97 protein-coding genes, 3 pseudogenes and 1 riboswitch (2 of these 101 running past the window's edge) are annotated in these 115,343 nt (G+C 34.8%); of the genes and pseudogenes, 63 read left to right on the forward strand and 37 right to left on the reverse strand.

The features are described 5' to 3' along the window. Window positions 1-1,391 carry the 5' portion of a miniconductance mechanosensitive channel MscM gene (gene mscM / locus J4T76_RS08590; protein WP_267340518.1) on the reverse strand. 1,231 nt of this gene lie to the left of the window's left edge, so 1,391 of the gene's 2,622 nt are visible here — the first part of the coding sequence; its start codon is at window positions 1,389-1,391; its stop codon lies off the left edge, out of view. 4 nt (window positions 1,392-1,395) lie between these two features. Further along, a complete protein-coding gene (gene asd, locus J4T76_RS08595) occupies window positions 1,396-2,244 on the reverse strand; it encodes an archaetidylserine decarboxylase (RefSeq protein WP_267340517.1) in 849 nt (282 codons plus the stop codon). Window positions 2,245-2,450: 206 nt separating this feature from the next. Between asd and rhaB the strand changes: the two genes are divergently transcribed. The 6 genes and pseudogenes from rhaB to rhaM all read left to right on the forward strand — a co-directional run bounded on the left by rhaB (window position 2,451) and on the right by rhaM (window position 8,646). After that, window positions 2,451-3,881, forward strand: coding sequence for a rhamnulokinase (rhaB, locus tag J4T76_RS08600; RefSeq protein WP_267340516.1), 1,431 nt, complete (start codon window positions 2,451-2,453; stop codon window positions 3,879-3,881). An 11-nt stretch (window positions 3,882-3,892) separates the two neighbouring features. Further along, entirely contained in the window at window positions 3,893-5,143 is a 1,251-nt protein-coding gene (locus J4T76_RS08605) for an L-rhamnose isomerase (RefSeq protein WP_267340515.1), read from the forward strand. A gap of 14 nt (window positions 5,144-5,157) precedes the next feature. Further along, on the forward strand, window positions 5,158-5,982 hold the full coding sequence (gene rhaD, locus J4T76_RS08610) for a rhamnulose-1-phosphate aldolase (protein WP_267354674.1): 825 nt from the start codon (window positions 5,158-5,160) through the stop codon (window positions 5,980-5,982). Between the two features lie 54 nt (window positions 5,983-6,036). Next, window positions 6,037-7,071, forward strand: a pseudogene (gene rhaT, locus J4T76_RS08615) (L-rhamnose/proton symporter RhaT). 18 nt (window positions 7,072-7,089) lie between these two features. Beyond that, on the forward strand, window positions 7,090-8,244 hold the full coding sequence (fucO, locus tag J4T76_RS08620; protein WP_267354672.1) for a lactaldehyde reductase: 1,155 nt from the start codon (window positions 7,090-7,092) through the stop codon (window positions 8,242-8,244). Between the two features lie 87 nt (window positions 8,245-8,331). Continuing rightward, window positions 8,332-8,646, forward strand: a complete 315-nt coding sequence (gene rhaM / locus J4T76_RS08625) for an L-rhamnose mutarotase (RefSeq protein ID WP_267340511.1) — start codon at window positions 8,332-8,334, stop codon at window positions 8,644-8,646. Window positions 8,647-8,712: 66 nt separating this feature from the next. Here rhaM and J4T76_RS08630 read toward each other — a convergent pair whose 3' ends face one another. The 3 genes from J4T76_RS08630 to J4T76_RS08640 all read right to left on the reverse strand — a co-directional run bounded on the left by J4T76_RS08630 (window position 8,713) and on the right by J4T76_RS08640 (window position 11,443). Next, window positions 8,713-9,567: a helix-turn-helix domain-containing protein gene (locus J4T76_RS08630; RefSeq protein WP_267340510.1), complete on the reverse strand. Its 855-nt coding sequence runs from the start codon at window positions 9,565-9,567 to the stop codon at window positions 8,713-8,715. 29 nt (window positions 9,568-9,596) lie between these two features. Beyond that, on the reverse strand, window positions 9,597-10,421 hold the full coding sequence (gene rhaS / locus J4T76_RS08635; RefSeq protein WP_267355656.1) for an HTH-type transcriptional activator RhaS: 825 nt from the start codon (window positions 10,419-10,421) through the stop codon (window positions 9,597-9,599). Between the two features lie 197 nt (window positions 10,422-10,618). Continuing rightward, window positions 10,619-11,443, reverse strand: a complete 825-nt coding sequence (locus J4T76_RS08640) for a helix-turn-helix domain-containing protein (RefSeq protein ID WP_267345619.1) — start codon at window positions 11,441-11,443, stop codon at window positions 10,619-10,621. A 277-nt stretch (window positions 11,444-11,720) separates the two neighbouring features. Here J4T76_RS08640 and J4T76_RS08645 point away from each other — a divergent pair, with 277 nt between their 5' ends. Both J4T76_RS08645 and J4T76_RS08650 read left to right on the forward strand, forming a co-directional pair. Next, window positions 11,721-13,289: an alpha-L-rhamnosidase-related protein gene (locus tag J4T76_RS08645; RefSeq protein WP_267340507.1), complete on the forward strand. Its 1,569-nt coding sequence runs from the start codon at window positions 11,721-11,723 to the stop codon at window positions 13,287-13,289. 26 nt (window positions 13,290-13,315) lie between these two features. Then, window positions 13,316-14,668, forward strand: a complete 1,353-nt coding sequence (locus J4T76_RS08650) for an MFS transporter (RefSeq protein WP_267340506.1) — start codon at window positions 13,316-13,318, stop codon at window positions 14,666-14,668. A 619-nt stretch (window positions 14,669-15,287) separates the two neighbouring features. Here the strand turns inward: J4T76_RS08650 and J4T76_RS08655 are convergent. Continuing rightward, on the reverse strand, window positions 15,288-16,712 hold the full coding sequence (locus J4T76_RS08655) for a sodium:proton antiporter (RefSeq protein WP_267355658.1): 1,425 nt from the start codon (window positions 16,710-16,712) through the stop codon (window positions 15,288-15,290). 668 nt (window positions 16,713-17,380) lie between these two features. On the opposite strand from J4T76_RS08655, the gene rlmF reads away from it, so the two are divergent. The 3 genes from rlmF (at window position 17,381) to dld (ending at window position 22,078) form a co-directional block, all read left to right on the forward strand. Next, window positions 17,381-18,343: a 23S rRNA (adenine(1618)-N(6))-methyltransferase RlmF gene (gene rlmF, locus J4T76_RS08660; protein ID WP_267355660.1), complete on the forward strand. Its 963-nt coding sequence runs from the start codon at window positions 17,381-17,383 to the stop codon at window positions 18,341-18,343. A gap of 335 nt (window positions 18,344-18,678) precedes the next feature. After that, window positions 18,679-20,220 carry a hypothetical protein gene (locus J4T76_RS08665; RefSeq protein ID WP_267340502.1) on the forward strand — a complete coding sequence of 514 codons (1,542 nt, stop codon included), beginning with the start codon at window positions 18,679-18,681 and terminating at the stop codon, window positions 20,218-20,220. Between the two features lie 160 nt (window positions 20,221-20,380). Continuing rightward, window positions 20,381-22,078: a D-lactate dehydrogenase gene (dld, locus tag J4T76_RS08670; RefSeq protein WP_267340501.1), complete on the forward strand. Its 1,698-nt coding sequence runs from the start codon at window positions 20,381-20,383 to the stop codon at window positions 22,076-22,078. A 238-nt stretch (window positions 22,079-22,316) separates the two neighbouring features. Here dld and mutS read toward each other — a convergent pair whose 3' ends face one another. Beyond that, entirely contained in the window at window positions 22,317-24,875 is a 2,559-nt protein-coding gene (gene mutS, locus J4T76_RS08675) for a DNA mismatch repair protein MutS (RefSeq protein WP_267340499.1), read from the reverse strand. 907 nt (window positions 24,876-25,782) lie between these two features. Here mutS and gapA point away from each other — a divergent pair. Continuing rightward, the gene (gene gapA / locus J4T76_RS08680; RefSeq protein WP_267345624.1) at window positions 25,783-26,778 is read left to right on the forward strand and encodes a glyceraldehyde-3-phosphate dehydrogenase; all 996 of its coding nucleotides are present in this window, start codon (window positions 25,783-25,785) and stop codon (window positions 26,776-26,778) included. 146 nt (window positions 26,779-26,924) lie between these two features. Here gapA and cspE read toward each other — a convergent pair whose 3' ends face one another. The 3 genes from cspE to yjgA form a co-directional block, all read right to left on the reverse strand. After that, complete coding sequence (gene cspE, locus J4T76_RS08685; RefSeq protein WP_065619463.1) at window positions 26,925-27,134, reverse strand: transcription antiterminator/RNA stability regulator CspE; 210 nt, start codon at window positions 27,132-27,134, stop codon at window positions 26,925-26,927. 416 nt (window positions 27,135-27,550) lie between these two features. Beyond that, complete coding sequence (gene ppa / locus J4T76_RS08690) at window positions 27,551-28,081, reverse strand: inorganic diphosphatase (protein ID WP_267340497.1); 531 nt, start codon at window positions 28,079-28,081, stop codon at window positions 27,551-27,553. A 65-nt stretch (window positions 28,082-28,146) separates the two neighbouring features. After that, entirely contained in the window at window positions 28,147-28,683 is a 537-nt protein-coding gene (gene yjgA, locus J4T76_RS08695; RefSeq protein ID WP_267340495.1) for a ribosome biogenesis factor YjgA, read from the reverse strand. 77 nt (window positions 28,684-28,760) lie between these two features. On the opposite strand from yjgA, the gene pmbA reads away from it, so the two are divergent. From pmbA to uvrD, 14 genes are all read left to right on the forward strand, one after another. Then, on the forward strand, window positions 28,761-30,113 hold the full coding sequence (gene pmbA, locus J4T76_RS08700) for a metalloprotease PmbA (RefSeq protein ID WP_267355662.1): 1,353 nt from the start codon (window positions 28,761-28,763) through the stop codon (window positions 30,111-30,113). A 6-nt stretch (window positions 30,114-30,119) separates the two neighbouring features. Continuing rightward, window positions 30,120-31,868, forward strand: coding sequence for a SulP family inorganic anion transporter (locus J4T76_RS08705; RefSeq protein ID WP_267340493.1), 1,749 nt, complete (start codon window positions 30,120-30,122; stop codon window positions 31,866-31,868). Window positions 31,869-31,892: 24 nt separating this feature from the next. Beyond that, window positions 31,893-33,107 (forward strand): CinA family nicotinamide mononucleotide deamidase-related protein, encoded by a 1,215-nt coding sequence (locus tag J4T76_RS08710; RefSeq protein WP_267355664.1) that lies wholly within the window; start codon window positions 31,893-31,895, stop codon window positions 33,105-33,107. 137 nt (window positions 33,108-33,244) lie between these two features. Then, window positions 33,245-33,535: a DNA-directed RNA polymerase subunit omega gene (gene rpoZ / locus J4T76_RS08715; RefSeq protein WP_267340491.1), complete on the forward strand. Its 291-nt coding sequence runs from the start codon at window positions 33,245-33,247 to the stop codon at window positions 33,533-33,535. A gap of 19 nt (window positions 33,536-33,554) precedes the next feature. Further along, window positions 33,555-35,663 (forward strand): bifunctional GTP diphosphokinase/guanosine-3',5'-bis pyrophosphate 3'-pyrophosphohydrolase, encoded by a 2,109-nt coding sequence (gene spoT, locus J4T76_RS08720; RefSeq protein ID WP_267340490.1) that lies wholly within the window; start codon window positions 33,555-33,557, stop codon window positions 35,661-35,663. A gap of 5 nt (window positions 35,664-35,668) precedes the next feature. After that, window positions 35,669-37,759, forward strand: coding sequence for an ATP-dependent DNA helicase RecG (gene recG, locus J4T76_RS08725; RefSeq protein WP_267340489.1), 2,091 nt, complete (start codon window positions 35,669-35,671; stop codon window positions 37,757-37,759). A gap of 499 nt (window positions 37,760-38,258) precedes the next feature. Next, window positions 38,259-38,399 carry an LPS translocon maturation chaperone LptM gene (gene lptM, locus J4T76_RS11900; RefSeq protein ID WP_416380307.1) on the forward strand — a complete coding sequence of 47 codons (141 nt, stop codon included), beginning with the start codon at window positions 38,259-38,261 and terminating at the stop codon, window positions 38,397-38,399. Between the two features lie 11 nt (window positions 38,400-38,410). Then, window positions 38,411-39,661 carry a diaminopimelate decarboxylase gene (gene lysA, locus J4T76_RS08730; protein ID WP_267345631.1) on the forward strand — a complete coding sequence of 417 codons (1,251 nt, stop codon included), beginning with the start codon at window positions 38,411-38,413 and terminating at the stop codon, window positions 39,659-39,661. A gap of 124 nt (window positions 39,662-39,785) precedes the next feature. Beyond that, entirely contained in the window at window positions 39,786-40,610 is an 825-nt protein-coding gene (gene dapF, locus J4T76_RS08735) for a diaminopimelate epimerase (protein ID WP_267345633.1), read from the forward strand. A gap of 133 nt (window positions 40,611-40,743) precedes the next feature. Then, window positions 40,744-41,478 carry a DUF484 family protein gene (locus J4T76_RS08740; protein ID WP_267345634.1) on the forward strand — a complete coding sequence of 245 codons (735 nt, stop codon included), beginning with the start codon at window positions 40,744-40,746 and terminating at the stop codon, window positions 41,476-41,478. Between the two features lie 8 nt (window positions 41,479-41,486). Continuing rightward, entirely contained in the window at window positions 41,487-42,410 is a 924-nt protein-coding gene (gene xerC / locus J4T76_RS08745) for a tyrosine recombinase XerC (protein WP_267340483.1), read from the forward strand. After that, window positions 42,410-42,658: a hypothetical protein gene (locus J4T76_RS08750; protein ID WP_267355666.1), complete on the forward strand. Its 249-nt coding sequence runs from the start codon at window positions 42,410-42,412 to the stop codon at window positions 42,656-42,658. Before xerC ends, J4T76_RS08750 begins: the two co-directional genes overlap by 1 nt. Then, window positions 42,586-43,122 carry an HAD-IA family hydrolase gene (locus J4T76_RS08755; protein WP_324123780.1) on the forward strand — a complete coding sequence of 179 codons (537 nt, stop codon included), beginning with the start codon at window positions 42,586-42,588 and terminating at the stop codon, window positions 43,120-43,122. The genes J4T76_RS08750 and J4T76_RS08755 overlap by 73 nt, the downstream gene beginning before the upstream one ends. Window positions 43,123-43,301: 179 nt before the next feature. Further along, complete coding sequence (gene uvrD / locus J4T76_RS08760) at window positions 43,302-45,545, forward strand: DNA helicase II (protein WP_267355668.1); 2,244 nt, start codon at window positions 43,302-43,304, stop codon at window positions 45,543-45,545. 72 nt (window positions 45,546-45,617) lie between these two features. On the opposite strand, the gene cyaY is transcribed toward uvrD, so the two are convergent. The 6 genes from cyaY to J4T76_RS08790 all read right to left on the reverse strand — a co-directional run bounded on the left by cyaY (window position 45,618) and on the right by J4T76_RS08790 (window position 48,929). Continuing rightward, on the reverse strand, window positions 45,618-45,929 hold the full coding sequence (gene cyaY, locus J4T76_RS08765; protein WP_267340479.1) for an iron donor protein CyaY: 312 nt from the start codon (window positions 45,927-45,929) through the stop codon (window positions 45,618-45,620). Window positions 45,930-46,031: 102 nt separating this feature from the next. After that, the gene (locus J4T76_RS08770) at window positions 46,032-46,556 is read right to left on the reverse strand and encodes a surface-adhesin E family protein (RefSeq protein WP_267340477.1); all 525 of its coding nucleotides are present in this window, start codon (window positions 46,554-46,556) and stop codon (window positions 46,032-46,034) included. Continuing rightward, entirely contained in the window at window positions 46,557-47,354 is a 798-nt protein-coding gene (locus J4T76_RS08775) for a hypothetical protein (RefSeq protein ID WP_267340476.1), read from the reverse strand. Window positions 47,355-47,436: 82 nt separating this feature from the next. After that, a complete protein-coding gene (locus J4T76_RS08780) occupies window positions 47,437-48,072 on the reverse strand; it encodes a thiamine diphosphokinase (protein ID WP_274460449.1) in 636 nt (211 codons plus the stop codon). A gap of 19 nt (window positions 48,073-48,091) precedes the next feature. Beyond that, a complete protein-coding gene (gene rimI / locus J4T76_RS08785) occupies window positions 48,092-48,553 on the reverse strand; it encodes a ribosomal protein S18-alanine N-acetyltransferase (RefSeq protein WP_267340474.1) in 462 nt (153 codons plus the stop codon). Next, complete coding sequence (locus J4T76_RS08790; RefSeq protein ID WP_267340473.1) at window positions 48,522-48,929, reverse strand: DNA polymerase III subunit psi; 408 nt, start codon at window positions 48,927-48,929, stop codon at window positions 48,522-48,524. The genes rimI and J4T76_RS08790 overlap by 32 nt, the downstream gene beginning before the upstream one ends. A 90-nt stretch (window positions 48,930-49,019) precedes the next feature. On the opposite strand from J4T76_RS08790, the gene rsmC reads away from it, so the two are divergent. Then, window positions 49,020-50,060, forward strand: coding sequence for a 16S rRNA (guanine(1207)-N(2))-methyltransferase RsmC (gene rsmC / locus J4T76_RS08795; RefSeq protein WP_267355670.1), 1,041 nt, complete (start codon window positions 49,020-49,022; stop codon window positions 50,058-50,060). Window positions 50,061-50,126: 66 nt separating this feature from the next. Here the strand turns inward: rsmC and hemN are convergent, their stop codons facing one another. Beyond that, on the reverse strand, window positions 50,127-51,497 hold the full coding sequence (hemN, locus tag J4T76_RS08800) for an oxygen-independent coproporphyrinogen III oxidase (RefSeq protein ID WP_267345644.1): 1,371 nt from the start codon (window positions 51,495-51,497) through the stop codon (window positions 50,127-50,129). Window positions 51,498-51,832: 335 nt separating this feature from the next. Continuing rightward, on the reverse strand, window positions 51,833-52,324 hold the full coding sequence (gene yihI / locus J4T76_RS08805; RefSeq protein ID WP_267355672.1) for a Der GTPase-activating protein YihI: 492 nt from the start codon (window positions 52,322-52,324) through the stop codon (window positions 51,833-51,835). 168 nt (window positions 52,325-52,492) lie between these two features. Between yihI and coaA the strand changes: the two genes are divergently transcribed. The 14 genes from coaA to pmrB all read left to right on the forward strand — a co-directional run bounded on the left by coaA (window position 52,493) and on the right by pmrB (window position 70,290). After that, on the forward strand, window positions 52,493-53,428 hold the full coding sequence (coaA, locus tag J4T76_RS08810; protein WP_267340469.1) for a type I pantothenate kinase: 936 nt from the start codon (window positions 52,493-52,495) through the stop codon (window positions 53,426-53,428). Window positions 53,429-53,444: 16 nt separating this feature from the next. Beyond that, window positions 53,445-53,900, forward strand: a complete 456-nt coding sequence (locus J4T76_RS08815) for a DUF1090 domain-containing protein (protein ID WP_267340468.1) — start codon at window positions 53,445-53,447, stop codon at window positions 53,898-53,900. A 795-nt stretch (window positions 53,901-54,695) separates the two neighbouring features. Beyond that, a riboswitch (PreQ1 riboswitch) is annotated at window positions 54,696-54,740 on the forward strand. Window positions 54,741-54,742: 2 nt separating this feature from the next. Then, window positions 54,743-55,216 carry a preQ(1) synthase gene (queF, locus tag J4T76_RS08820; protein WP_267340467.1) on the forward strand — a complete coding sequence of 158 codons (474 nt, stop codon included), beginning with the start codon at window positions 54,743-54,745 and terminating at the stop codon, window positions 55,214-55,216. Between the two features lie 24 nt (window positions 55,217-55,240). Next, window positions 55,241-55,894, forward strand: coding sequence for a 7-cyano-7-deazaguanine synthase QueC (gene queC, locus J4T76_RS08825; RefSeq protein WP_267340466.1), 654 nt, complete (start codon window positions 55,241-55,243; stop codon window positions 55,892-55,894). A 47-nt stretch (window positions 55,895-55,941) separates the two neighbouring features. Next, the gene (locus J4T76_RS08830) at window positions 55,942-56,616 is read left to right on the forward strand and encodes a 7-cyano-7-deazaguanine/7-aminomethyl-7-deazaguanine transporter (RefSeq protein ID WP_267340465.1); all 675 of its coding nucleotides are present in this window, start codon (window positions 55,942-55,944) and stop codon (window positions 56,614-56,616) included. A gap of 252 nt (window positions 56,617-56,868) precedes the next feature. Further along, window positions 56,869-61,929: an alpha-2-macroglobulin family protein gene (locus J4T76_RS08835; protein WP_267354661.1), complete on the forward strand. Its 5,061-nt coding sequence runs from the start codon at window positions 56,869-56,871 to the stop codon at window positions 61,927-61,929. A 111-nt stretch (window positions 61,930-62,040) separates the two neighbouring features. Beyond that, a complete protein-coding gene (pbpC, locus tag J4T76_RS08840) occupies window positions 62,041-64,332 on the forward strand; it encodes a penicillin-binding protein 1C (protein ID WP_267355674.1) in 2,292 nt (763 codons plus the stop codon). A gap of 12 nt (window positions 64,333-64,344) precedes the next feature. Further along, window positions 64,345-64,767, forward strand: coding sequence for a nucleoside-diphosphate kinase (gene ndk / locus J4T76_RS08845; RefSeq protein WP_267340462.1), 423 nt, complete (start codon window positions 64,345-64,347; stop codon window positions 64,765-64,767). Window positions 64,768-65,505: 738 nt separating this feature from the next. Beyond that, window positions 65,506-66,306 (forward strand): ABC transporter substrate-binding protein, encoded by an 801-nt coding sequence (locus J4T76_RS08850; protein WP_416380312.1) that lies wholly within the window; start codon window positions 65,506-65,508, stop codon window positions 66,304-66,306. Between the two features lie 3 nt (window positions 66,307-66,309). After that, complete coding sequence (locus J4T76_RS08855) at window positions 66,310-67,038, forward strand: amino acid ABC transporter permease (RefSeq protein WP_267345649.1); 729 nt, start codon at window positions 66,310-66,312, stop codon at window positions 67,036-67,038. Between the two features lie 9 nt (window positions 67,039-67,047). Next, a complete protein-coding gene (locus J4T76_RS08860; RefSeq protein WP_267355676.1) occupies window positions 67,048-67,731 on the forward strand; it encodes an amino acid ABC transporter permease in 684 nt (227 codons plus the stop codon). A gap of 122 nt (window positions 67,732-67,853) precedes the next feature. Beyond that, window positions 67,854-68,393, forward strand: a complete 540-nt coding sequence (locus J4T76_RS08865; protein ID WP_267340457.1) for a phosphatase PAP2 family protein — start codon at window positions 67,854-67,856, stop codon at window positions 68,391-68,393. A 104-nt stretch (window positions 68,394-68,497) separates the two neighbouring features. Continuing rightward, the gene (pmrA, locus tag J4T76_RS08870; RefSeq protein WP_267345651.1) at window positions 68,498-69,160 is read left to right on the forward strand and encodes a two-component system response regulator PmrA; all 663 of its coding nucleotides are present in this window, start codon (window positions 68,498-68,500) and stop codon (window positions 69,158-69,160) included. Window positions 69,161-69,186: 26 nt separating this feature from the next. Continuing rightward, entirely contained in the window at window positions 69,187-70,290 is a 1,104-nt protein-coding gene (pmrB, locus tag J4T76_RS08875) for a two-component system sensor histidine kinase PmrB (protein WP_267340454.1), read from the forward strand. Here pmrB and J4T76_RS08880 read toward each other — a convergent pair. Continuing rightward, window positions 70,259-70,879, reverse strand: coding sequence for a YrbL family protein (locus tag J4T76_RS08880; RefSeq protein ID WP_267340452.1), 621 nt, complete (start codon window positions 70,877-70,879; stop codon window positions 70,259-70,261). The two genes, pmrB and J4T76_RS08880, sit on opposite strands and share 32 nt — an antisense overlap. A 275-nt stretch (window positions 70,880-71,154) precedes the next feature. Here J4T76_RS08880 and rplM point away from each other — a divergent pair, with 275 nt between their 5' ends. The 6 genes and pseudogenes from rplM to glnE form a co-directional block, all read left to right on the forward strand. Then, entirely contained in the window at window positions 71,155-71,583 is a 429-nt protein-coding gene (gene rplM, locus J4T76_RS08885) for a 50S ribosomal protein L13 (RefSeq protein ID WP_267340451.1), read from the forward strand. 11 nt (window positions 71,584-71,594) lie between these two features. Further along, window positions 71,595-71,987 carry a 30S ribosomal protein S9 gene (gene rpsI / locus J4T76_RS08890; protein WP_034915459.1) on the forward strand — a complete coding sequence of 131 codons (393 nt, stop codon included), beginning with the start codon at window positions 71,595-71,597 and terminating at the stop codon, window positions 71,985-71,987. A 332-nt stretch (window positions 71,988-72,319) separates the two neighbouring features. Further along, window positions 72,320-72,952, forward strand: coding sequence for a glutathione S-transferase N-terminal domain-containing protein (locus J4T76_RS08895; protein WP_267340447.1), 633 nt, complete (start codon window positions 72,320-72,322; stop codon window positions 72,950-72,952). A 50-nt stretch (window positions 72,953-73,002) separates the two neighbouring features. Next, window positions 73,003-73,413: a ClpXP protease specificity-enhancing factor gene (locus tag J4T76_RS08900; RefSeq protein ID WP_267340446.1), complete on the forward strand. Its 411-nt coding sequence runs from the start codon at window positions 73,003-73,005 to the stop codon at window positions 73,411-73,413. A gap of 501 nt (window positions 73,414-73,914) precedes the next feature. Beyond that, window positions 73,915-74,856 (forward strand): CYTH domain-containing protein, encoded by a 942-nt coding sequence (locus J4T76_RS08905; RefSeq protein ID WP_267345656.1) that lies wholly within the window; start codon window positions 73,915-73,917, stop codon window positions 74,854-74,856. A gap of 130 nt (window positions 74,857-74,986) precedes the next feature. Next, window positions 74,987-77,737 (forward strand): annotated as a pseudogene (glnE, locus tag J4T76_RS08910) (bifunctional [glutamate--ammonia ligase]-adenylyl-L-tyrosine phosphorylase/[glutamate--ammonia-ligase] adenylyltransferase); the annotation flags it as partial. Window positions 77,738-77,809: 72 nt separating this feature from the next. Here the strand turns inward: glnE and ttcA are convergent. Together ttcA and yeiP are read right to left on the reverse strand one after the other, a co-directional pair. After that, window positions 77,810-78,706, reverse strand: coding sequence for a tRNA 2-thiocytidine(32) synthetase TtcA (gene ttcA / locus J4T76_RS08915; protein WP_267340442.1), 897 nt, complete (start codon window positions 78,704-78,706; stop codon window positions 77,810-77,812). Between the two features lie 14 nt (window positions 78,707-78,720). Then, the gene (yeiP, locus tag J4T76_RS08920; RefSeq protein WP_267340441.1) at window positions 78,721-79,293 is read right to left on the reverse strand and encodes an elongation factor P-like protein YeiP; all 573 of its coding nucleotides are present in this window, start codon (window positions 79,291-79,293) and stop codon (window positions 78,721-78,723) included. A gap of 128 nt (window positions 79,294-79,421) precedes the next feature. On the opposite strand from yeiP, the gene J4T76_RS08925 reads away from it, so the two are divergent. Next, on the forward strand, window positions 79,422-79,688 hold the full coding sequence (locus J4T76_RS08925) for a YkgJ family cysteine cluster protein (RefSeq protein ID WP_267345659.1): 267 nt from the start codon (window positions 79,422-79,424) through the stop codon (window positions 79,686-79,688). 208 nt (window positions 79,689-79,896) lie between these two features. Next, window positions 79,897-81,339, forward strand: a complete 1,443-nt coding sequence (locus tag J4T76_RS08930) for an amino acid permease (protein WP_443135221.1) — start codon at window positions 79,897-79,899, stop codon at window positions 81,337-81,339. Window positions 81,340-81,446: 107 nt separating this feature from the next. Here J4T76_RS08930 and infA read toward each other — a convergent pair whose 3' ends face one another. The 6 genes and pseudogenes from infA to bamD all read right to left on the reverse strand — a co-directional run. Beyond that, window positions 81,447-81,665, reverse strand: a complete 219-nt coding sequence (gene infA, locus J4T76_RS08935; RefSeq protein WP_025315083.1) for a translation initiation factor IF-1 — start codon at window positions 81,663-81,665, stop codon at window positions 81,447-81,449. 225 nt (window positions 81,666-81,890) lie between these two features. Further along, a complete protein-coding gene (nadD, locus tag J4T76_RS08940; protein ID WP_267355680.1) occupies window positions 81,891-82,547 on the reverse strand; it encodes a nicotinate-nucleotide adenylyltransferase in 657 nt (218 codons plus the stop codon). Next, window positions 82,541-83,545, reverse strand: coding sequence for a DNA polymerase III subunit delta (gene holA, locus J4T76_RS08945; RefSeq protein ID WP_267354659.1), 1,005 nt, complete (start codon window positions 83,543-83,545; stop codon window positions 82,541-82,543). The genes nadD and holA overlap by 7 nt, the downstream gene beginning before the upstream one ends. 9 nt (window positions 83,546-83,554) lie before the next feature. Further along, the gene (gene lptE, locus J4T76_RS08950) at window positions 83,555-84,049 is read right to left on the reverse strand and encodes an LPS assembly lipoprotein LptE (protein WP_267340435.1); all 495 of its coding nucleotides are present in this window, start codon (window positions 84,047-84,049) and stop codon (window positions 83,555-83,557) included. A gap of 34 nt (window positions 84,050-84,083) precedes the next feature. Further along, entirely contained in the window at window positions 84,084-86,666 is a 2,583-nt protein-coding gene (leuS, locus tag J4T76_RS08955) for a leucine--tRNA ligase (RefSeq protein ID WP_267340433.1), read from the reverse strand. A 302-nt stretch (window positions 86,667-86,968) separates the two neighbouring features. Further along, a pseudogene (gene bamD / locus J4T76_RS08960) lies at window positions 86,969-87,691 on the reverse strand (outer membrane protein assembly factor BamD); the annotation flags it as partial. A gap of 92 nt (window positions 87,692-87,783) precedes the next feature. Between bamD and rluD the strand changes: the two are divergent. Together rluD and pgeF are read left to right on the forward strand one after the other, a co-directional pair. Next, entirely contained in the window at window positions 87,784-88,758 is a 975-nt protein-coding gene (gene rluD / locus J4T76_RS08965) for a 23S rRNA pseudouridine(1911/1915/1917) synthase RluD (RefSeq protein ID WP_267340430.1), read from the forward strand. Between the two features lie 8 nt (window positions 88,759-88,766). Then, complete coding sequence (pgeF, locus tag J4T76_RS08970; RefSeq protein WP_416380314.1) at window positions 88,767-89,534, forward strand: peptidoglycan editing factor PgeF; 768 nt, start codon at window positions 88,767-88,769, stop codon at window positions 89,532-89,534. A gap of 437 nt (window positions 89,535-89,971) precedes the next feature. Here the strand turns inward: pgeF and proP are convergent, their stop codons facing one another. After that, window positions 89,972-91,477 (reverse strand): glycine betaine/L-proline transporter ProP, encoded by a 1,506-nt coding sequence (proP, locus tag J4T76_RS08975; protein WP_267355682.1) that lies wholly within the window; start codon window positions 91,475-91,477, stop codon window positions 89,972-89,974. Between the two features lie 509 nt (window positions 91,478-91,986). Here proP and J4T76_RS08980 point away from each other — a divergent pair. The 5 genes from J4T76_RS08980 to J4T76_RS09000 all read left to right on the forward strand — a co-directional run bounded on the left by J4T76_RS08980 (window position 91,987) and on the right by J4T76_RS09000 (window position 100,831). Continuing rightward, complete coding sequence (locus J4T76_RS08980) at window positions 91,987-94,680, forward strand: type VI secretion system Vgr family protein (protein ID WP_274460450.1); 2,694 nt, start codon at window positions 91,987-91,989, stop codon at window positions 94,678-94,680. Between the two features lie 12 nt (window positions 94,681-94,692). Continuing rightward, window positions 94,693-98,055, forward strand: coding sequence for an SH3 domain-containing protein (locus J4T76_RS08985; protein WP_267356180.1), 3,363 nt, complete (start codon window positions 94,693-94,695; stop codon window positions 98,053-98,055). A 2-nt stretch (window positions 98,056-98,057) separates the two neighbouring features. After that, on the forward strand, window positions 98,058-98,486 hold the full coding sequence (locus J4T76_RS08990; protein ID WP_267341955.1) for a hypothetical protein: 429 nt from the start codon (window positions 98,058-98,060) through the stop codon (window positions 98,484-98,486). A gap of 273 nt (window positions 98,487-98,759) precedes the next feature. Further along, entirely contained in the window at window positions 98,760-98,969 is a 210-nt protein-coding gene (locus J4T76_RS08995; RefSeq protein ID WP_267365794.1) for a hypothetical protein, read from the forward strand. Between the two features lie 332 nt (window positions 98,970-99,301). Continuing rightward, entirely contained in the window at window positions 99,302-100,831 is a 1,530-nt protein-coding gene (locus J4T76_RS09000) for a tannase/feruloyl esterase family alpha/beta hydrolase (RefSeq protein ID WP_267356176.1), read from the forward strand. Window positions 100,832-101,126: 295 nt separating this feature from the next. Here J4T76_RS09000 and J4T76_RS09005 read toward each other — a convergent pair whose 3' ends face one another. Further along, window positions 101,127-101,654, reverse strand: a complete 528-nt coding sequence (locus J4T76_RS09005; protein ID WP_267356174.1) for a DUF4865 family protein — start codon at window positions 101,652-101,654, stop codon at window positions 101,127-101,129. 126 nt (window positions 101,655-101,780) lie between these two features. Between J4T76_RS09005 and J4T76_RS09010 the strand changes: the two genes are divergently transcribed. Further along, entirely contained in the window at window positions 101,781-102,518 is a 738-nt protein-coding gene (locus tag J4T76_RS09010; protein ID WP_267356172.1) for a LysR family transcriptional regulator, read from the forward strand. A 14-nt stretch (window positions 102,519-102,532) separates the two neighbouring features. Here J4T76_RS09010 and J4T76_RS09015 read toward each other — a convergent pair whose 3' ends face one another. From J4T76_RS09015 to J4T76_RS09025, 3 genes are read right to left on the reverse strand one after another with little or no spacing between them, the layout of a single operon-like run. Next, window positions 102,533-103,402, reverse strand: a complete 870-nt coding sequence (locus tag J4T76_RS09015) for a helix-turn-helix transcriptional regulator (RefSeq protein WP_267341944.1) — start codon at window positions 103,400-103,402, stop codon at window positions 102,533-102,535. A 27-nt stretch (window positions 103,403-103,429) separates the two neighbouring features. Continuing rightward, entirely contained in the window at window positions 103,430-103,609 is a 180-nt protein-coding gene (locus J4T76_RS09020; RefSeq protein WP_267356170.1) for a hypothetical protein, read from the reverse strand. Between the two features lie 6 nt (window positions 103,610-103,615). Continuing rightward, on the reverse strand, window positions 103,616-104,287 hold the full coding sequence (locus tag J4T76_RS09025) for a LysR substrate-binding domain-containing protein (RefSeq protein WP_267356169.1): 672 nt from the start codon (window positions 104,285-104,287) through the stop codon (window positions 103,616-103,618). Window positions 104,288-104,485: 198 nt separating this feature from the next. On the opposite strand from J4T76_RS09025, the gene J4T76_RS09030 reads away from it, so the two are divergent. The 5 genes from J4T76_RS09030 to J4T76_RS09050 all read left to right on the forward strand — a co-directional run bounded on the left by J4T76_RS09030 (window position 104,486) and on the right by J4T76_RS09050 (window position 107,497). Then, a complete protein-coding gene (locus J4T76_RS09030) occupies window positions 104,486-104,707 on the forward strand; it encodes an NAD(P)-binding domain-containing protein (RefSeq protein WP_443135241.1) in 222 nt (73 codons plus the stop codon). Between the two features lie 59 nt (window positions 104,708-104,766). Then, window positions 104,767-104,946: a hypothetical protein gene (locus J4T76_RS09035; RefSeq protein WP_267341940.1), complete on the forward strand. Its 180-nt coding sequence runs from the start codon at window positions 104,767-104,769 to the stop codon at window positions 104,944-104,946. Between the two features lie 293 nt (window positions 104,947-105,239). Beyond that, a complete protein-coding gene (fsa, locus tag J4T76_RS09040) occupies window positions 105,240-105,902 on the forward strand; it encodes a fructose-6-phosphate aldolase (RefSeq protein WP_267341938.1) in 663 nt (220 codons plus the stop codon). Between the two features lie 191 nt (window positions 105,903-106,093). Continuing rightward, window positions 106,094-106,891, forward strand: a complete 798-nt coding sequence (locus J4T76_RS09045) for a siderophore-interacting protein (protein WP_267341937.1) — start codon at window positions 106,094-106,096, stop codon at window positions 106,889-106,891. An 18-nt stretch (window positions 106,892-106,909) separates the two neighbouring features. After that, window positions 106,910-107,497 (forward strand): acyl carrier protein phosphodiesterase, encoded by a 588-nt coding sequence (locus J4T76_RS09050; protein ID WP_267341936.1) that lies wholly within the window; start codon window positions 106,910-106,912, stop codon window positions 107,495-107,497. Between the two features lie 68 nt (window positions 107,498-107,565). Here the strand turns inward: J4T76_RS09050 and J4T76_RS09055 are convergent, their stop codons facing one another. Both J4T76_RS09055 and ilvY read right to left on the reverse strand, forming a co-directional pair. Further along, on the reverse strand, window positions 107,566-109,653 hold the full coding sequence (locus J4T76_RS09055; RefSeq protein WP_267356167.1) for a 3-hydroxybutyrate oligomer hydrolase family protein: 2,088 nt from the start codon (window positions 109,651-109,653) through the stop codon (window positions 107,566-107,568). Between the two features lie 129 nt (window positions 109,654-109,782). Continuing rightward, a complete protein-coding gene (gene ilvY / locus J4T76_RS09060; RefSeq protein ID WP_267341934.1) occupies window positions 109,783-110,679 on the reverse strand; it encodes an HTH-type transcriptional activator IlvY in 897 nt (298 codons plus the stop codon). Between the two features lie 206 nt (window positions 110,680-110,885). Here ilvY and prfC point away from each other — a divergent pair, with 206 nt between their 5' ends. Next, window positions 110,886-112,478: a peptide chain release factor 3 gene (gene prfC, locus J4T76_RS09065; protein ID WP_267346225.1), complete on the forward strand. Its 1,593-nt coding sequence runs from the start codon at window positions 110,886-110,888 to the stop codon at window positions 112,476-112,478. Between the two features lie 89 nt (window positions 112,479-112,567). Here prfC and J4T76_RS09070 read toward each other — a convergent pair whose 3' ends face one another. The 3 genes in view from J4T76_RS09070 to J4T76_RS09080 are tightly spaced (each overlapping or abutting the next) and all read right to left on the reverse strand, a layout consistent with a single transcriptional unit that may run on beyond the window. Further along, window positions 112,568-113,866 (reverse strand): hypothetical protein, encoded by a 1,299-nt coding sequence (locus J4T76_RS09070; protein ID WP_267341932.1) that lies wholly within the window; start codon window positions 113,864-113,866, stop codon window positions 112,568-112,570. Next, complete coding sequence (locus tag J4T76_RS09075) at window positions 113,856-115,283, reverse strand: glycosyltransferase family 2 protein (RefSeq protein WP_267341931.1); 1,428 nt, start codon at window positions 115,281-115,283, stop codon at window positions 113,856-113,858. The genes J4T76_RS09070 and J4T76_RS09075 overlap by 11 nt, the downstream gene beginning before the upstream one ends. Continuing rightward, window positions 115,280-115,343: the 3' end of a hypothetical protein gene (locus J4T76_RS09080; protein ID WP_267341930.1), read on the reverse strand. Its footprint extends 878 nt past the window's final position; only the last 64 of its 942 coding nucleotides appear in the window; its start codon lies off the right edge, out of view — the gene reads right to left on this strand; it ends in the stop codon at window positions 115,280-115,282. The genes J4T76_RS09075 and J4T76_RS09080 overlap by 4 nt, the downstream gene beginning before the upstream one ends.

A 115,343-nucleotide genomic window follows, 5' to 3' on the forward strand; every position in this document is an offset into this window, starting at 1 on the left:
GCGGCTATTATTGCTAACCACGGTGCACTCAATAAAATGAGCCATAAAATATGACTCAAGAGATTATCGCCTGAGCCTTTTTTATCTATATATAATGGAACACCAGCGCGGTGAATTGAGTTGCTCATGAATACTAATGCAAAACATAAAATAATAAAGGCACAACGACCAATAGTAGCAGCAAATTGGCGATTGTTAAACTGATCAAAACTCATTACAATCATTACAAGAGGAATCACCACCCACACTGAAAGTTTATAATATTTCATTGCTTCATGAACATTAGCTTTTGACCAGCCAAAATGGGTGATAAAGAGTCCTGATTTTTCCGCAAAATGAGCTGTGATTATAAAAACCCATAAAATTGGTGCAGCAGCATTAACTCCATAGCCCAGCGCAATAGCCACCGGATAATCCCAATTGATTTGTTGTAGTGCATAACCAAAAACAGCCCATAAAATAGGTATAGGCAACGCCATAATTAACGAATAAACTATTACTTTTAACGTTAATGAATAATTGTCTTGCGTTACTTTACCTACACGCGTAGCTGATTTATTTAAAAAAGCATAATATTTATTTCGCATTTTGAAATGTGCAAAAACAAATATTATGGATATTATTAATAAAAATAGTAATTTAGGTGATGATAATATTTCACAACTCGCATGATATAACTGAGATAATGTGTCGATAGAAAATATTACATAAGCCACATCTTTAGCTAAATTTACTGGATACTCCAATGAAATTGGATTTACATCGGCAACCCAAAAAAAATAACGATGTGCAGCATCATTAACTTCATCTATAGCATTAGTTAATTGCTTATTTGATATTTTTAATTTTGTTAACTCCAAAATAGTGGTGTCTGTGCCTGAGATTAACGTTTTAAGTAATTCAATCTGTTCACGAATTGAACGTCGATATTGGCTAGCAAGTTTTGAGCTATTAACTGGGTTAGTTAATGTCGGATAGCTGCCTAATGCCTTTAAATTATTGCTGTAATTTAACTGCTGAACTTTTGCTTCCGCTATTTCTGCATCAAGTGGTTGAGATTTTGGTTTTTCTGGTAGATTTAACAATTGTTGGCGAAGTGTTTCGCCAAGCGCAGTTGAAAAACTTAACCATTCCCCTTGTTCGGCAAGAGTTGATAATGTATTTTGAACATGTGAAATTTGCGTAGTAATATTATTTTGTTCATTAATAATGCTGGTTAAATGTGTTTTTTGAAGCTCTAAATTTTGACGGAGTTCCTCATTTTTATCACCTAATTGATTGAGTGTTTGTAACAGTTCTTCTTCATTATTAATGGTAATGACTGTTTGTTCAGCCAATGTTATTGATGAAAACAGCAATAAAGCACAACATAAAATACTACGTATCCACATAAAGCTATATCCTTTCAGCTAATTTTTGACCAACACGTGTTGTATCGCCAACTTTCAAGTGGCTATCAAATTCAATTGTATTGGATGCAAACAAGGTGATAACGGTTGAACCAAGTTTAAAACATCCCATATCTTGTCCTTTAATTAATTTTACTTCGCCTGAATAGATCCAACGTTTCATTATGCCTTCGCGTGGCGGAGTAATACAACCTTCCCACTCTACTTCAATACTACCAACGATAGTTGCCCCGACTAGTATTTGTGCCATTGGACCAAACTCAGTTTCAAATAAACAAATTACGCGTTCATTCCGAGCAAAAATATTTGGTATACATTCAGTGGTTGCTTTACTCACAGAATAAAGCGAACCGGGTACATAAATCATTTCACGTAAAACGCCATCACAAGGCATATGAAAGCGATGATAATTTTTTGGGGAGAGGTACGTGGTTGCATAAGAACCATGTTTAAAAAATTTAATCATATCAGAATGACAAGCAACTAGTGCTTCTAAGGAATAATAATGCCCTTTTGCTTGTAGTAAGAAGTTATCTTGAATCGTTCCAAATTGGCTTATAACTCCATCAGCGGGCATAATAATAGAATTAATCGCGGTATCAATTGGGCGAGCATCTTCTTTCAGTTTACGTGCAAAAAAATCATTAAAGGTTTTATAGTCTCGAACATTTACCAATTTAGCTTCACTTAAGTCTATTTTATACAATTTGATAAAGCCCTGAATTATCCAAGTAGTAATGTTACCTAGCTGCTTTTTAGCAAGCCAACCAAATAACGAAGTTAATAACTGTTTAGGAAGAAGATACTGAATAAGGGCTTTTAACTGATTTACCATGGATTACTCTCAAATTTTGTAAAAAAAATTATTATACCAATAATTTATGGGAATGTATAAAACCGATAAATTTGGTAATTTGTGTGATAGATCACACTGAGTTTGAAAATATTGCCAACATTTATTAAACAATGGCAATCGATTAAAAGTCTTTGAATTTAACGCTATATAAACTATCACCATTAATAAAATTAAGGGCAGTGTTAATGGAAGATAGATATATTGTAGCAATTGACTTAGGGGCATCGAGTGGTCGGGTCATGCTGTCATGTTATCAACAGCAAATTCAAAAAATAACGCTTAAAGAAATTCACCGGTTTAACAATGGATTCAAAGCAATAGATAATGATTATTGTTGGGATTTAGTTTATCTGGAACAACAGATCTTAATTGGACTAAATAAAATTATTCAGCAAAATATCAAAATCGATAGTATCGGTATTGATAGTTGGGGCGTTGATTATGTATTGCTTGATAAGAATGGACAAGTAGTTGGATCCACTTATTCTTATCGTGATCATCGTACTGATAATGTCATGTCACTGGTGCAATCTGAACTTAGCACAGAAAGGATTTATCAAAAAACGGGCATCCAATTTCTCACTTTTAATACCCTTTACCAACTCAAAGCAATGATGATCAATCCTCCTACTTGGCTATCACAAGTAACCGATTTAGTAATGATCCCTGATTATTTTATCTATCGACTCACTGGACAACTTAATCGCGAATACACTAACGCAACGACCACTCAATTAGTTAATGTTGTTACGAAAAACTGGGATGATGACTTGCTTAACTATTTAGGTATACCACGTAAATGGTTTGGTACTATTTCTCAACCAGGTAATCAAGTTGGAATGTGGAAAACACCCGAAGGCGATCGAATTCCGGTTATCGCTATTGCCAGCCATGATACGGCTAGTGCAGTTATTGCTGCACCAATCAATGATCAACATAGTGCTTACTTATGTTCTGGAACTTGGTCATTAATGGGGATTGAATCAAAACAGCCTGTTACTGGACAACCGGCATTAAACGCAAATATTACTAACGAAGGGGGCGTTGATGGACATTTTCGAGTATTAAAAAACATAATGGGACTATGGTTATTCCAACGAGTCTGCGTTGAACATGAAGTTAAGGATATTACCTCATTAATTCAATTAGCTGAACAAGAATCCGCATTTACCTATCTTATCAATCCAAATGATTGTCGATTGTTAAATCCTCAATCGATGACAGAAACCATAAAACAAATTTGTTTGGAAAACCACGGTCATGCACCTGAACGTCTATCGCAGCTGTTGCGATGTATTTTTGACAGTTTGGCTCATTTATATCGCGATATCATCAAAGAATTAGTAACGATCACTAATAGAAAAATCGAAACTCTACATATTGTTGGTGGTGGCTGTCAAAACGCTTTTTTAAATCAGTTATGTGCTGATGTTTGTCAAATCAATGTTACTGCTGGCCCCATTGAATCTTCATCACTTGGGAATGTGGGTTATCAATTGATTGCGTTAGGTGACATTAAAAATGTCAATACTTTGCGCCATATTATTGCACAAAATTTTGACACCAAATATTACTCTCCAACCAATAATTATTTAAAAAATTTATATATTTCATAAAGGAGTCTTCCATGAATGTCGTTGAAAAGGCATACCAAATTGCCAAATCAAGATATGCAGAAATAGGTGTAGATACTGATGCCGCAATTTCTACTATGGCCCGCTTACCAATTTCGGTACATTGTTGGCAAGGTGATGATGTGGTTGGTTTTGAAAAACTTGAAGGCGAGTTAACAGGTGGTATTCAAGCAACAGGAAATTATCCTGGCAAAGCGCGTAACGCTGACGAACTGCGCTTAGATTTAGATAAAGCCTTCAGTTTAATTCCTGGACCAAAACGCCTTAACTTGCATGCTTGCTATCTTGAAGTTGATCACAAAGTCGATCGTAATGAAATTAAATCCGAACATTTTGCTAACTGGGTTTGTTGGGCAAAAAAACAGCATATTGGTTTAGACTTCAATCCTACTTACTTTTCACATCCACTGAGTAATGATGGGACTTTAACCCACACTAACGATCAAATCCGTCAATTCTGGATTGATCATGGCAAAGCATGTCGTAAAGTATCTGAGTACTTCGGTAAAGAGTTAGGTACACCGTCAATTATGAACATTTGGTTACCAGATGGCATGAAAGATATCACGGTTGACAAATTTGGACCAAGACAGCGTTTAGTTGAAGCTATTGATGAAATGATCAGCGAAAAGATTGATTCCAAATATCACATTGATGCCGTTGAAAGTAAGCTATTTGGTATTGGTTTAGAATCCTATACTGCTGGCTCTAACGAATTTTATTTGGCTTATGCCACATCTCGTAAAACAGCATTATGTTTAGATGCTGGTCATTTCCATCCGACAGAAGTGATTTCAGATAAGATTTCTGCCGTTATGCCATTTATTGAACACTTATTATTACACGTAAGCCGTCCAGTACGTTGGGATAGCGATCACGTCGTATTATTTGATGATGAAACTCAAAACATAGCCAGTGAGGTCATTCGTAATAAATTATTCGATCGTGTACATATCGGTTTAGACTTTTTTGATGCATCAATTAACCGTATTGCTGCTTGGGTAATTGGTACTCGTAATATGAAAAAATGCTTAATGAAAGCACTATTAGAACCAACGGATAAACTCAAACAGTACGAACATGACCGAGATTTTACCTCCCGATTAGCATTATTAGAAGAACAAAAATCACTGCCTTGGCAAGCAGTTTGGGACAGGTATTGTCAGCTTAATGATGTCCCAGTAGGCCAGGCATGGTTAGACGAAGTTCGTCAATATGAGCAACAAGTATTAAGCCAACGATAAAAAAGGTGAAAACAATGCAACAGATTCTATCTTCTTGGTTTGTGCAAGGCATGATCAAAGCAACGTACGACATGTGGTTAAAAGGTTGGGATGAACGTAATGGTGGTAACGTAAGCTTACGATTGTTAGACACCGATGTCGTTTCATTTCAAGGTGACTTTTATGCTAATCCAAGGCACGTATCATTAACACAAGATGTGGCTAAGTTAGCCAATCAATACTTTATTGTGACAGGTTCTGGAAAATTTTTCCGAAATGTCATTTTAGATCCCGCTGATACCTTAGCTATTGTCAAAATCGATGAACAGGGCAAGGGTTACTATATTATGTGGGGGTTGATTAATGGTGGTTTACCCACTTCTGAGCTAGCTGCTCACTTACAGTCTCACATTGTTCGCATGGAAAAAAGCCAAGGTAAAGATCGCGTGATCATGCATTGTCATGCAACCAATTTAATTGCATTAACCTATGTTTTAGAGCTCGATACCGCAGTTATTACCCGTTTACTATGGGAAATGAGCACCGAATGCCTGGTTGTTTTTCCAAATGGTGTTGGAGTAGTGCCTTGGATGGTACCAGGTAAAGATGAAATTGGTTATGCAACGGCAAAAGAAATGGCAAAACACACATTAGTTCTTTGGGCGTTTCATGGTGTTTTCGGTACAGGATCAAATTTGGATGAGGCTTTTGGATTAATTGATACTGCTGAAAAATCCGCGGAAGTATTAGTAAAAGTATTATCCATGGGAGGCAAACGACAAACCATTACTTTAGAGCAATTTAGGCTTCTTGCTCAACGGTTTGATGTTACTCCTTTAGAGGACGCATTAAAACAATAAATAAGCTTAGCAAAAATATACTAAGTAATATTGTTTAGCTATAAGGAAACAAATATGGGTAGTTCAATTTTTCTAGGCATTATTTGGCATTTTGTTGGTGCCGCTTCTGCCGCTAGTTTTTATGCGCCTTTAAAAAAAGTGAAAAACTGGTCATGGGAAACAATGTGGTCAATCGCGGGTATTTTTTCATGGATTATTTTACCTTGATCTATAAGTTACTGTTTATTGCCTGATTTTTGGGAATATTACGGTAGTTTCAGTTCAGATGTATTAATTCCAGTTTTTCTATTTGGTGCAATGTGGGGAATTGGTAATGTCGGCTATGGACTGACTATGCGCTATTTGGGTATGTCCATGGGGATAGGTATTGCAATTGGCATTACCTTAATTGTTGGTACGTTAATGACGCCGATATTACAAGGTAAATTTGGTGAACTTATCGCTTCAACCGGCGGCAAAATGACACTGCTAGGCGTAGTTGTCGCTGTTATTGGGGTAGCCATTGTTACTTATGCGGGACTTTTAAAAGAAAAAACATTAGGTGTACAGGTAGCGGATTTTAATCTACGCAAAGGCTTATTATTAGCGGTAATGTGTGGGATTTTTTCTGCCGGTATGTCTTTTGCTATGAGCGCCGCAGTACCTATGCATACTAAGGCCGCTCAATTAGGTGTTTCCCATCTGTATGTTGCGTTACCTAGTTATGTAGTCATCATGGGTGGTGGCGCGATAGTTAATCTCGGTTTTTGTATTTCCCGCCTCTGTTTTAAAAAAGAGTTGTCATTCAAACAAGATTTCTCGGTTGCTAAATCGTTACTCATTAGCAATGCATTGTTTGCCATTTTGGGCGGTGCAATGTGGTATTTTCAATTCTTCTTTTATGCATGGGGCCATGCCAATATTCCAGCAGAATATGGCTTTATGAGTTGGATGTTACATATGAGCTTTTATGTGCTTTGTGGTGGTATTGTTGGTTTAGTTTTAAAAGAGTGGTTTGGCACAGGAAAGAAACCAGTAAAAGTATTATGTATAGGTTGCTTAGTTATTATTTTTGCTGCCAATATCGTTGGCTTAGGCATGGCAAATTAATTGAAAGGAAAACAGATTATGGCTTATAGAATGATTTTAAATGAAACCTCTTATTTTGGTGCAGGTTCAATCCAACATATCGTTGATGAGATTAAAAAACGGGGTTTTAAAAAAGCCTTAGTTGTAACGGATAAAGATCTTATCAAATTCAATGTAGCAACCAAGGTTACAAAATTATTAGATGACAATGGTTTAAGTTATCAAATTTTTGATGATGTCATACCTAACCCAACGATCGGTGTTGTGCAAAAAGGTATTGAAATTTTTAAACAATCACAAGCTGATTATCTTATCGCTATTGGTGGCGGTTCACCGCAAGATACTGCCAAAGCAATTGGAATCATTATTAATAATCCTGATTATGCTGATGTGCGCAGTTTAGAAGGCGTTGCATCAACTAAAAAACCTGCGGTTCCTACCATAGCCATTCCAACAACGGCAGGTACCGCTGCGGAAGTAACGATCAATTACGTTATCACAGATGAAGAGAAAAAACGCAAGTTTGTTTGTGTTGATCCGCATGATATTCCGATTGTTGCTATTATTGATTCCGAAATGATGGCTAGTATGCCTGCAAGTTTAAAAGCTGCAACAGGTGTTGATGCGTTAACTCATGCTATTGAAGGGTATATTACTAAAGGTGCATGGGAACTTTCTGATATGTTCCATCTAAAAGCGATTGAAATTATTTCACGTTCACTTCGCGATTTTGTCAAGGGTAATAAAAAAGGTGGTGAAGATATGGCACTTGGGCAATATATTGCAGGAATGGGCTTTTCAAATGTTGGTTTAGGGCTTGTGCATGGTATGGCTCATCCGCTTGGTGCATTTTATAATACACCGCATGGTGTGGCAAACGCGGTTTTGCTCCCCCATATCATGGCTTACAATGCTGATTTTACTGCTGATAAATTCCGTGATATTGCTAAGGCAATGGGAATTGTTAATACTGAAAGTATGAGTATTGAACAGGCCAGGCAAGCTGCTGTTGATGCAGTCAAACAACTTAATCAGGATGTAGGTATTCCAGCTAATTTGAAAGCCATTGGTGTAAAAATTGAAGATATTCCATTGCTTGCGAAGGCTGCTTTTAATGATGTTTGCACAGATGGTAATCCACGTAAAACAAATGTTCACGAAATTGAACAACTTTATCATACTATTTATCAATGATAAGTTGCTTACATAAAATTATGAAATAGGTTAGTAAATATCATATTGACTTATTTCATATTTTATGATTAATAAAGAGGAATGGTTATGTTAAGAAAAGCTTCAATCATGCAGGTTAATCCTGATAAACATGCGGAATATAAAAGACGGCACGATGAAATTTTTCCAGAATTAGTGAAAGAATTAAAAGCACATGGTGCACATAATTATTCGATTTTTCTCGATGCAAAGCGCAATCTATTATTTGCTTACGTTGAAATTGAATCAGAAGAACGTTGGAATGCTATTGGTAGTACCACTGCGTGCCAAAAGTGGTGGACATTTATGCGTGATATTATGCCAAGTAATACTGATAATAGCCCAATCAGTGAAGAGTTATTGCCTGTATTTTATCTTAATTAAATGGTTGCTCTCTTTTGTGTTTTAAAAGAGAGTAAACTTTAACAATCTAATTTAACTCAAGGAGTGTTACTTTTTATTGTGTTTATTTTTAAATTTTGATCGATATTGGGATGGCGTTTGTTGAGTCTCTTTTTTAAAAACCACAGAAAAATAGTTACTATCATCATAGCCACATTCCGATGAAATCATACTGATCGAGTATTGCGTATTGCGCAGTAATGACATAGCGTTACATAGACGACGCTTTTGCAAATACTCATTAATGGTCATGCCCGTTTGGCTTTTAAATAGACGGCTAATTGAACGTTCTGCAATATGATTTTGTTTGCAAAACATTTCCAAGTTAAATGAACTGCCAATACTATTATGCAACATTGTAAAAAGTAGATCTAACTGATGAGTCTCTGTAGTAGATTGTTCATTAGGATCTTGCTTGATTCTATCTAATAAAATTAATAACTGTAAAAACAACGTTTCAGACAAATGCACTGAGGGTAAATTATTTTTTTTTGATTCTATGGTTAACTGATCAACCAATGATGATAACTGTTTAATAAATGAAGGATTAATTCGCCAAACGCGTTCTGTGTGTTTAGCGTTATGTTGAGGTAGATATTTTTCAATTATAGCTGACAAAAAAAGCGTTTCTCGCAAATATAATACATTAAACAGTTTAAGATTATTTACGGATTCATAACCGTGAATGTCCTTTGGATTGATATATAAAATATCGCCACTGGTAATGGGATAAATATAATCATTCCAATGATGCAATCCATTTCCTGAACAGACAATAACAATTTCATAGAAGTCATGATTATGCAAAGGAAAGGATTGCTGATGTTCTCTTTTTTCGACAGTAACCGTATTTATCTTTGAAATAAAATAGTCCTGTTTATATAAACGTAAATATTTATTCATAACTTGTTCTTGACGACTTTGTTTCACGATTAATGATAACGTCTTTCTGGATCATTACGTAATATTTGTGGACCAATTTTAAACTCTTGTTTAAAACAGGTTGAAAAGTAGGCACTATCATTAAATCCACATTCTTGAGCAATTTCTGTAATTGTCTTTCTAGTATATATTAATTGAGTGTAGGCCTCAGCTAAGCGTAATTTTATTAAATATTTTTGGGGAGTAATACCTAAATGGTTTTTTATGTGTCGATGAAAAGAGCGAAGTGACAGTGAAAATTGTTGTGTGATCATATCCCAATCAATTGATTCATTAAAATGAATTTGTAACCAGTGCAACAATTGTTTAACTCGAGAATCTGTTGATCCTTCTCCTTGATTAAAATGATGATTTTGTTTAAATAATAAAAGTAATTGTAAAAAAAGACTTTCCTGAAAGGCATTTGGCTGTTTATTCATTTGATTGAGTTGATTTAAAATAGCTTGCACATATTGGTTACATTTTTTATCCACAAAATAGTGCGATTGATTCGTTTTTTGTCTGGGTATCAATTCGTTAATACCATTGATAAAATTGAATTTATCTTGATCTCTAAATAAGATATTTGTTAAGTGTAAATTATTAACATTTTCGTATAAATGGCAATCACTTGCATGAATATAAAACATCATACCTGGATAAAGGTCAAAAAGTTGACCATTTAAAATATGCTTACCTGATCCCTTTGTGACAATGACAATTTCATTAAAATTATGAGTATGTTCAGGATATACGGTTTGTGGTGCCCGAGGTTCAAGAGCAATGTTTTGGTCACTTGAAACAAAAAAATCTTTATCAAGCAGTTTTTTAATCATGGATAGTCCCCATAGCTTTACTAATTGTTATACCCATATTTTAAAAGGAAAATCATACCGGACCTTTAATATATGGACATGAAAAATCTTTTTTTGGCTGTTATTTATAGTAATTTTAGACTTTTTATCAAATTTGTGCGAAGACTCACACTTTTGACAACCAGTTCAATTTTAAAGCAGAACGATTCTTTGTAAGATTAATTTATTAAATTCTGTTTATCGTTTTTCCTTTCTTCACTTGGCGTTATACCAAATGTTTTTTTATATAACGTTGTAAAATGAGTACTATTGATAAAACCGCAAAGTAAAGATATTTCAGTAATTGTCATATCACTTTCACGAATTTTTGCTCGTGCTGATAACAATCTCAATCGTTTGATGTAGTTTTCTGGTGTTAGGCCTGTGGCTTGTTTAATATGCCTGAACATTGTTCTAAGAGTTAAATGAAAACGTTGAGCAATACTATGCCAATCATATTCATCAAAACAGTTATCTTGTAAATGATTAAGCAATAAGTGAAGTTTATAACGTGTATTGTTTTTTTGTGTTTGCCGTTGTGATTGATCAATAATAGTAATTAATTTAAAAAATAAAAATTCACGATACTCTAATGAATTTTGCAAATTAAACATCTGATCAATAACGGTATTACACTCTTTCCGTATGCTCGGTGTTAGCCAAATAGACGAACTTAAATCATTCACGGAAATTCGATTCAATAACATTTCTATCTTATTTAAATACATAAAGTTGCGACGAGGATTGATCAAGATATTTGTTAGTTTTAAAGTACCCAGTTCGTCATAAAAATGATAATCATGGTGACGAACTAAAAACACATCACCTTGTTGTATAAATAAAGGTTTACCATTAATAATATGCAGTCCATGTCCTTGTTCAACAATGACTAACTCATCAAATTCATGGTTATGTTCATAACTGTTATCTTCTGGGTCACTTTTATACAGCGCTAATTTATCTAATTCAGAATTAAAATAAGTAATGATTTTTAAATGATTCATAATGCTTACCTAACTTCTTTTCAATAATTCTAATTATGGTTAGTGAAAATGCTGAATTAAAAAATGTGTAGCATCAATGATTGTTTACGTCACTTTCACTCCTCACACAATAATGTAATTAACATTCTGTTTAAAAGTAATAATTCTAAAAATGTGAACTGACTCTTAATGATCTTTTTACTAATGCCATTTATACCGCTAATGTGGCAATATCAAAGTAGCTGTCTTAAGTAACTCATAGCTATACTCCTAAATAGAGATTTTTAAGGAGAATACTATGGCACAAGCGATACAAAAAAATGATGATATTGTTATGATTCGGGACATAAAGTTCATTGCTAAAGCCGAAAATTTAATACCAACAATCCATCAAACAATTATTAAAGCGCAAAATATCATTACATTAGTTAATGACTCACAAGCAATTCATGGATGGTCGTCTAAGGTAATTAGTCCTGCCACTATTTATTTCAATCAAAGTTTTCAAACTGGTGAAAGTTTTATTATTGATTTTGGTCAACATGGAGTTGGGTATTTATCTTTTTTGTGTGATGCGGTAGGAAGTCCTCCCGATGCACCTGCACATATCAAGTTTTCGTTTGCTGAAACTTTATGTGAGCTTGCCGAGCCATTCAGTCAATATCAAGGATGGTTGAGTAAAAGTTGGTTACAAGAACATGACGAGTACATTGATGTACTACCAGCCCAAATAACCTTAGGAAGACGTTACTGTTTTCGATATTTGAAAATTGATATTGTTTCATTATCACCTAAATACAATTTAGCGTTTAAAGACATTGAGTTTAAAACAGTAAGTTCAGCGCCTGAGCACTGTATTGAGTGCCAAACACAAGATCTTCAATTAGCTAAAATTGATCAAGTGTCCGTCCATACACTGCGAAACTGTATGCAAGAGGTGTTTGAAGATGGACCTAAACGAGATCGACGATTATGGTTAGGAGATCTACGACTTCAAGCTTTAGTCAACAATGTTACTTTTAAACAACATGAACTTGTCCGCCGTTGCTTATATCTGTTTGCAAGTCATAGACGAGAGGATGGTATGGTTTCGGCTAATATTTTTGTAAAACCACAAATTATTGCTGATGATACTTTCTTATTTGATTATTCGTTGTTTTATATTGATGTCTTATATGACTATTTCATAGCAACTCAAGATCACACCACTGTTAAAGAATTGTGGCCAGTAGCTTTACAACAGATTAATATCGCGCTTAAACGTTGTGATCAATATGGACTTGTGGTCGATAGTGATGACTGGTGGTCATTTATTGATTGGCATGAAAAACTAAATAAACAAGGTGCTTCACAAGGTGTTTTAATCTATTGTTTAGACAAAGCGATACAGCTTTCTCAAACCTTTCAACCAGAGATATCCGCAAATTTACAACAAAATTTGGATTTTGTAAAACACGCGGCTGACAAATTATGGGATGAAAAATCCGGATTTTACATAAGTGGTGTACAACGTCAAATCAGCTATGCAACGCAAATTTGGATGATTCTTGCTGATGTAGGGGATCTCAAACATCAGCGAAAATTGATGAATAGTTTGCAATTAACCCCTCCTGATATCGGTATGAATACACCTTACTTACGCCACCACTATATTTTAGCTTTATTAAAAGTTGGTATGACCAAAGAGGCGATAGACGAAATTAAAGCCTATTGGGGAAAAATGGTTGCATATGGCGCTGATACGTTTTGGGAACTGTTTGATCCTAACGATCCCAACTATTCACCTTACGGAAGCAGAATCATTAACAGTTATTGTCATGCATGGAGCTGTACGCCTGCTTGGTTTATTCGTCAATACTCTCTTTAATCAATTTAATTAAAGGATTTAAAATTATGCATTCAATATTTAAACTTTGGCAACAACGAATTGGTTATGGAATTGCTGATTTGTCTTGTAACTTAGTATGGCAGTTAATTTCATTATATCTTATGTATTTTTATACTGATGTAATGGAGCTACCAGCTTACTATGTGGGTATTATGTTTTTAGTTACACGATTAATTGATGGTGTTGCTGACGTATTAATGGGACTTATCATTGATAATACATCGACTCGTTGGGGTCGGTGTCGTCCATGGTTATTAATTGGTGCAATACCTTTTGGTATATTATGTGTATTGGTATTTTATGTGCCAGATTTTGGTACAACAGGTAAACTTATCTATGCATTTGTGACCTACTTGTGTCTGTCATTTGTCTACACCATTGTTAATATTCCCTTTAGTGCAATGTTACCGTTTTTAACTGCGGATTCTTTAGAACGTACGACATTATCCTCCGTACGAATTTTATTAGGATCATTAGGATCAACCATTGTTGCAGTGGCAACATTACCTTTAGTTGCAACATTAGGTAATGGCAATCAAATTCATGGTTTTTTATATACCGCAGTTATTTTTGGATGCATTGCAACCTTCTTTTTAATCGTCAGCTTTAAAAATGTTGAAGAAAAAATCACTATAATTCAAGATAAAATGACTCTTGCCCGTGCATGGCTAGGTCTAAAAGATAATACACCTTGGAAAGTTTTTGCTTTCAATATTTTTCTAATGTGGGGAGCGTTCTTTTTACAAACAGGAGCATTGGTCTATTTTTTTAATTATTATGTACAAAGCACAGAATTAACAGCAATTATTGCAGGTATATCAACCTTTGTACCATTACTTGGAACACTGACTGTTCCTTTGTTAGCCAATCGTCTTAAAAAACGCCATATTTACTTATTTGCTAGTACTATCAATTTGATTGGAATGGGGATTATGATGCTATCTGGTGTTAATCATCTTGGTTTGATTATAGGTGCCGTGATTTTATCAATTGGAGCCGGACAACGCTTAGCGATCTATTTTTCAATGCAAGCTGATCCCGTTGATTATGGAGTTTGGAAAACAGGTATTAATACTGCAGGTATCTTAACCTCTATTAATGGTTTTTTAGGTAAGGTGGCTATGGCGGGTGCTGGTGCAATTACTGGTGTTTTGCTCACTTCTGGTGGTTATATTGCTAATGCTGTGCAAATACCAAGTGCACTTTTTGTCATCAAGCTTTGCTATCTTTATCTACCAGGTATTTTAATTATCGCTTCCATGTTTTGGATCAGTAAGTTTTATAAACTTGATGACATTTATGAGTTTATTTGTAAAGAACTTGATGCCAAACGCTTAGATACTAATAAAGATAAATAACCGTAGTTCAGAGTATGCCTTTCCTTATAAAAGAAAGGGTTATGAAGTTAAAATTATAGTTGCAGTTTGTTATTGAAATTTGGTCCCAACACTAGTAGCAATTGGTATTTATTAAAACGTGAGTAAAAAAAAATCGATGTAAAAAATGATATGTTAATGGTCGTATCATAATTGTATTATACGGTAAGTGTGAATTAGACGATCACTATTAGACGGATTTTCTCAGTACAACTCTAGATTAATCTTAGCAAGAAATGGATTTCGATGATGACAAATCAATAAAGGAGCTTTGAAACTTATAATAAGTTTCCATTAAGGCAAGATCTCTTTATTTAATATTAAAATCAACCCACTAACAACTTATCCTCTTATAGTTTTGGTTTATATTTATATGATAAAAAAAAGCGTAAGCGAATTGGTGATACTTTAGAGTTGACAAAAATATCGGTAATCTGACTTTTCAAATTACTCTATAAAAAATGGAACAGCGTTTATTAGGGATAACACTTATCATGGATATAAAATAAGGATAGAAAAGCGGATTATTTACGTTTAAATGAATTAGATACTTTATTGTCTAAACGCATATTTTTAACTTTCTATCCATCATTCATTTTATCTAAAACAATACAAAAAAGATGAAATTGTTTATCCCAAAAATTGGGATTAATATAGCAATTGACCATTTCATATAACCAAAAAAGCTTGGCATTTTAATTTGGTGCTGTATTGCTATACTTTTAACCATAAAGTTAGGCGCATTTCCTATGTAACTAAGCGCCCCCATAAACACGGAACCCATTGATATGGCCAATAGTGTTTTTGCCATTGTGGTCATTAACGTCATGGCATCTCCTGATGCTAGATTGAAAAACACCAGATAAGTCGGAGCATTGTCTAAAAAGCCTGAAAGCAATCCTGCAAACCAAAAATACAGAGTATTGATTGGCTCAAGATGGTCATTGTTAACGAGTGTTACCATCGCCGCTAATGCCCCATTACTGCCTGATCGTAAAATTGTTAACACCGGTACAATTGTAATAAAAACACCAATAAACAATTTTCCAACTTCAATAATTGGATCCCAATTAAATTCATTATCAGCACGAATTTGCTTTGGTGTAATCAGGACAGAAGTAACAGTGATAATTAACAATAAAAGATCTCGCACTAAATCGGATAGGGCGATCGAAGTAGTAAAAATGGTGAATGTGATTGAAGATTGCCAAATCCCAGATATCAACACACATATAATAATAGCAAACAATAAAAAAATGTTTGTTATACCATAGAGTTTGAAGGGTTGAGTACTGGTAGTATTCATTTTTGACGATTGACCATATTGTATAAGAAAGTAATGATTATCGATAACATAGAAAATTATCAATAATAAAAATGTAGTCAATAACACTGGACAAAACATATGTTTAACGGTCCAAAAAAAATCAACTCCTTTTAAAAAACCAATGAATAATGGCGGATCACCTAATGGAGTTAATCCCCCCCCAATGTTGGCAACTAGAAAGATGAAAAAGATAATAATATGAACAGATTGATTACGGTGACGATTAGCCCTAATTAGAGGACGAATCATTAACATCGCCGCACCTGTTGTACCCATAATTGATGCTAAAGCAGTGCCAATTGCTAACAATATAACATTTAATTTTGGGGTACTAATAACATCACTTTTAATCAAAACCCCGCCAGATACGGTAAACAGGGCAAGTAGTAAAACGATAAAAGGGATATACTCCTCTAATATTGCATGAGAAGTTAGATTGATGGTGGTTTGCATGCCGAATGAAAAAATGGCAGAAACCATAAACAGTGTTGTCCAAAAAATAATAATTTTACCATAATGATAGTGCCACAATCGTACTAAAAATAGTGGGCATAATGCAATTGATAGCAAAATTCCAATAAATGGTACAGCCCAAACCAAGCTCAACTGATCACCGTTAAAGTCGGAAGCATAGAGATCAAAAGGGATAAATAACAATAAGATAAATGAGGATGGAAAGAATTTTAATGGAATTCTCATGGCATTTCCGTTTGAATTAAAAGTTTGAAATTATAACAAATAAGAACTTTTTTTCTAATGGAATGTATTAAAGTCATGTTTAATGTCATAATAACTAGATTTAATCAACACTAAATGAAATTACCCTTTTAAATTTATGTGTATTAACACTTAGTTCTCCACGAGCTACGGACAATAAGCATTAATCACCGTATCAGCAAAACAGTAAAAAATAATGCGCTTCAAATAGCTAAAATAGACGTAGCGGTGAATAAACAGTGAGTCATATTAGATCCTATCGCTGATGGAAAAGCAACCAAACACATCAATACAAATGTGGCTAATGAATTTAGTGACGAGTACAAACCAGCCAGTTTTGCAATCAAGAATTCTAATCCAATTTATTGGATGACAAAATAAATTCTGTGGATAAAATGGCGATGGTATCGATACTACTAAACCATTTTGGACTAATTTTTACCCATGCGAAATAGTATTACAATAATATCAACGTTTTAATCGATATCAGCAAAATCTTAGGGGAAGAATTATTTTATGTCATTATCCGTAGAAATTTCTACTTAAGTGTAAACAGCTTATTTAAAATAAGCTAAGTTAAGCGTTTTTTACTTTTCCTTATTCTATGTAAAACCTTTATAATAGGCGGTCTTTTTAATGTTGGATAAAACATGCAAGAACAGTCAAACTCAGTTAATAAAACTGCTTTACATCAACGTAATAAACATCGGCATGGATATGATTTTTTGACTCTATGCCAGACATTACCTGATTTCACAACGTACGTTAAAACGAATCAATACAATAAGTTATCTATCGATTTTGCTGATCCAATGGCAGTTAAATTGCTAAATAAAGCACTTTTATTACATTATTATCAACTCAGCAACTGGGATATTCCCAATGATTATCTTTGCCCTCCAATTCCAGGGCGAGCAGATTATCTTCATTATCTAGCTGATTTACTCGCTCATGATAACGAAGATAAGATTCCTTTAGGTAAACAGATCCGTGTTCTTGATATCGGTGTAGGAGCAAATGTAATTTATCCGATTATTGGTCGAGCTGAATATGATTGGTCATTTGTGGGTAGTGATATCAACCCAATGGCCATTAATGTCGCAAAGCTTATTGTTCAATCTAATCCATTATTAAATGGTTTTATTGATTGTCGATTACAGAGTAATACCTCTGCAATTTTTAAACAGATTATAAAGCCAAAAGAATTTTATATGTTAACTATGTGCAATCCACCTTTTCATGATTCGGCACAAGCAGCAAAGGCTAGTAATCAAACTAAACTCAAAAATTTAGGTAAATTACGATATTCAAAATCTAATCCTGTTCTCAATTTTGGTGGTCAGCAGGCTGAACTATGGTGCAAAGGTGGTGAAAGTGCTTTTATCACTAATATGATCAAAGAAAGTACACAATACAAATACCAATGCTTATGGTTTACTTCGTTGGTTTCTAAAAAAGAGTCATTGAAGGTACTAAATAAGCAATTAATTACAGTTAAACCTGCTGAGGTGAAAATTATTTCAATGGCACAAGGGCAAAAAAAGAGTCGTTTTATTGCATGGAGTTTTTTCCATCGAGATAGAAGGCAAAATATTGTCAAAAAATTTTCTTAGACACTTATTTTTAAAATATTTATTTAAATCAATTTATTATGTTATTTGTTTTAGTCAAAATTATTTTGAATAGTAATAATATTTTTATGAATAGATGTTTTTATAAGTCTAGTATGTAATAAAATGTCATACGGAAACATGTAATTTTTATGTAAATAATTATATACAGTTAATTAATATTGTTATTAAACTATTTTGTTTATTGTTTAATCTATTTTTTTTGATAAAAAGTCATTTATACTTATTTCAGTTTTATATTTTGTATCGAAATTGAGTTTTAGTTTTTAGATAGTCATTATCACGAATAAATTAAGCAGTTTCAAAGGAGATACAATATGTCTGAAGTAGTCTTCTGTAAATATAATCTTTTTTTTTTAATACATATTAATCAATTTTGTCGTTCTCATTTTATTGTCAAATTATTTTCAATAATTGTTGTTTATTTTTTATTTTTGTTTAGTAATCTAGTCAATGCACTATCCGCATCGACTGAAAGTATTATTTATGGTCATGCACCTTATTTAACTTTTGACGGTGGTAAAACTAAAGCGGTCAGTGTTGAAGGTTTACTGGGTTTACAGCTATCTGATGGTCGAAGCTTTATTGCTTCTGGCAGTCAAAGTGATTTATATCCTCATGCTATCATAGATAATTCAAGCCAAGAATCACCCATTGATTTGTTGAGTAATAATGATACTTTTTTGAGCATTAAAACCTTGGTACCGTTAGTCAATAATAGTAGCTATCCAAGTATTTCATTGAGTAATCTTATTGCATCTTCTGATAATTATTGGGGAGATGAAGATGGTGATGTTTCACCAAATGCAACTGGTAATTTGATGGTTAAGTGGTTAGATGCAAATAATAACGATATTACTACGCAAGTAAAAAATAATCCTAATGCCCAGTTAACAGCATGCGATTCCCCTTATAAATTAACGATTACTTCTAATGGTGGTCAATTATCTACTCAATATGGTATACCTAATGTGACGCATTTTAATGGTGCTAAGCATACGTATTATCTTAATCGTAAAATTGATACTCCGTATGTATGTTACATTCAACCAAATGTTTGGTATGATGGACGCCATTATCCTGATTCAGATGGTCCTGATTGGATCAGAAGCCGAGGATTTAAAGTGCAAGATACCAGTAACCCTGATCGCAATTTTCCCACGACAGGTTTAAATGGGCTTCATTTTTATTTGGTGTTAGGCGGGGTTACACCTGAACAAGTCATAGCTGCTAATGCCCAAAATGGTCAAATTGTTTATCCTGTTAACGGTGGGAATAAAGTCACCATTTCATTAAAATCCGAACAAACACCAGGTTGGGATAATTCACCAAAGGTGCTGGCATTAAAAGTGGTTTTAAATGGACCTAATGAAAATTCCACTGATACTTCATTTAGCCCAGTTCTATTTAAAATCTATGCAGACAATGAACACCAACAATTATTATACAGTTTTAATATTGATAGATGGTATATCGCTAGTTCAAATGATGCATCATCTAAGGGTGATGTACAACGCTTTTGTGATAATCTGAGTAATGGTTATCGATTCCCTAAAGTAAATGATTTGACCAATGCTAATGGCAAAGGTTGGCATGGCGGAATTAATGGACACAATATTAATAATTATCGTCGACAAATTAGCTATAAAGATGAAAGTGGTAAATGGATTGGTGGTATTTTTAATGAATGGGGATCTTCTTATCAACTTTATTATCCAACAAGTGATTGGCATACTTCAACGCAATCCTACTATTGGGCATTATCCGATGATGCCAGCATACAATATGCGGTTGGTTCTGATGCCGGTGATATCGATTCAGATTCTACAGCAAATAAAATGGTTTGCGTTAATCCTTAATAAGAAGAAATAACTATAAAAAATAATCTTAACATTTATTCAATTAAATAAAACTATTTTAAAGGATTTGATTGAATAGCACATTATGTATCTTTTCTACCTGATTGAGCGATTATAAAATAATCGGTACTCACATAAAAAATAAGTAGGTAAGATAAAAATGAACGGAAATGAAAAAACAGCGTTAATTGAACAACTGCAAACCATTGTTGGAAAAAAATACACTTTAACAAATCCTAATCGGACTTTGCCTTATCGTCAAGGTATTCGTTTTGGTGAAGGTGATGCATTAGCTGTTGTATTACCTGGAACATTAGTAGAGCAATGGCAAATATTAAAAGTTTGTATTGCCGCTGATGTTATTGTTATTACACAATCAGCAAATACTGGCTTAACGGGTGGTTCGACCCCAGATGGTAATGATTATGATAGACCCATTGTAATCGTGAGTACTCGTCGTTTAGAAGGTATTCAAATTATTGAAAATGGTGAGCAAGTCGTATGTTTACCAGGAAGTACATTATTTCGTTTGGAAAAAGAGTTAAAAAAATATAATCGAGGACCGCATTCAGTTATTGGATCATCATGTATCGGTGCATCTGTTATGGGCGGTATATGCAATAATTCTGGTGGGTCCCTAATTCAACGTGGTCCTGCCTATACACAAATGGCTGTTTTTGCACAATTAGATGCACAAGGTCAATTACATCTTGTTAACCACTTAGGCATTGAACTGGGTGATGACCCAGAAACCATTTTACAGAATCTAGAAAATCATACCTATACTGAAAATGACATTAATCGCGATGCGGGTTTAGGTCACGATCATCATTATTGTGATCATGTTCGTGAAGTTGATGCCGATACTCCTGCACGTTTTAATGCCGATCCAGCTCGCCATTATGAAGCTTCGGGTAGTGCCGGACGCTTAATGGTTTTTGCCGTACGTCTTGATACATTTCCATTAGAGAAAAAATCAGAGGTATTTTATATTGGTACCAATGATATAAACGAGTTAAATGATATTCGCCGTCATATTTTAAGTCAGTTTAAAACATTACCGGTATCAGGCGAATATATGCATCGAGTCGCATTTGATATTGCTGCGGTTTATGGCAAACCGACTTTTTTGGCTATCCAAAAATTAGGAACCGATACCATACCTCGCCTTTTCGCTTTTAAAAACTTTGTTGATCGTGTTACAGGTAAAATTCCATTTTTTCCAAAAAACTTTTCTGATCATTTTTCTATTTTTGTCTCTAAATTTTTACCTAATCACTTACCGAAAACCATCCGTGACTACCGTGATCGTTATGAACATCATTTAATTTTAAAAATGGCAGATGATGGTATTGCCGAAGCTGAAGCATTTTTAAGAGATTATTTCCAAAATAAAAACGGAAATTATTTTTTGTGTAATGCTAAAGAAGCCGAAGCGGCAATGTTACATCGTTTTGCTGCAGCAGGTGCTGCCACATCTTATCGAAATATCCATAGTAAAACAGTGGAAAACATTGTGGCATTAGATATTGCCCTACGTCGTAATGATACAGATTGGTTTGAAACCTTGCCAAAAGACATTGATCAAAACTTTATCTATAAAATGTATTATGGGCATTTTTTCTGTTATGTCTTTCATCAAGACTATATTGCTAAAACAGGCACAGATTGTGATGAAGTGAAGGAACAAATTTTGGCTTTACTTGATCAGCGTGGGGCACAATACCCAGCAGAACATAATGTTGGGCATCTGTATCACGCTAATGCCGATTTGAAAAAATTCTATCAAGAACTTGATCCGACTAATAGTCTAAATCCTGGTATTGGTAAAACTTCTAAGAAAAAATATTGGAAATAATCTTATTTAGGAAACTGTTAGTTGAAATAGGCTGGCGAAGCTTAGATGGAGATAATTTAACGCTCACAGAACAACTTTAGTTGTTTTAACGAGCAGTGTAGCCGATCACTAATATTAATATTTTGATTAATCATTAAGATAATTATTGATTATTCTGTGATGATTAAGGAAGTTAGTTGAAAAAGATAGATAAACAAAAAAGGGCACAAAGCCCTTTGTAATTTAGGAGGTATTGGTTTCACAGCATTTGCTTTAATTGATACAACATTTCTAATGCTTGTTTTGGTGTTAAGGCATCAGGATCGATCTGTTTAAGCGCTTGTTCAATTTCAGAAGGTTCACTTTCCGTCACAAAGCTAAGCTGCGATTGGTCAACATGGCTCTTTGCCGCTTGTTTCGAAATGACTTCGAGCTCTTTTAGCTTTTGTTTGGCGCGTTTTAATACTTGTTTTGGTACGCCAGCTAATCCGGCTACCGCAATACCAAAACTTTTACTGGCAGCACCTTCAGATACTTCGTGGATAAAGGCAACTGTATTGTCATGTTCAATGGCATCAAAATGAATATTATAAACGCCTTGCATATGTTCAGGTAGTTGCGTTAACTCAAAGTAATGGGTAGCAAAAAGTGTCATCGCCTTGATTTGGTTTGCTAAGTTTTCAGCACATGCCCAAGCTAAGGACAATCCGTCATAAGTCGATGTACCACGTCCAATCTCGTCCATTAGCACAAGGCTTTGTTCAGTGGCGTTATGCATTATGTTAGCGGTTTCAGTCATTTCGACCATAAATGTTGAACGCCCCGACGCTAAATCGTCAGAGGCACCAATTCGGGTAAAGATGCGATCAACCGGTCCAATAATGGTTTTTGATGCGGGCACAAAACTACCTATGTAGCTCAGTAAAACAATTAATGCAGCTTGGCGCATATACGTGCTTTTACCACCCATATTAGGACCGGTGATAATGAGCAATCTTTTATCAGGTGAAAGCCGTAATGAGTTAGCAATAAATGGCGTTTGTAAAACTTGTTCAATAACAATATGGCGACCATTAATAATTTCAATACCTGCTTTTTCAGAAAATGTAGGGCATTGATAATTGAGTGTTAAAGCTCGTTCAGCTAAATTCGTTAAGACATCAAGTTCAGCGATAGCATCGGCACTGAGTAGCATATCGACAAGCTGTGGCATAAGTAAATCAAATAATTGATCATACAACTGTTTTTCAAGTGCTAGTGCACGACCTTTTGAGGTGAGGACTTTATCCTCATACTCCTTAAGCTCTGGAATAATGTACCGTTCAACATTTTTGAGTGTTTGGCGTCGGGTATAGTGAATTGGTGCTAAATGGCTTTGTCCTCGACTAATTTGAATATAGTAGCCGTGTACAGCATTAAATCCGACTTTTAGTGTGTCTATACCTAAAGTTTCACGTTCGCGAATTTCCAGTTGTTCCAGATAATTCGTTGCACCATCTGCAAGATTGCGTAGCTCGTCAAGTTCGGCATTGTAACCACTGGCAATGACGCCTCCATCACGAATAATGATAGGTGGTGTCTGGACAATTGCTCGCGTTAAAATAGATGCAATATGATCAAATTGATTGATTTTAGCTCGCAAAGCAATTAAAGCTGGCGTATTCATTTGGCTTAATAACTGTTGCATTTGAGGCAGTAAGTTATAAGCATCACGCAAACGGGCAAAATCACGTGGACGAGCTGTTCGTAGTGCAAGCCGTGCTAAAATACGCTCAAGGTCGCCAATGAGTTTTAATAATGGCTGAATATCATCAATATGATTTTGTAATTCACTGATTGCTTGTTGACGGTGTTGTAATAAATTTACGTCACGAATTGGGGCATGTAACCAGCGTTTTAACATGCGACTACCCATTGGGGTTTGGGTTTTATCTAAAATTTCAGCCACTGTATTTTGTGTGCCACCCGATAAATTTTCAGTGATTTCTAGGTTTCGCCGCGTTGCTGCGTCGAGTACCACAAAGTCGAAAGCTGATTGTTTGATGATTGAACGAATATGAGGTAGCGCGGTGCGCTGCGTATCTTTCACATATTGCAGTAAACAGCCAGCTGCACTGAGTGCATAAAGGCAATCTTCCACGCCAAATCCGACTAAATCATTGGTACCAAATTGTAAATTAAGCTGTTGTTTGGCGGTTTCAAGGTCAAAATCCCAAATTTGGCGACGTCTTAAACCGTTGCGATGTTCGATCAAAGCCATTGATTGAAACTCTTCAGGATAAAGCAGTTCAACTGGATTTGTACGTTGCAATTCAGCTTGAATTGATTCGTAACTATCTGTTTCAAAGATAAAAAATCGTCCAGAACTTATATCGAGTGTGGCATAACCATAGTGGTTTTTTGATTGCCATATTGATGCTAATAAATTATCTTTACGATCTTCTAATAATAATTCATCACTCACGGTACCAGGTGTTACGATACGAACAATTTTTCGCTCCACCGGACCTTTAGTTGTCGCAGGATCCCCGATTTGCTCACAAATCGCAACCGATTCACCAAGAGAAATTAATTTAGCCAAATAGCTTTCAACAGCATGATAAGGTACGCCGGCCATCGGAATCGGCTCGCCATTAGAAGAACCACGTTTAGTTAACGAAATATCTAAAAGTTGCGAGCCACGCTTAGCGTCATCATAAAACATCTCATAAAAATCGCCCATACGATAAAACAGTAGAATGTCGGGATTTTCAGCTTTTAACTTAAGATACTGTCGCATCATTGGTGTGTGGTTATCAAAATTATCTTCACTATTCATGGTGGTATTTCTTTTTTTAAAATTCAATAGATTACTGTCTTACACTATCTAATTTTTACAACATCCATGATTTTGCTATTTCATGGTAGGTAACTGCAATAATGTTTAAAATTGTTATATAAACTAAGATTTAAACAATAAAACTTTATATAATTTATATGCATATTAAATCATAGATAATATGCGTTTATTATAACCTATTATTTAAAGGGTTTGTATGAAATTAAAAGTAGAGACAGTAATGATTCAATGTTTTCTTGGTTTGATCTTGTTAGGCAATGGTCAGCGTATCGTTGTGATTTTTAGCTGTTAAATAATTGTTTAGTCAATTTACAATTTGTGTACTCGAAAAATACACTAAGTTATCTTCATTTAATCCTTCAATCTTCATAATCGATGAAACATAATGGTTTGTTTACTGATGTAAAAAATTAGGCGTCAATGTAAATAGTTATGTTATATAAACATCAATAAACGTTCGCATTGAAATTTAACAAGATGAAAGTGTTTAGAAAATATCTACAAATGATCTTACCGATTTATTTCGAATTCATCTTTACAATTTGACCTGAATAGCTGGACATAATTTTAAACAATGATGATTATGTAGATTAGTGAAGTGTATAAATTGTGCAATAAAAGTGGGTTATGGCAATTTGATTAAATTAGCAGTCACTATTTTTTGAAATTTAGGGACTATTTTTTACTTATTTATTTTGTCAGGTGAGGTGTTTTGAGTAAGTAAATGATTTTATTGCTAATCGTGTTATTTCAATAATTTTCTGTTAAAACTATTTAATGAATTCGTGTCTAAATTGATCGAATGATCTTGAATAAACCGTTAAAATTTGATAGCTTACAGCAAAGATTTTTTATATTTAAAAACACAAAAAAGAAGGTAATTGTTATGACAATCAAAGTAGGTATTAATGGTTTCGGCCGTATTGGTCGTATTGTTTTCCGTGCTGCTCAAAAACGTTCAGACATCGAAATCGTTGCTATTAATGATTTATTAGATGTTGAATATATGGCTTATATGCTTAAATATGACTCAACTCACGGTCGTTTCGATGGCACTGTTGAAGTTAAAGACGGCAAATTAATCGTTAACGGTAAAACTATCCGCGTTACTGCTGAAAGAGATCCTGCAAACTTAAAATGGAATGAAGTAGGTGTTGATGTTGTTGCTGAAGCAACTGGTCTTTTCTTAGATGATGCAACTGCTCGTAAACACATCGAAGCTGGTGCTAAGAAAGTTGTTTTAACTGGTCCTTCTAAAGATAACACTCCTATGTTCGTAATGGGCGTTAATGACAAAGAATACGCTGGTCAAGATATCGTTTCTAATGCTTCATGTACTACTAACTGTTTAGCGCCTTTAGCTAAAGTGATTAATGATAATTTTGGTATCGTTGAAGGATTAATGACTACTGTTCACGCGACAACAGCTACTCAAAAAACTGTTGATGGTCCATCTCACAAAGATTGGCGTGGTGGTCGTGGTGCTGCTCAAAATATCATCCCATCTTCAACTGGTGCTGCTAAAGCTGTAGGTAAAGTTATCCCTGAATTAAACGGTAAATTAACTGGTATGGCTTTCCGTGTCCCTACTCCAGACGTTTCTGTAGTGGATTTAACTGCGCGTTTAGCTAAACCAGCTAAATACGAAGAGATCTGTAAAGTGATCAAAGAAGCTTCTGAAGGCTCAATGAAAGGTGTTCTTGGTTATACTGAAGATGCAGTTGTTTCAACTGACTTCTTAGGTGAAGTGTGTACTTCTGTATTTGATGCGAAAGCAGGTATTCAAATCAGCGATACTTTCGTGAAACTTGTTTCTTGGTATGACAATGAAGTGGGTTATTCTAACAAAGTATTAGATTTAATCGCTGTAGTTTCTAAATAATAAAAAATAATTTATTTTACTTATTTCAATAAGCGACCTTCGGGTCGCTTTTTTAATTACATGATTGTTATTAAGTTGTTAAAACAATAAAAAGCCCATTTATTTAAAATGGGCTTTGATTTCACACTAATAAAGAAATTAGTTAGTTAAATAACAACAACTTCAGCTGCTGCTGGTCCACGAGGGCTATCTTGGATAGCAAATTCGACTTGTTGACCTTCAGCTAATGTTTTAAATCCGTCGCCGGAAATAGCTGAGAAGTGAACAAATACGTCCTTACTTCCATCGGTAGGGGTTATAAAACCGAAACCTTTACTCTCGTTAAACCATTTTACTTGGCCAGTTTTCTTATTCATTTACTAGACATCCTAACAATAATTAATAATTTGCCTTTAAGGCACGAATAGACCTTCACTTAGTATTATTATTTCAACTCAAAACTAAAAATATGATTAACGTTACATAAAAAAAGTTAATCGTTTTCATAATAAAATACTGCGTTATAAGTCTGCTACTATTACCGCATAAATTATATTCGAAAGCAAGATCTTAATGACAATTTTTTCATCTTATAATGCAGTTTTATATATATTTCTGTTTAAAATATACTTAATTTGATATAAAACAATTAAAAGATGACAAAAAATTAATTTTATTTCGAAAGTCAAAGTTAAGTATAAAAAAAGAGTCACTAAAGATTTTTTAGTGACTCCTTTTTATAACTTTTTGTAATGATTGCTTAATACGAATTTTGTAATTTTTTTGATTAAGCCTATTTTTTATTAGCTCTTTCGAAAGATTCGATAATTTCTTTACGAGCTGCTTCTGCGTTTTCCCATCCCTCTACTTTAACCCATTTCCCTTTTTCGAGTGCTTTGTATTGTTCGAAGAAGTGTTTAATTTGAGATTTTAATAATTCTGGTAAATCCTCAACATCTTTAATATGGTCATATTCTTTTGAAAGTTTAGTATGTGGTACTGCGACTAATTTAGCATCTTCACCCGCTTCGTCTGTCATTTTTAATACACCAACAGGACGGCAGCGAATAACTGAACCTGGTTGTAATGGGTATGGTGTCGGGACTAATACATCAACAGGATCACCATCAAGAGATAATGTGTTATTGATATAGCCATAGTTACACGGGTAAAACATAGCTGTTGCCATAAAACGGTCAACAAATACTGCGCCAGTATCTTTATCTACTTCATATTTGATTGGATCTGCATTGGCAGGAATTTCAATCACAACATAAATATCATCGGGTAATTCTTTACCTGCTGGTACATTCAAAAGTCCCATTTTTGTATCCTCTATCTTAGTTAATAATAGTTTAGTTCATTAGTAATGAGCGTACATTATAAAACTTATTCTGTATCGCTCAATTCTTTTAAATATTGAAAAATTTGTCTTGCTGTTTTTGGTGGTTTATTGGTTTGTAACTCTTTTTTAGCTAAACGAGCCAAAGTACGCAGTTGTTGCCTGTCAGCATTTGGAAATAAACTAATAATGGTTTCAGCATCACCTGTTTCAATAAGATCATCGCGCAATTTTTCCAATTTATGAAATATCGCTATTTGTTGGTTATGGCGATTTTTAAGTTTGTTTAGTGCAAGGGTTATCGGTTCAATATCTCGACTGCGAAGCAGCTTACCAATATATTGAATTTGTCTTCTATAACCTTCTTTTTTGATTTTTTGCGCTAATTCAATAGCGTAAAGTAAATCTTCATCAAGAGGAATTTTTACAATTTCATTTTTACTTAAATTAACTAGTTCAATACCGAGTTTTTTAAGCTCTTCAGCATCTCTTTTAATTTCACTTTTACTGACGTAAATGATCTCATCTTCGATCTCCTCGACAGCTAAGTTTGGCTCTTTGATTGTCTCTTGATTTTGATTCATATGATTTCTTTTGTTAACTAAAATGCAATTCTGGCTTATTATAACGTATCACTAGCAGAATTGTAGAAAATAATGAAATGAGTATAGAACAAATCAAGAAAGAAGCTTTAGTCCAAAAAGAGAATTTATCCGCTATTGTGGCTCATGCTATTGAGCAAGCTAAACCAAGAGTTGATTCAGTTGAAGTTTCAATTAATCAATCTACAGGTATAAGTATAAGTACTCGTATGGGTGAAACTGAAAACGTAGAATTTAATAGTGATGGTGCGTTAGGCATTACGGTTTATCAGAACCAACGTAAGGGTAGTGCCTCGACGAATGATTTATCTCCGCAAGCAATTGCCCAAACCATTGATATGGCCATCAATATTATGCAATATACTTCATCCGATCCTTATTCTGGTTTAGGTGAGGCAGAATTGATGGCATTCGATGCACCTGATTTAGACCTCTTTTATCCTGGTGATTTGAATGTAGATGAAGCTATAGAAAAATCTAAACAAACAGAAGAAGCTGCGTTAGCTTACCCCAAGATTTTAAATAGTGATGGTGGTTATTTTAGTAGCCGTTATGGCATTTATATGTATGGCAATAGTTTAGGTATGTTGAATGGTTATTGCGCAAGTTCTCATTCATTATCATGTTCAGTTATTGCCAAACAAGATGAGCAAATGGAACGCAATTATGCTTTTACTTATTCACGGGACATTAACGATTTAAAATCGCCATTATGGATTGGTCAACAAGCGGCTGAAAAAACTATAGCTCATTTAGGGGCGAAACAAATTGAAACCATGCAAGTACCCGTTCTGTTTTGTGCAGAGGTTGCCGTCGGACTAATTAGACACTTGGTGGGTGCAATAAGTGGTGGAGCAATTTATCGTAAATCTTCGTTTTTATTAGATAGCGTGGGCGAAAGAATATTTCCATCTTGGTTAACTATTTTTGAAAATCCTTTTATATTAAAAGGCATTGGTTCTTCACCATTTGATAGTGAAGGAACAAGAACTGTTAAACGTAATATCATTGAGCATGGCGTTTTGCAAACGTATTTGCTGAGTAATTATTCAGCCAGAAAATTAGGTCTAAAATCAACAGGGCATGCGGGTGGTATACATAATTGGTTAGTCTCATCAAGTCAAACCGATGCAGACTTTAATGGAATGTTAGCAAAATTGGATAAGGGTATTGTGGTGACCTCTTTAATGGGAGATGGTGTTAATAATGTTACGGGGGATTATTCACGAGGAGCAACTGGATTCTGGGTTGAAAATGGTCAAATTCAGTATCCAATCAATGAATTCACCGTTGCAGGTAATCTTAAAGATATGTATCAAAATATTGTGGCGATAGGGAATGATCTTGAAACAAGAAGTAACATTCAATGTGGATCGATTTTAATTGAAAATATAAGCATAGCTGGAAGATAATAAAATATGCAAAAAGTAGAAAACAAAGGGGTATTACAAAAAATAGCATTATGGATGCCTGGATTAGTCAGTTTATTGCATTATAAACGTGAATATTTTAATTCTGATATAAAGGCAGGCTTATCCGTAGCGGCTGTTTCGTTACCTGTATCAATTGCTTACGCTGAATTAACGGGTGTTGGTGCAATAGCCGGCTTATACTCAACCATTTTACCTCTTATTGTTTATGCACTTTTTGGTTCTTCCCGACAACTTATTGTTGGTCCTGATACCGCAACTTGTGCAGTAGTTGCGGCTGTTGTTTTTCCTTTGGCGGCAAATGATCCCATTTTACGCTGGCAATTGGTTGTTTTATTAACCATTATGATTGGTATATGGTGTATCATTGCGGGTAAGTTGCATTTAGGAGCACTGGCTGATTTACTCAGTCAACCGATTTTAATTGGTCTACTCAACGGAATTTCAATTACAATTATCATTGATCAATTGGCTAAAACTTTAGGATTTTCCTATGACTTTTCATACTTAATTGAACGAGTTGTGTATTTACCTTTTAAAATATCACAAATTCATATTTTAACTGCATTGATCTCGTTTTTTACTTTACTCTTATTGATTGTTTTGAGAAGATCAAAACCTCGATATCCAGCCCCGCTTTTAGCTGTAATGATAACGACGTTTTTTTCGTGGTTATTTAATTTTGAATCGTACGATATCCGTATCATTGGCCAAGTTAGTGGCGAATTTATACCTACTGAATCCTGGATTGATTTTGATAAAGGAAAAATGAGAGATTTAGTGGTGCCATCACTGAATATAGCGGTTATCTGTTTTGTCAGTATGATGATTACGGTACGCAGTTTTGCATCCAAAAATAATTATGAAACAAACGCAGATATTGAATTTAAAGCCTTGGGTATGGCAAATATTGTAGCCGGGTTATCACAAGGATTCGTGGTAAGTGGTACTTCATCGCGTACTGCAGTTAATGATGCCAATGGCGGTAAAACTCAGTTGGTTTCAATTATTGCAGCAATATTAATTGGTTTTATAGTTCTGTTTTTTTTAGCGCCGTTGCAATACATTCCAACTTGTGTATTAGGGGTGATTTTAATTTACTCTTCGTTTTCTCTTATTAATTTTCAAACTATATTTCGCTTTTTTAAATTTGATCGCGATGCATTTTATTTAAGTTTAATCACATTTATCTCGGTATTATTGATAGGTATTATCCCAGGTATGGCGCTCGCTGTTTTGTTAGGGCTATTTCTATTTTTACGCCGTGTTTTCAGACCGAAAGATCAACTATTGGGGATCGATGATAGTGGTCGTATTCACTCTTTAGGTAAAGAGGTTAAAAAATTAAAAAATACAATGATTTATCGTTTTAACTCCCCGCTAACTTATTTTAACATTGCATATTTTAAGCGAAAAATTATAAGTTATATTGACGAAGCTGAAGAGCCAATAAACTACGTTATCGTTGATGCTATTCCTTGTTTTACTTATAAAGATGTCAGCGTGTTATTAGGTGTTGAAGAATTAGTTAAATCTTTAAAAGTCCGAAATGTTATATTAATCCTATCAGGTAGACGAAAAACACTCAAAAATTGGTTTAAGCAGATGAATATACAGCTTGATGAAGAGTATATTGAATTTGCTTATGATCTCTATTTTTCAGTAAAGTCAGTGCAAAGTAAAGAACATATGGACAATGATGAAGAAGGTTTGGATAGCAAAAATATTGTTATTTAATCATTATTTGTTTAAGGGGTATTTGTGATTAAAAAAAAGATAAACATCGAAATGCTCAGTACTGGTGATGAGGTGTTACATGGGCAAATAATTGATACTAACGCTGCGTGGTTGTCTCAATTCCTTTTTCAAGAAGGTATCTTAATAACATCCAAACATACAGTTGGTGATGATTTGACTCAGCTAATTAGCACACTTCAACAACATAGTTTAGATAATGATATTATTATTGTGAATGGTGGCTTAGGACCAACAAGTGATGATTTAAGCGCTCAAGCAGCAGCGTTAGCCAATCATGAACCCCTTATATTGCATCAAGAGTGGCTGAGCAAAATTGAACAATTTTTTTTAAGGCATGGTAAAACTATGTCACCAAGTAATATAAAGCAAGCAATGTTACCACAAAGTGCTACTTTAATTGATAATCCGATTGGAACGGCATGTGGCTTTAAAATACAAATCAATCACTGCCTTTTATATTTTACTCCAGGTGTACCTAGCGAATTCAAGGAAATGATTAAAACCTGGATTTTGCCTGAAATTAAATTAAACTTTCCAACATTAGAAAAGAAATTGTGTTATCGACTGATGACAATGGGGCAAACCGAAAGTAATTTAGCGACTCAAATTGATGATAACCTCAATTTACCAACGGATATTGTGATTGGATATCGAGCAACAATGCCAATGATTGAACTGAAATTAACAGGTTCAGAAGAGCAAAAAACTAAGATGGATGCGTTATGGCAAAAAATTAAAGCAATAGTTGCTAACAATTTTTTGTATGAAGGAGTCTTAACGCAACATGGAGATCTAGGCTTAGCGATGTTTGTTTCTAAAATTTTAATCGAAAAAGGGCAAACAATTGCAGTTATTGAACATCAATCCGCAGGGCGCATCGCTCACCAATTATTTGAGTGTGAAGCACCACTGGTTAAGTCGGAAATCGTTCCATTGTTTCCTGAGGCTTTTAAAGACTATTGTTTACATGTATTAACCAGAAATAGAGCTGATATCGTGCTAGGGTTAGTTAATTTTAGAGAAAAAAATACGGAATTCACATTGATAATAGCCACTTCTCAACAATTTTTCCAATTTAATTTGAAATATACTGGTCAAGTACAGAATCGTGAAATCACTCAAAAAATTCTTTGTGCAATTGCTTTAGATGCTTTACGCCGTTATCTTCTAAACATGCCAATTCTTGGAAAGAATGTTTGGTTAGATTTGATTGAATAACTATTGATAGTTTTTTGTAAAAAAATCAGCTAGCTTGAGTTTATAAATAATATTAATATGGACAATTTGCTACAAAATTAAGTACAATAATAGATCTTTCAAATAAAGCAATTTAGTAAAACAAATTAGAGGTAAAAATGGCTCGTGTAACTGTTCAAGATGCAGTAGAAAAAATTGGTAATCGCTTTGATCTCGTTTTAGTTGCAGCAAGACGTGCTCGTCAATTACAAATTGAAAATAAATCGCCATTAATTCCAGAAGAAAACGACAAAGAGACCGTTATTGCGTTACGTGAAATTGAAGATGGTCTTGTTAACAAACAAATTCTTGATACTGCTGATTTTCAGGCTCGTCAAGATGAAGAAGCAGAAGTTCGTTCTGCGCTTCATGAATCGATTCTTCTTGATAATACTCCCTCGTACGAATAAATTCTGCTGAGAATTGCCTATGCAATATTTTGATGGTTTAAAAGAGGTTGTCACATCTTATCTTCCAGCTAAACAAGTTGATATTATTCAAGATGCTTATCTCTTTGCTCAAAAGGCGCATGATGGGCAATTCCGATGTAGCGGTGAACCTTATATTACCCATCCAGTCGCGGTTGCGACAATTTTAGCCGATATGCGACTGGATTATGAAACAATTATCGCTGCACTTTTACATGATACTATCGAAGACACTCCTGTCACCTTTCAAGATATTACGGAAAAATTTGGCAAACACGTTGCTATTTTGGTTGAAGGTGTTTCTAAATTAGATAAATTAAAATTTCGCAATAGGCAAGAAGCACAAGCTGAAAATTTTCGTAAAATGGTTCTCGCCATGACCGAAGATGTGCGCGTTATTTTAATTAAACTTGCTGACCGTACGCATAATATGCGAACTCTTGGATCACTAAGACCTGATAAACGTCGTCGCATAGCAAAAGAGACACTAGAAATTTATGCTCCTTTAGCACATCGTTTGGGTATTCATCATATTAAAACTGAGCTCGAAATATTGGGCTTTACGGCGATGCATCCTAATCGCGCTAAAGTGCTAGAAAAAGTCGTTGATGTTGCTCGCGGTACCAGAAAAGAACTTATTGAGCAAATATTATCAGAAATTAGAGGGCGTTTAGCCGATGCTCATATTGATGCAGTAGTGGAAGGATTAGAAAAAAATATTTATGTAATTTATCAGAAAATGCAAATGCGTGAACAGCATTTTCACTCAATTATGGATATTTATATTTTTCGAGTCGTTGTTAAAGATGTCGATGCCTGCTACCGAGCTCTGGGTTTAGTACATAATTTATATAAACCACGCCTTAATCGATTTAAAGATTATATAGCCATTCCTAAAGCCAATGGTTACCAATCGTTACACTCATCCTTAATTGGTCCATATGGTACGCCAGTAGAAGTGCAAATACGTACTGAAGATATGGATCAAATGGCTGAAATGGGGGTAGCTGCTCATTGGGTATATAATGAAAATGATGAGATTACGCATACCACCACTCAAATTAAGGCTCAACGCTGGATGCAGAGTTTATTAGAGCTGCAACAAAGTGTAGGTAACTCGTTTGAATTTATTGAAAATGTAAAATCGGATCTGTTTCCTAAAGAGATCTATGTTTTTACGCCTAAAGGTCGTATTGTTCAATTACCTGAAGGTGCAACAGCCGTTGATCTTGCTTATGCAGTACATTCTGATATAGGTCATCAGTGTATTGGCGCACTTGTTGATCGCAAACCTTATCCGCTATCCCAACCTCTAAGTAATGGACAAACAGTTGAAATTATTACTTCACCAGAAGCTCGACCTAATGCACGTTGGCTGAGTTTTGTGGTGAGTGCCAAAGCTAGATCGCGTATTCGGCAAGCGTTGAAATCGTTAAAACGTGAAGATGCCATAGCGCTTGGACGACGATTACTTAATTTAGCACTAGTTAACACAGGTGGAATTGAAAATCTTTCTAATGAACAGATTAAAAATATTTTGCAAATTACCAAATTACAATCTTTTGATGATGTGTTGGCTGAAATTGGTTTAGGCAATATTATGAGTCATTTTATCGCCAACGGGTTGAAGCATAATGAATTATTGCAAGATCATTTCGATTCGAATAAAACATTAGTAATAACTGGAAGTGAAGGTGTATTACTAACATTTTCAAAATGTTGTCATCCCATCCCTAATGATCCAATTATTGGTCATGTGAGTCCAGAAAAAGGTTTAACCGTACATCATGAATATTGTCGAAATATAACCGGTTATCAAAATAATCCTGAAAAGTATATTCCTCTTAAATGGGCGACTAATATCGATCAATTTTTTGTTGCTGAAATCTGGGTAGATATTCTAAATAATCAAGGGTCATTAGGGCATATACTTTCGATTATTAATGATGAAAAAGCGCATTTACAGTGGCTAAATACGGAAGAAAAAGATCGACAAATTTATACTATCATCTTACAAATTGAAGTAAAAAATTCTCAACAACTCAATGAGTTAATGCGTAAATTGTCTTTACAACAAGATGTTGTGAGTGTGATTCGTAACATCAATTAATTATCATGTTAAACCGTTTTTTTAATCATATTCCATTAATTAAATTAAGTGGAGTTGGTGATAGTTTAGAAAAAAAATTTCATGCACTTGGAATTGATACCATTCAAGATTTATTATTCCATTTCCCTTTGCGTTATGAAGATCGTACTACATCGTGTGCCATCGGTGATGTGACTGTTGGTAAACATACTACGATCGAAGGTTGCATTATAAAAACTGAAGTGATCTTGAAACGCAAACAAATGTTAGTTTGTCATATTCAGGATGAATCAGGAATAGCAATATTGAGATTTATGAATTTTAATGCTGGAATAAAAGCGAGTTTGATACAAGGTCAATGGGTAAGAGCCTACGGTGAAATAAAAAGCGGAAAAAATTATCCAGAGATTATTCATCCTCAATATAAAGTTAACGCTAACCGTGAGGATATAGCCTTAACTGATGGGAGTCAGGAAAGATATACCCCTATATATTCTACAACATATGGTTTGACTCAAAATGTGATTCGTAAATTGATTCAATCAGCGTTATTACTGTTAAAACGTAATCCTCCAATTGAAATTTTGCCTAATTATTTATCTAATCATTATTTGCCTGCGTTAGATTCATTAACAATCATTCATAATCCGCCAATTGATACCGATATCAATCTATTGGGTACTGGCGAACATCGCGCGATTAAACGATTCATTATTGAAGAGTTACTCGCCTATCACTTAAGCATGTTGCTATTAAAAGTCGATAATCAAAAGCATCAAGCCTATGCTATGCGTATTAATCAAAAGTTTATAACACCTTTTTTAGCTTCATTGCCTTTTAGTCCAACTAATGCCCAGCAACGCGTCGTTAAAGATATTTATACAGATATGGCTAAACCTATTCCAATGATGCGTTTAATTCAAGGGGATGTGGGTTCAGGTAAGACCTTAGTTGCTGCATTGGCGGCATTGAACGCTATAGAAAATCATCAACAAGTTGTCTTAATGGCGCCGACAGAAATATTAGCAGAGCAGCACTATAACAATTTCAAACAATGGTTTGAACCACTTGGTATAAAAGTGGATTGGCTATCTGGACGCTTAACTGCAAAAAATAAAAAGCAGCGTTATGAAAGTGTACAAAATGGTGATATCACTATGTTAATCGGTACACATGCTGTTTTTGTTGATAAGGTGGAATTTGCCTCTCTAGGCTTGGTGATTATAGATGAGCAGCACCGATTTGGTGTTAATCAGCGATTAACATTATGGGAAAAAGGAATAAAAGAAGGTATGCATCCTCATCAACTAATTATGACCGCAACACCCATACCTAGAACACTGGCAATGACAGTATATGCGGATTTAGACGTCTCGGTGATTGATGAGTTACCGCCTGGGCGTACGCCTGTTACGACAGTTGTTATTCCTAATTCTCGCCGAGAAGAGATTATCGAAAGAGTGCATCAAGCTTGTTTAAGTGCTCGACAAGTCTATTGGGTCTGTACGTTAGTTGAAGAGTCAGAAATTCTAGACGCTCAAGCTGCGGAAATGTTAGTTGAAGAATTGGGTGAACGATTACCAAGCTTGTCGATTGCCTTAATACATGGCAAAATGAAATCAGATGACAAACAATTGGTCATGCAAAACTTTAAAGCAGGTAACATTCAACTTCTAGTTGCAACGACGGTAATTGAAGTTGGTGTTGATGTACCCAATGCGAGTTTGATGATTATTGAAAATGCTGAACGACTCGGGTTAGCTCAATTACACCAATTACGTGGACGAGTTGGTCGAGGTAGTGCAGTTTCTTATTGTGTTTTAATGTACCAAGCTCCGCTCAGTAAAGTGGCTCAAGCAAGAATGAAAGTCATGCGTGAAAGCAATGATGGATTTGTAATTGCCCAAAAAGATCTCGAAATTCGTGGCAGTGGTGAAATTTTGGGGACTCGGCAAATGGGTGTGGCAAACTTCAAAATTGTTGATTTAATCCGTGATCAACATCTGATTAGTGAAATACAAAAAATATCTCACTCTTTACAACAAAACTATCCACAAGTTGCTCAGCAATTGATAGCTTGTTGGCTTCCTGACCGTCAAAAATATATTAATGCTTAGAGCTAATCGATTGATTATTTTATAACAGAATAAATTGATTTAAAAAATCACTCTAGTATGGTTGGTCTCTTCCATGAACCATTTTTTATCGATTTCTTTGTAAAAAAGTTTCAGGTTACACCTACGTTTCAGTAAACACGACCAGAACAATAATATGAGGTTATAATAATCTAACACTCAATGCCTACATATATCAGAAAAATCAGACACAGTAATCGCTCTCGTTTCTTGAGAAATAAAAATTGTTTTGTAAAAAAGTTTCAGATTATACCTACGTTTCAGTAAAAATTGACCAGTAAAAGGATAGTTAGTTCATTAAGGAATAAAATGTAATTTATAGAAATAATTGAATATTGCAAGATAACTCAATAAAAGTAAACAAATGAATAATATTAATATCAAAGTTATATATAACGATTTGATTATTTATGCTTTGCACGGATATGGCTATCGTGTAATATAGTCGGCATCCTAAAAATGAAATAATTGTGAATGTTCTATGAAATCATCAATAAAACTACTTTCTATACTTTTAGTTACATTGACATTATTGGGGTGTGGACTGAAAGGACCTCTTTATATTCCTGCTGAGACGTCAACAATATCAATGGATTCGTATTCACTTAACCAAACAGTTTAACGGAATAGATTATGGATTTTCTACATTATAAAAGAGGTCAATTGTTTGCTAATAAAATTGCAATATCTGATTTAGCTGAACAGTACGGTACACCACTCTATGTTTATTCAGCCAATTATATTACTAAACAGTTTCTGGCTTATCAGCAAGCTCTAATGGATACTAACCATTTAATCTGTTATGCAGTTAAAGCTAACAGTAATTTATCAGTATTAAATCAATTGGCAAATTTAGGAGCTGGGTTTGATATTGTGTCTCAAGGTGAATTGGAACGAGTGCTAAAGGCAGGAGCGGATGCGAGCAAAGTTGTCTTTTCTGGTGTAGCAAAATCCATTGTAGAAATTGAGCGCGCACTGACAGTTGGTATCAAATGTTTCAATGTTGAGTCAGAATCAGAGCTTTATCGAATTAATGATGTTGCTAAAAGATTAAATAAAATTGCGACAATTTCGTTAAGAATTAATCCTGATGTTAATGCAAAAACTCACCCTTACATTTCAACAGGATTACGTGAAAATAAATTTGGTATTAGTTATCAATTAGCATTAGATGTATATCGTAAAGCCAAATCATTAGCAAATATCAAAATAGCAGGCATTGACTGTCATATCGGCTCTCAGTTAACGGAATTGTCACCTTTTCTTGATGCTGCCGATCGTATTGTGGCACTAATCGATGAATTAAAAACTAATGACATCAGTATTGATCATATTGATTTAGGAGGCGGTTTGGGAGTTTGTTATAATGATGAACAACCTATATCACCTTCACTGCTTGTTACTGAGTTGAAAAAGAAATTTGCAAAATACGTTAATGTTGAACTTCTATTTGAACCCGGTCGGTGCATTGTTGCTAACGCAGGACTATTAATCACGAAAGTTGAATATACTAAGCATCAAGATGGTAATCATTTTGCAATTGTGGATGCAGGTATGAACGATTTAATTAGACCAGCGCTATATCAAGCTTGGATGCGAGTTTTACCAGAAAAAGAACCGAAACTAACAGATGAAACCTTGATATATAATGTTGTTGGCCCAATTTGTGAATCAAGTGATGTATTGGCATATCAACGTGAGCTTTCGGTTCAACAAGATGATTTATTAGTGGTTTGTAGTGCTGGCGCTTATGGATTTAGTATGGCATCCAACTATAACAGTCACCCAAGACCAGCAGAGGTGATGTTAATTGGCGAGCAGCAACATAAACTCATTCGTCAGCGAGAGTCGTTTGATGATTTATGGCGAGGTGAATTCCTATAATAAATAATATTGCTGATTATGTGAGAACTTAGGCGGGTTTTCATACATCAGACAGTGTGATGTGCTTATCAGATAATATAACGCAATAGACAATTATGTTTTTTTCAATAGAAGGTAGAAATAGATGAACTTTTCAAAAATGCATGGACTCGGAAATGATTTTATGGTCATTGATGCGGTAACCCAAAATGTTCATCTTTCGACTGAAATGATCAAACGTCTTGCTAATAGATATACTGGAGTAGGTTTTGATCAACTTTTGATTGTTGAGCCTCCTTTTGCTCCAGATACCGATTTTCATTATCGAATTTTTAATGCTGATGGTAGTGAAGTTCAGCAGTGTGGAAATGGAGCACGTTGCTTTGCACGTTTTGTTCGTTTGAAAGGTTTGACCAAAAAACGCACATTAAAAGTTAGCACGATGAAAGGGAATATTGTATTGACTGTCAACGACGATGAGACGGTAAGAGTCAATATGGGACAACCTATTTTTGAGCCGAATAAAGTACCTTTTAAAGCAATTAAAGAAGAGAAAACTTACATCATTCGTGCTCAAGAACGCACAATATTATGTGGCGTTGCTTCAATTGGTAATCCACATTGTGTTTTACAAGTAGATAATATTCTTACCGCGGAAGTGGAACAATTAGGTCCATTATTGGAACAGCATGAACGGTTTCCGGAGCGAGCTAATATTGGTTTTATGCATATTATCGATCGCAATAATATAAATTTACGTGTATTTGAACGTGGTGTTGGTGAAACGCAAGCTTGTGGTACTGGAGCATGTGCCGCTGTTGCTGTTGGTATTAATCAAGGATTACTTAACAGCAAAGTCAAAGTAAACCTACCTGGTGGTAAGTTATTAATCGAATGGCAAGGTACAAATAAACCTCTTTATATGACAGGACCTGCTACGCATGTTTATGATGGATTTATTGCGATGTAAATTTTGTTTGACAATAAAGTAGATAAATAACATTTCATTCTTTGTTAATAAATTAGTTAAAAATATATAACTCCATTAATTTTAACTGATTTTTTAGCCTAGTGTGTCTTATCGGTTATAACAGAGATTCAGAATGGTTGCTAAAACATCACAATCTTATAAAGCAAAAAATACAAAACCAACAACTCGTAAAATGAAATTGAATGATGAGATTGTTAGTCAATATTTGCTCGATAATCCAGATTTTTTTATCAGAAACGCAAGTCGTATTGAAAATATGCGTATTCCACATCCAATCAGGGGTGGAATTTCACTACCTGAATGGCAAATGGCAAGACAGCGTAATAAAATTAGTCATCTTAAGGATGAAATAACCTTATTAATGGAATACGCGCGTTCTAATGAATTACTTTTTAATCAGTTTATGGATCTACAATGTCAGATAATTAAAGCCAATGATCTTGATGAACTGGTACAGATATTAAAAAATTGGGCAAAATCGTTGGGTCTTAATGGTGCATACTTATACCTTTTTGATGACAAATGGTTAATCAATGCCCCTTCAAAATATCAACATTTTGCTTTGAATAGTTCAGGTTTTGATTTTATTCGAGTTAGACATCTACAATACAGTAATCAATATCTTGGTATCTTAAATACCACCGAATTAGATTTTTTATTATCTCAACATAATTATGTTGGTTCTGTTGCGTTATCCTTATTAGGACAATTTGGTGATTTGGGGATCTTAATGTTTACCAGCTCCAATCCGAATCATTATCAGGAAAGACAAGGTACTTTATTATTAGAAAAAGTGAGTCAATTATTACCTATATTAATTGGAAAATGGGTTATGCGAAAAAAATAAGGTAAGTTATGGTTCAATCCTCTCAAAATAATCGTTGTTTATTAACTGAACCGGTTGAGCGTTTTTTAAATTATTTAAAATCGGAAAAACAGCTTAGCCTAAATACTCAAGTTAATTATCGACGTCAACTTTTTGCGCTTATAGCCATCGCAGAAGAAGTGGGAATTACTCAATGGCAAGATGTAGACTCATCGGCAGTTAGATTATTAATTAGTCATAGTAAACGAACGGGTTTACAGGCAAGAAGTTTATCATTAAGGCTATCGGCATTGCGCAGTTTTTGTGATTGGTTAATTAAAAATCAAGATATTAATGCCAATCCTGCCCGTGGGGTGTTAAATCCTAAATTGGGGCATCATCTCCCTAAAAATATTGATATTGATGAAATTAATCAATTGCTCGATATTGAATATAATGATCCTCTTTCCGTACGTGACAGAGCTATGCTTGAACTTATGTATGGTTCAGGTTTACGATTGTCTGAATTAGTCAATCTTAATTGCCGTGAATTGAATTTGAATGAGGGTGAAGTTCGCGTAATGGGGAAGGGAAATAAAGAGCGAAAATTGCCATTAGGTTATGAGTCTATTAAATGGATTAATCATTGGTTATCACTGCGTGATTTTTTAGAGCCGCAGGATGATGCGTTATTTATCTCCAAATTAGGTAAACGCATTTCACCCCGTAATGTTGAAAAAAGATTTGCACAGTGGGGCGTTAGACGCGGATTGTCTGTTCATGTCCATCCGCATAAATTACGACATTCGTTTGCCACACACATGTTAGAATCAAGTGGAGATTTGCGAGCCGTACAAGAGTTGTTAGGTCATGCAGATTTATCAACCACTCAAGTTTATACTCATTTAGATTTTTCACATCTGTCTGAAGTTTATGATTCAGCCCATCCAAGAGCGAGAAGAGGAAACAAGTAATGCACATTTATCGTTCAATAAACAAAATTAAGGCAATCACTTTCGATCTTGATGATACGTTGTACGACAACAGTGACATTGTAGAAAAATCCGAAGAGGAAATTGTTAAATATTTGCAGCGTTATGAAGGGTTACATCATTTAACTGTATCCGAACTGCATTTAGAAAAAAAACGGTGCAGGCTGCGCAACGAGAGATTTATCACGATGTTGTGGCCTGGCGAATGGAAACTATTAAATCATTGTTAAATAAAGCAAAGATTTCTCCAGAAAATATGGTAAACATTATTAACGAAACAATGGATATGTTTAATTTTTGGCGTCATAAAATGCATGTTTCACCGTCCACTCACACCTTATTAACGAAATTAGCAACCATAGTCCCTTTAGCGGTGATTACTAATGGTAATGTTGATATTGATAAAATTGGATTAAGAGATTATTTTCAATTTTCATTACGTGGGGGAGCCGATGGGCGCTCAAAGCCTTTTCCAGAAATTTTTGAATTAGCAGTTAACAAATTAGCCGTACCGGCAGGTAATATATTACATGTCGGTGATAATTTGATAACGGATGTCAATGGTGCGATTAATAATGGTTTGTTAGCGTGTTGGATAAACATTATGAATCAGGACATTTTTCATCTTGCTGATGCTCGATGTTTACCCCATATTGAGATTAGTCAATTGCTTGAATTAGAGAATCTGTTATAATTTTGTAAATATCTGTATAAATAGACAGTGAAGCTAAGAGTGATTTACATTTAACTCAAAGCCTATCTTATTTGCTTACAGTCAATTAACTATATTTAGAAACACAATGAACATATTTGTAATGCTTATGAAATTGAAACCAATTTGTATTTGTTCTAACCAAGATAGGTTTAAATATAATGGATATTAAAAAATCATTATTAAAAGACCTCAATAATGAACAACAAAACGCCGTGACTACCGATAACCAATACACTGTTGTACTTGCAGGCGCCGGAAGTGGTAAAACGCGTGTTTTAGTTCACCGAATTGCATGGCTTTGTATGGAAAAACATTACCCTTCCCAATCCATTTTTGCCGTTACTTTCACAAATAAAGCTGCTGTTGAAATGCAAGAGCGTATCCAAGCATTAGTTGGTGACGGTTATTTTAGTGGGATGTGGATTGGTACCTTTCATGGATTAACTCATCGTTTACTACGGATGTTTTCACAGCAAGCCAAATTGCCTTCTAATTTTCAGCTTATTGACTCGGAAGATCAGATTCGTCTTATTAAGCGAATTTTTCGAGAACTTAAAGTAGATGAAAAACAATGGTCAGCAAAAGAATGTGCAGCTTTTATTTCTAATCAAAAAGAGATGGGATTACGAGCTCATGATTTCACACCAGAAGATCCTAAACAAGCGATGTGGCAAACCATCTATCGTGATTATCAAGCAATTTGCGACAGAGTTGGATACGTTGATTTTTCAGAATTAATTTTAAGAGTTTATGAACTTCTCAATCAAAATCATGATGTACTAAATTATTGCCATCAACGTTTTTCTAATATTTTAATTGATGAGTTTCAAGACACGAACTTAATTCAATATCGATTAGTAAAAAAATTGGCAGGTGATACGGCTAACGTTATGATTGTTGGTGATGATGACCAATCAATCTACAGCTGGCGTGGTGCTAATGCCGACAATCTACAATTGTTTATCAATGATTATCCGGACACTGAAATCATTCGTCTTGAACAAAATTATCGTTCAACCAGTAATATTTTAGATGCGGCTAACATTTTAATTGCCAAAAATCAAAAACGCTTAGGGAAAAATCTTTGGACAGATAGTGGTGAAGGTGAAAAGATTTCACTTTATGTTGGTTTTAATGATATTGATGAAGCAAGATTTGTAATTGGTCAAATAAAAAAGCGTCATGAAGAAGGCGATAAATTTTCAAGTTGTGCCATTTTATATCGTAATAATGTTCAATCGCGTATTTTTGAAGATACCCTGTTACAAGCAGGATTGCCGTACCAAATTTATGGTTCAATACGCTTTTATGAGCGGCAAGAAGTTAAATTAGCACTGGCGTATTTGCGTTTACTGCACGATCACAACAATGATATGGCTTTTGAAGCGACAGTTAATACTCCAACTCGCGGTATTGGTAATGTTACTCTTGATAAAGTCAGACTTACGGCTAAACAACATAATCTTTCATTATGGGAGGCGTGTTTATTATTAATTCAAACAAATGCATTAACTGAAAGACAGCGCTCTGGACTAAGTCGTTTTCTACAATTGATGGACTCAATTCATGAAGAAGTAGGACAGTTGCCATTTTATCAACAGCTTGACGTTATAATTAAATTATCTGGTGTTCAGCAAATGTATGAGCAAGAACCAGGAATTAAAGGGCAATCACGATTAGAAAATCTTGAAGAACTGGTTTCGGCTGCCGAACAATTTTTTCATAACAATGAAAATACAGTCATTGAGGATAGTACCACAGGTAAAACACTGACAGTACTTGAGTCGTTTTTAGCGTTTACCTCATTAGAAAGTCGAGATGTCGTTAAAGCTCAAGATTCCATTCAATTAATGACTCTGCATTCAGCTAAAGGATTAGAGTTTGATAATGTATTTATTGTTGGATTAGAGGAGGGTATCTTTCCTGCTCAACGTTCAGTTAAAGATAATGATAGTATGGAAGAAGAGCGACGTTTAGCCTATGTTGGAATCACTCGGGCTCGAAAACATTTGACATTAACTTTATGTGAATTAAGACGACTTTATGGTCGGGATGAACGTAATTTACCTTCTCGTTTTTTAGCAGAATTACCTGTTGAAAGGTTAAACGAGGTAAGTTATCGAGGTATTATCCCCTCATCTGAGTTTAAATCAAATGATTTAACTAAAAGAGATCTTAGTAAAAATGAGCAATTGATTATCGATCGTAAAAAATCCTATCTTGAAAAACAACGTGAAAGTGATGGTTATGTTTTAGGTCGAAAAGTTAAACATCATCGTTTTGGAGAAGGGACTATTATCAATCTTGATGGCGAAGGAGATCATAAACGAGTTCAAATTGCCTTTGTAGACGAGGGAGTTAAATGGCTGGTAATTAAATTAGCCAATCTTACCTTACTTTAATACTTATAAATTGAAAAATAGTAAAGGCAAAACTCAATTTGCCTTATCTAACCGATTTTTAGAGCTCTACCGTTATATTGTTGCTTGATCAGTGACAGATTGCGAGAAGATTTTATTAAATGACTGATTTGTACGAGTACAAACCCATTCATTATCGACATAAACAAAGTGATAACCTTGTTTTGCTGTTGCTAGCCAAACTTGAAATAGGGGTTCTTGAGTATTGACGATAATTTTACTGAAATTAGGAAATGTGATAGTAATGACATTACCATTAATTTCATAATCAATGTCAATGTCTTGTTCTTCGGAAAAGTGATCTAAAAATGATTCGACCTTATTAAACAGTTGATCGGTAATCGTGTGAAATTCAGTGATGTTCATAGAAAGTTAATCAATATTGAGGTAGTTAAGTGATATTAGCATAATCAAAAACTATCTGCCACTAGAAGTGGCAGATAGATATCAACAAAAAATCAGTAATATTTAATGAGCAATAGATAAAGAACAAGAAACGATCAACAAACGACGCTGTTCATTATTGTCTATTGCATTTGCCCATCGGTTAGGTGTGTCATTGGTACTCACTAAACGACCATCACCAAAATAATTTTCAAATAACTGAATATTCCCTTTAGCGATTTCTTTTTTATCACAGTTAGCGAAATGTTGAATCACAATTGATCGGTAAGTTATTTTTTCACCTTCACTGTTTTCTTGTACTAATGGGGGTATAAAATTAACAACCTCATTAAATACTCGTATTTTTTTATTATAAGGGTGTAGAACAATGGAACTCCTATCAATAAATGAGTAACCTATTGATTTATCTTCATTAAATTTGCTCATTGGAATAAATTGTTCACCAATGCGCGAATCTTTTAAATTTTCACTTGTTTCATGGGAACTACTTGTATCACTTTCATTATTACTGGTTGTTGCAGGAGTATTAAAATCATTACATAAAGCTGAAAAAGAAAAGAGAATAAATAACAAGTATATTTTTTTCATTTAGATTTTATCCCCATTTTTTGAATTATATTTAGTTGATTTTTGATTAATATCTTTTTCTTGTTGGGATTTCAGGTTTTCTTGATTCTCTTTTTGTTTTATTTGATTGTTATCTTCAATTCTTTTTTTACGTTTTATTTCATATTCCTTATCGATAGGTTTCATATCAGGGCGTACTGAATAGAGAATCTTTTTATCAATATCTCCTTGTATTGAGCAAATCACACGGCTTTGATTATCTTCTATTGGTTCTAAATATAAGGATTTTTCAACAGTGCCAGATCTTGGAATCACCATGTCAATTGAATACGGATTGTCTTGCCAAGTTTTATTTTTACTTTTTTTATCGTAAATTTTAGGATTAGCAAAGTGAATTTTTTCGTTAAAATCTAACCAGTTAATATTATTAAGTGCCTGTTTAACGTATTGAGGTTTATTATCAAAAATAAACCCCCAATAATAAAATTGACCAGATACTGATGTTGGAATAAAGATATTTTGATAACCTAAAATTTTTAATCCTCTGTATTCAATTGGCTTTTTAAATACCACTCTATTTTTTTTATCGTGTTCAATCGAATCGGACACAATATAAGCAAAATTATCAACAAAGGCTAAATCTGTGTACTGACTGAAAGAATCTTTATTCGTTTTTAACTGTTTAAAAAATTGATTATCACACTGAAAAAAAGAATCAATAACTTTGCTTGTTTCATTTACATTAGTTTGGTTTTGTGCATAAACCATAAAAGAAATTATTGAAGCACAAATAAGCACAAATAGTTTTTTTGTGAACATAAAGTAGGCCCTTTTTAAATAATTCTTCTGCTAATGTGTGTATAGTTGTGTATATTATTGTAAAGTAATGTAAATGTTATTGTCAATCTTGTGTAGCTTTATTTTCTATAAAAACAAGCAACTCACCGTTTTTAAAGGATATTTTTACTGAATCCGTGATGACTTTATTTCTTAAACTTGTTAATCCTCTTAACGTTAATGTTGCATTACTTAATGGATATTTAACACCTGTAATGGTGACATTTGTAACTTTAGACAAAGGAATAAAAGAAATGATATGATTTTTTATATTACAAAGAGTTTGCTGCTTTTTGGAAAAAAAGAACTGGCAATAATTATCATAGAACGTAAAATTCAATCGATCATAGTAACGTATAACAACCGATAAATTTCCTAAGAAATGATCACTAGCATAACCTGATGCGCCATAAATATCAAATTTTTTCACACCTTTACTTGCTAAAAATAAGATGGCTTTTTCAAAATCCGTTTTATTTTGATCGGGAGTATGAATAATTTCAGTTCCACTTGGTAGAGTACCGCTATGATCAAAACTATCTAAATCACCAATAATATAATTAGGAATTATTGGTGAATTGCAAAGATAGTTATGATAAGCCCCATCTGTTGCGGCAATAAAAGCATAGTTTTCTAAATTGTTGGGATAATGTTTAGTCGGCTCACCATTTACAAAAAGTAAGGCTCTATTGCTTTGCATTGTCATATACTTTACAGTTTTATAAAGTTAAGGTATAGGCCATTATAATGGCATCTTCCTGTTTTCCATCAATAGTTGGATAATAATTTTTTCTGATGGTTATTTGGTTAAAACCTAGTGAATGATAAAGGCGAATGGCTGCATCATTGGATTTTCTCACTTCTAACCACAAGGAAGCAATAGGTTTGTCAAAATTGATCGTCATTAATTTTTCAATCAAATGATTTAAAAGCTCTTTCGCTAGCCCTTGTTGCCTAAATTGAGGGTGAATGGCAATGTTAAATAAATTAGCTTCATCGGCAACCAGCTGGCAGATGCAAAATCCGATTATTTTATTATCTATGGTTAATTTCAAATTTAAATAATGCTCACCTTGATTGGAAAAGAACGTTGGTTTAGACCAAGGGATCCTATGACAAAGCTGCTCTAGAGCAAAAGCCTCGGTTAAATCATTGTGAGTGAGGGTGGAAATAGTTTTCATATTGGCATAATTGTCGCCAAAGTTGGCGCTTTTGTTGTGGTGCATTAGCTAGAACATCTAAACTGGAAGTTTGGATGGTTAATTGATTTTGCCACATTTCATCAGGTATGATATCAATAAACCAAACAACCGTTTTTATATCGCTAGCTGGAACAATGAATTGTGATGGAGTAAGTATTAAGACTTGATTTTCTTTAAGTCGAATAGCATTAAGGATATCTGTATATATTTTTTGTGTTGGTTTTTGTTCAGCAACAACAATCAAACGAATCTCATCACTAATATGGATTGTCATTTCACCTTTGAATACTGTTGAATTACGCAAAATGTATTGAGTAATATTGCATTGTTGCAAATACCAATCTTGTTCAGTCATTATTGAATTACTGTTTTTTTATTAGAGAATAATAAGGGTTAATTGTATAATTAACAGATAAAATTATAAAGGTTTTTTCATCGAGGTACTATGTCAACATCCGTTTTTACTCCAGCAAGTCAGGTAATTGAACGTCATCAAACATTTTTTCATGATAAAAATGTGATTATTGCAGGTGATATTCAAGATAGTTATCCAGCAATAATGGTCGCAAATCAAGTTAAAATTCATTGCACTCAATTTCATACTTATTTACGTCTAAAAAATAGTGTGCGTGGTGCTCAAACCATTTTTTCGTTGCTGCCGGATACGGAGTTTTATGTTGGAATGAATACACTAATTTATTACTGGCCAAAAACGAAAAGTGAAGCACAATTCCAGCTTTCTTATTTACTTAATAATATGCCCAAAGGAAGCGATATCTTTATTGTTGGCGAAAATCGTACAGGAGTAAAAAGTGTTGAAGCTTTATTACAAGATTTCGGTTCCATCCAAAAAATGGATAGTGCAAGACGTTGTGGATTGTATCATTTTCAAGTCGATAGTCGCTTAGCATTTGAACTCAATGAATGGTGGTTGAGCTACCATATTACTATTGAAAATCAAAATATTGAAATTAAAAGTTTACCAGGCGTATTTAGTCAAAAAGGGTTAGATGCAGGTTCCGAATTATTATTGAATGCAGTCATTGACCATGCTGAAATCATTAAAGGCAATGTGTTAGATGTTGGGTGTGGTTCGGGCATATTATCTACGATATTAGGTAAGCTATACCCAGATATTGAGCTCACTTTGTCAGATGTGAGTAGCGCAGCAATGGAGTCAAGTAAAATCACACTAAATTGCAATAATGTCAAAGGGACTGTTGTTGCAAGTGATGTATTTTCCAATTTAAATGATAAATATCATCTTATTATTTCTAATCCTCCTTTTCACGATGGTAAAGAGACAAGTTACACAGCAGTCAATGCATTAATTAAAGAAGCCAAAAAATACTTAAAATTAAATGGTTTTTTGTGCATCGTGGCCAATTCATTTTTGCCTTATCAATCGATTTTAGATGAAACATTCAAAAATGTGGAAGTCATTGCACAAACCACTAAATTCAAAGTCTATTTAGCCAGTCATTAAGTATCTAACCGCATTAATTAAATTGATTAAATAAGTTACGGTGGTAGCCGTAACTTTCTTAATTTATTAAATTACTCGTGAAAACTGCTGTTGTCTTGCCATTTTACGCATATAAATATCAAAACACATGCAGATATTGCGGATCAATAAATGACCTTTTGGAGCGACTTGAATTGTATCGCTATGTATGGTGATCAGTCCATCTTTCTGTAATGGTTGTAAAAGTGCCAAATCTTCGGCAAAATAGTCATCAAAATCGATATCGTATTGCTGTTCAATCACTTTCTTATCAAGATAAAAATGACAAATCAGTTGCTTTATTACATCACGACGAATAAGGTCATCACGATCTAACGTAAAACCTTTCCATAGACCATTACCGATTTTCTCGACTTGTTGCTGATAGATTTTAAGATCTTTTTGATTTTGCGCATAACTATCACCTAACATGCTAATTGCAGAGACGCCTAACCCTAGCAAATCTGCATCCCCTTGCGTTGTATAACCTTGAAAGTTTCGATGTAATTTATTGTGCTGTTGAGCAAGGGCGAGTTCATCGGTTGGTTTAGCAAAGTGGTCCATGCCAATATATTGATAACCTGATTGGGTTAATTTTTCTATACTTGTTTGTAAAATCAGTAATTTTTCCGAAGCACTGGGTAAATCGTTATCTTTGATTTTGCGCTGAGCTGCAAAGCGACTCGGTAAATGCGCATAATTGAACACACTTAAACGATCCGGAGAAATATCAATCACTTTATTGAGGGTTTCGGTAAAACTGGCAACGGTCTGTTTAGGTAAACCATAAATTAAATCGAGACTAATGGAGTCGAAATGATTTTTTCGAGCTTGATCGATCAATGAACGAATCAAATGTTCGTCTTGTTCTCGATTAATCAGATTTTGGATCTCGTGGTTAAAATCCTGAATTCCCATACTTAAGCGGTTAAAGCCAACTTGGGCTAAATGATCGATAGTTTGTGACGTAATTTCACGAGGATCAATTTCAATTGACATTTCAGCATTGTCAGCAAATTGAAAATGGGATTTTAGCGAGCTGATTAATCGGCTAATTTCTTGATCTGTTAAAAAGGTAGGTGTTCCTCCTCCCCAATGCATTTGTGTAACAATTCTGTTTTGGAAAAGTTTGGCTCGTTTTGCTATTTCAATTTCTAAAATATCCAGGTATTTGGTGACTTTCTGGGTTTGACGCGTAATAAGTTTATTACAACCACAAAAATAGCAAAGTTTATGACAAAACGGAATGTGTACATATAAAGATAAAGGTTGGGTAGGGTAACGAGACGTCGCGTTCAAAAAATCCTGTTCATTATAATTTTCATTAAATTCAAGGGCAGTAGGATATGAAGTATATCTTGGACCAGAATAGTTATATTTTTTAATTAAAGCCTGATCCCATAATTGTTTTTCAGTCATACTTCTGTTTCCGTTTAAGTCTGTGTTTAGCATTATTATATCCATGACTTAGTAAAGTTGGTTTTTGCTTAGTTACACTTTTTGCTCTGTTTCTTGTTTTCAGCTTGATCTGATTTGTTTTACGCAAATACAATAATGTGCAAATAAATAATCCAAAATATAAATTTAACATTATCAATAATGGCATTATTATCTGCTCGCTATGTGTTATAAATTACAGTTCGAATAAGACATCTGTTATTATAGCATTCAGTCAGGGATATTTTTTATAACTCTTTCCCTGACCTTACTTCAAAAATGAATGGTATTGGGTGAAGTAAGACCCTTACCCATTATTAATTACGTTTTAATAAACTTACGATATCTTCCTTCTCATCATCAAGAGCTTCAAAATCATCATCGATATAACCTAATTCTTGCATCAGTTCATCTATTCGATTCAATTTACTATCCAAATAAGTTTGTTGTTCTATAGTCAACTTGCCATTTTTTTCAACCAAATCTAGCAACATATCCAATTTAGGATCGTTTTCAAGTTGCTCTAATTCTTGTTGTGGTGATAAAACGGTTTTCTCTAATTTAGGTTGTTTAACAGCCTTAAGGGGATTCACCTTTGTATCAACAACTAAAGCAATCGGCGTTTTACTGCCTATACGTGGATCTTTCGCTACTTTTTGAGTATTGTTATTTTTGTTTTTATCTGTATTATTAAAGCGTGAACCACTAGGCAAACCTTTATGCTTGCGTTTACGTTTGAGTTCGCGAGACTCTTCATTAATTTCCTGACGGCTTTTTTTGAGTTTTTGTTTCGATTTAGATTTTAACATACTATCTCTGTTTTACAGTTTGGTTAATCATTTATTCAGTATATTTTATCAGTAAGTCTAAAATATAGCTATGAGGAAGACACATTGTGAATTAGTGATTGTAAAATTACAGTTTTATGTATAATCTGAGCCGAATATTCTTGAATCAATCGTTATAGAGAAATAAACATGAATAATCATTTGAGTCCTTACATGCAGTTTAGCCGTAAAGAATGGGCAAGCTTGCGTAATTCGGAACCAATGACCTTAACATCTGGAGAACTAATTTCTTTACAGGGAATCAATGAAGATTTATCAATGGATGAAGTAAGTGAAATTTACTTACCTTTATCAAGATTACTCAATTTTTATATTAGTAATAGTTTTAGTCGGCAGGCGGTATTATCTAAATTTTTAGGTAAAAGCCAAAAAATCCCTTACATAATTGGTATCGCTGGCAGTGTTGCTGTTGGTAAAAGTACTACGGCACGTGTATTACAGGCATTACTAACTCGTTGGCCTGAACATAGAAAAGTAGCGTTAGTTACTACGGATGGTTTTTTATATCCAAATAAATGCCTTGAAGAGCGCGGCATTATGAATAAAAAAGGTTTTCCACAATCCTACAACCTTAAAAAGCTAATTAACTTTGTTGCAGATATAAAATCAGGGCAAGCGGAAGTTAAAGCACCGGTTTATTCACATTTAGTTTATGATATTGTAGAAAATGAAGAGATCGTGATCGACAGTCCAGATATTTTGATTTTGGAAGGTTTAAATGTATTACAAGGTGCGGTCAATTATACTCAAGCACATAATCGAGTATTTGTTTCAGATTATGTTGATTTTTCGATATATGTTGACGCCGATTTATCTTTATTACATCATTGGTATGTGAACCGCTTTTTAAAATTTAGAGCAGGGGCCTTCAGTGATCCCAATTCATACTTCAATCACTATTCTCAATTACCAGAACAAGAGGCAATCAGCATCGCTAATCGCTTGTGGAGTGAGATAAACGAATTAAATTTAGTTGAAAACATTTTACCAACTCGAGAAAGAGCCAGTTTGATTTTGACAAAAGGTAACGATCACAAAGTAGATTATGTTCAATTAAGAAAATAAACTTAGGAGGATCAATATGAAATCAGCAATAGGGTTATTAAGTAAATTAAGCATTATCACTTTAGTTATGGCGTTTTCTGTAAATAGTTATGCATCAAGTAATGATGTACATGAAGGATTGACTTGCGATGCTAAAAAACAGGCCATCGAAGCAAAAATAGAACAAGCCAAAAAAGCCAATAATACTTTTGAAATCACAGGGCTTGAAAAAGCACTTCAACAAGTTAATACCAATTGTTCGGATGACACATTGGAACAAAAATACAAAAGATTAGTGGAAGAAAAAAGCAAAAATGTCTCTGACAAAACCAAAAAATTAGCAGAAAAAACCAAAGAGTATGAAAAAGATGGTATTAATGCAAATCAAGACAAAATTGATGCTCTAAAATCTAAATTGCACGATGCAGAAAAAGAACTCACTGAAGCAAAAAATAAATTAGCGGATTATTATGATAAAGTTAATACTAAGTAATCTTAGTTTTTAATTTTATTGAAATTAAAAAATAGATTCGAACAATAAAATAATATTGAAATTTGTGCAATTAATATTGACCTTGAGGAGATATATTACTTCTTGAGGTCATCTTTAATATCTCATATTAGCTAAAATTATGTTAATTTTCTTTAGTTCTATTTAGCTATTTTCTGTAAAAATGCTGTTAACCTAAAGTGCTACCAAAAACGATAAGTTTTATATGATCATTTATCTAAATATTATTAAATAAAACCATTAGAAATGGATGAATATTATGACAGATAATTTACGGCTATTAATTACAAAATTTTAAAACTTGAATACTGAAAATCGACTAAATGTATTCGATGTAAATATAATCAATTAAATTATTTTAATTTTCTATTACCAATTGTTAAAAAATAATTAGATAATCGCATTAGGACTATTAATAGTCCAAAGAACAACATGAGTCTTACAACGATATAAATAAACAGATTATAACATTGATCTTTATTATCCCTTTACTATTCATAAATTTATGACTATTGATTAAAAATCTTCTACAAGGATGTTTTTTTATCGGTAATGAATGTTGTCTTTTTGATAAAACAGAATGAGTGTTACACATAACAATTACTGAAAATAAACTGATCTCTTTTTTATAAAATTTTATTAGATAGCTAATTTTATAGAGTAATATTTGCTATTTTTCAAAGTTAACCGTTTCATTGTTTCCAAATCAGCTCTTAATTAATTTGATTAAAATGATGTTCTAGACTTTTTTAGTAAAAAAAGGTAAGGTGTGCGGCTTGTCTCGTGGTTCGTGAACCTCCCACGCAAAAAAACTAAGGAAAATTATGAGTAACGTTACATTATTAGGCGATCAGTCTGTTCGCTATCCAACAACCTATGCTCCGGAAATTCTGGAAACTTTTGATAACAAACATCCCGGTAATGATTATTTTGTTAAATTTAATTGTCCGGAATTTACGAGTCTTTGTCCTATTACAGGTCAGCCTGATTTCGCCACAATTTATATTTCTTATGTGCCTAATATCAAAATGGTTGAGAGTAAATCTCTTAAGCTGTATCTATTCAGCTTTCGAAATCATGGTGATTATCATGAAGATTGCATCAATATCATTATGAAAGATCTGATTAAGTTAATGGATCCTAAATACATTGAAGTGTGGGGTAAATTTACACCACGTGGTGGTATTTCAATTGATCCTTATGCCAATTATGGTAAATCCAATACTCAGTGGAAGCAAATTGCACTCAATCGCTTAGTTAATCATGATCTTTATCCCGAAAAAGTCGATAATCGCTAATTATCAATCTGACAGGAATTTTTAATGAAAAATCGTAAAGCACTAGTGATATTTTCTGGAGGGCAAGATTCGACGACTTGTCTGCTGCAAGCCATTGCCGATTATGGTCGTGAGAATGTTGAAACCATAAGCTTTCAATATGGTCAACGCCATAGTATTGAATTGGATAAAGCTAAGTGGATCGCCGAGGATTTAAGTGTCAAGCAAACCGTAATTGATACATCAGTGATCAAACATATGACCAATAATGCTTTGATTGATGATTCGCAAGAAATCAAAGCTGCACAAGATGGTGATTACCCAAATACTTTTGTTGATGGACGTAATATGTTGTTTTTACTGTTAGCGGGTTGTTATGCCAAGCAGAAAGGTATTAATGATATTATTATCGGCGTTTGTGAAACGGATTTTAGTGGTTATCCTGACTGTCGTGATATTTTTATTAAATCCATGAATGTATCGATGAATTTAGCGATGGATTATGCATTTAATATTAAAACACCCTTGATGTACCTGACTAAAGCTCAAACATGGGAAATGGCTGATAAATTGGGTTATCTTGATTATGTTCGCCAAAATACCCATACTTGTTATTACGGTGTAGAAGGGGGATGTGGTAAATGTCCTAGTTGTATGCTGCGTGATAAAGGTCTACAAGAATATTTAGCCCAAACTTAACCAATATTTATCTGGGTTCTCTCACCCCATTAAAAAAGGAAACAAATATGTATTTAAACGTTCATTCACAATTGATTGAAAAACAATTTACTCGACAGCAAAAACATAAAGCACTCGGCTGGTTGGCTTTTTTTCATATTATCGTTATTGCTTCCAGTAACTATTTGGTACAAATTCCATTTGATATTTTTGGATTTCATACTACTTGGGGAGCGTTCACTTTTCCATTTATCTTTTTGACCACTGATTTAACTATTCGTATTTTTGGTGCCAGTTTGGCGAGAAAAATTATTTTTGTGGTTATGATTCCCGCTTTATTGTTTTCGTACCTAATTTCGGTTCTATTTTTCGAAACCCATTGGGTAGGTTGGTCAGCATTGATTCATTTTAATAGCTTTGTTTTTCGAATTGCTTTAGCCAGTTTTGCGGCTTATTTAATTGGACAATTAATGGATATTACTGTTTTTAACTATTTAAGAAAAAATCGTTCTTGGTGGGTAGCACCTTCCGCTTCTGCAATTTTTGGAAATGGTATTGATACTATCGTCTTTTTTGCTATTGCTTTTTACAAAAGCAGTGATGAATTTATGGCCAATCACTGGGGTGAAATTTCGTTAATGGATTACAGTTTTAAAATTTTAATTTGTGGTTTGTTCTTTTTACCATTATATGGGATTATTTTGAATGTTATTTTAAAAAAATTAACTGCAAAAACGCTATAAACCAGTCAGTCATCACCCAATTATTTATAAATTACCAACATTTGGAGCTTATTGATCGTACAGTAAGTTCTAAATGCCAAGAGTACCACTTCAAATCAGTTTTTCTGAAAAATTCTGTTAAAAATTTGATTTATCATTTTATAAACAATTCCTATTATAAAGATTTTTTGCTAAACGTTTACTGACAGTGCATAATATTGATAAAAAATAATCACATCATTTTGTGAAATAAAAGGGTAAATGGGTGAAATCATGATATTGATTAAACACTTAGCGATATTAAGTTTGTTTTTAACGCTATGTGCTCAAGCCAATGATAACGAGCTTATGACAAAGATAATGGATAACAAAAAAAATAGCTCGACGCAAAATGTGAATATTGATTTGCAATCACCTATTGTATTTAATCCAACACCTGATTTAATCGAAAAATATAAAGATAAAAAACTAGAAATTCTTGATTGCTCAGAGATCATTCTTGATGGATCAAGTACTCTAGTTGTGACTTTTTCTGTTCCACTTCTACCCAAATTAAATTTTACAAATTTACTGAGATTAGTCGATAAGGAAACCGGTGTAGTCGATGGTGTCTGGGAGTTGTCTGATAATGGTTTGGAATTACGACATCGTTATCTTGCACCAAATCGTAAATTAGCATTAACGATCGATAAAATGTTAACGGCAATTAATAACAGTCGTTTACAATCAGTTTATGAAAAAGAATTAACGACTCAAGATCGTCATCCCATGGTGAATTTTGCCAGTACTGGATTATTATTACCGAGTAAATCCATGAGTGGATTACCTGTCACCACATTGAATGTTAATAAGGTCGACATTAACTTTTTTAAAATTAAGCCCGATAAATTAAGTGATTTTATTCATAAATTTGGCTTTATTAATAAACTTTCAGTTTGGCGTTCAGAAGAGATGAATGGCTATGCCGATTTAGTATATTCGTCACGTTTTGATCTTAATCCTAAACCCAATGCTCAAGAAACTGTTCTAGTCAACCTTTCAAAAATTAATGAACTTAATCAGGAAGGCGTTTATGTTGCCGTGATGAATGAATCTGGGACTTACAACGAATCAAATCCAGCAACCCTATTTTCAATAAGTAATATTGGAATTTCAGTTCATAACTATAAAAATCATAAATTTACGGTTATGGCTTATGGATTGGATGATGGTAAGCCTCTTGCAAATGTTGAAATAGCTTGTCGTAATCGTGGAAAAGTAGATAACAATTGTCAATATATTTTAGAAAAGACAGACCAAGATGGTTATGCTGAATTCACTATGGATAACAATGATGAATATCGGGTATTGACAGCCAGCGATGGAAAACAAACTTCATTTATATATATTGATCGCAATGCCCTTAATCTGACTGAATTCGATTTATCAGGCACACCTTATTATGACAAGCAATTATTTGTTTTTGGACCCCGAGATCTTTATCGTCCAGATGAAACTGTCTATTTTAATGCATTATTACGTAATGCCGATGGACAACCATTGCCTAACCAACCAATTATAGCAGATATGATTTCAGCTAATGGACGAGTAGTTAAAAATTTTCAATTAAAAAGCAATGCTGATACGAATGGTTTATATCAGGCTAATTATGTTATTCCATCTGATGCAGCAACAGGTAAATGGTCAATTCGTTTCAATCTAGGGGATGACATTTATCGTTATTGGTATTTTAAAGTGGAAGAATTTTTGCCAGAACGTATGGCGATGGAAATAACCAGTTCATCCAGCGGTCCAATATTAAGCGATGAAGACGTTTACTTTGATATCAAAGGTTGGTATTTGTATGGTGCACCAGCATCAGATAATCGCCTAGATGCTAATGTGTATTTAAAGAAAGTTGATTCTATTGCTGGATTAGCCGATTTTAAAATTGGTTCAGTAACAGACGCTAATCTCTACAGTGAACTTGGTTCGTTTGAGGAGAAATTAGATAACAATGGCTTAAAACAGCTTCATATTAAGAAAAATAGTTGGTCAAACTTACGTTCTCCAGTCAAAGTGGTTCTACAAGCGAGTCTGCTGGATTCAGGTGGTAGACCTATTACGCGTTATGCTACTCAAACCATTTGGCCTGCAAATAAATTACCAGCAATTCGAGCTTTATTTGCGGATTCACCATATTATGATTGGAACAGTGATAATTATTATGAGCGTCCAACCGTTGATATCGGGACTAATGCAGAATTTGAAATTGCTTATGTCAATTTAGAGGGTGAAAAACTTGGTACAAATTCCTTAAAAACAAGACTGATTCATGAGCGTCGTCAATATTATTGGACTTGGTCAAACGAAGATGGCTGGCAAGTAAATTATAATTCCAGTGACATTGTTATTTCTGAGGATCAATTATCCATTGAAGTGGGGAGTACGACTAAAATAAGCTATTTGAGCAGTGATTATGGATCTTATCGTATTGAAGTTATTGATGCAGACTCTAAAGTAGTGACAAGTTTTCGCTTCTGGTCAGGTTACGATTGGGAGGATAATACACATGGTACGAAATCAGTGCGCCCCGATCAAGTCAAGTTAAGTATTGATAAACCCTTTTATCATGTCGGAGATGTGGCTAAAGTCAATGTTCAAGCTCCAGTTGTAGGATCTGGTTACATCTCTCTTGAAACAAATGATGGTATCATTTGGAAAAAAGCAATTACTGTAGGCGAAAATGGTTTGGATGTCGATATACCAATTGAAAATTGGGGAAGACATGATATTTATATTAATGCCATGATAATACGCCCATCGACTGATGCAGCAATACAAACAGTAAAACGAGCAATGGGTTTACTTTATTTACCTACTGATACAACTAAGCGTCATTTAAATATCTCAATCGATTCTCTAAAACAAGTGCATCCAGAAAGTATTGTGCCAATTAAAATCAAAATGGATAAGCAATTTATTCAAAAAGATAAAAAAGTCATAGTGTTAGTTTCTGCTGTTGATTCGGGTGTACTAAATATTACTGATTATGTTACGCCAGATCCTTACGTTGGCTTTTTAGGACGTAAACGTTATGATGTTGATATTTTTGATGTTTATGGTAGCTTAATTGAAGCTTCAGGGCGTAATGTTACTATGAGCTTTGGTGGTGATGCAATGGGCACTGGTGGAAAAAAACCGTCTAATGATGTTTTTATTGTTGCTCAACAATTAGAAACTATTCAATTAAATGATCAGGGCGAAGGTATTGTTGATTTACAATTACCTAATTTCAATGGTGAATTGCGCATAATGGCGCAAGCATGGGATGACAATCGTTTTGGTAAAGCAGAAAAAACGATAAAGGTAGCAGCGCCTGTGATTGCCGAATTATCCACTCCGCGATTTTTATCCGGCGGAGATCAGGCTGTATTAGCGTTAGATCTTCATAATTTGACTGATACGATCCAAACTATGCAAGTTGAAATATCAACCACAGGTTTGATTCATCAAAATGATGCCAAATCTATTTCTGTCAAACTTGATAGCAAACAAAAACATATTATTCAGATTCCTGTTGCTGCAAACTTTGGTTATGGTATAGGTACTATAACTGTTGATGTGAAAGGTATTGTCATGGATGATAATAAAGATTTTAACATTCGTCGTTCTTGGAATATAGGTGTAAGACCAGCTTACGCTCCAACATTAAGATATTATCAGGCAGTGTTAGATGAAAATAAAAGTTGGAAATTACCTGACCAAGCATTAACTGAATTGATTAAAAATACCGTTGAAGGGCAATTGGTCGTCTCTAATCAACCTCCACTGAACATCGCTCAATATATTAAAAGTTTATTTGCTTATCCTTATGGTTGTTTAGAACAGACAATCAGTGGATTATTCCCATCTTTATATGCGAACAATGAACAGCTTGCACAGTTAGGTATTAAAACCGATTCTGATGACAAACGCCGTGAAAAGGTTCATATAGGCATTTTACGCATTTTATCAATGCAACGGAGTAATGGCAGTTTTGGTTTATGGAGTAGTCATAGTGAAGAAGAACATTGGCTTACTGTTTATGCCACTGACTTTTTATTGCAAGCTAAAGAACGAGGTTATCAGGTAAATGATAAAGCACTTGATGCCGCAATGATGCGTCTTGGTCAATATGTTTATGATTCATCTTCATTTAACCATCTTTATTATTACGGGAATGAAAAAGAACTTGAGTTTGAAAAGTTGTCTATTAAAGCTTATGCGCTAATGATTTTATCCAAATACAGTAAGATTTCCTCAGCAATGCGAAATGAAATCAATTATTTATCTAATAAAATCAATCATGATACATCGTTTGTTTACTCCCCATTACCTTTGGCACAATTATCAGTAAGTGCGAAGATAAATGGCATGACATCTATTTATGACAAATTATTACCATTAATCTTCACAACTCCATTTAACTATAGTAAATGGCTAGGTAATTATGGTAGCAAAATTCGTGACCAAGCATTAATTTTATCATTATTGATTGAAAACGATATGGCTCAAAAAGATCAAGCCAGTTTTCTATTTATTCTATCTGAATTATTAAATGAAAAACGCTATTACTCAACTCAGGAATTGAATGCATTGTTTATTGCTGGTTGGTCATTAGAGCAACATAAAAAGGACAATAAATTTAAACTGGCAATAAATGATAACGTTGCTAAGGTAAATTCAATCTTCTCAAATTCCTATCATTATGAAGCCTTAACGAAAGGGTTATCTATTAACAATTCAAAATATAATCAACCTCTTTATCTTAAATTCTCTCTTTCTGGTTATGGACAAACTGCTCCAGCACCAACATCACAAGATGGCTTTTTTAACATTAGTCGAACCTATTACGATTTGCTGGGTAACAAGATTAACCCATCGCAATTAGAAGTAGGAACCATAATGGTAGTGATTTTAGATGTAACATCCAAAGAACCTGTTCATGATGCATTGATTGTTGATTACTTACCAGCTGGATTAGAACTTGAAAATCAGAATCTTTCTAATAGTAGCGTGCATCTATCATCCATCCCTAGCATAGCATCTTTATTGAAAGATGATGACGTAAGTCAACTTAAATATCAGGAGTTCAGAGATGATCGATATGTGGCTGCTGTGAATATCCAAAATGATATCGGACAAAAAAAATATCATAAACGTGTTGCTTACTTAGTGAGAGCAGTAACAACAGGAAATTATATGATTCCTCATCCTTATGTTGAATCAATGTACCGTCCTGATCGATTTGCTATTGGGCAATCTCCGAGCTTAATGACGATATCGGTTCCAATAAAAAAAGTAATTAATTAAGTGATAGTAAAGGATTTGAATACCCTTACTCAGATAAATTTCATTGATTACTCCGTCAATAGCATTGGCGGAATTGCTTTTTTAATTGTATTAGATAGACGAATACCAATAATGAAAAAGTTTTTTAATAAATTATTTATCTTTTTATTGTTATCGTTAGTCGGCGGCTTTTTTGTTGCTGATTTTCTTTTTCCATTATCAATTTCGCAAAATAAAACAACACAAACCGTTGTTGCTCAAGATGAAACTCCTTTATGGCGATTTGCTGATGAAAAAGGTATTTGGCGTTATTCGGTAAGCCTTGATGAAGTTCCTGATTATTATCTTGATGTATTATTACATTATGAGGATCGTTATTTTTATCATCATATTGGTATTAATCCATTATCGTTATTTCGAGCTGCTTGGCAAAATTTATCGAGTAATAAAATTATTTCGGGTGGTAGTACCATTTCAATGCAAGTGGCTAGGTTACTTGCTCCTCATGATCGAACTTTGATTGGTAAATTAAAACAAATTTTTCGGACTTTGCAACTTGAACTCCATTACACTAAACAAGAGATTTTAACTTTATATATTAATCATGCTCCCTATGGGGGAACCATAGAAGGTATTGGTGCCGCTAGCTGGTCTTATTTTGGTAAACAACCTAAAGCCTTAACTCGAAGTGAGGCAGTATTATTAGCGGTATTGCCTCAAGCTCCAAGTCGATTAAGGCCAGATCGATTTCCTCGAAGAGCTACGCTAGCTCGTGACAAAATATTAGATAGACTTGCACAGTATGATGTTTGGCCAAAAGAGTTAATTGATCAAATTCGACGAGACGAAGTTTGGGTTTATCCACGAAAAACGCCACAGTTAGCCCCATTATTGGCTTATAGATTAAAACAGCAATATCCTAATGATAATACGATTCATTCCACTATTGATGTTTCTATTCAGTATATTTTAGAAGATCTTGCTATTAATCGAAAACAACAATTACCGCCTAAAACTTCATTAGCAATTTTAGTGGTAGATCATGCAGATATGACAGTTAAAGGGTATGTAGGTTCAGCTGACTTTAATGATAAAGAGCGTTTTGGTCAAGTTGATATGATTAGAGCGTTACGATCTCCTGGTTCAACACTCAAGCCATTCATTTATGCATTTGCTCTCGATGAAGGTATGGTCCATTCTGAATCGTTATTACAAGATGTTCCACGTATTACCTCCGATTATCGACCAACTAATTTTGATGAAGGTTTTCATGGACCTGTAAGTGTCTCTGATGCATTAAATCAATCATTAAATTTACCAGCAGTCCAATTGATTGAGTTATACGGCCCAAAAAAGTTTGCAGGAAAACTTGCTGGCATTGGTTTACCTTTATTTTCTATTGCCAATGAACCAAATATTTCCTATATATTAGGTGGAGCCTCGCTTAGGATGGATAACCTTATTAGTGCATACAGTGCATTTGCAAGGCAGGGTAATGTTAGTCCCTTACGATTTACTCAATCCGATCCCTTGATTAATAAACCCTTTATCTCTAATGGTAGTGCATGGATTACTCGGCAAATGCTAATGAATAACAATTTATTAGCTTTTAAAACAGGAACCAGTTATGGTTATCGTGATGCTTGGGCTGTTGGTATAAATCCTCGATATTTAATTGGTATTTGGGTAGGGCGCCCTGACGGTACTCCTGTTGTTGGGCAGTATGGTTCAATGTCAGCATTGCCAATTTTGCAACAAGTTAATTCAATATTATTAAATAGAGAAAGGCGCTTAAATCAACCTCTCCCTGCTTATGAGAAACCTGAATCGGTATCGATTGAGAAAATTTGTTGGCCATCAGGTCAGCCACTTCCCGATTCAGATGTTAATTGCCATCGTCAAAAAACAGCATGGGTATTAAATAATCTGTTACCACCAACATTAAGTACCGTGAGTGAATTAAAAAACAATATTTACCATTCAAGTTGGATAAACATTTGGGTAAATGAACGAGGTAAGCGTGTTGCCGCTGATTGTACAGGAGCACAAAAAAAAACAATAGCCTTGTGGCCTGTTTCATTAGAAAATTGGTTGTTAACCAAAGAACGAAGACAAGCATTATTGCCTCCCATTGATAAAAATTGTCCTGTAATGAATAAAGATATCTTCGCCTCACTTAATATCGTTGGTTTACGGAATAACCAATTGATTAGGGCGTTACCCGGTAATAACCAAGTCACAATTGATTTAATTCCTGAAGGTGGATTTGGCGAAAAATGGTGGTTTCTAGATGGAGTTTTAGTCGCTAACTCCAAGGATAATGAAAAAGTTGCTTTAACAGTAAACAAAAATGGGAAACATCGTTTACTGGTGTTAGACGAAAGTGGACAAATTGTACGAATTAATTTTATTTCAGATGAATAAAGGAACATTAACATGGCTCTAGAAAAAACGCTCTGTATTATTAAACCTGATGCTGTAAAAAAACAGATTATTGGTGAAATTCAAACACGTATTTGCCAAGCTAAACTTAACATTATTGCAATAAAAATGGTGAAATTAACACAAGAACAAGCTGAAGGTTTTTATGCTGAGCATCAAAACACCCCTTTTTTTGCTAATTTAATAAAATTTATGATGTCTGGTCCAATTGTTGTTCAAGTTTTGCAAGGTGAAAATGCCATTGAACGTTACCGACAACTTATGGGACCCGCTGATCTATCTAAAGCTACTGCTGGTACTTTAAGAGCAGATTTTGCTACCAATGTGAGAGAAAATGCCGTGCATGGGTCCGATTCTTTTGCATCAGCAGAACGTGAAATTTCTTATTTTTTTGTTGATAGTGAAATATTTGGATAGGTAATGGTGATTTCACAATTAGCTAGATAATTTAGGAAAAATTAACAATAAATAATTAATAAGTGCAGTGCAACAATCATGATTGACCCATCAACAGGCAAATTATTGATGGGTATTTTAGCAAGAACAGAATAACCATCTGTTTATCTTTTATTTATGCATATTTGCTATTATTTAACTAGTTTGATTACGATAGATGCGATGTCATTATTTATTAATAGCATTCAGGTGGTATTGGTTTAATGTGTGTTTACTGAGTCTAATCTACTTCATCCTTCCACATATTACACTCTATTTATTAATACCTTTCAGAGTGATATAACACACTTGAGTCCTTCTCAAAAGGATTTCTTTTTATCGAGTATGCTATTTTTTTATTTATCTGAATATCCTTCCCAATCTCAATTTTAATAGCCAATTATTTTCCAACGTATTTACCTTAATGCAAGAGGTAATTATTTTCCTTGCATCTATGAATTTAAAGATGTGTTTTTTTAATTATTACTCTTTAATATAAGATCTAATTATTATCATTTTCATCTTTTTGTTAAAAATAGCTTATTTTCAATCTATTAGCGATTTTAACTAGCAAATTTAATTACCTTAATATAACTTTTAGTTATAACTATGTGATGATTTGTTATTTATCCATATCATTTTTTTGTTGATAGACTTTTCAGATATCAAATATAACTTTTATTGAGGTATAAAATGAAATTTCTTACTAAACTGCTAATAATGATGGCTATTATCGGCGCATTATTAAGTGCGAATTCTGCTTTTGCCGATCGCTTAGATAATATTGAAAAGCAAGGTGTTATTAAAATAGCCGTATTTGATAGTAATCCGCCTTTTGGTTTTATTGATGAAAAAACGAATAAAATTACCGGTCTTGATGTGGATTATGCCAATGCTATTGCCAAAGCATTAAATGTCAAAGTTGAATTGGTACCCACTAATCCTGCTAATCGGGTTCCATTATTAACTTCACAAAAAGCAGATTTAATTGTGGCAAACTTTACGGTAACGGATGAAAGAGCAAAAACAGTCGATTTTAGTTTGCCCTATTTTGCTACTGGTCAAAAATTTATTGCTAAAAAGGGCATACTTAAAACACCCGACGATCTGAAAAGTCTACGAATTGGCGCTGACAAAGGTACTGTTATGGAGATTACCCTTAGGGAAAAGTATCCAACAGCGAAAGTGATTTCTTATGATGATACACCCTTTGCGTTTGCTGCGTTACGTAATGGTGTGGTGCAAGCGATTACTCAAGATGATGCTAAATTAATTGGTTTACTTGCCAATGTACCAGAAGCACAGCGTGAGGCTTTCGAAATTTCACCATTTAGTCTTACGCAAGAATATCAAGCGGTTGGTATTGCAAAAGGAGAAACGCGTTTAAAAAACAAGATAAACCAAATATTAGTAAATCTTGAAACAGATGGCGAAGCATTAACGATTTATAATCGTTGGTTTGGTCCTAATACTAAATCAGCAATGCCTCGTGGTGAATTTAAAATAGGTCAAAGCGAATAAATCATGTTAGATCAATTAATTGAATCTCGCTATTTATGGTGGTTATGGGACGGTTTTTTAGTAACCTTAGCCATCTCATTTCTTACTATCGTTTTTTCGACCATTTTGGGTTTTTTGCTGTTTGTTGCTCAGCAAAGTCGAATTAAATTGGTTAAAGGTATTGTAATAGGATATAACGCAATTTTTCGTTATTCTCCATTATTACCTCAACTGTTCTTTTGGTATTTTGGTATTGGAAACTTGCTGCCCAACGAATTTAAAATATGGTTGTTTGACGAACCACAGATTCAGTTATGGTTTTTTACATTAAAAATGCCATCATTTGAATTTATTATTGGTTTTATTGGATTGACATGTTATTCCAGTGCTTTTATTGCAGAAGAATTTAGAGCAGGTATGGCAGGCGTGAGAGTAGGGCAACAACAAGCAGCTTTAGCATTGGGATTAACATGGTGGGAAAGTATGCGTTTTATAATTTTACCTCAAAGTTTTGGTATCGCCTTTCCTCCCCTAATTGGTCAATATATGAATATTGTCAAAAATTCATCACTAACAATGGCGATAGGAGTATTAGAGCTATCTTATGTTTCAAGGCAAGTTGAAACCGAATCATTAAAAACTTTTCAAGACTTTGCTATCGCAACATTTTTATATATTTTGGCTATTGTAATAATTGGCACATTAGGCAACATTTATCAAGCCAAGCACATCCAAATAAGAAATAAGGTGTAGTGACTTATTATGGAACTTAAAGGTTTAGAAGTTATTTATCATAATTTAAGTTATATGATGTGGGGTAACTTTCCTGGCGGAATATTTTTAACACTCTTAATGAGTTTAGCAGCGATTGTGTTTTCAACTTTTATAGGGATTTTAGCTGGCGTTGGATTAACGGTGACTAAAGGTCTTGTTCGCTCTTTATTCATTAGTGTGCTAGGCTTTTTAAGAGCAATTCCAGTGATTATGCTCATATTTTGGACTTATTTTTTATTGCCTGTATTACTTAATGTGAATGTACCGGCAATTACAACCGTTGTTTTTGCATTATCTGTTATTGGTGCTGCTTACATTGGCCATTGTGTGAATGCCGGTATGATTGCTGTGGCGAAAGATCAGTGGCAAGCTGCATTTTCCTTAGGATTCTCTAAAACCCAAGTTATTATCTATATTATTTTACCTCAAGCTATTAAAATGATGATGCCATCTTTTGTTAATCAATGGGTGTCGCTAATTAAAGATACTTCCTTGGCTTATATCGTTGGTGTTGCCGAATTTACTTTTATTGCCACACAAATTAATAATCGCAGTATGGTGTATCCGACCGAAATATTTTTATTTGTTATCATTGTTTATTTTATCATTTGTTTATTTCTAGATATTGTTGTATCGTTTTTAACAAAAAGTCGTTTGTTTCATGCAAAATAATGAATCATTTAACGATTTTGTTTGATAAAAATTTATTGATTAATTGAGTATTTTGTTATTAAGGTTCTTTTAAGATTTATGCATTAAATTATGAATAACTGTAATTAATCTGGTAATGATCAATGTGGCATGATTTTAATACCCAAATTTTTCTATTAATCAATGCGTCGGATCAAGCATCGAAATCATTTGTTAACTTTGCTATTTTTTGTGCTAAATATTTAGTCTATGTCCCTATTATTATTATGAGTATTGATTGGTTTATTCATCCTAATTATCGGCAGCTTATCATTAAAATGGTAATAGGTTTAGCAATTGCATTATTGATTACTTTTATTATTCGTCATCTATTTTATTCTCCACGACCATTTGCAGTAGATGTCGGAACGAATTACCTTTTTCATGATAAAACAAGCTCGCTACCAAGCCAACATACGGTCTTTGTATGGACTCTATTTTTTACTGCTTTTTTTAATAAAACGCAGCGAACTAAAACAACTTTATCTTTATTGGCATTAGTTGCATTGTTGGTCAGTTGGAGTCGTATCTATCTAGGGGTACATTGGCCATTAGATATTTTTGTTGGATTTATTGTAAGCATTGTATCTTCATTGATAATAAAAAAATGCTGGATACATATAACTAAATTATTTAATCGATAGTTATCTGATAAATTGTCATTAACCGATTTATTATGCCAAGCTAAATTTATAATAAGTCATCAACTATCGACTTGATCACTAAATTCCGATTAGAGTAAATGATAATGAAAATACTTATTGTTGAAGATGATAGTTTGTTACAAAAAGGTCTGTATGATGGTATTACATCCAATAATTATGTGTGCGAGATAGCATCGACAGGTAAGCAGGCTGAACAATTTATCCAATTTGGGCAATTTAGTTTGATTATTTTAGATCTGGGTTTACCGGATTGTGATGGTTTAGAATTGCTTACCCGATGGCGAAAAAAGCAAATTGATACACCCGTCCTTATTCTTACCGCTCGCGATACAATTGAGGATAGAGTCGAAGGTTTAGATTTAGGTGCTGATGACTATTTAATCAAACCTTTTGCTTTAACGGAATTATTAGCTAGAGTACGGGCATTAATTCGTCGTAATCAAGGAACCGCTGATAATTTAATTAGTTATAGTTCAATTACTATTGACATCAAACAGCAAAAAGTGACTCTCAATAATGAAGAAATAATATTAACACCTAAAGAGTTTATTGTTTTGTCTCGATTGATGTTAAAAGCAGGTGAAAAGGTGCATCGTGATTTACTGCAAAATGATCTTTATGATTGGCAAAGCGATCCCAGCTCAAACGTCTTGGAAGTTTATATTCATGGATTACGTAATAAACTCGGGAAAAATTTTATTCGAACTGTTCGTGGCTATGGCTATCAACTTAGCGATGGTTCTTAATTACCTATTAAATAAATAAACTTATTATGATCGTAAAATCTGTTAGTAATATTCGTCACAGTATTCGCTGGAATCTTTTTTTTACTTTAGGCGCAATTATGCTCATTTGCCAAATTATCACCGTCTTTTGGTTATGGCATGAAAGTAAGGAACAAATTGATGTATTGGTGAATTTAACACTGAGCCAAAATAAAATTGATGAAGTGGTTGAGCATGAAGAACTTGAAGCCATTTTTGCTCTGTTTTGTTCTGCTTTTACCATGATGTTAGTGACATTATTTTTAGCCTATAAAGCGATTAAATGGATTACCAAACCGTTAGAGATTTTGGAAAAAGATCTTAATCAGCGCACTGAAGAAAATTTAAAACCCATTTTGCCGATTAGTAATATGCGTGAAATAAAGTCCATCACTTCAGTACTAAATAATCTGTTTATTCGACTTAATACAACTTTAGCACAAGAACGACTTTTTACTGCCGATGTGGCGCACGAAATGCGAACGCCACTTGCTGGCATTCGTTTACATTTAGAATTATTAGAAACAAAAAACAAGATTGATTGTACAGAATTAATCGACAGAATTGACCGTTTGGTCAATACTGTTGAGCAATTATTGATGTTAGCGCGTGCTAGTCAAAAATTTACCGTTGGACAATATCAACAAATTAATTTTTATCATGATATTATGTTCCCATTATCCGATGAATTAACGGAATTAACCAAACAGAAATTTCAATCAATTGAATGGAATATACCTGACTCGAATCTTTTATTTAATGGTGATGTTACTTTGATTAGGTTACTATTGCGTAATTTAGTTGAAAACAGTTATCGATACAGCCCAAAAAACACCAAAATAGTGGTAAGTTGCTATAAAGATAATAAAAATATCATTATAAGTGTGGAAGATGAGGGGGCAGGCATTGACGAATCCAAAAGTGAAAAACTTACTCAAGCCTTTTTCCGTATGGATCGTAAGCATAACGGTATTGGGCTTGGTTTGAGTATTGTTAATCGTATTGCTAAGTTACACCATGGTCTATTTACATTAAAAAATCGATCTGACAATACGAAAGGTGCGATTGCGCAATTACAACTTACTGATTCACCGCGTCAATTAAACGAGTAATCAAAGGGTTATTGCTATTTTCTTTAACGATAGATACTAAAAAGCGCTGCCAAGTACGTTCAATTTTAGATTTAGCAAAATAAGGAAGGTAATTTGCTATTGGAATAAAAGTAGAATTGCCGATATTATCGATAATAATCAAACGACTATTTGTTTCATTTAAATGTTGAAATAAGATGTTCTTACTTTTGATGGTCATGGTAATAATACGATCTTTCAATAATGCGGATTTTAACTCTTTAAGTCCCATGACTAAGGAATCAAAATATTTTTCGGTTAACAAGTTATCAGCAAGATATTGTTCCAGTGGCGTTGCGGTTTTGCCATTATAATCTCGAACCAGCTCAAAGATATGACCTTTACCATAATTGGTTGAAACAGGCCCATAATATTTAGCTAATGCATCAAACGATATATTTCGTTTAATAAGATGTTTATAATAGGCAATTTCGCGGTTGGTTTCTTCTTCTGCTCCTTCATTATAATTAACTTTAATGCATTGATTTGCATCTTTAGGATGATGATAACATTTGCGGTGTAATCCTTGACTTATATAATCTTTTTCAGACAGTGTAATGGTCGTATTCATGGTATCAATACTCTATGATTTATCTATGATTTTAAGTTTAACAGCAAGCGTTTATTCTCGCCATGATTTTTTATTTTTACGCTAGCACTTTTATAATATTTCTGTATAATATTGGCACCCACGTTACAACAACGTTTTTCCCAACGTTGTTTTCGGTTGTCAAAGTTAATGTAACAACTCGAAGGGGTTAGTTAGTTAATAGCAACAATCAAAAAGTGTAAATAAATCAAGTGATTTATTAACGTGAGATTAATTAAAAAATTGGATAATTACGAATGAGTACTTTTTCAGCTAAACCAGAAACAGTTAAACGCGACTGGTATGTTGTTGATGCAGCAGGTAAAACGTTAGGTCGTTTAGCTACTGAAATCGCAAGCCGTTTGCGTGGTAAACACAAAGCAGAATATACACCACATGTTGATACTGGTGACTATATCATTGTTATCAATGCAGAAAAAGTTGCTGTAACAGGCAAAAAACGCACTGATAAAATTTATTATCGTCATACTGGCTACATCGGTGGACTTAAAGAAGCGACTTTTAGAGAAATGATTGAACGTCATCCTGAACAAGTCATCGAAATTGCTGTAAAAGGCATGTTACCGAAAGGTCCTCTTGGTCGTGCAATGTACCGTAAACTAAAAGTTTATGCTGGTAGTGAGCACAATCATGCGGCACAACAACCGCAAGTACTAGATATTTAAGGGGATAGAAGATGGCTGATAATCAATATTACGGTACAGGTCGCCGCAAAAGTTCTGCTGCTCGCGTGTTCATTAAACCAGGTAGTGGAAATATCGTTATTAATAAACGTTCATTAGAACAATACTTTGGTCGTGATACTGCTCGTATGGTTGTTATGCAACCTTTAGAGTTAGTTGAAATGACTGACAAACTTGATCTATACATCACTGTTAAAGGTGGAGGTATTTCGGGTCAAGCTGGTGCGATTCGCCACGGTATTACTCGTGCATTAATGGAATATGACGAAACATTACGTTCTGCATTACGTCAAGCAGGTTTTGTTACTCGTGATGCTCGTCAAGTTGAACGTAAAAAAGTGGGTCTGCGCAAAGCACGTCGTCGTCCACAATTCAGCAAACGTTAATTGCATACGTTACAAAGTTGTTTTCAAAACCCAGTCAAAAGCTGGGTTTTTTTATGGCTAATTATTATCATATTTACAACAGCCATGGAAGTGAGTGATTAAATGCCATATAGTCTATTTGCTATAATCCTAATCTTTTAAATTTAAAGATTACAACCAATAGAACGATCATTTTTTACTCAAACGTATAGTTAACCTTAAACTTCTTGTCTGAAAATAATTCCTTACAAGAAAGATAGCAATAAAATGCAATTTTTTAACAAATTTGTTATCCAATTTGTTAGAATAGTTACTAAACTAACTTATTTTAACTTTGGTTATTGGGAGTGAGCATGGTTGTTGCTGTTAATAAACGTTCTGTTATGACATTATTTTGTGATACAACAGATATTTACGGCCATCAGATTCGTTTTGTACTGGCAGAAAAAGGTGTGACTGCTGAAATCGAATTTGTAACCGCAGATGATTTACCTCAAGAATTATTGGATCTCAATCCATATGCAACTATCCCAACGTTAATTGATCGCGATCTCACTTTATACGAACCTCATATTGCATTAGAATATCTTGATGAACGATTCCCACATCCTCCTTTGATGCCGGTTTATCCTATTCTCCGCGCAAACGCTCGCTTAACCATGTATCGTATCAAAAAAGAGTGGTATTGCGCTTACGAAACTATTATTGCCGATCCTAATAGCAATGCAGCTAAAACCGCCCGTAAAAACTTATTGGATGATCTTGTTTCGATTTCAGTTATCTTTAAAGAAAAAGATTATTTTATGAGTGATGATTTTACTTTATGTGATTGTTATTTTGCTCCATTATTATGGCGCCTACCAATGCTTGATATCGATTTACCTAAAGTCGCTGAAAAAAATTATTTAAATTATATGGCGCGGATTTTTGAACGTCCTGCTTTTACTCAGTCTCTTACCGATGATGAAAGAAAGATGAGAGCATAATAAAATAATTTTATCTAACTAGCACTATTTGTTATACAAGGTATTTTTTTATGGAACTTGAGCAAATGACTCCTCGCCGCCCTTATTTATTTAGGGCTTTTTATGATTGGATTCTGGATAATGATTTAACTCCCTATATTGTGGTGAATACTTCTATTTATGGAGTATTAGTTCCACAAGAGTTTGTACAGAATAATCAGATTGTTTTAAACATTGCACCACAATCCGTAGGTCAATACATATCGAATAATGAGCAAATTGAATTTAATGCTCGCTTTTCAGGTGTACCACAACATATCGTTGTCCCTATGTCTGCCATCGAAGCGATCTATGCTCGTGAAAATGGAGTAGGAATGGGATTTGAGGATGAACCTCAATATCGAATGTTACAAGACAAGCAAAATAATCAATCCAAAGCACCTCCTGCGAAAAAGACCAATCCATTTAGAGTGGTAAAATAATTTTTTCAATAATAGCATTATAGTTAGAATTTATTTTTAATGCCTATCAATGCCCGCTTAACTAACGGGCAATAGGTAAAATAATTCATGTATTGCCATTGAAAATTCTATCAGTTATCGTTTATCTGATGAAGCGATCAAACGTATTGTTGAGCAATAATAATGATTATTAATAAATTTTCTTCATGTCATGTATGAATATCCCTGAGAACAATTCAAGTAATCGTTTTGAGGAAATTAATATTGAAAGCATGAATAAACAATAACATTGCCATTATGTTTGCACACCCCTACCCACTTTAAGGAATACCGATAACAAGTTTATGAGAGAAAGAAAGTATTGTTGAACAAAGTAACTATCCATAATTAATGGATAATAATGGTTTATTTGCCTGACTTTGTTCTCTGCAAAAATAACCGTTTTTGTTAGCAATGGATTAAGTGTATTTATTGGGAAAATCAGTATATGATATAAAAAATTAACTGATTTAACTGAACATAATGAAAGAAATCGAATTAAAATTTGGAATTGCAACTAACAATATTCATGATTTGAAACTTTTTTTAAATCAATGGACAAGTTGTGATCAAGCTGAATTTGAAACCGCTTCAAAAATTCAAAACAACATTAATGAACTAAAGCTTTATAATACTTATTATGATACTCAAGATTACTATTTACGATCAAATGGCTATGGTTTACGTATCAGGGGAACACAAAATAAGTTCGGTAAACAATTTGAAATAACCATAAAACATGGTAACAAAGCTGTTGCTGGTCTACATGAACGTTCTGAATTTAATGCTAATCTACCAGATGACCATCTCGACTTAACATTGCTTCCAAGCAGTGCCTTTCCCAAAGATTGTAATATCACAAATTTACAAAAAATGCTGCACCCTTTATTTTCAACACATTTTGATCGGCAAACATGGTTAATTTCATTTGCTAATAGCGAAATTGAAGTCGCCTTAGATCAAGGAGAAATCATCTCAGATGGTAAATCAAAATTAATACAAGAAGTTGAATTAGAGATAAAACAAGGAAATAAAGATGATTTAATCAACTTTGCCATTGAGTTGAGCAGATTTAATTTACATCTTTTTTCACAAAGTAAGGCGTCACGTGGTTATCGATTATTGAAAAACGTACCACTTAATTGCACACCTTTTTGCTTGCAAATTCAACATGATTTATCAAGTCTATTAAATTTTTGGCAAAAAAACGAAGAGTATGCACTCGAAAATACTGATCTTGCGTTTTATCAACAACTATTACTTCAAATAAGTGAAATTTTAGCTAATCACGATATTGCAAATGAATCTGAATTTAAACAGTGGCAGCAAGCAATCACGAGTATTCATTCCGTTTCTGATTTTGCTTACAGTCCAGTAAATACAGTTTTGAAACTAATGTTAATTGCACAGTTAAATAAAGAGTAATATTAGATGTAGATAAGGTAAGCGAATATCGTCATTAATACGAGAAAAGGATATGTCACAATCTGAAATTTTGAATCAACAAAAGCAGAAAATAACATCACAATTATCACAATGTGATCCAGATTATGTTCAGGATAATCTAAATATTTTGGTGCAAAGTGATTTTATGGTCGATACTTTCTATCGATATCCTAAGTGGCTTGCAAATATTATTCAATACCCACCACAAGCTGACGAAAGGTCTTATTACCAACAATGGCTTAATGAACAATTAACATCTGTCTCAGATGAAATGGCATTGATGAAAGCATTAAGATTATTTAGACGTTATATGTTAGTAAGGCTTGAATGGTCACAACTAATTCATACCAGTAGCGATGAACAAATATTAACTCAATTAAGTGAACTCGCTGAGGTCATAATTGTAACGGCACGTGATTGGTTATATGAATTAAGTTGTAAAGAGTGGGGAACACCGTATAGTCATCAAGGTAAACGTCAACCTTTGTTGGTATTGGGTATGGGAAAATTAGGAGGAGGAGAACTGAATTTTTCCTCCGATATTGATTTAATTTTTACTTATCCTGAACATGGGCAAACACAAGGTGGTCGGCGAGAACTGGATAATGCTGTATTTTTTACTCGCTTAGGACAACGTTTAATAAAAGTACTCGATAATCTTACCGAAGATGGATTTGTATACCGTGTGGATATGCGATTACGCCCACTTGGAGAGGGAGGACCTTTAGTTTTAAGTTTTTCATCTATGGAAGATTATTACCAAGAACAAGGGCGAGATTGGGAACGTTATGCTATGGTTAAGGTAAAAGTATTAGGAGATCAACAAGATCCCTATAGCAAAGAACTTTACCAAATGCTTAAACCTTTTGTCTATCGTCGTTATATTGATTTTAGTGTTTTACAATCACTGCGTAATATGAAAAGTATGATTGAACGTGAAGTGCGTCGTCGTGGTTTAAAAAACAATATTAAACTAGGCGCGGGTGGCATTCGCGAAATCGAATTTATTGTACAGGTTTTTCAACTGATTCGAGGAGGCCGTGTCATAGGATTACAAACACGTTCCTTACTTACTGCGTTACAGGTAATTGAACAAGAAGCACTGCTTGATACTAATGAAGTTGCTCAATTACGGAACAATTACTTATTTTTACGCCGCTGCGAAAATTTACTGCAAGCGATTAATGATGAGCAAACTCAGACATTACCAGAAGAAGAACTTGACCAAATTCGTTTAGCTACCAATATGGGATTTTCGAATTGGTCAGAATTTAGTCAACAGTTAGCTATTCGTATGCAACAAAATCGCCAGATATTTGATACCCTTATTGGTAACGATGATTCACAATCGATCCCGAGCACAAAACAATATAATGATCTGTTTGATGATCTATGGGTTCCTGATTTGCAATTAAGTGATATACAAGCTGTATTGCCAAACTATTCAGATAGCGAAGCAGAGCAACTTTGTCAAATGCTTATTCAATTTCGTAATGATATTGGTAAACGTACAATAGGTGTACGTGGGCGTGAAATACTCGATCAATTAATGCCTCGTATATTAGATGCTGTTTGTAATGAACCTCAGGCAATCATGGTTTTTTTGCGCATTTTCCCTTTATTGGTAAACATTGTTAGTCGTACGACTTATTTAGAGCTATTGCTCGAATATCCAAGTGCATTAAGGCAGTTGATTCGTTTATGTAGTGCATCCCCAATGATTAGTGATCAACTGGCTCACTATCCAATTTTATTAGATGAATTAATTGATATTAATTCACTTTATCAAACGGTTGCACCTAATGAGTATAAAAGTCAACTTTATCAATACTTATTACGCATTCAAATTGACGATGAAGAACAGCAATTAGAAGCCTTGCGTCAATTTAAACAGATGCAATTATTGCACATTGCCGCAGCCGATGTGGAACATGTATTATCCACTATGAAAGTCAGTGATCACCTGACTTATGTGGCGGAAGCATTACTTGATTTTGTTGTACAAATGGCTTGGAATCAGATGATTGAACGTTATGGTAAACCAGCCCATTTAGCCCATAATGATAAAGGAATAATTGTGGTTGCTTATGGTAAATTAGGCGGTTGGGAGTTGGGATATGGTTCTGATCTGGATTTGGTTTTTCTGCATGATTGTCCTGCAAATAGCCTCACTAATGGTGAGAAACAGATTGATAGTCGCCAATTTTATTTACGCTTGGTTCAACGTATTATTCACTTATTCAATGTGCGTACTAGTTTTGGTATCCTCTATGAAGTGGATGTCAGATTACGCCCACAAGGCGATGCTGGCTTACTCGCATGCAGTTTAGATTCCTTTGCTGATTATCAAATGAATGAAGCATGGACATGGGAACATCAAGCTTTAGTAAGAGCTCGTGCAGTTTATGGTGAAAGTGCCCTAATAAAACGTTTCAACCAAATTCGTCACGAAGTGCTTTGCAAACCACGTGATGAAAACCAATTAAAAATTGAAGTTAGGCAAATGCGTGAAAAAATGCGAAATTATTTAGGAACTCACCAAACTGAACTGTTTAACCTCAAAATTGATGAAGGTGGCATTGGTGACATTGAATTTTTATCACAATATTTGGTGCTCAATTATGCTAATACACATCCTAAAATGACCGCTTGGAGTGACAATGTTCGAATATTGGAGTTAGCCACTCATTATCAAATTATGGACAGTCATGAAGCTAAGCAATTAACTCACGCTTATATTAACATGCGTAATAAAATTCATCAGCTTGCGCTGCAATTATTACCAAGTACAGTCAATAATTTACAATTTTATCAAGAAAAACAGATTGTCAATCAGAGTTGGCAAAAGTGGTTAACGTAATAGTTTAGGTGATCCATTATCGGTTAATAGAGGGTAGTTAGCCGATAATGGATATTCACTATTTGAAAGGGGTTATTTTGCTTCTTTCCATAGGATCAAATCTTGCTCTTCAAGTTCTGAGGCATCAAAACTCCTGGTGGGAGCAATCTCTTCGCGGTCAAAAGCAATATCACCGCCATTCACGGCATTATCCCCTTTTTTGATTCCTCTAAAATCAAAAAGGTTAGTGTCACATAAGTGAGACAGAGTAATATTTTGGGTAGCTCGGAACATAGTTTCAATACGACCTGGATATTTTTTATCCCACTCATTTAGCATCTCTTTAATGACTTGACGTTGTAAATTTGGTTGTGAACCACAAAGATTACAAGGAATAATTGGGAACTGCTTAATTTCAGCATATTTGGCAATATCCTTCTCTTTGCAATAAGCAAGGGGACGGATAATAATATGCTCACCAGAATCATTCATCAGTTTGGGAGGCATGGCTTTTAGCTTACCACCATAGAACATATTTAAAAACAGGGTTTCTAAAATATCATCACGATGATGCCCTAATGCTATTTTGGTCGCGCCCAGTTCGGTTGCCGTGCGGTATAATATCCCCCGTCGTAAGCGTGAGCAAAGCGAACAGGTAGTTTTACCTTCAGGGATCTTTTCTTTCACAATACCGTAAGTATTTTCCTGTACGATCTTATACTCAATACCTAATGATTCTAAATATTGAGGTAGAATATGTTCAGGAAATCCTGGTTGCTTTTGATCTAAATTTACCGCTATTAATTCAAAGTTGATCGGTGCGCTCATTTTCAAATTAATAAGGATATCAAGTAGAGTATAGCTATCTTTACCACCTGATAAACATACCATAATACGATCGCCATCTTCGATCATATTAAAATCAGCGATTGCCTCGCCAGTTAAGCGACGCAATCGTTTATGTAATTTATTTTGATTATATGTATTCATCACAATTTTATAGATTACTCAGCACGGCTCATGTAACGACGTTCAGCAATATGAATTTTGATTTTTTCATGGTTATCAATGTATTCAGGTACTTGTATAACAAGACCCGTTGATAATGTGGCTGGTTTAGTGCGAGCACTTGCTGAAGCACCTTTGATGCTTGGTGAGGTTTCAATAATTTCTAAATCTACTGTTTGTGGTAATTCTAAGGCAATCACATCACCATCTGCCATCAACACTTGAATGCCATTCATACCACCTTCTGGAATGAACAGTAACTCTTCTTCAATTTGTTCTTTTTTGAAGATAAATGGCGTATAGTCTTCATTGTCCATAAACACATATTCATCGCCATCAATATAAGAAAAACTGACTGGACGACGAGAAAGTTCAATGGTTTCGATAATATCATCACCTTTGAAACGTTCTTCTACTTTACCTCCGTTTTTTACATCGGTAAAACGCATTTTATACAGTGTACTGGCACCGCGAGCACTAGGACTTTGAACATCGATGTCTTTAACAAGAAGAAGTTTTCCATTGTATGTGACCGCATCGCCACGTTTTATTTCATTTGCTTTAGCCATAATATTTATTCTTCACAATTTATGATAGTAAGGATCAGACAAGGTAAAAATGAGCTCGCTATTTTACCGCTAACTTGCTATTGTCACCATCAAAATTTGTCGAAAAACCTTAAAATAAAGGAAATAGTATGGTTAATGTATATGAATGTCGAAAAAAATGTGGGGCTTGCTGTATTGCACCCTCAATTTCATCCGCAATTCCTGGTATGCCTAATGGCAAACCTGCAGGTATTGCTTGCATTCATTTAGATGATAATTTTCAATGTGGTCTTTTCAAGCAACCATCAAGACCGTTAGTTTGTGGTCGATTAAAACCCTGTTTTGAAATGTGTGGCAATAATCGACAACACGCTATGCATTATTTAACTCAATTAGAACAGTTGACTAGCAATTAAGTATTGCTTAAATTTAACAAACCAGATCGATTATTAGAATTATTTATCTCGAAAAGTTGTTTTTTTGATAAACTTCACCGCACTTCAATATCTAGTAATAAATATCAATAATTATAGAATTAATTTTTGCTATACAGATTAGGAAATATCTTAACTGATAGCTGTTTTTTCTATGAAATTTAATATCAATAAACAGAAGAACATTGTTATGAAAAATAAATTAAAACGAGATTTAAAAGCTCGTCATTTAACGATGATTGCTATCGGTGGTTCAATCGGAACGGGGCTATTTGTTGCATCTGGTGCAACAGTTGCTCAAGCAGGCCCAGGTGGTGCGCTACTTTCATACGCCATTATTGGCGTGATGGTGTATTTTTTAATGACCAGTCTTGGTGAACTTGCCGCCTATTTACCTGTTTCAGGAACATTCGCAACTTATGGTGCACGTTATGTCGATGAAGCATTTGGTTTTGCAATCGGTTGGAACTACTGGTATAACTGGGCAATAACTGTTGCTGTTGATTTAGTTGCCGCTCAGTTGGTTATCTCGTATTGGATTGATGCAGGGGCTTACAGTTGGTTATGGAGTCTACTCTTTTTAAGCATTATATTTTGTTTAAATTATATTTCCGTCAAAGGATTTGGTGAGGCTGAGTTTTGGTTTTCTTTAATTAAAGTCGTCACAGTTATTGTATTTATCGTTGTTGGATTGTTGATGATAATCGGCATTTTACGTGGTGCAGAAAGTGCAGGTTGGCAAAACTGGCAAGTCGGTGATGCGCCTTTTGTCGGTGGATTTTCATCAATGATTGGTGTCGCAATGGTGGTTGGATTTTCATTCCAAGGTACTGAATTAATTGGTATTGCAGCTGGTGAATCAAAGGATCCTGAAAAAAATATCCCAAGAGCTATGCGACAAGTATTTTGGCGTATATTATTATTTTATATCTTTGCAATTTTAGTTATCAGTTTGATTATTCCTTATACTGATCCTAATTTGCTACGCAATGATGAAGCGGATATCAGTGTTAGTCCATTTACATTAGTATTCCAACATGCTGGACTGTTGTCAGCTGCGGCTTTGATGAATGCCGTTATTTTAACTTCAGTTTTATCTGCAGGTAACTCGGGTCTTTATGCATCAACACGTATGCTTTACGCACTAGCTCGAGAAGGAAAAGCACCAAAAATATTTGGTCACTTATCATCATCAGGTGTACCACGTGCAGCATTGTTAGCAACCACATTTGTTGCGATGCTCTGTTTTTTAACTTCAATGTATAAAGATCAAGCCGTTTATTTGTGGTTACTTAATATGTCGGGTATGACAGGATTTATTGCTTGGCTTGGCATTGCTATTAGCCATTATCGTTTTAGAAAGGGTTACCTGATTCAAGGTAATGATGTCAATAAATTGCCTTACCGTTCAAGTTGCTTTCCATTTGGTCCTATTTTTGCCTTTGTATTATGCTTAATTATTACTTTAGGACAAAATTATGAAGCGTTTTTACAAGACACTATAGATTGGAATGGTGTAATTGCCACTTACATTGGTATACCATTATTCTTTGCGATTTATTTTACCTACAAAATAGTCAAAAAGACCAAATGGGTAAAATACGATGAAATGGATTTTTCCAAAGCAGATTAATGCTCCAGATTTTCCAAAACTTCCTAATTTTCCGTCGACGTTTGTCGACGGCCTTTTATTAAGAAAGAGATAAATAATCGGTTGTGTGGATTATTTTGATAACGATATTAGCGACTACGGAATATGATACGTGCTTTAGAGAGATCGTAAGGCGTCATTTCAACAGTTACTTTATCACCAGTTAAAATACGAATGTAATTTTTTCGCATCTTACCAGAAATATGTGCAGTAACAACATGACCATTTTCGAGTTCAACACGGAACATCGTGTTTGGGAGTGTATCAAGTATTGTACCTTGCATTTCAATGTTATCTTCTTTTGCCATTTGGGCCTCTTAAATAATAAATACAAATTAAATATACTTAAATTGCAAATCATATTTCACACGATTAACATGTGCGTGAAAAAACCATAAGCTTTTTCGTTACCATATTGGTTGTTTAAAATAGGACTTCGCAAATTACAGTATAAACATAAAAAAACTGAATTTAGAATATATAAACTTAGCGGCAAAATAATGCCGAAAAAACTGTCAGATGTAAAGTCCTTTCTACTTTTTCTTTGTGTTATAAAGTGCATGTTGATGAATATAATGCCAAACTTTAGCTGGCAACAAATTTTTATAGTTTTGTTTAGTGTTGATATTTTGTCTGATTTCCGTAGCTGAAATATTTTCAAGTGGTGTATGAGCAAAAAAAATGTAACCATAAGGAGAATCATGTAAATCTTTAACATTCATTGTCTGATGTGCAGCTATCCAATTTTGTAACTCGATATTATTGGTTTTTTCTGCATAGCCAGGTCTACGACAAATGAGCAAATGGCAATAATCAAGCAGTGTTTGCCATTTATGCCAAGTAGGTAGGCTCAGCAATGAATCTTGACCCATAATAAATGCTAACCCTTTTTCATAACCATTTTCCTGACGCCATTTTTCTAACGTTTCAATTGTATAGGAAGGTCCCTTTAATTTTTCAGATGATATTTCCCGAGTATCAATTGAAAATAAAGGAACATCCTCTATCGCCAAATTTAGCATCGCCAGACGTTGCTCAGTTGTTGCTACTGGCGGTGGTTTATGTGGAGGAGTTTGGTTAGGTAATAAGCTAATTTGGGTTAAGCCAATTTCTTTGGCTAAAGCCATAGCGGGATGTATATGTCCATAATGCACGGGATCAAATGTACCACCTAACAAAGCTGTTAACATTTATTCAATCCCATAAATTGAAGTGTTAGAGCAGATAAAGCATCCCAAATTTGTAATTGATTATCATGTTTAAAACGTATTTCAATTTCAGTCAGTTGCTTGAGTGTATTAAATAGATCTTTAATATCAAAACGATTTAAATAAGCGCTATACATCGGTCTTTTATTTTGCCAAATTTTATATTCGTCAAAAACTTGTTTAAACGATTTGGTTAATAATCCTTTTTTCAAATTGATGAGTAAGATAAGTTCTCGTTGTATAATACGCAGTAAAATTAATGGTTCAAATTCATTCATCTTTAGCTGTTGCATTACATGGACTGCGCGCTTAGTTTTATGTGACATCATTGCATCAATCCAATGATAAGGCGTAAATATTGCTGAATCATTAATATTACTTTCGACTTGATCATAATTGATAGTCTGATTTGGGAACAGTAATTTTAATTGTTCAATAATTTGAGTTAATGCAAGTAAATTACCCTCATAATAGTAACAGAGTAACTCAATTGCCTGTGGTTCAATCTGCATCTGTTTTTGCTGCAGATGATTGATAACCCACTTAGGTAATTGAACCTCATCAGGAGTATTACAACTTACCACAACTAACTTATCAGATAATCTTTTGTACCATGGTGCGTTTTCATTCGTTTTAGTGATTTTATTTACATTAATGATTAAGACAACATCAGAAGTTAACATTTCACTTAACGTATTGAGCTTAGTGGTAATATTGGCATTGATTGAACCTTCACCAAAATCCAATAAAATCAATGTATTGTCAGAAAACAAATTCATTTCTTGGCAACTGTCAAAGATAGCTGACCAATCGGTTTGATTATCTATATTAAACGTGTATGGTTCATTAAATCCTAATTGTTTAAAAGAGGTTTTTAATTGAGTGTGGGCATAGTGTTGTAAATAAGGATCATTCCCTATTATTAAATAATAAGGCGATCCTAATTTTGTTGTGATTTGATCAGCGTTGATTTTAATCATATCAATTTGTTAATTAATGGCATCAACAGATTTTAATTTTCGAATAATTTGTTTGGCTGCTTCCACATACATTTCATCTTCAATCAAATCTTGTTCAGTCGTTTTCGCAAGCGCGGCTGATGGATTATCGAAAAATGTTCGGAAAACACGAACATTAATTGGGTAAATTTTTTCATTTTCGATAATCACTTGTGTCTCAACAGTTAAAACTAATTGATATTCCGCTGCTTTACCATCTTTATAAATTGATATTGTGCTACGATTTAATGAATCTCTTACGACCTTTAATACTGGATGATTTTGTGAATCCCCAGTATTGGCTAACGTAACGTGATTATCGCGTAACAATTCTTTAATATCTCGTGAAAGCCGTCCATAAGGATCATGACTTACATAAGACATCGTTTTAAAACGTGTTGGCACTTCTGTCTCGTGTTGTAAATGAAATCCACATCCAGTTAAGGATATTGTTAATAACATGAGAAAAGCTAAATATTTTTTCATATCCACTACCGCCTATATTGAGTTATAAACAATATTAACCAACAACAAGATTTAATAATTTACCAGGCACATAAATCACTTTTCGAATCGAAACATCAACCAAATATTTTTGGATATTGGGTTCTTGTTTAGCTTGTTCTATGACCGAATCTTGATCCGCATTTGCTGGTACGGTAAATTTGCCGCGTACTTTACCATTGATTTGTATCACAATGAGTTTTTCATCCTCAACCATTGCTGAATCATCTGCAACTGGCCATTGGCTATCATCAATGGATTGGCTGTGTCCTAACGCTTGCCACATCACAAAACAAGCATGAGGCATCATAGGATAAAGTAAACGAACAATAGCATTTAACGCTTCGTTCATTAATGCACGATCTTGTTCAGATTCTTGAGGTGCTTTTTGCAAGCGATTCATAAATTCCATTACCGCCGCAATTGCAGTATTAAATGTTTGACGGCGACCAATGTCATCACTTACTTTGGCAATCGTTTTATGTAATTCACGACGTAATGATTTCTGATTGTTGTCAAGTGAGGCAACATTAAGCTCTGCTGTTTGGCCTTTTTGTGCATGCTCATACACTAGACGCCATACACGTTTAATGAAGCGATTGGCACCTTCAACACCTGATTCTTGCCATTCAAGGGTCATATCAGCAGGTGAGGCAAACATCATAAATAAGCGAACAGTATCTGCACCGTATTTTTCGACCATCTCTTGCGGGTCAATACCATTATTCTTGGATTTTGACATCTTTGTCATACCTGCATGCACAAGTTCATTACCTTTATTATCAACAGCTTTAGCAATACGACCTTTTTCATCACGCTCAATGGTCACCTCTGTTGGTGATACCCAAATACGTTCATTCGTTGGACTGGTGTAATAAAATGCATCAGCTAATACCATGCCTTGGCAAAGTAAACGTTTGGCTGGTTCGTCAGATGTGACTAAACCAAAATCACGCATTAACTTATGAAAGAATCTGAAATAAAGAAGATGCATAATCGCATGCTCAATACCGCCTACATACTGATCGACAGGTAACCAATAATTCGCTGCTTTTTCATCTAACATGCCTTTGTCATAGTGAGGGCAAGTATAACGCGCGTAGTACCAAGATGATTCCATAAACGTGTCGAAAGTGTCGGTTTCGCGTAAGGCGGGTTGACCATTAACCATAGTTTTAGCCCAGTTAGGATCGGCTTTAATTGGGCTTGTGATACCATTCATTTCGACATCTTCTGGTAAGATAACAGGCAATTGATCTTCCGGTGTTGGAATCGTGGTGCCATCTTCTAGAGTAACCATTGGAATTGGTGCACCCCAATAGCGTTGGCGTGAAACGCCCCAATCGCGTAAGCGATAATTGACTTTCCGAGTACCAATACCAAGAGCAGTTAGCTTATCTGCAATCGCATTGAATGCTTGCTCAAAATCAAGGCCATTAAATTCGCCAGAATTAAATAATTTACCATGTTCGGTATAAGCTTGCTTAGAAAGATCGGGTGCATTACCTTCTTGGTTCAAAATAACCGGTTTAATTGGTAGGTTATATTTAGTAGCAAATTCGTAATCACGCTCATCGTGCCCCGGTACTGCCATAACTGCACCAGTACCATACTCAATTAGTACAAAATTAGCGATCCAAACTGGCACTTTATTGCCAGTTAATGGATGAATGGCATAATAGCCCGTTGGCATACCTTTCTTTTCCATCGTCGCCATATCAGCTTCAGCAGTTTTAGTGTTTTTACATTCGGCAATAAATTCAGCAAGTTTAGCATCGCTTTGAGCGGCTAATTGTGCAAGAGGGTGTTCTGCTGCAACTGACACAAAACTTACGCCCATTAAAGTATCAGGACGGGTCGTATAAACACGTAATTTATCCGCATAGTTTTCGACGGCGAAATCAAATTCAACGCCCTCTGAGCGCCCAATCCAATTACGTTGCATAGTCCTAACTTGTTCAGGCCAGCTTTCTAAGGTATCCAAATCATTAAGCAACTCTTCTGCATATGCCGTAATTTTGATAAACCATTGTGGTATCTCTTTACGTTCAACTGGGGTACTGCAACGCCAACAGCAACCTTCAATGACTTGTTCATTAGCAAGTACGGTTTGATCATTAGGACACCAGTTGACGGCAGACGTTTTTTTATAGACTAAACCTTTTTCATACAGCTTAGTAAAAAACCATTGTTCCCATTTATAATATTCAGGGCGGCAAGTCGTAACTTCGCGATCCCAATCATAACCAAAACCTAACAATTGTAACTGCTTTTTCATATAAGCAATATTTTCATAGGTCCATTTTGCTGGAGCAGTATTGTTCTTAACCGCTGCACCTTCAGCGGGTAAACCAAATGCATCCCAGCCAATTGGTTGCAATACATTTTTGCCATTTAAGCGTTGATAACGTGAAATGGTATCGCCGATTGTGTAGTTACGAACATGACCAAGATGTAAACGCCCAGAAGGGTAAGGTAGCATTGATAAACAGTAATATTTTTCTTTGGATGGATCTTCTGTAACGTGGAAAGTTTTATTTTCTAGCCAATGTTGTTGTACGGCGGCTTCTATTTCATCGGGGCGATATTGTTCTTGCATGACGAATTAATGTCCTATCTATTATTGCTAATAAAAATAATTTGCTAATTGTATTGGTTATTGTAGTGTTTTACAAACGTTATATGCATGGTTTGTCTGAATTGTTAAGCAAAAAGAAGAAGGGGCAGTTGACTAAAAGCATTAACTGATAGAAATGAATAATCTACATATAATGGTTTTTCAGATTATGGCAAAAATAATAAGCGGAGTTGATCTCCGCTTATTAAGTTTTAACCGCCATTAAATACACTGGTCAATCTCGATAATAATGATTTTTGCTCTTCTTTAGGCATATTTTCAAAATTCGCTTGAATTAACTCATCGACTTTTTGGGTTTCGTTAGCTAAGCCCAATTCATTATAAGCATTGCGCATCAATAAAAGTGCTTTTTTCGTTGAGTCTGTGTCAGGAAATAACGATATCATTCGGCTTACCCGATTAATTACTGCAACGTAAGCACCACGTTTAGTGTAATACTCTGCAATTTTTAATTGGTACCGAGATAATCTATTTTTCAGATAGATCAGACGTTTCTGGGCATCAGCAGCGTAAGGACTGTCTGGAAAACTTGAAACAAGATAGGTAAAATCCTTGAACGCAGCCATAGCAAAATCAGGATCTCTATCGGAACGATCGACGTTAAACCAACCTTGGATAGTATTATCATCTTGTGCCATGTTAGTGATACCGCGCATGTAGATAATCCAATCTATATTGGGATGAGTTGGATTCAATTTTAAAAATCGGTCAATTGATGCAATAGTCAATGGAAAATCACCGGATTTATAATAGGCATAAATTAAGTCAAGCTGTACTTGTTGTGAATAAGGACCAAATGGATAGTTCTTATCGATTGTCTCTAATATGGTAATACTGGATTTTATGTTACCACTTTCGAGTTCACTTCGAGCTTTGTTATGTAGATCTAATTCTGATACATTTTCAACATCTGGCTTAGAAGAAGTACAGCCAATTAGCATGCTAGCTAAAGTGATTGCTAATAAAGTGTGTAAACGTAGTTTCATTCGGTTTTCAGTCCAAATTTAATTAAACATTAAAGGCAATGATTGGTATATAATACTCTAAATCCTAACAGCTTAAAATAGATAAATTACACATGCACGAGTTAAAATTATCGACCGAAATTGAACACACCCAGCTAGGAATGCGCTTAGATCAAGCGTTATCAGAACTTTTCCCTGATTACTCAAGATCGAGAATTAAAGATTGGATCGTTAATAATAAAGTTACAGTCAACAATATCATTGTCAATAAACCGAAAGAACGTGTTCTTGGTGGTGAAAAAATATGCATAAACGCTGAAATTGAGGAAGAAACTTATCATCAGCCAGAAGATATCAAACTTAATATTGTTTATGAAGATGATGATATTTTAGTGATTAATAAGCCTCGAGATTTGGTTGTGCATCCGGGCGCAGGTAACCCCAATGGCACTGTATTAAATGCTTTATTGCATTATTACCCAGAAATATCGCGTGTACCACGTGCGGGTATTGTTCATCGATTAGATAAAGACACAACTGGTTTAATGGTTGTCGCAAAAACAATTGTAGCCCAAACGCATTTAGTTGAATCATTACAACTGCGCGAAATCACCCGTGAATATGAAGCAGTAGCAATGGGAATTATTACCGCAGGAGGCACAGTTGATCAACCGATCACACGGCATCCCACTAAACGAACACATATGGCGGTATTCCCGACAGGTAAACCTGCGGTAACACATTATCGAGTAATGGAAAGATATCGATTACATACGCGTTTACGCTTACGTTTAGAAACCGGGCGAACTCACCAAATCCGTGTGCATATGTCACATATAGCACATCCACTGGTTGGTGATCCATTATATGGAGGACGTCCGAGACCGCCAAAAGGTGCCAATGAATCGTTGATTCAAAACTTACGTAATTTTGATCGGCAAGCACTGCATGCTACTATGTTACGTCTATTCCATCCTGTTACAGGTGAACAGATGGAGTGGCATGCGCCTCTTCCTGAAGATATGCAAAACTTAATTCTAGCATTACAGGAAGATACTGAACTTCACAAAGATGAACTGGATTGGTAACCAAGATGATCAAATCGATTTACCCTTATTGGACTGCACCTAAAAATATTCATGCGTTTACTACAACCAGAACTGGTGGTGTCAGTTTAGCGCCATTTGCCAGTTTAAATTTGGGTAATCGTACTGATGATAATTTAGAGCATGTTGCTGAAAATCGCAAACGTATCATTCGCGCCCAGCAGATACCAAGTGAACCTTATTGGCTTACTCAAACGCATAGCACTACAGCATTGGATATTTCACAAATTACTCTACAAGCGCCAACAGGCATGATAAATACTCATCGAACATTTGAAGCCGATGCTTCTTATACTCATCAACCAAAGCAAGTTAGTGTCGTGCTAACAGCGGACTGTATGCCTGTATTATTTTGTTCGATAAAAGGGGATGAAGTTGCTGCTGCACATGCGGGTTGGCGAGGGTTATGTTATGGTATTTTAGAAGAAACGGTTAAAAAATTTGCGTGCCCAACCAATGAAATATTAGCTTGGATGGGACCCGCCATCAGTGTAAAAAAATTTGAGGTAGGTGTTGAAGTCAAACATCAATTTGAAAAAATCGATTCTAACGCTAAGCTGGCTTTCACTTTAATTAATCCAACTGAGAAAAAATATCTGGCTGATTTGTATCTAATAGCCAAACAACGTCTGCAAGCTATGGGAGTTGTTAATGTGTTTGGTGGTGACTACTGCACCTACACTGAACAAGATAAATTTTTTTCATATCGTCGTGAAAATAAGACGGGTCGAATGGCATCGATGATTTGGTTTGACTGAACCGTAAAGTAGGATGCTACATAAAAATACGATCTAGCATTTATAGCATAATCTAATTTCAATTGAAATCAATAAGAAATATTGACCTATTGAATATTGCAAATCCGATTTTGCTGGATTTAGGCTATGATATTGTGAATATGCTCAATCATGTCCGAGTCAAAATCGTTTATTAAAGCTTTATAACATTTAAAAAATGAAATTTAACCAAAACCAAAACCAAAAGATCCATCTGATAGAAACAAAGTCTATTTAGAATCTGACTTGTTGCTGAAAAATGAAATTTAAGGGATAAAAATAAAATGAAGCGGTATAGACTCCTGAATATTTTTTACAAATTGTTCGTGATGGTTTATTAAGGCTTTTGCAATAAAAGCCTTAATTAGAAAAGATATCCATATGATAAAAAACAAATTCAAGCTGAAACAAGCAAAACTTCAATCTAATTTTGGATGTTGATCGACTAAATCTTGCCGCTGTTCCTGCAGATTTTCGATTTGTTCATCGATATCTTCCACTTTTTGCTCGATGGAATCAAAGTGATTCGATAAGATCTCTTTTGCTTCAGAACGATCTGATGCCGCAGGCGTTGCACCTCGTAGTGGTTGATTGGCGGTTTCTCTCATTTTTATACCAGTAAGCAATCCTATTAATGCAACAATCATTAAGTAATAAGCGGGCATGTAGAGGTTATTTGTCTCTTCCACTAACCAAGCGGCAACAGTTGGTGTTGCGCCAGCAATCAACACTGAAACATTAAATGAGATAGCCAAGGCACTGTAACGGATATTGGTTGGAAAGATGGCTGGTAAAATTGATGCCATTACTCCTGTAAAACAGTTTAGCAAAACCGCCAATATCAATAATCCTAAAAAAATAAGGCCAATCACATCACTGTTAATCATTACAAAGGCAGGATAGGAAAGAAGAAGTAATCCAAGACTTCCTCCTATTATAAAGGGTCTACGTCCTATTTTATCACTAATTAACCCTATCATTGGTTGTACAAATAACATGCCAATCATAATAGCAATAATTATTAATACTCCATGATCAGTATGATAATTTAAATTGTGTGATAAGTAACTTGGCATATAGGTTAGAAGCATGTAATAGGTGACATTAGTCACAATAACTAATCCAACACAAACAAATAAACTTTTCCAATACTGAGTAATGATTTTTTTGAAAGTCATTTTAGGTGGATTTGCGACATGGGTTTGTTCGTTTTTATCCATTGAATCAGTATGTTGTACAAATGCTGGCGTTTCTTCTAATGCATGGCGTAAATATAGACCAATTAGCCCTAATGGCAGAGCAAATAAAAATGGGATCCGCCATCCCCAGTATTGGAAGTTAGCATCACTGAGGAGAGTTGATAATAGCACTACTAAGCCAGCGCCCACTAGAAACCCTGCAATAGAGCCAAAATCCAGCCAACTGCCCATAAATCCTCGTTTACGGTCTGGCGAGTACTCAGCCACAAAAATGGCTGCACCAGAATATTCACCGCCAATCGAAAAGCCTTGTGCTAATTTAGCTAACAATAATAATATTGGTGCGGTAATACCAATTGATGCATAGGAAGGAATCAACCCAATACAAAATGTACTTAATGACATGATAATGATGGTGATAGAAAGTACTTTTTGGCGACCAAATTTATCGCCTAATATGCCAAATACTAATCCCCCCAATGGTCGAACTAAAAAAGGCACCGAGAAAGTTGCTAATGCAGCAACCACTTGTACATTTGGTGAAGCATTAGGAAAAAAAACTTGTCCTAATACATAAGCTAAAAAGCCATAAACACCAAAATCAAACCATTCCATTGCGTTACCAAGTGCTGCTGCAATGATGGCTTTTTTTAATTTGCTGTCATCAATAATAGTTATGTCATTTATGTTCAATGGGTGATTTTTCGGTTTTATAGTTTTCTTCATAAAATACCGCCTTTCTTCATACAATAAATGAAACAGAGTGAATTGGTTGCTAATCAATAACTATCTAATAAAATTTAAATTATTTATTAACTGCGTGGTATTCATTTAAATATTTTTGATGAAAAATTAAGCAAAGATAAAAAGAGGATATTAAAAAGCAAAATTGATGTTTTGTTGATGCATTTTAAATTAACTGAATCTCGACAAAACCATCCCTTTTCATAAAAATTAGGTGCTGATTATAGCAAAATGCCCCAATTATGTAAAATGCACACAATTAACAGTTTAATTTTTTTATTAAATTATTAACCTGTATTTATTCATAAACGTTACAGTTAGACAATCATGTAAATGACTGATTGCTAGTCATTTGGCGATTGAAAAATGATCTATAAAGAAGTATTTTATAGCCTAGCTTAATAATTATGATCAATTGTTTACATCACTAATATGTAGTTCAAAATAGCAAAATTGTTTTTGCCGTGCACATGAAATATATCGAGGATAACATGGATAAAGGATTAACCCATCTGATCAATCCATTGGAAAATGGTTTAAGTCATGGTTTAAAACATGGATTAAAGCGCAGTCTGAAGAAAGGCACCGCCCATAATCGCTATACCTTAACTGTCGATGGTCAAAGCGCGCCGATTTCGGTTTTACAGGTTGCCGGCAATGAACAACTTAACCAGCCCTGGCATTACACCATCACCTTTACCAGCCCACATCCACATCTGGATGCGGAATCGTTTCTCAATCAAAAAGCCTGGTTTCGTTTCAATCCTGTTCATGCCGATTTGACCTCTTTGGCATTGGGTGCCTCAGACTTACTGAACGCCAGCACCCCATTTGATGCATTGCACGAATTAAAACCCTCCGAGTCGTCGGTCAATCCTCAAAGCGCGACAGCGCCCTTAAACGGGTTAAAGCAAAACACGCCACTCAATTCATTGAACGCCTTATTCTCACAAGGTGCATCACGTACGCTCTATGGCGTGATAACCACATTTGGACAGTTATCGGTCAGTCACGACGAGGTCCGCTATCAGGTGGTCTTATCCTCACCATTGGCAAGACTGGGGTTAAGTCACAATTATGCCATTTTTCAGAAACAAAGCGTGATAAGTGTGGTTGAAGAAGTCCTGCGCAGTCATGGCTATACGGGGGTGGATTATCGTCTGGAATTAAACCATCACTATCCGGAGCGAGAATTCATCACGCAATGGCAGGAAAGTGACCTGGCATTCATTCAACGACTGCTGGCGGATGTGGGGGTGTATTTCCGGTTTGAAACGCATGGCGAGCATCATTGTGATGTGATGGTCATCAGTGATAACGAGCAGGGGTATGGGCAGGCGTCGGATATCCGTTACCAACCGCCCAGTGGCACCCTGGATGGTGGACGGGAAAGTGTCTGGGACATCACCTTGCGCAGTCAGGTCGTCGAATCCTCGGTTAAGGTGCAGGATTATAACTACCGCGATGCCAACGCCAGTTTCGTTGGTGAAGTCAACAGCCAACCGAAAGACACCACCACTTATGGCACCGATTACCGTTATGATGAGCATTACAAAGGTCTGACCACACACGGTCAGGCAGAGAAAGACGGGGAAGAGGAAGATAGCAACAACAATAACGACAATAACAACAATTATCACAATAGCAATGACAATGACAATGACAAGAGCCATCATAACAGCGACAATCCTTACGACAATGCGGTGGAAAGTGGTAACTGGTATGCGCGAATACGTCATGAACACGCCATCAGTCAACAAACTATCATCCACGGGAAAAGCAATCATGCCAATCTGACACCGGGTCAACGCATACAGATTAACGGTAGTCCATGGATGGACATTGATGAGGGCGTCCTAATATTAAGTGTGGAAGGGCAAGGCAACCGCACCGAAGCTTACGAACTGCGTTTTACCGCCATACCGTATCACGCCTTAAAACCTTACCGACCGGCACCGCTGCCGGCGCCGACGGTGCACGGCACCCTGCCGGCACGGGTAAGCAGTCCGGATAATGACACTTACGGTTACATTGATACACAGGGTCGTTATCGGGTTAAATTTAACTTTGACTTAAAAGCGTGGAAAAACGGGGAAGAGAGCCTATGGTTAAGACTGGCCAGACCGTATGCCGGCAGCACCTATGGCATTCACTTTCCGCTCATTGACGGCACGCAAGTGGCGGTCGCCTTCACCAACGGCAATCCGGACCGACCGTATATCGCCCATGCCCTGCACGACAGTGCGCACCCTGACCTGGTGACCACGATAAACAAACACCGCAATGTGATTCGCACCCCCACCAATAACAAACTGCGCATGGAAGACAAACGGGGGCAGGAGCACATCAAGCTGGCGACCGAATACGGCAAAACGCAACTCAATCTGGGACACTTAGTCAACCAAAAAAAAGCGTTACGGGGTGAAGGGTTTGAACTGCGCACCGATGAATGGGGGGCGATAGCGGCTGAAAAAGGCTTATACCTGACGACACAAACCGAGCCCAAAGCGCAAGGTCAGCAACTGGATATGCAAGGCGCCATTACCCAGCTGGAAAATGCCTTATCGATAGCCAAAGCGCTGCAACAGGCTGCCAATCAATGCGACGCACACGGTGCTGACACCGCCAGTCAGGACCAGCTTAAAGCAGCGTTAACGACGCTCACTGAAAGTGGCATCTTAGCTTATGCACAGGCAGGCATTGCGTTAACCAGTCCGGAAAATATCCAACTGTCCTCGAGTAACAGTATTTCCTTAACCAGTGAACACCAAACCGACATCCATGCCCTGAAAAACATCACAGTCACATCCGGTGAAGCCATAGGCTTATTTGCCCACAAATCGGGGATGAAGGTCTTTGCCAACCAAGGGGATATTGACATACAAGCGCAAAATGCCAACTTGAATATGGCGGCTCAACAAGATATCAAAATCGACAGTGTGGACGGTGAACTCACCCTCACAGCAAGCGAAGAGCTGACGTTAATGTGTGGTGGCTCTTTTATCAAAATCAGCCGTGAAGGCATTGAGCTGGGCACAGCGGATAATGTGTATATAAAAAGCAATGCTCTGCAAAAAATGGGACCGGCAAGTATTGATAGTGACAAATTAAAATTTACATCCAGTGATATTGATGTAGCACTTATGCGTTTAATCAATAGTGATGTTATCAATTTTTCAGGATAAAAGGAATCAACCATGGCATTAGCCCCTATAAAAAAATGGAAATATCCGGTCGTTACCAATGACCCAAAAAAATCAAGCGCAGCCCGTTATCATCAAGCCTTAATGTTAGCGCAAACCGGTTTTTATCCTGTGAGCGTTAATAAGCTTGTGCATGGAGGCATTCACTTTGATGAAGATGTGCTTAAGAATTTAGGCATTGTAAATGATAAACCGAGCAAAGTGTACTGTATAGCAGATGGTGAAGTCATTGCTTATCGGGTTAACGACAATTATCAAAAAGTTGATTATGGTGATAAGGTTAGTTTTTTCTCAACCGGTTTTGTTTTAGTTCGTCATCTGCTTGAAATGGAACGAATTGAAGAAGTGGCTCCGGCAGCGACACCAACTCCAACAACCGAAAGTCAGTCATCACCCGACGCAGCTACCACTAACTCAACTGAAAATTCAACAGCGCCAGCAGCCTATGCATTACCGTCGTCAAATACGTCGCCAGCCACGACTACACCGGTAACGACATCACCAACGGGCACAGATACCCATACCCCAACGACAACCGGTGACGCATCAACAGCAAGTACACCGCCTGCTACTGAAACGGCTAAACCTAAACAGTCCGGTCACCAGCTGTATTTTTATAGTTTATATATGCATTTGGCTGATACTAAATTTTACAATGATAACCCAAAAGAGCCTACGCCAGCATTTTGGGAGCAAGATATTTATCGGGTCACTGAAAAAGGTTTAGATTTTGTTGAAGGATTAAATATTCGAAAGAAGCCTGACTTAAAAAAAGGTGAGATTCTTGCAGTCTTACAAGCGGGCACCAAAGTGGAATTGAATCTTGAGTTACATACCGAAGATTATAAATGGTATGCGGTGACCTCATTAAAGGAAGGCTATTGTTCAATACCGGTATTAACGCCTTATGAGCATGAAGGAAAGAAGATTATCGGTTGGGTTTTCAATGGAACTCAAAAGCAGCTCACGGAATCCGAATTTGATATAAAAGATAAAGATAAAGATAAAAATAAAAATAAAAATTTTGCCAAATCAAAAGGACTGAGAGTCAGGGATGAAAGTAAAAAAAACATACTGTCTATGTTACCCAAGGGAACCCAAGTAAAAATAAGCGGTAAGAAAAAACCTAAAACGTTTGTTGAATTAGCCCAGATAGTCCGTGACGGGCAACCGACCATTCCTTTATCAGAAGGAAAAAAACTCGTATGGAGCGATAATCTTGAAAACATCACCCGAGGAAAAGAATATAATCAGGTAGTGGTATTAGATAAACCGTATCCAATCAAAGCCGGTGATTTAGTGGGGCATATTGGTCATAATCAAAATAAAGGCATCAGCAAACAAAAAGATAAAGACGGTAATTATATAGAGATGGCGACTTTACCGCTAAAAACAGGTTTAACAGCAAGTCAATATAAACCAAGTTTACATGTTGAATGCTTTACTTGTGACGATTTGCCGACGTTCATCACCCAAACGCAGACAGAGGCAGGTAAAATACCCGATGAAGATAAAACATTGGTTGGCATATCAAAAGGTGCAAAATTACTGGCGTCAGCATCAGAATCGGATACAAAAGTCGGTGAGTGCCTTAAAGGTTCGGAAATAAAAATATTAAGTAAAGAACGGAATATCAACTGGTTCCAAATAGAGATTCAAACATCGAAAAGTGAAACTAAAACATTATGGATAGAGAATAATAAAGAGATACAGGATAAACTAAAAGAAAAAGGTAATCTAAAAGATTTAGCCAGTACCACAAAGGCATGGAGCAAGTTTCCATTACAACAGAGTGAGTTAACAACCAGTAAAAAAGAAGTCGATACACCACCGTTGCTACTGAATTTAAATGATGAAGATTTAATCAAGAATGATAAACGAGCCATGGATGAAAAGGGGACATTATGGTTATGGATAGAGCATGCAGTGGATAGTCAAAATGTTCCTATCAAAGGATGGACATTTATTGGCAGTGAGGGCGTGAAGAAAGTCAGTGGTTGGGAGTGGTTTGGTTTTAAACAGATTACAGAAACTGGCAGTTTAAAAGAGTTTTACCTGAGTGCGAAAAAATCAGAAACCCGAAACAAAGATAATGCTTCACTGGAGAACTATAAGCCAACCCTCAAAGAGACCTTAACAATATTAGATAAGCAATACATTCAAAATAGTAATAAATATGCAACATTAACACAGGGATGTTTTAAAGGGATATCCGAAAAACCACACTTAACAACGGCACTGGGACGGCTGTTAGTAAATTATCAAAGTGAATGGTATGAAGAGCTGGATGCAGAAGGAAAGCGACCGGAATGGGAAGCATTAAACAGTGAAATGACTGGTGATGCGGAAAACTATTTGGGTTATATAAAAGACGGCGATGAAGCAAAACGTGATGCATATGTTAGTAAGATGGACGCAAGCAAACAAGAATCAATAAAACAAGGCTTAGAACAACAAAGAAGAGACTATGAGCGTTTTCCAGCAGATTATAAAGATGCACCCGACAAGAAATTAGCACAAGAGCAACTTAAATTATTGGGCATAATAAATGGGTTAGAAGATAAGTATAAATTATGGGAAAAAACCAAAGAAAAAGCGACAAAAATGCTGTGGTGGGACGATGTAGTCGAAGGATTAGCTAAGCAAAGTCAACAGACAGAACAAAGTGACACTGAAACAGAAAAAGATAAAACAGAAGACAGCTCAAAGCAACAAACCGAAACATCATCAACGCCAGCCACGTTAAGCCAAAACGGTGAGGTTTGGTTTATGCATCCTGTGGCTATGGTGGATTATTTTAATATTGTTGAAATAAAAAAAGGCTGGGCAGAAAGCCCATTTGCTTTGCTGTTAGGTGAAGTTGAATCCAATAATGATTATTCAGCTTATAATCAAACTAAACCAAAACTAAGAGCTTTTTTTAATACTAACTTAACCTCTATGACGCTAAAGGAATTAATTGATAAACAAGCAAAAGGGGAAATATTTGCTGCTGGACGCTTTCAAATAATTCCTGAAACTTTAAAATCAGCTCTAGATTATTTAAAATTAGACTTATCATTGAAATATAATAAAGAAACACAAGATATTTTATTTGAAGAATATTTGATAAAAATTAAAAGGAAGAACATAATAAAATATTTAGAACAGGATGGTGATGTTGAAGATGCTATTTATGATTGGGCTAAAGAATTTGCATCAGCAGGAGTACGTAAAGGGAAAACAATAAGTAATGGAAGAATTGCAGCTTTTGAAGGTTCATCATATTATCAAGGAGATGGGCTAAATTCTGCCCATATATTACCAGCTCAAATGGTTGAAGCATTAAAAGAATCGAAAAATGGAAATTGGAGGTAAATATGAAAAAGTTAAAGTTTGCTCTTCTGTGTTTCATAATATTTGCAATTAATTATTCCTTAATAGCTCAAGCTCAAAGTAAAGAACTTATCAAATTAGATTTTAACGATTTCGCTATTAAAACTAAAACAAAAATTAAAAATGCAAACTTTGCGTATCATTATTTGATTAAGGTTTATGGGTGTGGTGGTGGTGCAATTTGTGGAGAGATTCGAAACTTACTCTCTAACAAAGTTATTGGACTTCCTAATGCTTATTTGATAGAAGATGAAAATGGAGAAAATGGGTTTTCTATAGAATATCATTTAAATAGTAGTTTAATTATTATTTCTGGAATAATAGCGGATCCTGATGAAAATGAAGCTAACGAAGGATATAGAAGAAGATATTATAATTTCATAAATGAAAAGTTTGAGCTTTTAGAAAAATAATTAACATTATTGGGGAGCTATAAATTAACTATTAGATGTTAATAATCGTGATAATATTAAAGTATGAACAATTCAATTTAGGGATATCAATAGAAAAAGCTCTTGTTGAAAAAATTTTTTCATGCAGTTGGAGCATTAAGTAATGCTAAGATGTGAAGAAAGTCAATTGTTCGTTCTTAGAGATTAGCACAACAAAAAAGAGATTATCAACGTTTTCCCGCTGATTATAAAGCTGCCCCCGACAAGAAATTAACACCGGAGCAACTTAACTTATTGGGTAAAATAAATAAGTTAGAAGAGAAGTCAGAATTATGGGAAAAAACCAAAGAAAAAGCGACAAAAATGCTGTGGTGGGATGATGTCGCCAAAGGATTAGCTAAGCAAAAGCAGCAGACACAACAAAGTGACACTGAAACTGAAAAAAGTCAAACATCCCCCCCTCAACTGAGCAAACCGAAACTTCATCAACGCCTGCCACCTTAAGTCAAAACGGTAAAGTTTGGTTTATGCATCCGCTTACATTATTTAATTTTTTTTTATGGTAAAGCCTGATAGACATTGAATTTTCTTTACTAAGAATAGGTTACCTTTTCTTCCAAAGTTTTCTTTTCCAATGAAGGTTTCATCGCGATTCACTACGACATATTGCAACTTACAAGTCTTTAAAATAGTCATAAATGTTGACAGCAATTTAATGATCCTACGTTTAGTTTTGTTAGAAATTAATCATTTTTATATTGTTATTTGTACAAATAATGCATAATGTTAAAGTTAACTCTTTTTAAAATAAATAGTTTGATGATAGGAATAGAGATATGATGAAATGCAATTTATTTTTTTTATCGGTTTTAAGTTGTTTGGGTGCTTCTGCTTATGCAACTCCAGTTTTATGGGATTCAGCCGTACACTGTCAAAGCTTGCGTAATTTGGAATTAGAGGGTGCAAAAGTAGTAAATACTGAGCTAATTGAAGAACACTTTATACCTTCGTCAAAATTAGCGGATACATTACGAGGGGCTAAAACTAAAGAATTTTTCGATTTACCAGAGATTTGTCGAGTTGAATTAATGATTGAACCAGCTATTAATGTTGAAATATGGTTGCCAAGTCAATGGAATCACCGTTTACAATCCATTGGCGGTGGGGGATACGCAGGATTTATACCATTTGATAAGTTAGCCGTAGCGGCTAAACATGGTTATGTCGCAGCAGCGACCGATACTGGACATGAAGGGAGTTTGTTTGATGGTAAATTTGTTTTTAAAGAGGGCAAATTACAAGTGGATTCGATAGCAGATTTTGCTTATCGCAGTGTACATGAAATGACAATAAAAACTAAACACATTATCGAATCCTATTACGGTCAGGCTCCAGATTATTCCTATTGGAATGGTTGTTCAACCGGTGGTAGGCAAGGATTAATGGAGGCTCAAAGATACCCAACTGATTATGATGGTTTATATATCGTAGCGCCAGCAATCTATTGGGATAAATTTATACCAGCAGAAATATGGCTACAAGTGGTGATGCAAGAAGAGTTAGGAAGGCCGATTGAAAGTAGCAAACTTGATGAAGTTAGAAAAGCCATTATTAAATTTGCTGATGAAAAAGATGGAATTAAAGATGATATCGTTAACGATCCAACAACATTACAAATTAGTGATGTATTACTCAATCAAGCTGGGCTTAATAAAGATGAAATTCGAACATTACGAAAAATATGGCAAGGTCCAACAGATCAAAATGGAAAACCTTTGTGGTTTAGTATTGAACCAACCGCGCCACTTGATGTATTAGCCGGTAATGAAGGCCCTTTTCCTATACCGGTTGATTATTTGAAGTATTGGATTAAACAAAATCCAAATTTTGAATGGAAAAGTTTAGGGTATAATGGTTTCGAAAATTATTTTGATGAATCAGTAAAAATGTTTGCTCCAATAATGGGAACAGATAACCCTGATTTGAGCCAGTTCAATAAATCGGGTGGAAAAATGATTATTTGGCATGGTTTAAATGATCGTCTGATAGCGCCAAAAGGAACGATTCAATACTATAATAATGTATTGAAAGTTATGGGGGGCAAAGATTATGTTGATAACTTTGCAAAACTCTATTTAGCACCGGGTGTTGACCATTGTAATGGTGGTGAGGGTCCCGATGACATTAATGGCTTTGAGTCATTAGTTAATTGGATTGAGAAAAAACAAGCGCCAAGGAATCTGATTGCTAAAAAAATAGAAAATGGTCAAGTAACTTTACAAAGACCGATATGCCAATATCCTCAACAAACACTCTATAAAGGTAAAGGTGATACTAATAACCTTGATAATTATATCTGTGAATAATTCCGTCACTCGCTAACTGAATACTCGGTTAGCGAGCTTTTCAATGCTTGAATGGCAAATCATTTTTTATATTGAAAGTAGTTTTTACTTGTTGGTCATTACAAATTTTTTGGCATCTTTGTCTCTTTTATGATCGATATTTGATTTAAAGTGAAACGGTATAGACTCCTAAATTTTTTTTACAAGATAATGCTGTTTTATCTTGATAAGTGAATAGACTCTAATAATTTTTTGAGATTGTTTCAGATAATGTCAATCTACCCGATTAGGTATAAGAATGTTAGACACCGCCTTGCTATAAGCCACTTGATAAATGCAAAATTTGATGGATATTTTTGTGTTGGTTATTTGGTTTTTGCTCGAAAAAAGTAAACGAAGTATATTGCCATTTATCCGGATTATAGATAACGACATTACCAACCTGATTTTGATATTCTGTAATTTTGAAATTAAAATTCTTTAGTTGAGCTTTCACCGGTATCGTGTGATGTTCTTCAAGTACATATTTACTGAGTAGAAAGTTATCTTCTAATTTAATGTTTGCGGTAATGCCGATATTAATATTTTGCCAGCCAAACGTATCAATTATATTGTCAAAGTAGCCATCAAAAATAAATTGAGTCATCCCGTTAGTATGTTGCCAAACATACAGTGGGCAATAGCTGTTTGCTAGATTATCACTCCCTTTTTCTGAAATTAAATAAGCTTTAAAAAGTAAATCTTTAAAGCCATCCATTTTATAGCCATTTTGTTTGACACGATTTTTTATGATTTGCATATCATAATCGGCAGGTAAAAGAATTTTATATTGCATAGCTTGCATGTTTTTCTCCTTTGAATGTTAAAGTCAGTTTATAACTATGATTATGAGTTTAATAAGGAAATTGAAGTTTGAATAATTCTAATTTATGATAGGGTTATCAAAAAAAGTGATAGGGGACTTTGTAAAATGGATTTTAAAGGATTACTGATTTTTAGAACGATTTATGATCTTAAAAGTCTCAATAAAGCGGCTAAAGCTCTGAACTGTACACAATCAAATTTAACGGCTCACTTAAAAAAGATTGAGTATGAATTGCAAGCTACCTTATTTATTCGTGGTTTTGATGGAGTTAAGCCTACTCAAGAGGGGCAACAATTTTATCATTTTACTTTGCAGACTTTAGCAAAGTATTCACAACTCAAAAAGTCTTTTAAAGGTAAGCGTAATACATTATTAATATCGGAGCTTTTATTTCAGTTTATTGTGATTGAAACAACAAAATATTGCATTGACTCTACTGAAATTGTCATTAAACGAACCAGTGATATATTGAATCAAATTCAACATCATTGTTATGATGAAGTGATTACTTTTGAAAAAGTTAAGCATCCTGATTATCTTTTAACAAATACCGAAAACTTAGCGATTGCTTTTTTGCAAAGCCAATCAATTGTAACTCCTGAGCGTTTGCCAATATTGATCAATAATGATGAACATTGCCCATTAAGAGTCAAAACGCTTACTTTGGGTTATCCATCGGAGAAAATTATTACGGTCGATTCTTTGAGCCAATTACTCAATCTTGTCGAAAGAGGAAAAGGCATAGCCTTGTTGCCCATTTTTTTAAAAAAAGATAAATTAAAAGCCATCAATAATCATTGTGACTGTATTGAATATTATTGTTATCAACATCATTGTGTTTAGTTTTTACTAAAATCTCATGTTTTTTGTGATAATTTACTGTGATATTGTCGACGGTATTCGGTTGGTGAACGTTCGGTTTTTTTTCTAAAAATTCGACAAAAATAGTTACTGTCTCTAAAACCGGAAGCATGCGCAATCTCTTTTATATTTAAGTCATAGTTCTTAAGCAATGATTTGGCGTATTCTAAACGGATATGATTGACGTATTCATTCAATCCAATCTTTCCTTCACGTTGAAAAAGATGTGATAAATAATTCGGTGAGATATAGAACATCTTCGCTAAAAAATTGCGGGTCACATCTTCACGAAAGTGCGTATCGATATACTGGCGAATCGCTTCAAATAAACTGGTGGTTTTCGACGAAGTTTCGATAGTGGCGTTGAGCAAATCAAGTGTGTTACTCAGTAAACTATGTATAAGAAAATAGGCGGTTTGATTTTTTTCTGATGGTTGCTTATGCCAGGTAAGTTCTGCAAGTGCCTGAATAATGAAGGTGCCAACACGTGGTCCACGTCTTGCAATATTGTATTGATCTTTAGAAATTATTTGCGTTCCATCCCAATGAAACAAACTTAAACCAATTTGTTGTTTTTCAAATAAAATACTTAAAATGGTAACTGGTTTATGCCAAAGGGGTTTATTCCAACTATTCGAGGTAACATAGAGAATATCATTGGAATAGAGCGTTTTACTGATTTGTTCACCTCTATCATTTGTCCATAACATCTTTTGTTGACCTTTTATGATGATTTCTATACGAGGAAAATTAACTTGGTAAGCAAGGATAGGAACTAAAGAAGGATGATTGACAAAGTATATCTTATTGATATTGATATTTTTATTAGCAAATTGTTTGAGTATTTGTTCAATAGATAAATCCATAACAACGCTCCAGATCAATTGATTTATTTATACTTGTCCAAATTTTTGTAGACAAAAGTCGATGAAACTGCCTAATTTTGGTGGAATACGGCGATCAGCAGCATAAAGTACATGCATAGGATGAGTGGGAATAGGATATTTGGGTAATAATGGAACGGGTTGTCCTAATTCAATCACCGCTTTAACCATTTCAACCGGTTGTAACATGATTCCTTACCCACTAATTGCCGCCGGAAGTAACGCATCGCTACCATCAGAGATTAAACGTCCACTCACCGGCACTGAAATAAGTCCTTGCGGACCAATAAATTCCCAATGATTCTGTAATACCATTGAAAAAACGAAACATTCACGTTGCCTTAGATCATTAGGGGTATTTGCCGTTTTTAAATAGGAAGGTGCCGCACATAATAGTAGCCGATAAGGGGCAAGCGATCTGACGATTAAACCACAGTCTGATGGTTTTCCTACTGGTAAAACTAAATCATATCCTTCATCAATCAGATTAACTTTTCGATAGGTTAATGATAAATCAATAGAGACTTCAGGATGGGTTCTTAAAAATTCAGGCAGTAAGGGTGTAAGTGCGTGAGTACCAAAAGTTGTTGATGCGCTAATTTTTAACCGACCACGAGGCTTTACATTACTTTGTGCAGCGATGGTTTGGGCTTCGGCAACTTTGATAAGAATATTTTTGGCGCGTTCATAAAAAATGCTTCCTATCTCAGACAAACTTTGATGCTTTGTTGTGCGATTAAGTAAGCGAACATTTAAATATGTTTCGAGCATGCGTATGTATTTGCCGATCAACAGAAGAGACAGATTCAGTGCGTTGGCTGTGGCTGAAAATAAGCCAAGTTCAACAGTTTTAACGAAAATGGTCATGCAAATTAAGCGATCCATTAAAAACAAATTATTTATATAGATGAAATATTGGAATAATTTATCATGTTTTATTTCTATTTTATAGTGTCTGTGTTTTCGCAATTCTAAGGAGATAGAAATGAAAATTGCCATTATTGGTACTGGCAGTATGACCCAGGTCTTGCTAATGCACTCGCTGATGCGAACCATGAGATTGTTATCGGGCATCGAGATTTAGCGAAAAAATCACAAGCATTGGTTAAATCAATTGGTGCTAATGCTCAAGGTGAAGATATTGCAACCGTTGTGCATTTAGCTAAGGCAGTTATTTTAGCGTTATCCTATCATGCCATTAGTGATGTTATTGCAGTCGCGGGTGATCTTTCAGATAAAATTTTAGTGGATATCACCAATCTTGTGTCAGAGGATTTTCTCATTTAGTTATTGGACACACGACATCCGCCGCTGAAGAAATTCAGAAACTCGCACCCAAAGTAAGGGTGGTTAAAGCGTTTAATACTATATTTGCACAGTTAATCCCAAAAGAAGCTAGAAAAGCGGATAAAATACCGGTGTTTATTGCCATAAATGATGAAGCTGCAAGAGAGTTTGTTACCAAACTGGTCCGTAGCTTAGCCTTTGAACCTATTTTATTGATATTGAACGATGTATTTAGTTAGTTATTGGTCTATTTATGATAAATAAAATTAAACTCACTATTATTTAATGTGTGTACCATTGTTAACTTGAGTTGCAATGATAGGACAGTTAACTAGTGGTAAATTAATCAGAGTATTAAATTATTGTTAATGGTAACTATGTGATCACACTCTCATTTTTACATACAGCATACAAATATTCAGTAAATGGCAAATTTGTCTTCTAGGTTTTCAATTCGATATTTCTTACTATCACACTATTATTTATGTTTTACTTTTTATGTGTGATTGATTATTTAAACCAGGAGTTCACTATGGAACTGTATTTAGATACTGCCGATATTTTGGCAATTGAGCGTTTGGCACCAGTATTGCCAATTAATGGGGTAACAACCAACCCCACTATTGTGGCAAGGTCAGGTAAACCCATTTTTGCTTTGTTAGAAGAACTGCAAGATATACTGGGTTCAGATAAGGTGTTATTTGCACAAGTACTAGCCAGTGATGCGAAAGGCATGATTAAAGAGGCCGAACAACTTAACAAGGCAATACCATCGATTGTGACGAAAATTCCCGTTAATGAACAAGGTTTATTGGCTATTAAGGAATTATCTCAACAAGGTATTGTAACTTTAGGAACAGCGGTTTATGGTGCTGGACAAGGATTTTTGGGAGCACTTGCAGGCGCGAAATACATAGCTCCTTATATAAATCGCATAGATGCACAAGGTGGAAACAGTAAAGATACAATTTTAGAGTTACAACAATTGTTTGATTTGCATTGCCCTGAATCCATAGTGATAGCAGCAAGTTTTAGAACGCCAAGACAAGCTTTAGACTGTATGTTAGCGGGTTGTAAAGCCATTACCTTACCTGTTGATGTAGCAGAATTATTTATCTCCGATCCAGCAGTCGATGCGGCAGTGGCTAAGTTTAATCAAGATTGGTGTTGCGCATTTGGTTCATTAACCTATTAATGGCCTTTTCAAGGTTTTCTAAATTAGATAAAATTTTTAATATTGCTTGGTGAGTTCAATTCCATTAAATTTACGGGTAACAAGGTGTTTAATATTTAGACTGAAAAGTAGCGTTTTTTTTAATTTTTTGTTGTATGATAATTCAATGTGCAAAAGCACCAATACCCGTAAAAAATATAAGGATTTAAGTCATGGCAGATAAACACCAAAAATCAAAAAAGTTCATTATTAATGCACTGTTAAGCGTATTAAACGTTGAGAAGATTTCACCCAGCTTTATACGTGTACAGTTTAGTTGTAATAAACCGTTAAGTGTTGATTCAGCTTGGATTTGTCCTCATATTAAATTATTATTTCCTGAGCCTAGCACGGGCAAAATTTTATTTCCTGAACTGAGCGAAGACAATAAGATTATGGTGAGTGATAAAGTCCGTCAACTGGCTCGCAGTTATAGTATACGTAAGTTTGATGCTATGACAAATCAGTTATTTGTTGATTTTGCAATTCATGAAGGTGGTTTGGCTTCTGTTTGGTCAAGACAAGCTAAAGTTGGCGATCAGATTGGCTTGGTCGGTTCTGTGGGTAAGCTTTCGTTTACAAATAATTGTTTGGTTTTGATGGGTGATATTTCAGGTATGCCAGCAATCTGTTATACGCTTGAACATTTACCGGAAAACCAAAAAGTTTATGCCTTTATTGAAGCTAATCATGCTATGGATGTTATTGAACTACCCAATAATGAACATGTGCAAGTCAGATGGTTAATTCAAGATAAGGAAAAATCCAATCAATTGGTTGATGCAGTGATCAATGCTGAATTTGCCGAACAAGATAAACTTATGTTTTGGGGTGGAATGGAAAGTTCATTAGCGCAGCAATTACGACGAGCATTGAAAGATAAATATACTCAGCTTGCACCTGAAGCAATTCATATCACAAGCTATTGGCGTGAAGGATTTGCTGAAGGTGAGTTTAAGCATCGTGACTAGTCAATCTTATCTGAATTCATGAATATTTTAGCGCATCTACATTTAGCTTTTCTAGTAAATAGTTCATTAATTGGTAATACGGTAGCGGATTTTGTTAAGGGTGATCCTTATTTAACTTATGCTAACGATGTGGCTGATGGAATTATGTTACATCGCAAAATCGATTGTATGACCGATAGTTTGCCAGAAGTGAAGCAAGCGAAATTATTGTTTCGCCAACCCCATCGACGGGTGGCGCCAATTGCATTGGATATTGTGTGGGATCACTTTTTATCCAAACAGTGGTTGACTTTTGGGGTTATGGAAAGTGTTGGTGAATTTAATCAATATACTAAACAACAAATCCAACCGTTCATTAGGAAATATCCTATTGATTATCAAGGTTTTATGCAAGCCATGTGGCAAGGTAAATGGCTAGAAAACTATGCCTCAATTGATTTTGTTGAAAAAGTATTAAGTGGAATGGCAAAGAGAAGACCAAAACTCTGTTTATTAAAAGAGAACATTATTGATATTCGGCAAAATTATTCTGAGCTGGAAGCATTATTTGCAGTTTTGTATCCTAAAATAGGTACAGCCGTTATCTCATCCAAATTTACTTTATGAAGATTTTAACTATCGGGATTAAGCTAGATGTGACACTTAAGCCGATAGTTAAAAAGATCATTTACTTATTAATTAGGAATAATCAATTCCCCATTTTCTTTCTTGATTATATCGTTACTGTTAGGCGTTTGTAATATAGGTACTAAATTTTGGGCAGTGGCATCGGGCGTGAATGCAATTTTTCCTACACGGGGCATAGCATGAATTACCTGACTGTCAGGTAATGTTGCCTTATTGGTTAAATTTGCCCACAACCACTCCATTGCATCCTCTCCATAATAGTCAATTGAGACAAGTGAATTATCAAATGGCGGTTTGCCTTCTAAATAACTACTATTTTCTACTTCAATGTAACGTAATTGTGAATTGATGCCTTCTACTTGACTGTTTAAGGCCACGTAAGCACGAGATGTATAATCCGGTAGCTGTTTTACATTGTTACGACCATGGATAATAAATGTTTTGATTCCATTTAAATTGGCTGAGGCGACAACTTGTTTCATACCGAAAACAACTCTAGGATCTTTTAATTTTTCATACAAACAAATTGCCCCTTTACTGTTGTAGTCAATTTCATTTTTATTATCAGAACTTGAATAGAAATCTCGTCTTGGCGAATGAATGTCTTCATTGTTGACGAGTGCTAATAGGGTTGATTCATTTCCTAGCCATATTGGTAGATGTCCATCTGCCCATCCCCAAAGTTGCTGGAAATCTGTTTCTGATAAAGGTTCAACTTTACCTGTATAAAGAAGTGGATTTTTTTGGGTGCTTGCAACCGAATAATCACACATTCTTTCGGTAACGTCAAAATGACCATAGGCGCTAATATATTGATAAGGTAGCCCTATTGTTTCTTTATAATAATAATAGGGAAGTTGTCTCTCCATTTCTGGTGTCCAGCCATATTGACGCAGTTTTTCAAGCGCTTCTTTAGGGGTTCCATAAATGAGTAATTGTGCTTTTTTTAAGGCATTACAACGATTTTTCGCATAAGTGTAATTATCAGCAAAAGGTATATTCATATCTTTATTTTCACTGATTATTGCTGGAACAGCACAAGGTATATACAGTGATGCATAAGTACTATATTCCGCTATTGAAAGATATTCAATTCTTGCAGATGGTTTTTCACCAACTTTAACGTTTACAGGTATCGTTTCAGAGTAAGGTGAGATTTGAGGATTAACTGCCACAATACCTTTTATTGTATTATTTTTGTCTAACTCTCCAGCTTTTAGAGCGGCTCCTCCGCCATCAGTTGCGCCATAAACTAATACTAACGTATTGTCTTTATCGAATATCACCTTTTTAGTAGGGGAATAGTGAGAGTTGATTTGGTAAAAAGCAAATTCAATGGATTTTAAAACAAATTCCCCCCAACGTTCTTCGGAGTTTTGTTTTGAGTGCAGTTGTTTTATTGCATAGCGGTTAGGGTAGGTTTTTACATAGTGCTTTCGATTTTCGATATTAGGTTTAAATAATAAGTTATTTGTTTGCACTTTGCCATTAATCGCAAATCCCCGTTGATGCGTTATATCATAAATACCATTACCCAACCCTTTATCATTATAAACGACGGCACAGTTATGACGAAGGCCCCATAATCCCCGAATTTGTATATCATATGCATTGAATAAACCATCTGAATTTGTTGATGGTACGGCAACAATACACGGTTTATTTTTATCAAAATCCAATGGGATTTGTACTAATAGCCCTACACTTTCTTCATTATTTTTATAGGTGGCTAATATTTCAGTACCTGCTATTTTACCATCAAATAATTGGGTAAGATTTTTTCTTTGAAAACCAAAAAGTGACCCTTCTCCAGTTTTGATATCAATAAAACGATTTAATTTTAATTGTCTGAGTTCTTGTAGGGTAGGTTGAGCAGGATGAGCTACTGTCGGTTTAATCACGATTGTTGATAAAGGCGTGAATCCCAAACCTGCTGTTACTAAGTCATCGCTATCCCCGTCATAGTAAGTAGAACTTTCTATTGTTATCCCAGCCGGATATTGGATGAGATTCATCTCTTCACGAGATATACTTAATCGTAGATCACTTTTAGCTTGAACTGCAAAAGGAAGGATAGCGGAGGTAAAACACATTAACGATACCAATGCTTTTATTTTTATATTTTTAATTCTCATTGCAAGTATTTCCTTTCTTAACAACCAAATTATTTTAGATAGGACTATCCTGATATTTTTTAGGTTGTTATAAATAATATTATCTTTATTTTTTGAACGATGAATGAATATTATATTTTATTTTTTTGATTATTGGGTAGATTTAAGAACGCAAAGTGTCCAAAAAGCTGCAATGATCCTTTCAGACAATCGTCTTTTTTGGACACAAATACCCACATCAAATGGTTCCATTAAATTAGTTGACCATTCGGTTATTCGCTCTCGGATTCGTTCAGGACTGTTTTCCATAACTACTTTCGGTAACAACGCTACGCCACACCCTAATGCAACCATTGATACGATTGCTTCATGTCCAGCAACAGTAGCATAAATTTTCGGGCTGCTGATTTTTTGTTGTTTAAACCAAAGATCAATTCTGTGTCGGCTTGGTCCGTGTTCAGGTAAAATAAAAGGGATATTATCCCAATCAGGTTGTTTTTGATGCAGTTTATCACTAAAGGTACTGTTAAGTTTTGGTATCAATAGAACCATTTCAATTTCACCAAGCTTTAAAAATTCAACCCCAGCAGGTAATTGTTTGGGTTTACCTGCAATAGCTAAATCCGCAAGATTCGATTGAACTTTTTCAACGGCATCCGCTGCATCGCCAGTAGAAAGCTTAATTTCAACTTGAGGATAATGAATACGAAATCTATCAAGGATTTCAGGTAAATGACTATAAGCCGCGGTAACCGAACAAAAAAGGGTCAGTTCACCTGCTAATTGTTGATCGGATTGATCCAAATCTTGCTTTACTTGTTGATGTAGGTTCACAACTTGTTGAGCAAAACGTTTTATTTTTTCACCTTCAGGAGTAATTTGTACTTGGCGATTATCACGAATAAATAAGGTATAACCAAAATGTTCTTCCATGCGTTGGATCTGTCTTGATAACGTTGACGGACTTACGTGCATGGCATCAGCTGTCATACCAAAATGACACGTTTCGCATAAATGTAAGTACAACTTTAGATCACGGATATTCATAACAAGTTCCATTTTTATACTGAAACGTTAGTGTAACCTGAAACTTCTTGTCAAAAAGACAAACATCAGCTAACAATATTGAATGTAAACATTATGCATAGATAAACAAATAAGGCAAATAGCATCAGTTATAACATCAATGGCAAAACAGTCAGATACCTGTTAAAATATACGACTATTTTGTATGGATTAAGACAGTTAATTTTATGACAGAACAAGCTTATTTAGATGAGGTGAATGCACGTCGCACTTTTGCTATCATCTCGCATCCAGATGCGGGTAAAACAACCATTACTGAAAAAGTGCTTTTATTTGGGCAAGCAATTCAAACAGCGGGTACCGTTAAAGGTCGTGGAGCGAATGCTCAACATGCCAAATCAGACTGGATGGAGATGGAAAAACAGCGTGGTATTTCGATCACTACATCGGTTATGCAGTTTCCTTATAACAATTGCTTAGTTAACTTACTAGATACTCCTGGACATGAAGATTTCTCAGAAGATACTTATCGTACTTTAACTGCGGTAGATAGCTGCCTGATGGTCATTGATGCGGCTAAAGGGGTCGAGGATCGTACTCGTAAATTAATGGAAGTAACCCGTTTACGTACAACGCCAATATTAACATTTATGAATAAGCTTGACCGTGACATTCGTGATCCAATGGAACTGCTTGATGAAGTTGAAAATGAACTTAATATTATGTGTGCTCCAATCACTTGGCCAATTGGTTGCGGTAAGTTATTTAAAGGTGTATATCATTTAGCTAAGGATGAAACGTATCTTTACCAATCAGGCAAAGGTCATACCATTCAAGAAGTTCGAATTATTAAAGGTCTAACAAATCCTGATTTAGATACTGCTGTAGGTGAAGATTTAGCCCAGCAACTGCGTGAAGAGTTAGAATTGGTACAAGGTGCATCAAACGAATTTGATTTAGAGGCTTTTTTGTCAGGCGATTTAACCCCAGTCTTTTTTGGTACCGCATTAGGTAATTTTGGTGTCGATCATATGCTTGATGGTTTAACGGTTTGGGCACCGACACCCCAACCACGGCAAACTGATAAACGAGAAGTTGCATCATCAGAAGAAAAGTTCAGTGGTTTTGTATTTAAAATCCAAGCTAATATGGATCCGAAACATCGTGACCGCGTGGCATTTATGCGCATTGTATCAGGTAAATACGAAAAAGGAATGAAGTTGCGTCATGTTCGTTTAAATAAAGATGTGAATATTTCTGATGCGTTAACTTTTATGGCCGGTGATCGTGAGCATGTTGAAGAAGCTTACGCTGGCGATATTATCGGTCTGCACAATCATGGCACAATTCAAATTGGTGATACTTTTACCCAAGGTGAAAATTTTAAATTTACTGGCATTCCTAACTTTGCACCAGAATTGTTCCGACGGATTCGTTTAAAAGATCCACTTAAACAAAAACAGTTATTAAAAGGACTGGTTCAGTTATCCGAAGAGGGTGCTGTGCAAGTATTTCGTCCCATCACCAATAATGATTTAATTGTCGGTGCTGTTGGGGTACTTCAGTTTGATGTGGTAGTTGCACGATTGAAATCGGAATATAATGTTGAGGCAATTTATGAGCCGGTTAATGTCACTACAGCGCGTTGGGTTGAGTGCAGCGATGTGAAAAAACTTGAAGAGTTTAAACGCAAATGTGAGCAAAATTTAGCGTTAGATGGTGGTGATAATCTATCTTATATTGCACCAAGTATGGTAAATCTGAATTTAACACAAGAGCGTTATCCTGATGTTGAATTTAGAAAGACACGCGAACATTGATCATTTTTTTATATGAATAAATGAAAATCTATTGATAATTAAAGAGCTGGTTTACCAGCTCTTATGCTTTACTTAAAAGACATTATAATTTATAAAGCAAGACCATGTAAGGCGATGCCGTCAAAAGAATTCCATTGAGTTAAGTCATTTCCCAGTAAATCTACCGTTTGAAATAATTTATCTTCGTCCCCCATAAAACTGATGTCTCTACTTCCTGCTCTAGGCGACAATGGCGAGGAGTAAGTATAAGTGTTACTATCGATATGCAGTTTATCTTTATTGAGTAAAATAAACTCTTTATCATTAAATTCGGCTTTTTCTAGCTCGTCACTGGTCAAAATTGGAATGTAAAAATTCTCAACTCCATCATCAAGTAGGCTATTTTCAAGCGCAATCATGATTTTTTGTTCGTTTTCATCTCCCCATATTAACCATTTCGCACTTATATTATAGATTTGAGTATAATCGGTACGATAAGCCATAATAGTATATCTTGAAATGTAGGATTGAATACTCTGTACGATTTGTTCACCATTGTCGATATAAAGTAACCAAAAAGGGATAACAATCTCGATTTTATCGCCCCATGACTGACTGAGCATTTTTATGGCATTATGCCAAAGTTTCCAAATATAATCGGGATCTTGATTGTAGTCATCTAACACATAAGGTTCGATGTCATATTGAATACCTGCAAGACAGGGTTTGTCTTCACGCATAGAACAAAACTGTTTAATGATTTTATTGCGTTCAATAGCATTTCTTAATCCTGAATCAATGACCATATCCGGTGAGCCTTCAACTGCAATAATTTTTATCTGATTTTCATAGGCAATATCGAGCAATTGATTTAATTGTTCTTTATATTTTATGTTTTCATTTTCAATTGCTAGTTGTAGATAGATTTGATTGATGCCTTTTGCTCTTATTTGGTTGATAAACTGTTCGGGAGAAGTATCCCAAGTACGAGTTTCCCAGTTCCACATTCCAAGATTGATTAATTTTTTTGTAATTATTTCCTCATTGGTCACGGGAAGTTGGGTATTTACTGTTTGATTGTCAAAGAGATCATCGTCAGTTTGTATCAAATCGGGCGTTTCATCCATATTGGTTGGTTTAATTACACTGTCGTTATTATAACCAGATAATACGTTATCGAAATTTTGTTCTTGTTTAGAGGAAACTGAGTTTAATATTCCGTTTTTAGTTTCACTAAAAATCGTTTTTTTCTCACACGGATGCAAATCATCATTTGCTTGCATCCATAAAGCGTTATAAGTACCGTTTTGAGTTGTACCTACAAAACGATCAGCAGCAAAAGAAGAATGAATCATAAAAGCTATGATAAATAATAAGATAAATCGTATTGTAGCGGCATTATTTGTCAAATTTGACCCTTTCCATTTTTCCCCAAGTAATTTTACCTTTCTTTAATCGAAGAAACCCTCTGATTTTCCAATACAAACAAATTTGTCGATAACCGAAATTTTCCAGAAAAGAGATTAAAAAAAGGGACATCAAATATTTTACTTTATCTAATCCTTTAAGTAATAATCCATCAATAGAAATGGCGACAGAACTAATAAATATATTGTAACAAATGACTAACAAAAAGTAGGACAATATTATATTACCGTTTACAATCTGAAGATACCAAAAAAGCGGCAATAGCACGTAACCTAAGAGCTCAGACAACGGTCCGATAATATCGGTCAGTATTGAAAAAGGTAAAATTAAAAAACTTACCCTACTGTATTTTATATTAAAAATTAAGTTTTGGAAATGAAAAAATGTTTGCAAAGCGCCAATATGCCAGCGAATACGCTGATTTTGTAAAACTCTCCATTTTTCAGGTACCTGTGTCCAACAAATGGCAGTAGGTACATATTTAATTTTATAATCCACCTTTGAATCATAAATGTATTTATGTAATTTTACCGTAAAGTCATAGTCTTCACCTACCGAACCAACAGAAAAACCGCCAATACGAATAGCAAAATCCCGACGAAATAAGCCAAAAGCACCGGATATAATTGGTAATGCACTAATATGATTCCATGCAACTTTTGCCATTAAAAAAGATCGCATATATTCAATTATCTGTAATAGAACAATGTATTTTTGAGATAAGTTAATTTTTTTCACTAAACCATTTTTGATCAAACAACTATTAGCAACACGTACAGTTCCTCCAACTGCGATGGTTTTCGGATCATCAATAAAGGGAACCATAGCATTTGTAAGGGCATCAGGTGCTAAAATTGAATCCGCATCTAAAAGGCAAATAATGGGTGAACGGCTTAAATTAATCGCGGCATTATGTGCATCAGCCTTGCCACCATTCACTTTATCGATAACGCGTAACCGACTATCTTTGCGAGAAATATAAACCCCTTTTATTTTAGCGTGCGAAAGTAGATTGGGATTATTAGTATTGAGATTGTGTAATGTTCTTTCTAAGTTGAAAAATTGATTAATTAACTCAAAAGTATCGTCGGTTGATCCATCATTGACTACTATTACATCTGCATTGGGATAATCGGATGCAAGGATGGACTTTATACTTTCAATTATGGTAATACTTTCATTATAAGCGGGCATAATAATCGTAATTGGATGCAACATACCGTCATTTTTTTGTATGCTTTGTATTTTTCTTTCTTTGTGCGGATTATCAAAAAATACATATAACGCTATGATAAGTTGTATAAAGTAAATGAAAATTTGTAACAATCCAATAAACATAATAAAATAAACTGTTACTTGCAGTGTAGAAATTAAAGCATCGTGTAGATAACTACTCATAATGTTGCCCATACCTGATTTTTATAAATACCATTATTGCTATCAGCCCAATAAACAAAT

It is taken from the genome of Gilliamella sp. B3022, assembly GCF_028751545.1.
GTDB lineage: Bacteria > Pseudomonadota > Gammaproteobacteria > Enterobacterales > Orbaceae > Gilliamella.

Coding starts and splice junctions, on each gene's coding strand:
- J4T76_RS08850 (WP_416380312.1), top strand. CDS start 65,506: ATGATGGCTATTATCGGCGCATTATTAAGTGCGAATTCTGCTTTTGCC.
- cspE (WP_065619463.1), bottom strand. CDS start 27,134: ATGAATAAGAAAACTGGCCAAGTAAAATGGTTTAACGAGAGTAAAGGT.
- J4T76_RS08860 (WP_267355676.1), top strand. CDS start 67,048: ATGGAACTTAAAGGTTTAGAAGTTATTTATCATAATTTAAGTTATATG.
- J4T76_RS08835 (WP_267354661.1), top strand. CDS start 56,869: ATGATATTGATTAAACACTTAGCGATATTAAGTTTGTTTTTAACGCTA.
- ndk (WP_267340462.1), top strand. CDS start 64,345: ATGGCTCTAGAAAAAACGCTCTGTATTATTAAACCTGATGCTGTAAAA.
- fsa (WP_267341938.1), top strand. CDS start 105,240: ATGGAACTGTATTTAGATACTGCCGATATTTTGGCAATTGAGCGTTTG.
- J4T76_RS08900 (WP_267340446.1), top strand. CDS start 73,003: ATGGAACTTGAGCAAATGACTCCTCGCCGCCCTTATTTATTTAGGGCT.
- J4T76_RS09000 (WP_267356176.1), top strand. CDS start 99,302: ATGATGAAATGCAATTTATTTTTTTTATCGGTTTTAAGTTGTTTGGGT.
- J4T76_RS08865 (WP_267340457.1), top strand. CDS start 67,854: ATGTGGCATGATTTTAATACCCAAATTTTTCTATTAATCAATGCGTCG.
- yjgA (WP_267340495.1), bottom strand. CDS start 28,683: ATGAATCAAAATCAAGAGACAATCAAAGAGCCAAACTTAGCTGTCGAG.
- J4T76_RS08640 (WP_267345619.1), bottom strand. CDS start 11,443: ATGAATCATTTAAAAATCATTACTTATTTTAATTCTGAATTAGATAAA.
- rimI (WP_267340474.1), bottom strand. CDS start 48,553: ATGAAAACTATTTCCACCCTCACTCACAATGATTTAACCGAGGCTTTT.
- J4T76_RS09050 (WP_267341936.1), top strand. CDS start 106,910: ATGAATATTTTAGCGCATCTACATTTAGCTTTTCTAGTAAATAGTTCA.
- lptE (WP_267340435.1), bottom strand. CDS start 84,049: ATGAAAAAATATTTAGCTTTTCTCATGTTATTAACAATATCCTTAACT.
- J4T76_RS09015 (WP_267341944.1), bottom strand. CDS start 103,402: ATGGATTTATCTATTGAACAAATACTCAAACAATTTGCTAATAAAAAT.
- J4T76_RS08650 (WP_267340506.1), top strand. CDS start 13,316: ATGCATTCAATATTTAAACTTTGGCAACAACGAATTGGTTATGGAATT.
- J4T76_RS08790 (WP_267340473.1), bottom strand. CDS start 48,929: ATGACTGAACAAGATTGGTATTTGCAACAATGCAATATTACTCAATAC.
- dld (WP_267340501.1), top strand. CDS start 20,381: ATGAACGGAAATGAAAAAACAGCGTTAATTGAACAACTGCAAACCATT.
- nadD (WP_267355680.1), bottom strand. CDS start 82,547: ATGTTAACAGCTTTGTTAGGTGGTACATTTGATCCCGTGCATTATGGA.
- spoT (WP_267340490.1), top strand. CDS start 33,555: ATGCAATATTTTGATGGTTTAAAAGAGGTTGTCACATCTTATCTTCCA.
- J4T76_RS09045 (WP_267341937.1), top strand. CDS start 106,094: ATGGCAGATAAACACCAAAAATCAAAAAAGTTCATTATTAATGCACTG.
- J4T76_RS08980 (WP_274460450.1), top strand. CDS start 91,987: ATGGATAAAGGATTAACCCATCTGATCAATCCATTGGAAAATGGTTTA.
- rluD (WP_267340430.1), top strand. CDS start 87,784: ATGCACGAGTTAAAATTATCGACCGAAATTGAACACACCCAGCTAGGA.
- holA (WP_267354659.1), bottom strand. CDS start 83,545: ATGATTAAAATCAACGCTGATCAAATCACAACAAAATTAGGATCGCCT.
- queC (WP_267340466.1), top strand. CDS start 55,241: ATGAAAAATCGTAAAGCACTAGTGATATTTTCTGGAGGGCAAGATTCG.
- gapA (WP_267345624.1), top strand. CDS start 25,783: ATGACAATCAAAGTAGGTATTAATGGTTTCGGCCGTATTGGTCGTATT.
- rpsI (WP_034915459.1), top strand. CDS start 71,595: ATGGCTGATAATCAATATTACGGTACAGGTCGCCGCAAAAGTTCTGCT.
- J4T76_RS08830 (WP_267340465.1), top strand. CDS start 55,942: ATGTATTTAAACGTTCATTCACAATTGATTGAAAAACAATTTACTCGA.
- ilvY (WP_267341934.1), bottom strand. CDS start 110,679: ATGAATATCCGTGATCTAAAGTTGTACTTACATTTATGCGAAACGTGT.
- J4T76_RS09005 (WP_267356174.1), bottom strand. CDS start 101,654: ATGCAAGCTATGCAATATAAAATTCTTTTACCTGCCGATTATGATATG.
- infA (WP_025315083.1), bottom strand. CDS start 81,665: ATGGCAAAAGAAGATAACATTGAAATGCAAGGTACAATACTTGATACA.
- J4T76_RS09075 (WP_267341931.1), bottom strand. CDS start 115,283: ATGAGTAGTTATCTACACGATGCTTTAATTTCTACACTGCAAGTAACA.
- J4T76_RS08780 (WP_274460449.1), bottom strand. CDS start 48,072: ATGCAAAGCAATAGAGCCTTACTTTTTGTAAATGGTGAGCCGACTAAA.
- ttcA (WP_267340442.1), bottom strand. CDS start 78,706: ATGAATACATATAATCAAAATAAATTACATAAACGATTGCGTCGCTTA.
- mutS (WP_267340499.1), bottom strand. CDS start 24,875: ATGAATAGTGAAGATAATTTTGATAACCACACACCAATGATGCGACAG.
- J4T76_RS08895 (WP_267340447.1), top strand. CDS start 72,320: ATGGTTGTTGCTGTTAATAAACGTTCTGTTATGACATTATTTTGTGAT.
- J4T76_RS08740 (WP_267345634.1), top strand. CDS start 40,744: ATGGTTGCTAAAACATCACAATCTTATAAAGCAAAAAATACAAAACCA.
- J4T76_RS08930 (WP_443135221.1), top strand. CDS start 79,897: ATGAAAAATAAATTAAAACGAGATTTAAAAGCTCGTCATTTAACGATG.
- J4T76_RS09010 (WP_267356172.1), top strand. CDS start 101,781: ATGGATTTTAAAGGATTACTGATTTTTAGAACGATTTATGATCTTAAA.
- J4T76_RS08645 (WP_267340507.1), top strand. CDS start 11,721: ATGGCACAAGCGATACAAAAAAATGATGATATTGTTATGATTCGGGAC.
- dapF (WP_267345633.1), top strand. CDS start 39,786: ATGAACTTTTCAAAAATGCATGGACTCGGAAATGATTTTATGGTCATT.
- rhaD (WP_267354674.1), top strand. CDS start 5,158: ATGCAACAGATTCTATCTTCTTGGTTTGTGCAAGGCATGATCAAAGCA.
- J4T76_RS08775 (WP_267340476.1), bottom strand. CDS start 47,354: ATGTTCACAAAAAAACTATTTGTGCTTATTTGTGCTTCAATAATTTCT.
- fucO (WP_267354672.1), top strand. CDS start 7,090: ATGGCTTATAGAATGATTTTAAATGAAACCTCTTATTTTGGTGCAGGT.
- J4T76_RS08770 (WP_267340477.1), bottom strand. CDS start 46,556: ATGAAAAAAATATACTTGTTATTTATTCTCTTTTCTTTTTCAGCTTTA.
- pbpC (WP_267355674.1), top strand. CDS start 62,041: ATGAAAAAGTTTTTTAATAAATTATTTATCTTTTTATTGTTATCGTTA.
- J4T76_RS08905 (WP_267345656.1), top strand. CDS start 73,915: ATGAAAGAAATCGAATTAAAATTTGGAATTGCAACTAACAATATTCAT.
- queF (WP_267340467.1), top strand. CDS start 54,743: ATGAGTAACGTTACATTATTAGGCGATCAGTCTGTTCGCTATCCAACA.
- recG (WP_267340489.1), top strand. CDS start 35,669: ATGTTAAACCGTTTTTTTAATCATATTCCATTAATTAAATTAAGTGGA.
- J4T76_RS08815 (WP_267340468.1), top strand. CDS start 53,445: ATGAAATCAGCAATAGGGTTATTAAGTAAATTAAGCATTATCACTTTA.
- rhaS (WP_267355656.1), bottom strand. CDS start 10,421: ATGATTAAAAAACTGCTTGATAAAGATTTTTTTGTTTCAAGTGACCAA.
- J4T76_RS08750 (WP_267355666.1), top strand. CDS start 42,410: ATGCACATTTATCGTTCAATAAACAAAATTAAGGCAATCACTTTCGAT.
- ppa (WP_267340497.1), bottom strand. CDS start 28,081: ATGGGACTTTTGAATGTACCAGCAGGTAAAGAATTACCCGATGATATT.
- J4T76_RS08855 (WP_267345649.1), top strand. CDS start 66,310: ATGTTAGATCAATTAATTGAATCTCGCTATTTATGGTGGTTATGGGAC.
- rhaB (WP_267340516.1), top strand. CDS start 2,451: ATGGAAGATAGATATATTGTAGCAATTGACTTAGGGGCATCGAGTGGT.
- leuS (WP_267340433.1), bottom strand. CDS start 86,666: ATGCAAGAACAATATCGCCCCGATGAAATAGAAGCCGCCGTACAACAA.
- rpoZ (WP_267340491.1), top strand. CDS start 33,245: ATGGCTCGTGTAACTGTTCAAGATGCAGTAGAAAAAATTGGTAATCGC.
- rplM (WP_267340451.1), top strand. CDS start 71,155: ATGAGTACTTTTTCAGCTAAACCAGAAACAGTTAAACGCGACTGGTAT.
- J4T76_RS08990 (WP_267341955.1), top strand. CDS start 98,058: ATGAAAAAGTTAAAGTTTGCTCTTCTGTGTTTCATAATATTTGCAATT.
- asd (WP_267340517.1), bottom strand. CDS start 2,244: ATGGTAAATCAGTTAAAAGCCCTTATTCAGTATCTTCTTCCTAAACAG.
- pmrB (WP_267340454.1), top strand. CDS start 69,187: ATGATCGTAAAATCTGTTAGTAATATTCGTCACAGTATTCGCTGGAAT.
- xerC (WP_267340483.1), top strand. CDS start 41,487: ATGGTTCAATCCTCTCAAAATAATCGTTGTTTATTAACTGAACCGGTT.
- rhaM (WP_267340511.1), top strand. CDS start 8,332: ATGTTAAGAAAAGCTTCAATCATGCAGGTTAATCCTGATAAACATGCG.
- rsmC (WP_267355670.1), top strand. CDS start 49,020: ATGTCAACATCCGTTTTTACTCCAGCAAGTCAGGTAATTGAACGTCAT.
- J4T76_RS08880 (WP_267340452.1), bottom strand. CDS start 70,879: ATGAATACGACCATTACACTGTCTGAAAAAGATTATATAAGTCAAGGA.
- yeiP (WP_267340441.1), bottom strand. CDS start 79,293: ATGGCTAAAGCAAATGAAATAAAACGTGGCGATGCGGTCACATACAAT.
- pmbA (WP_267355662.1), top strand. CDS start 28,761: ATGAGTATAGAACAAATCAAGAAAGAAGCTTTAGTCCAAAAAGAGAAT.
- coaA (WP_267340469.1), top strand. CDS start 52,493: ATGAATAATCATTTGAGTCCTTACATGCAGTTTAGCCGTAAAGAATGG.
- J4T76_RS09055 (WP_267356167.1), bottom strand. CDS start 109,653: ATGAGAATTAAAAATATAAAAATAAAAGCATTGGTATCGTTAATGTGT.
- J4T76_RS08605 (WP_267340515.1), top strand. CDS start 3,893: ATGAATGTCGTTGAAAAGGCATACCAAATTGCCAAATCAAGATATGCA.
- lptM (WP_416380307.1), top strand. CDS start 38,259: ATGAAATCATCAATAAAACTACTTTCTATACTTTTAGTTACATTGACA.
- hemN (WP_267345644.1), bottom strand. CDS start 51,497: ATGACTGAAAAACAATTATGGGATCAGGCTTTAATTAAAAAATATAAC.
- J4T76_RS08705 (WP_267340493.1), top strand. CDS start 30,120: ATGCAAAAAGTAGAAAACAAAGGGGTATTACAAAAAATAGCATTATGG.
- yihI (WP_267355672.1), bottom strand. CDS start 52,324: ATGTTAAAATCTAAATCGAAACAAAAACTCAAAAAAAGCCGTCAGGAA.
- J4T76_RS08665 (WP_267340502.1), top strand. CDS start 18,679: ATGTCTGAAGTAGTCTTCTGTAAATATAATCTTTTTTTTTTAATACAT.
- J4T76_RS09025 (WP_267356169.1), bottom strand. CDS start 104,287: ATGACCATTTTCGTTAAAACTGTTGAACTTGGCTTATTTTCAGCCACA.
- J4T76_RS08655 (WP_267355658.1), bottom strand. CDS start 16,712: ATGAGAATTCCATTAAAATTCTTTCCATCCTCATTTATCTTATTGTTA.
- prfC (WP_267346225.1), top strand. CDS start 110,886: ATGACAGAACAAGCTTATTTAGATGAGGTGAATGCACGTCGCACTTTT.
- uvrD (WP_267355668.1), top strand. CDS start 43,302: ATGGATATTAAAAAATCATTATTAAAAGACCTCAATAATGAACAACAA.
- J4T76_RS09020 (WP_267356170.1), bottom strand. CDS start 103,609: ATGTTACAACCGGTTGAAATGGTTAAAGCGGTGATTGAATTAGGACAA.
- J4T76_RS08985 (WP_267356180.1), top strand. CDS start 94,693: ATGGCATTAGCCCCTATAAAAAAATGGAAATATCCGGTCGTTACCAAT.
- rlmF (WP_267355660.1), top strand. CDS start 17,381: ATGCAAGAACAGTCAAACTCAGTTAATAAAACTGCTTTACATCAACGT.
- cyaY (WP_267340479.1), bottom strand. CDS start 45,929: ATGAACATCACTGAATTTCACACGATTACCGATCAACTGTTTAATAAG.
- proP (WP_267355682.1), bottom strand. CDS start 91,477: ATGAAGAAAACTATAAAACCGAAAAATCACCCATTGAACATAAATGAC.
- lysA (WP_267345631.1), top strand. CDS start 38,411: ATGGATTTTCTACATTATAAAAGAGGTCAATTGTTTGCTAATAAAATT.
- J4T76_RS08925 (WP_267345659.1), top strand. CDS start 79,422: ATGGTTAATGTATATGAATGTCGAAAAAAATGTGGGGCTTGCTGTATT.
- J4T76_RS08630 (WP_267340510.1), bottom strand. CDS start 9,567: ATGAATAAATATTTACGTTTATATAAACAGGACTATTTTATTTCAAAG.
- pmrA (WP_267345651.1), top strand. CDS start 68,498: ATGAAAATACTTATTGTTGAAGATGATAGTTTGTTACAAAAAGGTCTG.